This is a genomic window from Nonomuraea rubra (assembly GCF_014207985.1).
GTDB lineage: Bacteria > Actinomycetota > Actinomycetes > Streptosporangiales > Streptosporangiaceae > Nonomuraea > Nonomuraea rubra.
This window is the reverse complement of the sequence record NZ_JACHMI010000001.1, coordinates 112226-225441: the sequence shown is the minus strand read 5'-3', so window position 1 is coordinate 225441 and position 113216 is coordinate 112226. Positions and strand designations below refer to the sequence as shown.

Below are 113216 nucleotides of genomic sequence, written 5' to 3'. Positions count from 1 at the left end.
GCGGCGGCGCCCAGCGCGTTGGCCACCTGGTGCGCGCCGACCAGGCCGAGCTCCACCCTGGCCCGGCCCGAGGGCATGATCAGGTCGAACGCGGCCCTGCCCGCCCCGTCCAGCGTCACCTTCTCGGCCCGTACGGCGGCGCCCGGCGACCGTCCGTACAGCACGACCCTGGCCCTGGTGCGCGGCACCATGCCCGCCACGTACGGGTCGTCGGCGTTGAGCAGCGCGTACCCGTCCGGCTGGAGTGCCTCGACCAGCTCGCCCTTCGCCTCGGCCACGTCCGCCAGCCCGCCGCCCATGCGCGAGACGTGCGCGGCGCCGACGTTGAGCACCAGGCTCAGGTCCGGCGGCGCGATCCCGGTCAGGTACGTCAGGTCGCCCTTCCTGCCCGCGCCCATCTCCAGCACCAGGTACCGGGTGCCGGCGTCGGCGCGCAGCACGGTGAGCGGCAGCCCGAGCTCGTTGTTGAACGAGCGGTCGGTGGCGACCGTCGGCCCGTGCGGTTCGAGCACCTGGGCGAGCAGGTCCTTGGTGGTGGTCTTGCCCACGGAACCGGTCAGGGCGATCACGGTCGGGTCGAGCCGGCCGAGCACGTGCCGGGCGAGCACGCCGAGCGCCGACTGCACGTCCTCCACCACGATCGCGGGCACCCCGACGGGGCGGGCGGCCAGCACGGCGACCGCACCTGCTGCCACGGCCGTGCCCGCGTAGTCGTGGCCGTCCACGCGGGCGCCGGGGGTGGCGGCGAACAGGCCGCCGGGCACCACCTCGCGCGAGTCGACGGCCGACGGCGCCGTCACCAGCGCGTCCGGGTCCGGCACGTCGTGCAGGCCGGCGCCCAGCACCTGGGCGATCTCGGCCAGCGTCATCGGGATCATGAGGAGCTCCTGGCGAGCGCCAGGTCGATGAGGCGGCCAAGCAGGTCCGGATACGGGACCCCGCTGGCCTCCCAGGCCCTGGCGTAGACGGATCGAGGAGTGAAGCCGGGCATGGTGTTGATCTCCAGCACGTACAGGCTGCCGGTCCCCTCCTCGTAGAGGAAGTCCACCCTGGACAGCCCGTACCCGCCGACCGCGCGGAAGGCGCGCAGGGACAGCTCGCGCACCTCCTCGGACACCCGGGCGGGCAGCGAGGCGGGAATAGTGGCGATCTCCGAGTGGCTGAGATATTTGGCCTCGTAGTCGAGCCAGTCGCCGTGGACGTGGAGCTCACCGGTCACCGAGGCCTCGGGGGTGTCATGGTCGCCGAGCACGCCGCAGATCAGCTCGCGTGCCTGGACGCCCTGCTCGACGACGACCACCCGGTCATAGGTGAAGGCCAGCTCGACCCCGGCCCGCAGCTCCTCCATGGAGGTGACGCGGGAGATGCCGATGGATGAGCCCATGTTCGCCGGTTTGACGTACATCGGCCAGGCGAGCGGCTTCACCAGGCTCCACGGGTCGGTCGTGGTCCGCCAGTCGTGCTCGGTGAACCAGACGTGCGGCGTGACCGGGATGTCCTCCGCGAGGAACGCGCGCCGCATGGCGCTCTTGTCCATCGCCACGGCCGAGGCCAGGACGCCGCAGCCCACGTACGGCAGGCCCAGCGTCTCCAGGTGGCCCTGGATGACGCCGTCCTCGCCGTACGGGCCGTGCATGACGGGGAAGACCACGTCCGCGACGCCGCGGCGCAGGTCCAAAGGCCATCTGCCGTGCCGGTCGATGATGACCGGGATCGCGTCGTACCGGTCCTTCGGCAGCGTGTCGAGCACCGCCTGCGCCGACTGCAGCGAGACCTCGTGCTCGGGAGACGGCCCGCCCGCCAGCACGGCGACGCGCAGGCGTTCACTCATGGTCGATCAGCCTTCCTCACCTGTAGCCAACCCGGTGATTCTGGGTGGTCCGGCTGATCGCTTCCCAGGCCATTCGTTGTCCATTTTCTGCCCGAGGGTTTGAAGGAGTCCAAGAATGCGTGCTGTCTGGTTGAGGGAGTTCGGCGGGCCCGAGGTGCTGCGGATCGAGCAGACGCCGGATCCCGTGCCAGGTGCGGGACAGGTGCTGATCGAGACGGCGGCGATCGGGATCACGTACGTGGAGACGCAGGTGCGGTCGGGCTCGGCGCCCATGCGGCTGCCCGCGCTGCCGTTCGTGCCCGGCAACGGCGTGGCCGGGACCGTCGTGGCGGCGGGGCCCGGCGTGAACGCCGAGCTGGTCGGGCGGCGGGTGGCCGGCACCACCGGCGGCTCGGGCGGCTACGCGGAGAAGGTGGTGGTCGACGCGGGCCTGCTGATCCCGATCCCGGACGGGCTCGGCTTCCGCGACGCGGCCGGCCTGCTGAACGACGGCCGCACCGCGCTGGGCATCACGCGGGCGCTCGCCCAGCGGCCGGCGAGTGGGTGCTGATCGGGGCCGCCGCCAGCGGCGTCAGCAGCCTGCTGATCCAGCTCGCCGGGCAGGCGGGCGCGCGGGTGATCGCCGCCGCCAGCTCCGGGCCCAAGCTGGACCTCGCGCTGAGCCGGGGCGCCGAGGTGGGCGTGAACTACACCGAGCCGTACTGGACCGAGCGGGTACGCGAGGCGACCGGTGGTGCGGGTGTGGACGTGGCCGCCGATCCCGCGGGCGGTGCCATCGGGCGGGCGGCGTTCGAGCTGGTCAGGCGGGGCGGGCGGTTCATGGCCTTCGGGGCGGGGAGCGGGTCGATGACGTCGGTCCCCGAGGAGGAGGCGGCCGGGCGGGGCGTCACCGTGGTGCCGATGGGCGCGGCCTTCCCGTCGCCGGAGGCCACGTACGAGCTGTCGGTGCAGGCGCTGGCCGAGGGCGCGGCCGGGCGGCTGCGGCCGGTGATCGGGCAGACGTTCCCGCTGGAGCGGGCCGCCGACGCGCACGCGGCGGTCGCCAAGCGGGCCACGCTCGGCAAGACGCTGCTGATCCCTTGAGTCTCCCGGCCTGAGCGGGCGTGGGCCCGCTCAGGCCGGTCGTTCGGCGCTCGGCCGGCGTGAGCCGCTCAAGCCGGTCGTTCGGCGCTCGGCCGGCGTGAGCCGCTCAAGCCGGTCGTTCGATGCTCGGCCCGCGCCCGCCCGCCGGTCGTTCGGCCCTCGGCCCGCGCCCGGCTGCCGGTACCGGCTCGATGAGCTCCTCCATCGTGCAGTCGAGGATGTCCAGCAGGGCCATCAGCACGCTCAGGTTGAGCCGTACCGGCCGCTCGGCGACCAGCCGGTAGACCTGGCTCTGCGACAGCCGGAGCCCCCGCTCCGCGAGCAGGGGCCGCAGGTCCGTGGTGGCGTACAGGCCGCGGACGGCCATCACCTTCCGCAGGTGCCAGCGGTAGTCCAAGCTCACATCGGTTCCTTGTCTCGGCTCGGGCGGGCCCGGCTTCCCGGCCGTGGCGGGGAAGCGGATCTGCCGGAGCGTGGCACGACGGGGTGGCCAGAGTCATGACCGTTTCCTGCCCGGTCGTTGTCCATGTGGCGGGCGTTTGCCGATCTCGGATCCCGGGCATCCCGTGCCGCCGAGCCCTCAGCCACCGCTGCGCTCGCATCTCGCCATCAGGAGCAGATCAGCGTGGGAAACAACGCCCGGTGCGAGCTCGAACGGCCGGCCGGCCTCGACGCGGGCGGCCTGCTGGAGTCGGGGTGGCGGCGCACGGCATGCGGGACGTCGACATCGTCCTGCACCGCGGCCAGCCGCTGCCCGCGGGCGTCGACCGCACCCGCTACGCGGTGAACCGGCTGCGGGCCGAGCGCGGCGGCGGAGTCACGGCGACCGTCCGGGTGCAGACCAACGGGGTGCTGCTCACCGGGGCCTTTCTGCGGCTGTTCGCCGAGCTCGACGTCCGGGTAGGCCGCTGCACGGGTCACCATGCTGCACGTGCTGCGCGACTCGTTCGACACGGCACTCTTGCTGCCGTCGGTGGCGGCTCGGCAGAGCGGCGAGCAGGCGCTGCCGGCCCGCTGCTCCTCGTGCGCGATCGCCCGCGTCTGCGGCGGCGGCCTCTACCCGCACCGGTACCGCTCCGGCGCGGGCTTCCGCAACCCCTCCGACTACTGCCGCGACCCGTACCGGCTGATCACGCACATCCGGCGGCACGTGGCCGACGACGTGGCGCTCCTGACCGCCGCTCCCCGCTGACCGGCCGGATCGGCGGGAGAGGCTAGATCGGCGGCGGGTCGAAGTCGAGGTCGAGGTGGCGTCCTTCGGCCGCCACCAGCGCGTCGGGGTGCTCGTGCCCGAGCGTCTCCCCGTAGCGCCGCATCGTCTCCTCGAACAGCCGCTTGGCCTCGTCGCCCCGGCCGGCGGCGGACAGGTCGGCGGCCAGGTTGGCGGCGGCGGCGAGCGAGGCTGGATGTTGCTCTCCCAGGAGCCGGCGCAGCCGCTGCAGCGACTCCTCGCCCAACCGGCAGGCCTGCTCGTGCTCGCCCAACGCCGCGAGGTCGCCGGCCAGGTTGACCGCGACGGTGAGCGCGTAGTGGTGGCCGCGCCCCAGCCTCTCCTCCAGCCCCGCCAGCGCCCGCTCGTTCAGCTCGTACGCCCGCGCCGGCTCGCCCCGCACCCGCTCCAGCAGCGCCACGTTGCCGATGCAACCGAAGTGGTACGGGTGCTCGGAGCCGTAGACGCTGACGCAGCGCTCCATGGTGTCCTTGGCGAGCAGGTAGGCGTCCTCCACCAGGCCGTTGGCGCGCAGCGAGTTGGCCAGGCAGACGGCCGCGGCCAGCGTGCCCGGGTGGTTGAGGCCGTAGATGCGCATGTATCGCGCGTGCACGTCCCGTGCCAGCTCCAGGCCCTCCTCCCGCTCGCCTGCCCGGAGCTGGGCGATGGCCAGGTCCCTCTGCACGAGGAGCACGCGCGGGTGGTCGGCGCCGAGATGTTGCCGCCCGTAGCCGAGCGCGTCACTACCCACGTCGCATGCCTCGTGGTAGTCGCCGCACTGCCTGACCGACCGGGCCAGGCCGGCCCACAGGTTGAGGAAGGCGCCCCGGCTCACCTGGCCCCTGTTGGCCAGGGCCGTGCGGTATGCCTCCTCCAGCAGCCTCTGCGAGGCCCGGTAGTCGCTGGTGAGGCCGTAGTCGATCGCCAGGTTGGCGATCGCCCGCAACGTCTGCACGTCGTCGGAGCCGAGCACCGCCCGGTGCCGCTCCACCGAAGCCTTGTCGTGCTCCCTGGCTTCGATGAACCGGCCGCGCCCGCGCAGGTCGGCGCCGATGCCGTTGAGCAGGATCAGGACCTCGCGGTGGTCGGCCCCCATGACCTCGCGCATGGTGGCCAGCGTCGCCGTGTTCAGCTCGTACGCGTCGGTGTAGCGGCCGAACTCGCGCAGCATGTCGCCCTTGACGCGCTGGGCCCGCAGCACGTCGGGGTCATCGGCCCCCGAGTCCCGGGACCACTGGTGCACGAACGTGTCGGCGTACCTGCCGGCGGTGCGATAGTCGCCCCACGACACCAGGGCGCCCAGCATGTCGTGCGCGAACGACCGGACGTCCGGCCGGGTGCTCTTCGCCACCTCCGCCGGGTCCACGTGGGCGAGCAGCGCCTGGTAGCGCGGCCAGTTCACAGGATGGTCGAAGTCAACGGGGGCCGCCTCGACGATGAGAGAGTGCACTTCCGAGCGGATCTCGTCCCGCAGCGGCGCGGGCAGTTCCTCCCTCAGCAGCGCCTGGATCAACCGGTGGACCTGGAGCGTGCGTTCGTCGGGGTCGATGCGCACCAGCGCGTAGCGCGCCAGCGTCGCGATGGCCTTGCTCAGCTGGATGGGATTGGCGAGCAGGTCGGCCACCTCGCGCCGCACCGGGCCCTTGACCGGGCGGAAGGCGTCACGCGGGATGGGCTCAGGGCCGAAGAACGCGCAGGTGCGCAGCAGCTCCATGGCTTGCGGCAGGTGCTCGCGCAGCTTGGTGACCGACAGCCTCCAGGCCGTCGTCATCGACCAGGGGTACTCCGGGGGCTTGCCCTCCTTCAGCAGGCTGGAGGCTTGCTGTTCGAACAGTCGCAGGTACTCCTGCGCCGGCATGCCGGTCTCGACCTGGAGGGCGGCCGCCTGTTCCAGCGCCAGCGGCAGGTCGCCGAGTGCCTCCGCCAGCTTGTCGGACTCCTCGATCGTGACCGAGCTCATGCGCTTGGCGAGGAACTCCATGCTCTCCTTGCGCGGGAAGACGTCCACGGCGATCGTCTCGTAGACGCCGGCCCAGCGGGGGTTGCGCGAGGTGACCAGGACGTCGCCGGGGCCGGGCGGGATGAGCTCGGCGAAGTCCTCCGGCTGGTCGGCGTTGTCGAAGATGAGCAGCCAGCGGGCGTACGGATCACCCCTGCGCAGGGCTTCGAGCACGGCGTTGGCGGCGTCCTCGATGCCGGCCGTGATGGCGTCGGGCACGCCCAGCTGCGGCGCGAGCTGCGCCAGGGTCGCGCGGACCAGACCCGGCTGGTCGGCGGGGACCCACCAGACGACGTCGTAGCTGTCGCGGAAGCGGTAGGCGTACTCGATGGCCAGCTGCGTCTTGCCGCTGCCGCCCAGGCCGTGCAGGGTGTGCGGCACCACCGCCGTGACGTTGTCTCCGATGCCCGTGCGCAGCCTGTTGAGCAGGTCCTCCCGCCCGGTGAAGTTCTTGTTCCGCATGGGAACTTTCCACACCGGCGGAAAATCACGCGGTGATCGATTTGCGGCGAACGGCTCTGAAACCATCACGTGTGCTGCCTCCCGTCCACTCACGTTTTCCTTGGATGGCTTGCGACCGCAGAGGCAAGGAGAAGTAATGATGACGAGCACCATCCTAACCGCCTGGAACGGGCCCGCAGCTGCAGATGCAGCCAAAGGCGGAGCGCGCCGGATCAATGACTCCGCGAAATTCTGATCAATTCAGCGGGGCGAGACCGTTGTCCTTCATTTCGGCGGCCCGAAACGGCCGCGCCGGACAAGTGCTCCGCATCGACGTACGGCACCTTGGGAATGAGGTGCGGAATGAGAGATGATTGCATTTCGGCCCGTGCGATATTTGATTTCGCACCGCGGCGGCGACGCAGCCCGTTCCTCGGCCCGCGGCCGTCCACCGCTCGTGACGAGAGCCTCTTCTTCGGACGGTCCGACGAGATCCGGCTGCTGCGCGGGCTGTGGCGACGCAACCGGCTGACGATCCTCCACGCCGACGCCGCCGCGGGCAAGACGTCCTTGCTGGGCGCGGGGCTCATCCCCGGGCTGCGCGCCGACAACGCCAACGTGCTGCCGCTGGGCCGGGCCACTTCGTGCCAGGTGTGGCCGGTCGCCGCCCTGCCCGGCCACAACCCGTACGTGCTGGCCCTGCTGTCGTCCTGGGCCCCGGAGGAGTCACCCGGGCGGCTGGCGGCGCTGTCGATCGACGAGTTCATCCGTGACAGACAGGACCTCGACCGCGACAGGGAGCGTGCCCTGATCTTCGCCGCCGTCGACCAGGCGGAGGCGTTCCTGCGCCCGAGTGAGCCGGTCGAGGGGCACCGCCGCCGGCTGCTGGACGAGCTCTTCGAGGCGCTGGACCGCCGGCCGAACCTGCGCCTGCTCCTGGCCGTACGCTCCGACTACCTTGACGACCTGCGCCATGAGGTGAAGAACGCCGGCCTGCCCGAATGCGCCGAGTACCACCTCAGGCCCCTGACGCCCGAGGCCGCCGCCGACGTGGTGCGCCGGTCCGCGCAGGCCATGCGGCTGCACTGCCCGCCCGCCGAGGTCGAGGAGCTGCTGGAGGAGTTACGCGCGATCAGGGACGAGAGCGGCCGGGTGGGCCGGCTGACCCAGGCGATCGACCCCCTGCTCCTCCAGGTGGCCGGCGCGCAGCTGTGGCGTGATCCCCCAGGCCACGAGCAGTTCGACTCCGCGCGGCTGCGGGCGGAGGTCGAGCGGGCCCTGACCGACTGGTGCGGCAGGACGCTCGCCGCCGCCGCGGCCGAGCACGAGCTGCCGCCGCACGAGCTGGAGTCCTGGCTGCGGCACACCCTCCTGCACCGCGGCAGGACCGGCACGGCTCCGGCCGCCGCGATCACCGACGCGTTCCTGCACTCGCTGGAGGACCGCCACCTCATCACGGGTGTCCGGCACAGCGCGGGCCCCTGCCTGCGCCGGCAGCGGCTGCTCGCCCCGCTGCGCAGGCTCGACGCCGGACAGTGGCCGTCGCCCCCGCAGGAACCGGCCGCGCTGCTGTGCGCCGCTGTGCGTGCCCATGCCGCCGGCGAGCCGGGCAGGGCCGGGCGGCTGGCCCGCGAGGCCGCCCGCGTCTGCCCGCCGAAGGAGATGCGAGTCCGTGCCGACATCGAGACGTTGCTCGGCAACCTCGGCTACGAGCAGCGGCGGCTGGACGAGGCCGCCGCCCGCCACCTCGCCGCCGCGACGCTGTTCGAGGCACTCAACGACTGCACCTCCGTGGGCTGGGCCCTGGCGGCGATCGGCCGCATCTCACTCGTCCAAGGCAGGCGGGGCAGGGCCATCGAGCACATGATGGCGGCCGTCAGCAGGATCCCGAACGACCCGGTCGTACGGAGCGGGCTCGGCCAGGCGCTCATAGGAGGAGTCGTTGATCAGTGAAACCGCACTGCTCACCCTGATCACCGGCGGCAGCGCCGTGCTGGCCGCGCTGTCCGGCGCCGGCTTGTACGTGATCAGTGAGGGCCCTGGCCAGCCGCCCGGGCCGCACCAGCCTGGGCATGGCGGCCGTCTCGGCCGCGCTGTAGAGCACGACGCAGACGCCCTGCGCGATGCTGACCAAGGGCAGCAGGTACACGGTGCCCGCACCTCCGGCGATCAGGCAGCCCACCATCAGCACGGCCAGCGCGGCGCGGATGACCATGCTGCCGACCATCACGCGGCGCCGGTTGGAGTAGTCGGCCAGCACCCCGGCGGGCAAGTGCAGCAGGATCCGCGGCAGTGTGCCGGCGGCAGCCACCCATCCGGCGAAAACCGGCGAGCCGGTGAGCGTGAGCGCGAGCAGGGGTGCGGTCACCGTGGAGGCCATGTTTCCCAGGTGCGAGGCGGTGGAGCCGGTCCACAGGAGCTGCAGGTCCAGCCGCTCCGCCGCACCGAGGGCATGGCCCGGTTGTGCGCTTTCGATTCTTTCGGTGCTTTTGGCCAACCTCTATCCCTGTTCCCAAGGCGGCGCGCAGGGCACTGCGCGCGGCTGGCGTGCATGGCGTCCAGGCACGCTACCGTGAGCGTCAGCGATACAAGGCCACAACACGCGAGAACGTTTTTCACCGGTGGACGCACCGGCCCAGGGCGTCACCCGCGACGTACGACGGCCCGGAGGAGGTCGGGCCGGTTGGTCATGATGCCGTCCACGCCGAACGAGACGAGCCGGCGGATGAGGGCGGGCCGGTCGGCCGACCAGGTGTAGACGCGCATGCCGCGATCGTGCACCTTCTTCACGTACCGGGCGGTGAGGCCGGCGTGCGGGAGGGTGAGGCCGTCGGCGTACCTGGCCACCTCCGCGAGGCCGCCGGCGGCGGGCTTGCCGAGCAGGGCGATGGGCAGGCCGGGCACCATGTCGCGCAGGAGCCGCATCGACTGCCAGCCGAACGCCTGCACGGTCAGCCGCTCCGGGCTCCAGGACTCGCGCTCCTCCTGCAGCTCGGCGGCCACGCGGCGGTCGATGTCCGGGCTGCGCGGGGAGTGCTTGATCTCCAGCAGCAGCCCGGTGCCGGTGTCGCGCATCGACTCCAGGGCCCGCTTGAGCGTGGGCACGCCCTCGCCGCGGAAGCGCGGGGCGAACCACGAGCCCGCGTCCAGCCGTTCGATCTCCGCGAGCGTGAAGTCGGAGACCCACCACGGTTTGCGCCGGGGGAAGATCTTCTCGACGTTCGTGGTCCGGCTCAGGGTCTCGTCGTGCATCAGCACCAGCTGGTGGTCCTTGGTCTGCTGGACGTCGAACTCGCAGACGTCCGCCCGCTGGGTCCTGGCCACGGCGCAGGCCGCGATGGTGTTCTCGGGCGCGTTCGCCGAGCCGCCGCGGTGGGCGATGTTGTCCACCTGCGGCGGCGCGGCGGTGATGAACGCGGTGATGACGACACCGAGAGAGTGGAACATACTTCCCCCAAGGCCCCATATGTCTCAGTGCGGAGGAAAGTTCCCAGGCGGCCGTTTTCTACCGCGTGTCGGTGGCGTCAGCACGAACTTTTTAACGGCTAGAAGCGGAGCTTGCGCAGGTAGCGGTAGCCCACCTCCGACGTCTGCCTCGGCGTCACGTCCGGGGTGTCGTTCTCGACGATGTACTCCCTGACCCGGTGGGCGTCGAAGACCCGGCGGAAGTCGATCGTGCCGGTGCCCAGGTCGGCCATGTCACCGTCCAGGTGCCGGTCCTTGACGTGGTACTGCAGCACTCGCTGCGGCGCCCGCCTGATGACGTCGATCGCGAACTTCACCGGGTCCCTGGCCCCGCGCCCGACGCCGCCCGTGACCGCCCAGTAGATGTCGATCTCCAGGTGGACCAGGCGCGGGTCGAGCTCGGAGGTGAGCACGTCCCACGGGGTCACCCCGCCGCCGAGGTCGGTGGTGAACTCGTGGGCGTGGTTGTGGTAGCCGTAGCGCAGCCCCGCCTTGCGGGCGGCCAGCGCCTCGACGTTCATCCGCTCGGCCCAGCCCTTCCACTCGTCCAGGCTGTCCGAGGCCAGGTACGGCACGACCATGTAGGTCTGGCCGAGCGTCAGCGCGTTCTCGATCTTCGTCTCCAGCGCGGCGTCGTCGGGGCTGATGCCGTCGTGGCTGGAGCTGGCCTCGATGCCGAGCCCGTCGAGGAAGTCGCGTAACTGCCGCGCCGTACGGCCGAAGTAGCCCAGCGCCAGCTCGACCTTCGGGTATCCGGCCTCGGCGAGGTAGGCGAGGGTGGTGTCGTAGTTCTGGGCCAGGTCGTCGCGGACCGTCCAGAGCTGGATGCTGATCTGGCCGGGAGGGACGCGTTCCCTGCCGCCGTGGTGGTGCGGCGGGGACGCCGCGGCGGCAGGGGACGCGGCGGCCAGGGCGGCGGCGCCCAGCCCGAGGCCCGCCGCGAGCAGGGAACGCCTGCTGGGGCCGTAGCCGTAACACATACGGGTTGTCTCCTTAACTGGTGGCTCGCGCCTTAACTGGTGGGCTCGCGCCTAACTGGTGGGCTTGCGCCTAACTGGTGGGCTTGCGCCTTAACTGGTGGGCTCGAGCACGACCTGCGTGCTGGAGGTCAGCGGGGGCAGGCCCCCGGTGCCGGGGTCGGTGTAGGTGGCCACGAAGACGCCGGTCAGTTCGTCGGTTTCCGGGTCGTGGCCGCTCGGCTCGGTGGTCTGGATCGAGCCCGTGCAACCGCGGGCCGTGGTCTGCGGGTGGCCGTGGTCGTCGTGGCCGAGGATGTAGTCCACGGTCACGTTCGCGCAGTCCACCGCCTGGTCGTCGGTGACGCGCACCTCGAACTCGACGAGGTCGCCGAACGTGAACGGCTGGCCGGCCACCGGCCGCACCAGCTCGACGACCGGCGCGGCGTTGCCGACCACGATCCGCACCGACGTGGCCGCCGACCTGCCGCTCGGGTCGGTGACCCGCAGGGTGGCGTGGTAGATGCCGTTCTCCGCGTACGTGTACGAACCGCTCGGGCTGCGGGAGTCCACCCGGCCGTCGGCGTCGAAGTCCCACGCGTAGCGGATCCGGTCGCCGTCGGCGTCGGCCGTGCCGGTGCTGGTGAAGGTGACGGCGAGCGGGGCCAGGCCGCTCGTCGCCGACGCCTGCGCGACCGGGATCGGCGTGTGGTTGCCGGTGTTGCCGATGTAGTCGATGCGGGCGAGCTGGGCGTCCGGGTTCTCGCTGAAGAAGCCGTCGCCGTACTCCAGGACGTAGAGCGCGCCGTCGGGGCCGAACTCCAGGTCCATCGGGTTGTCGAAGACGAACGACGGCAGCACGGGCTCGATCCGCCTGCCGTTGTCGTGGAACGCCTTGACGTAGTCGCGGGTCCACTCGTAGAAGAGCGGGACGCCGTCGTAGTAGCGCGGCCAGCCCACGGCCGTCCGGCCGCGCGTGTCGGACGGGTCGAAGGCGTAGGCCGGTCCCGCCATCGGGCCGATGCCGCCGGTGCCCAGTTCGGGGAACTCCTGCGACGGCCCGTACGAGTACCACACGTCCGGCTGCACGACCGGCGGCAACCGGCGCAGCCCGGTGTTGTGCGGCGACTCGTTCACCGGCGCCGCGCAGTCGAACGGGGCTCCCGAGGCGCCGGTGGCGAAGTCGTAGTCCACGTACGGCAGCCGCGCCGTCGCGCAGTACGGCCAGCCGTAGTTGCCCGCCTTACGGACGACCGTCCACTTCCCGTGTCCCGCCGGCCCGCGCGCCGGGTCGGCCTCCTGCTGGTCGGGCGAGTAGTCGGCGACGTACAGCTCGCCGGTGCGCCGGTTCAGCTCGATCCTGAACGGGTTGCGCAGGCCCATCGCGTAGATCTCCGGCCGGGTGCCCGCCGTGCCCGGCCTGAAGAGGTTGCCCCTGGGGATGGTGTACGAGCCGTTCTCGCGGACGCTGATGCGCAGGATCTTGCCGCGCAGGTCGTTGGTGTTGCCGGAGCTGCGCTGGGCGTCGAAGGCCGGGTTCCTGTCGGCGCGCTCGTCGATCGGGGTGAAGCCGTCGGACTGGAACGGGTTCGTGTCGTCGCCGGTGGACAGGTAGAGGTCGCCGGCGGCGTCGAAGACGATGTCGCCGCCGACGTGGCAGCAGATGCCCCGGTCCACCGGGACGTCGAGGATGCGCTGCTCGGTACGCAGGTCGATGGTGGTGCCGCTCCAGCGGAAGCGGGACAGCCTGATCAGGCCCTTGAAGGGGGCGAAGTCCGCCGGGGTGCCGGTGAACGGGGCGTCGCCCTCGTTGACGTCCGGGGTGGCGGGGTCGTCGACCGGGGTGTTCAGCGGGGGTGAGTAGTAGAGGTAGACCCAGTCGTCCTTCTTCGAGCCCTTGCCGAAGCCGGGGCTGAGGGCGACGCTCTGCAGTCCCTCCTCGTCGTGCTCGTAGACGTCGAGGTCGGCGGCCAGCGTGTTGAGGCCGGTCTTCGGGTCGTGTAACCAGACCTCGCCCTTCCTGGTCGTGTGCAGCACCCTGGAATCGGGTAACACCGCCAGGTCCATGGGCTCGCCCGGGTTGTCGTTGAGCGTCACCTTCTGGAACTGGGAGTCGGGCGGCGGCGCGGCCACGCCTGCCTGGGCGGCGGCTGCCGGCATCAGGAGCGTCGCAGCAGTCAGGGCCGCCATCACGGTTCTCGCGCTCATGCCTCTCTCCTTCGGTCTACTCGGGGGGATAAGAGAGGGCAAATTAACGTGAATGTAACCCGAGTTACGCCGATCGAGGAGGGCCTAATCGCCACCGATCCGCGCATCTCCCGCCTCAGATCGGACTAAGTGCACAGACAAAGATCGCCCTCGCCCGTGCGGGCGGGGGCGATCTCGGGGTGATGAGGAACGCGGCGAGGCTGGGCGCGCTGCCGCGGCTACGCGCCACCGGCAGCACGCGGACGCGCTGCGCGGCACAGGCGGGACGCACTGCGCTGCAGGCGGTACCACTGCGCTGCAGGCGGGACGCGCCGCCGTGCCGGCGGACGCGCTGCGGTGCCGGCGGGGCGCGGGGCGCGGGGCGCGTGCCGGGTGCGGGTTACTGCTGCTTCGGCTCCTGCATGGTGACGGTGACCGTGTGCTCCTCGCCGTCACGCTGGTACGTGATGGCCACCTGCTGGCCGACCTTGTAGCCGCGCACCTGCCCGACGACCGTGTCGCCGCCCTGGACCGGCGTCTCGCCGATCTTGGTGATCAGGTCCCCCTGCCGCAGCCCGGCCTTCTCGGCGGGGCTGCCCTTGGTCACCTGCCGGATGAGCGCCCCGGACACGTCGCCGCTGGCGTCGGTGACGCTCACGCCCAGGAACACGTGGCTCACCGTGCCCTTGCTGATGAGCTGCTCCGAGACGTGCTTGGCGGTGTTCACGGGGATCGCGAAGCCGAGGTTGACGCCGTCGGCGGCGACCGCGCTGTTGATGCCGACCAGCTCGCCCGCCGCGTTCACCAGGGCGCCGCCGGAGTTGCCCGGGTTGATCGCCGCGTCGGTCTGGATCATGCCGCCGAGCGTGGTCGTCTCCTCCTGCTGCTGCTCCTGCCCGCCCCAGCCCGGCGGGAGCTGCTGGTCGGGCCGGCCGCTCCCGGACGTCACGGTACGGTCCAGCGCGCTGATGATGCCGGAGGTCACCGTTCCGTCCAGGCCCAGCGGGCTGCCGATGGCCAGCACGTCGTCGCCCACCTTGAGCTGGTCGCTGTCCCCGAGCGCCACCTTGGCCAGCCCCGACACGCCCTCGGCCTTGATCACGGCCAGGTCGGTGGCCGGGTCGGTGCCGACCACGGTCGCCTTGGCCGTCTTGCCGTCGTTGAACTTGACCGTCAGGCCGCCGTTCTGCCCCGAGACGACGTGGTTGTTGGTCAGGATGTATCCGTCCTCCGACAGCACCACGCCCGAGCCCTCGCTCGTCTGGCCCTGGATCATCACCACGGACGGCTGCACCTTCTCCGCCACCTGCGCCACCGTGTACTGGTCGGCCGCGGTGCGGAAGACCGGGCTCGGGTTGCTCGCGGTGGTGGTCACGACGGGCCGCTCGCCGGCCCCCGCCAGGTACGCGCCCACGGCCCCGCCGCCCAGCGCCGCCGCCGACATGGCGGCCACGGCGGCCAGCGCCAGCCCGGCGATCGCCTTGCGGGTCAGCACGAACCCGGCGCGCCTCGGCGGCGGAGGCGGCGGCATCACGGGGTTCGGCCTGGTGAACCCTCCGGCGGAGGGCGGGGTGTCACCGAACTGGCTCCAACCACCGGTGCGCGGCTCGTTCGCGTCCATGTCATCTCCTAGAGTCCCGATGACACAAGAGTGAGCCATGAGGCGTAAACACCGACTAAGCCGGAATTGCCCGGCAGGCCGCGCCCGCTGATCTCCGCCTTATCGGTGCTGGCAGAGGTGATCAGCACGCCGGAAAAATTCCCAAAAATCAGCGGGCGTCGCCCGGCACGATCAGCCCCATCTCGTACGCCGCGATCACCGCCTGGACCCGATCCCGCAGCCCCAGCTTGGTCAGCACGTTGCTCACGTGCGTCTTCACCGTGTGCTCGCTGACCACCATCTCCCGCGCGATCTCCGCGTTGGACAGCCCCCTGGCCATCATCCGCAGCGTCTCCTGCTCCCGCCCGGTCAGCACCGACAGCCTCTCCGACGGCGGCGCGACGGTGCGCGGGGCGGCGCGGGCGGTGAAATCGGCGATGAGCCTGGTGGTGACCGAGGGGGCGAGCAGCGACTCGCCGGCCGCGACCACCCGTACGGCGTGCACCAGGGCGTCGCGCCTGACGTCCTTGAGCAGGAACCCGCTGGCCCCCGCCCGCAGCGCGTCGTAGACGTAGTCGTCCAGGTCGAACGTGGTGAGCATGAGGACCCGGCAGTCGCCGTCGGCGCAGACGGCGCGGGCGGCCTCGATGCCGTCCATGACCGGCATGCGGATGTCGAGCAGGAGCAGGTCGGGCCGGTGCTCGCGGACGGCGGCGATCGCCTGCGCGCCGTCGCCCGCCTCGGCGACGACCTCGATGTCCGGCTGGGCGTCGAGGATCATGCTGAACCCCGCGCGGACCAGCTCCTGGTCGTCCGCCACCACGACGCGGATGCTCACGACGCCGCCAGCGGAAGCCGGACCAGCACCCGGAAGCCCGCGCCGCCGGCGCGCGGGCCGAGCTCGGCGGTGCCGCCGCACGCGGCGGCGCGCTCGCGGATGCCGATCAGGCCGTTGCCGCCCGACGGGAGCCTCGGGTCCCGGCCGCGGCCGTCGTCGGTGATGTCGATCATGAGTGCGTGGTCCTGCCAGGTGAGAGCGATGTCGGCGCGGGCGGCGCCCGCGTGCTTGACGATGTTGGTGAGGGCTTCCTGGGTGATGCGGTACGCGGCCACCTCGGTGTCGGGTGACAGCGGCCGGGGCGAGCCCGTGGTGGAGTATGTCACGTTCAGCCCGGTTCCCCGGATCTGGTCGGCGAGGGCGGGCAGCCCCTCGATGGTGGGCTGCGGGCCGCGCGGGCCGTCCTCCTCCTTGAGCACGTTCAGCAGGCGGCGGAGCTGGTCCATGGCGTCGCGCCCGGCGCCCGCGATGGCATCGAAGGCGGCCACGGCCCTGGCCGGGTTCGAGGTGACCGCCACCGGGCCGGCCTCGGCCTGGACGACCATGACGCTGACCGCGTGGGCGAGGATGTCGTGCATGTCGCGGGCGATCCTGGCCCGCTCGCGCTCGGCGGCGCGTTCGGCCTCGATCTCCCGCTCGCGGGCGAGCCGGACGGCACGCTCCTCCAGCGCGGCGGCGTGGGCACGGGAGGCGGCGGCCGCGCGGCCGATGGCGTACGCGGCGACGAACTGCACGGTTCCGCGCAGCGCCGACTCGGCCGAGCCGACGATGAGCAGGCCACCGCCGAGCGTGACGCCGAACGCGATCCACCGCTTCCACCTGCTGGAGTACGCGGCCAGGGTGTAGAGGGCCACCAGCCCCGTGTACCAGATGGGCTGGGAGGCCACCTCGTCCACGAGGTCGTAGAAGCCCGTGGGGATGCAGGCGGCCAGCAGCACGAGCACCGGCGCGCGGCGCCGCCAGATCAGCGGCACCGCGGAGGCGATCACCACCGCGTAACCCCACCAGTGCCAGGGCTCGCCGTGCGGGTTGTCCCGGGACAGGAACGGCCAGAGCTGCACGAGCAGCACCAGCGCGGCGAGCGCCCCGTCCACCAGGGTCGTCGGCAGCGTGCCGTACCAGCGACGGAACCGCGCGACGAACCGTGACTCGGACATAAGCCCCAATTGTGCCCGCCGGGTCACGCTGCGGCGACCACGGCCGGGGCTGGCGCCCGGCGCGCGAGCGGGACGAACGAGATCAGCAGGCACAGGGCGCCGAGCGGGATGAGGTCCTTGTCCGCGAACGGCAGCGCGAGGTCGAGCAGCACCAGCGCGGGCATCCACGCCTTGACCCGGCGCATGACCGCGAGCTGCAGGACGAGGGCGAGCTGGGCCAGGTAGAACAGGAACGGGCCGCCATCGTAGACGATCGGCGACACCCCCGGCACGCTCTGCACCTGGTCGAAGAGCACGCTCATCCCGTCGTGGTCGGCGGCCATGAACCCGACCACGATGTCGATCCCGAACTGCGCGAGCAACGTCGCGATGCCGGCGGTCCCGGCCACCGCGCTCACGGTGGACACCGTGTCGCGGCCCGCCATGGCGCGCAGCTGCCAGAAGATCTGGACGAACAGGACGAGGGCCGCCATGAACGCGAGGTGTCCGGTGGTCCAGGCGAGGCCGGGGCCGCGGCTGCAGTCGAGCCCGTCGAGGATGCGGATCACCCCGTAGGCGAAGGTGAGCAGGGGAGCGGCGATGAAGGCGAAGCGGAGGTTCATGGCGAAGATCCTCCGCCCGGGGAGGGGCGCCGGGCATCGCCGGTGCGAGGGGTTCGCCGCCTCCCTCGCGGGAGGGAGAGGAAATGGGTCGCGTCGGCGATCCGTGCCGGGGGTGCGGCTCAGCAGGATGGCTGTCGTTCCCCCGAGCACTGAGGAGATCACCTTGCTGAAGACCGCAGCCGCCTGCCTCGCCCTGGCCACCGTCCTCGTGGCGGCGCCCGCCCAGGCGGACACACCCACCCCCGAGCCCACCTCGCGGCCCTGCCCGCCGCCCGCCGTCGTCGAGCCGGACCCCGACGCCGTGATCCCGCCGGTCGACCAGGCGGCACTGAGCCGGGCCATCGGCGGCCTGCCCGCGGCCGACGCCACCGCGGCCGTGGTCCGGGTGGGCGGCACGAAGGGCTCGTGGCAGGGTGTGAGCGGGGTCGCCGACCTGAGGACGCGGCGCGAGGCGTCCGAGCACGTACGCTTCCGCGCCGGCAGCGTGACCAAGATGTTCACCACGGCGGTCGTGCTGCAGCTCGTCGCCGAGGGCAGGCTGGCGCTCGGCGACACCGTCCAGGACCACCTGCCCGGCCTGCTGCCCGCCTCCTACCCGGAGATCCAGGTGGGCCAGCTGCTGAACCACACCAGCGGCCTGCCCGCCCCCGGCCTTCCCGACGGCTTCGAGTACGTCTACGAGACCAGGTTCAAGAAGTGGACGCCGCAAGAGTACGTGGCCCAGGCCGTACGCAACCCGATCGAGTTCGCCCCGGGCACCAGGCAGCACTACCTGAACATCAACACGTTCGTGGCCGGCCTGCTGATCGAGCGGATCACGGGGAAGACGTACGAGCACGAGGTGACGAACCGGATCCTGCGCCCGGTCGGCATGCGGCACAGCTACCTGCCCGGCACCTCGACCACCATCAAGGGGCCGCACCACCGGGGCTACCAGAGCGTGCCCGCGGGCTTCGAGAACGCCGTCCGCTACGGCGACGGGCACGTGGTCGACATGACCAGGATGAGCGTCACCTCGACCTGGGCCTCGGGCGACCTGATCTCGACGGCCGCGGACCTGGAGAAGTTCGTCAAGGCGCTGTTCTCCGGCAAGGTCGTGCCGCGGGCCCAGCTCGAACCCATGTTCACCGTCCCGGACGTCACCATGTTCGACGAGTGCGGCAACCGGCCCGCGACCTACACCTCCGGCCTGACCAGGATGGTGCTGCCGGGCGGGATCGTGGGCTACGGCAAGACGGGCGCGCGCTACGGCTACGCCAGCGGGGTCGGCGCGACCAGGGACCTGTCGAGGACCTTGGTCTACTCCGTCAACTCCACCGACGCCAAGGGCTCAGGCCAGAACGAGCGCACGCTCGGCATCGTGGTGGCCGCCTTCTCCTGAACGGCCGGCCGGAAGATGTGAGGGCCGACGTACTCACCCTCACATCTCAGGCTACGCATGCTCAGCGGCGCCGACGACGGCGCCTGCGGGCACGGCCACCGCCGGCCTCGCCGTTATCCGGAACCGGCGGGTTCGGAATCCTAATAAACGAAAAGAAACCCAGATATCGCTGCATCGCGGCCATGATGTCCCCCTTCACGGAGTCGGGTCGCGCGCCGGACGGCTACGCGCCCGGCGCAGCCGGACTGACCCGCAACCCTACCCGCCGGGCGGCCACGAAACCCTCTGACCTGGGGTTTCTTCCTACTTCAGCGACAGCTTGCGGCGCTTGAACATCGGGTGCTTGGTCTCCCAGTAGCGCCAGCCCTCGACCCGGGAGGGCACGTTCGCGATGCCGGTGTCGACCTTGAAGCGCTCGCAGGTGCCGAGGACGTTCCAGGCCGACCAGCCCACGCGGTAACCGAAGACCCGGTACCACATGTTGCCGTACATGCCGTCGCTGATCTCCTGCGTGTACTCGTGCCCGCTGTAGACCATGTGCCGCTCCTCGAGGTGCGGCAGGCCGAGCCGGCGCAGGTTGAAGATCACTTCGTCCTTGTCGATGACCTTCTCGGCCTCGTTCTCCGTCTCCAGGAAGGCGACCACCTCGTGCTCGCGCGTGACGGCCACCGTCATCGAGCCACCGGGGCCGTCGATGTAGCGGGTCCGGGGCACGAAGAAATTCCGCGGCGACATCTGGTGGATCCGGAAGAAGGTACGCGGCCTGCAGTTTCTGCCGCCGTCGTCGTCATCGTGGTGGTCGACGAAGCCACGGTCGAATTTGTGATGGTCGGGGCCGTCGTTCTTGTCGCCCGCGCTGGCCGCCGGCGCCATGGTGACGGCCAGCACGGCCGCGAGAATGCCGCGCCCGACGGGCTTCGCCATTTTTCTCATTGGGGTGAACATTTACCGTTCCTTTCGGAATGCGACCCTTAGTCGCCAGACCGGTACGATGCTTACAGTTGCCGCGAGCGAGATGACAACGCCACGCCGAATCCGAATTTCCCGTAATGGGAAAGAACCGGTGAATGAGCGTCAATATCGGACCGCCATTCTGTAAAGCAAACGCATTTCACCCCAGGTGACGCTGTGCAATATGGCGACTTCACTCCGTGATGGCGATATATCCGTTTGCGTGGGTGTTGAGGAAGATAAGGCCGTCCCTACGTACCTCCCTACGGCAGATTCCGGTTTCGGGAGGTACGTAATGCACCGCAGAGTCAGCCTGCTCTCCGCCGTCGCCCTCGCCCTGGCAGGCGCCCTGGTACCGGCGGGTGCCGCGCAGGCCGGGGCCGCGAACGACCCCAGGCCCGCCGGCTGGACCGCCACGGATTCGCAGGCGGAGCGCAGGACCGTCTCGCAGTACTGGACCACGCAGCGCATGCTCGCGGCACAGCCCCTCGACGCGCCCGCGCCGCGGCGTACCCAGTCGCGCGGCCCGTCGGAGGGCGACCCGTGGGCCACCCGCGGCGCCACCAACACCCGCCGCAGCCCGTGGACCACGCGCGGCGCCGCGTGGTCGGTCGGCGGCACCGCGCCTGTCACCGCCGCGCGGCAGGCCCTGGTGCCCAACAGCCCGGGGTTGCAGTGGACGGACGGCGGCGCGGTCGTGCGCACCACCGGCCGGGTCTTCTTCACCACCGCCGACGGCCGCAACTCCTCCTGCTCCGGCTCGGCCGTGACCAGCGCGAACGAGAGCGTGGTGATCACCGCCGGGCACTGCGTGAAGCTGAACGGGGCCGCGCACAGGAACTGGGTGTTCGTGCCGGCCTTCGACGACGGGCGGCGCCCGTTCGGCACCTGGGTGGCCAGCGCGATGCTCACCACCCAGCGGTGGAACGCCAGGGAGGACATCAACTTCGACGTGGCCGCCGTCGTGGTGGCGCCGCTGAACGGGCGGACGCTGACCGACGTCGTGGGCGGGCAGGGGGTCGCCTTCAACCAGGCCAGGCAGCGGCAGATGTTCGCCTTCGGGTACCCGGCGGCCGATCCGTTCGACGGGTCGGAGCTGATCTACTGCAGCGGGCGCGCGTTCAACGACACCGTCATGACCCGTGACCAGGGGCTGCGCTGCAACATGACCGGCGGGTCGAGCGGCGGGCCCTGGTTCCAGGGCTTCGACGAGTCCACCGGCCTCGGCTGGCTGAACTCCGTCAACAGCTTCACCTACAACTTCGCCCCGAACTTCATGTTCGGCCCCTTCTTCGGCGACGAGGCCATGGCCGTCTACCAGGCGGCGCAGAACGCCGACGCCCTCTGAACCACGGGCCCGCGGGGCATGATGGCGGGTGATCCCTCTCCCCGGGAGGCCCGCCATGACGGACCCGCTGCCGCTGCTCGAACGCCTCATCGCCCTCGACTCCGTCAACCCGGGGCTCTCCCCCGGCGGCGCGGGCGAGTCGGCCGCCGCCACGTTCTGCGCGCGGTGGCTGGGCGAGCGGGGGTTCGAGATCCACCGCCTGGAACGGCGGCCCGGGCGCCCTTCCGTGGTGGCCGTGGCCCGCGGCACCGGCGGCGGGCGCTCGATCATGCTCAACGGCCACCTCGACACCGTCGCGTACGGCACGTACGACGGCGACCCGCTCGTCCCGCGCGTCGAGGACGGGAAGATCTACGGCCGGGGCGCCTTCGACATGAAGAGCGGCGTGGCCGCGATGATGGCCGGCGCCGCCCGCGCCACCGCGGGCGGCCCGCTGCGCGGCGACGTCATCGTGGCCTGCGTGGCCGACGAGGAGCACGCCAGCTTCGGCACCGAGGAGGTGCTGGAGCGTTTCACCGCCGACGGCGCCGTCGTCACCGAGCCGAGCCTGCTGGAGGTGACGCTGGCGCACAAGGGGTTCGCCTGGTTCGAGGTCGAGGTGCTGGGCCGCGCCGCCCACGGCTCCCGCCCCGACCTGGGCGTGGACGCGATCGCCAAGGCCGGTCACTTCCTGGTGGCGCTGGAGGCGCTCGGCCGGCGGCTGGCCGCCTCGGGCGGGCACCACCTGCTGGGGCCGGGCACCGTGCACGCCTCGCTCATCGAGGGGGGCGAGGGCCCTTCCACCTATCCGGCCCGCTGCCTGATCACGATCGAGCGGCGCACGGTCCCCGGCGAGACCGAGCAGGGCGTCCGGGCCGAGCTGATCGGGGTTCTCGATCACCTCGCCGCCACCGTGCCCGGCTTCTCCTACCGGCTGCGGCCCGGCCTGCACCGCGAGCCCTTCGAGGCCGACCCCGACGCGGCGATCACGCGGGTCGTGCTGCGCGAGGCGGAGCGGGCACTCGGCCGCCCGCCGGTCATCCGCGCCGAGCCCTTCTGGACGGACTGCGCCCTGCTGGCCCGCGCCGGCATCCCGTGCCTGCTCTTCGGCGCCGACGGCGGCGGCGCCCACGCCGACACGGAGTGGGCCGACCTCGCCTCGGTGCACCGGGTCACCGACGTGCTGGCCGCCACGGTGACCGCGTTCTGTGCCTGAGAAATTCGGGCATTGACGAAAAATCCTTACATGGTACTCATAGATCGAGTCGGAAAGCTTCAACCCCCTCGCCGAGATCGTCCAGAGCCCACCCAAGGAGGACGCGCATGGCGCGAAGCACGGCCACCGACCCGCCCGCCGACTTACTCGGCCCGGTCCAGGGAGAGGTCTCCTGGTTCTGCTGCGGCACCGCATGGGGCCCCTGCAGCAGCACCGGAAAGGGAGCCTGCGGCACCTGCAACTCCGGCAACCTCCAGCACGCCTGGCCCAACACCTCCGACGCCTGCTGGGCGATCACCCGCCCCGACAGCTGCGGCGTCGGCCTGTCCCGCCGGACCTGCGGGTTCCGCCACCGCATCACGGCGCTGTGCACCGGCAGCAGCGTCGTCACCGCCATCGCCGACTGCGGCCCGCAGACCGACCTGTTCTGCGGCGAGCGGAGCTGCTGCGGCGCGACCTGCGCGAGCAACCGCCTGATCGACCTCACCCCCGCCGCCTACAGCCAGATCGCCAGCCTCTCGTCCGGCCTGCGGCCGGTGGAGATCTCGACGGCCTAGGAGGGCGGAACGATGCGCAGCAGAAGGGACGTGCTCAAGTCCGCCGTGCTCGGCGGGGGCGCCGGCGTCGTCGCCGCGACCGCGCTGGGCTCACTCGGCCCCGAGGCGGCCTTCGCCGCCCAGCAGTCCGCCCAGAAGGTGGAGCCCGGCGCCCCCGACCCGGACTTCGCCGAGGGCCGGATCCGCTCGATCAAGGACAACACCCTGCTCGTCCTGGGCTCGAACCTGGTCTTCCACACCATCAGGGTCGTGGACGGCACGAGCCTGTGGAAGCTCGGCCCGGTCCCCTTCGACCAGGCCAGGCCCGGCGACGGCCTGTACGCCAGAGGCGTGCGCATGCCCGACGGCATGCTGGCCGCCGAGGCGGTGTGGCTGAACATCGTCAACATCAAGGGCCACATCAAGAACATCACCGGCCAGACCATCCACCTCGACCACAACGGCCACGACGTGCTGTGCCACGTCGTCGCCGGCAAGTCGGTGGCCATCCACTCCGAGTCGCCGCCCACGGCGGACCTGTCGATGCTGAAGGTCAGCCAGCACGTGCAGATCCTCGGCGCCTGGCGGCCGGACACGAACGAGGTCGACATCGCCACGGTCTTCTCCCCGCACTAAGGAGGCAGTGCATGCACGGGATCGCCGCGTCGCAGCCGTACGTGATAGCCGCCTTCCTCCTCTGGGCCGGCCTGGTGAAGCTGTTCGGCAGGCGGATGAGGGCGCAGGCCGGGCGCACCGCACTGGCCCGGCTCGCCGGCCCGGCGCGCGCGGTCCCCGCGCTGCGGCTCGTCGGCCTGGCCGAGCTGGCCGTGGCCGCCGCACTGCTGGCGCCCCCGCTCCACCCCGTGGACGGCGTGGCCGCCGCCCTGCTGTCCGCCGGTTTCCTGGCCTACCTGACCTATGCCTACGTGGCCGCGCCCACCTCGTCGTGCGGCTGCCTGGGCACGCACTCCCGGCCCGTGGACGTACGCGCCTTCGCCCGCGCGGGCCTGCTGCTGGCCGGCTCCTTGCTCGCGGCGGCCGCCCCGGAAGGCCCCGCCCTCCCCGCCGTGATCGTGCTGGAGGCCGCGGTCCTGCTGGCGCTCTCCGCCGAGCTGGACCGCCACTGGCTCACCCCGCTGCGCGGCCTCCTGGTGCGCGTGCGCCGCCCGCTGGCGATCCCGCCGCCCGCGGCCGTCCCGCTGGAGGCGTCCCTGCACCTGCTGCGCCGCAGCGCCGCGTACTGCTCGGCCTCGGCCCAGCTCACCTCGGACGTGCTGGAGTCGTGGGACGAGGACGGCATCCGCTTCGTGGTGTACGGGGCCCGGGACCGCACGGCGGTCTTCGCCGTCCCGCTCGCCGGGAACGACCCGGCAGGCGTGCGGGTCGCGCTCGTCCAGCCCTAGTCGCCGCGGGCGGCGGCGTGGCTGCTGGCGATCAGCTCGTGGTGGCGGACGACCTCCGCGATGATGAAATTCAGGAATCGTTCGGCGAAGACGGGGTCGAGTTTCGATTCCTCGGCCAGCGCGCGGAGGCGGCGAATTTGGGCCGCCTCGCGCGCCGGATCCGCCGGAGGGAGCCGGTATTCGGCCTTCAGACGGCCGACCTCCTGGGTGCACTTGAAACGTTCGGCGAGCAGGTGGACGAGGGCGGCGTCAAGATTGTCGATGCTGTCCCTGAGCCGCTGCAGCTCGTTCTGGACGAACATTTCCACATCGGGCTGATCTTCAGAGGTCTTTTCCATATAAATACGCCCCCTCGACTCAACATCGTCTCAGAAGGGGAAATATTAGCAGAAAATGGACATTCGACGCCTGCTTGTTTCACGCCATGAGATCGGCGAACGCGCGGGCCGCGGCGTCGGAGTCGAACAGCCGCTCCAGCCGCGCCCTGGCGAGCTGCCGCCGGAACGGCCCGGCCGGCGCGGCGTTCCCGGCCTCGTGCATCATCTCGTGCATCCACCGGGAGAACTCCTGGTGGTCCCACACCCGTTTCAGGCAGGTCTCGGAGTACGCGGCCAGCGGCGCCTCGTCGCCGTCGCGCAGGGCCGCGCGCAGGCCGTGGGCCAGCACGTTCGCGTCGGCGATCGCCAGGTTCATGCCCTTGCCGCCCATCGGGGTGATGATGTGCGCGGCGTCACCGACGAGGAAGAGCCTGCCGTACCGCATGGGGTCGGCGACGAAGCAGCGCATCTCGACGAACAGCTTCTCCGTGATCGGCCCGGTGGGCAGGCCCGCGTCGCCGAGGCGCAGCCGCAGCTGCTCCCAGATCCGCTCGTCGCCCCACTCGTCCAGGGTGGCGCCCGGCGCGCACTCGAGGTAGAAGCGGCTGGCCTTGGGCCCCCGCGCGAACTGGGCCGCGAAGCCCGCCGGATGGATGCCGAAGAGCGCGTGGCGCGGCGGGGACGCGTCGGCCAGCACGGTGAGCCAGCCGACGCCGTGGTCGTAGGTGTAGGTGGTCAGCGCACCCTCCGGCACGCTGGCGCGGCTGACGCCGTGGAAACCGTCGCAACCCGCGACGTACGCGCACTCGATCTCGTGCACGACGCCTTCCGCGTCCCGGTACGTGACGGTCGGCGTGGCGCCGTCGAGGCCGTGCGGGGTCACCTCGGCGGCCTCGAAGCGCAGGTCTCCCCCGCCCTCCAGGAAGGTCTTGATCAGGCGCACGACGAGGACCTGCTGCGGCACGATCCGCCCAGCCCTGCCACCGGCCAGGGCGGCGACGTCGATGAAGCGCGGCCGGCCGTCGAGGCGGATCTCCAGCGTGCTGTCGCTCGACGTGCCGGCCAGCACGCTCTCGGCCAGCCCCCAGTCCTCGAAGACGCGGGCGCCGTGGTGTTCCAGCACGCCGGCGCGCTGGCGCTGCTCCACGTACGAGCGGCTCTGGCGCTCCAGCACCACGCAGCCGATCCCGGCCCGCTGGAGCAGGTTGGCCAGGGTCAGGCCGGCCGGTCCCGATCCGATGATGACGACCTCGATGCTCTCCCGCATGCTGGGCATCCGACACCAAGATCGACAAATGCGCAAGCTCCGCGCTTATCGGACTGATCAAGTTTGACTAGGGCCGACTCGGGCGGTTACGGTGGCCGTGCGCTAGTCAAATTTGAAGAGCAGGGAGAACGATGACGACCGTGACGCCGTACCTCATGGTGCACAGCGCCAAGCAGTTCACCGACTACGCCTCGCACGTCTTCGGCGCGCAGGCCAGGACGCTCATCCCGCTCGACGGTGACCCCGAGCGGGTCGTGCACGGGGAGATGCGCATCGGTGACAGCACGATCTACTTCGCCGACGCCAGGGTCGACGGGGCGCAGTGCCTGCCGCCGTACCGCGAGGGGGAGGATCCCTCGCGGACGCAGATGTACGTCACGCTGCCCGACCCGGGCCGGGCGTACGCCGCCGCCCTCGCCAAGGGGGCCACCCCGGTCATGGAGGTGTCCCGGCAGGAGGAGGGGACGGAGATGGGCGGCTGGGTCGATCCGTTCGGCACCCTGTGGTGGGTCACCTCGGAGCCGCCGCACCGGCCCTGACCCGCCCGCCGGGGTACAGCCTGCTGTACTCTTTCGCCGCCGATCATGCGATATTTCCGCTCCTGTCCTAGGGTCTGAGACCGGAGGAGGTGGCGCGGATGCCCGTGCAGGACGCGGCAGCCGGCCCGCAGGGCGGCGGCGAGGTCCACTCGCCCGCGCCTGGCGGCGACGTCCGCCCGCCCGCGCGCGGCGGTGGTGGCGTGGGCACGCGGTGGCTGGTCGCTCGGGCTCGTGCCACCGTTGACGGGCTCGAACACCTGGTCGGCGGCATGGGCACCGCCGCGCTGGCGCTGATCGTGCTGGCCGGGATGCTCGGTGTCGCGGTGGCCTGCCTGTTCGGGGTGGGGCTGCGCCTGCTGCCCGCCGCGCTGCGCGGCCTGCGGGTGGTGGCAGGCCGGGAGCGGGCGAGGCTGTCCCGCTGGGGGCCGCAGCTCGTCGAGCCCGATCCGGTGCCCGGCGAGTGGCGGGCCGCCATCGGGCAGCGCGCCGCCCGCCGCGAGCTGGCCTGGATGTCGCTGCACGCCACGCTCGGCCTGACGTACGGGGTGCTCGGCCTGACGCTGCCGTTCGCCGCCGTGCGCGACCTGCTCTACCCGCTGTACTGGTGGCTGCTGCCGCCCGCCGAAGCGGTGGACATGGGCCTGGGGTGGCGCACCGACACCTGGCCGGGCGCGCTCGCCGTCGGCCCGCTGAGCCTGGCCTGGCTCGCCCTCGCCCTGATCTTCATCCCCGGCCTGGCCCAGATGCAGGCCTGGGCGGGACGCCGGTTCCTGTCCGCCGATCCGGGCACCGACCTGGCCCTGCGCGTCGCCCAGCTCACCGCCACCCGGGCGGCGGCCCTGGACGCGCACGCCACCGAGCTGCGCAGGATCGAGCGCTCGCTGCACGACGGCACCCAGAACCGCCTCGTGGCCGTCAACGTCCTGCTGGGCGCGGCCCGCCGCGCGGTCACCCGCGACCCGGCCACAGCCGACGAGCTGCTCGAACGTGCCCAGGCCGCCGCCGAGCAGGCGCTGGCCGAGCTGCGCGCGGTCGTGCGCGGCATCCTGCCCCCCGTGCTGGCCGAGCGAAGCCTCGCCGGCGCGCTGAGCGGGCTGGGCGCCGCCTGCCCGGTGCCCTGCCGGATCGACGCCGAGGTGCCCGGCAGGTTGCCGGCGTCCGTCGAGGCCACCGCGTACTACATCGTGGCCGAGGCGCTCACCAACGTCGCCAGGCACAGCGGGGCGAGCCGGGCCGCCGTGACCGTCCGCGGGGCAGGCGACCGGCTGAACATCCAGGTCAGCGACGACGGCCGGGGCGGCGCGGCCGAGGACGGCGGCTCCGGGCTGGCCGGCATCCGCCGGCGGGCCGAGGCGCACGACGGAACATTCGAGCTGGCCAGCCCGCCGGGCGGGCCGACCACCCTGATGGTGAGCCTGCCATGCGGATTGTGATCGCCGAGGACGACCCGTTGCTGCGCGAAGGCCTCGCGCTGCTGCTGCGCGCGGAGGGGCTGGACGTGGTGGCCACCGCTTCCGACGCCACCGACTTCCTCGGCGCCGTGGACGCGTACGCCCCGGACGTCGCCATCGTGGACGTCCGCATGCCGCCCGATCACACCGACGAGGGCATCAGGGCGGCCGTCGAGGCCAGGCGGCGGCTGCCAGAGCTGGCCGTGCTGGTGCTGTCGGCCTACGTCGAGCAGGCGTTCGCCACCGACCTGCTCGCCCACGGCAGCGCCCGCCTGGGTTACCTGCTCAAGGAGCGGGTCGGGCGGGTCCAGGAGTTCCTGACCGCGCTGCACCGGGTGGCCGGCGGCGGCACGGCCATCGACCCGGAGGTGGTCGCGCAGCTCCTGACCAGGAGCCGCCCCGACGACCGCCTCGACCGGCTCAGCCCGCGCGAGCGCGACGTGCTGGCCCTGATGGCCGAGGGCCTGGGCAACTCGGCCATCGCCGAGCGGCTCTACGTCACCGACGGGGCCGTGCACAAACACATCAGGAGCATCTTCGCCAAGCTCGACCTGCAGCCCGCCGACGGCACCGACCGGCGGGTGGCGGCCGTGCTGCGGTACCTCGAGAGCACCTGACCTGTCAGGCGCCCAGGTCGCGGACGATGTTGTCCAGCCGTACGGCCAGGTCGTCGAGCATCTGGTCCGTCGGCGCGTCGTCCGGGAGCTGGGCCATCACCTCGTCCCGCCGGGCGATCACCAGGCCCTTGTGGGCGTCGTCCACCTCGGCGGCGGGCAGGACGACGCAGTCTCCCAGGACGAAGACCAGCGTGGCGTCCGGGTGCTGGGAGTTCAGCAACTGGCGGACACATTCCCTGTCGATCAGCGTCATCGCGGACATGGCAGCTCCTCGCTCTCGTGCTTCCTCCGCAGGCCGTTTACCCACGTGGCAGGGGTGAAACCTCAGCCGAAGGTCGGCGGGCCGCCGTTCGAGCGGGTCCGCCGTACGCCGAACACGACCAGGTAGACGGCGGCGGCCAGCGCCACCACGGCGGGCGGTACGGCCAGCGGCGGCCGGCCGGCGAGCAGCGCCAGCACGGCCAGCACCACCCCGGCGAGCAGCAGCAGCCCGGCCGCCAGCAGGCGCAGGCCCAGCCGGGTCGAGGGCGGCGGCCGCTCCGCCCACTGCCCGCGGCCGGCTCCGTGCACGCCCGGCACGCCGGTGTCGCTCACGTCGCCGTCGGCGGGAGGCGGCTCCCGCAGCACGGGGGCGAAGAACTCGTCGTCGTCACGGTGTTTCATCTCGCCTCCAGCTCGTGCGGGAACGGGGTGTCTGTCGGCTCGACTCCGGCTCATGCGGGACCACGGTGTTCATCGGCTCGCCTCCAGCTCGTGCAGAAACGGGATGACCACCGCGTTCAGCTCGGCCACCAGCGCTTCGAGCGCGGCCTGGGCGTCGTCGAGATTGGGCAGCCCCGAGGCCCGCGCCCTGGTGGGGGTGGGCAGCCGGTCGACCGGCAGCGGCACGCGCAGCTCCAGCGTGGTCAGCGCGGTCGGCCGCTCGTACGGCGGCGCCGTGAACGCGTCCCCGCCCTGCCACTGCGCCCACCCGTCAGGCACCCGGACCGGCGCGGGAACGGCCAGCTCCACCACCGCCAGCATGCCCGGCGCCTTCTCCGGCCGGTGGCAGGTGGCGTCCAGCACGCGGGGGTGGCGGCGCACGTACGGCGGGTCGGCCACCGGCCGGTTGGCCACCTCCCAGGCGCCCAGCGCGAAGTGCAGCGGATCCAGCGTGACACCCTCCGCGGCCGGCTCGCCCGCCCCGGCGGCGAACGCGTGCCGCCAGGTGCGCAGGTGCTCGCCGTAGTGCTCCTGCGCGCCGACGCGCGTGGCGTCGATCCAGAACGCCTGAGTCCCGGTGCCGGGCATCGTCTTCCCCCGAACCTCGCTCGAATCGTGCCGTCCGTTGCCCCTCTGCCCCGTGTCCTCGGGCTGTCACGTCTTGCGGTCCGACCTGCGGAAACGCCGCCCCCACGCCACCACGTCCAGTTCGCGGACTATTACGGAGAGTAATCGTATGGTGTGCTCAGTGGCCCCAGTGGCCCCTCAGCAAGCGAGAGGATCGAGCATGGCGCAGGAACCGAGAATCGACGTCGAGACCAGGGCCTCCGGCATCGAGAGCAGCCTGACCTCCGAGCAGGTCGAGCGGATCGCCGACGCGCTCGGGCAGCAAGGGGTCTGGTTCGCCACCCCGCCGGAGCGCGAGGGCGAGGCCCGCCCCGCCGACCAGATCTGGGACCTGGTCGGCGACCGCCCGCACCAGGGCCAGACGGCCACCGGCCGGGCGGCCGTGCACCTGGCCGAGGGGCACGACGCCCTGACCAGGCCGCTGATCCTGGCCGACGGCTTCAACTACGGGCCCAGCGACCTGGACGCCCTGTGGCGGCACTTCAACAAGCCGTACCAGAAGGGGGTGCCCGGCTTCCTCGACCAGCTCAGGACGATGGGCATCGACGTCGTGCTGCTGGGCTTCGACCAGCGGCACATCGCGATCCAGGCCAACGCCGCCGTGGCGGTCACCGCCGTGCTGCGCGCCATCGAGGAGCGGCGGGGCGACGACCCGCTGGTCGTGGGCGGGGCCAGCATGGGCGGCATCGTCACCCGGTACGCGCTGGCGCGCATGGAGAACGAGCGGATCGACCACCAGACCGACAAGTACTTCTCCTTCGACTCGCCGCACCTCGGCGCCTGGATCCCGCTGGTGCTCCAGCAGCTCGCGTACCTGCACGAGGCGCTGGCTCCGCGCTCGGGCGGGCCGGGGCAGGCCGAGCTGATCCGCAGCCCGGCCGCGCAGCAGCTCCTGTGGGGCTGGGTGGACAGCGCCGACTACTCCGGCCCTGTCACCACCTCCAGCGCGCTGCGCAAGGAGTTCCTGGAGGACCTGCGCAGGGTGGGCTGGTTCCCGATGCGCCCGTACAAGCTGGGGCTGGCCAACGGCACCGGCAACGGCACGGGCCCCGACCTGCCGCCCGGCACGCCGGTCTTCGACCTGCAGCACGAGGCGCTGCAGCTCACGGCCCGGATCCAGCCGGACGGCGGGGAGCTGCAGAACGTCGGCACCGTACGCTTCGGCGCCCCGGTGTGGACGAGCGCCACCTCGCACGTGCGCGCGTTCGACGGGGCGCCCGGCGGCACGCTGGACTCCTGGGGCAGGCTCGCCGACGCGGTCGGGCTGCCGATCCAGGACCGGTTCAGGGCCAGCGCGTTCGTGCCGTCCGTCAGCGCCATCGCGCTGGCCAGGGACCCGTTCCAGTGGCAGTCGGACCTCTACCAGGACCTCGGGGACCTGCCGAAGGACGAGACGTTCCTGGACGCGTTCTGCTGCGACGCGGCCAACACCGAGCACGCCTCGGTGTCGCGCCCGCTGATCGAGTGGTTCCTGGAGCAGCTCGCCGGCTGGTGATCCACGCATGAGAATGCCGGCTCGCGGATCGCGAGCCGGCATTCGCCGTTCCGAGGCAGTACTGAGGCAGTACTGAGGCGGTTCTGAGGCGGTTCTGAGGCAGTTCTGCGGCCCCGGTTGCTAGCGGATGCCCCGGTGCACGCACAGGAGCTGGTCGTGGGTGGCGTTCTTGTCGCGGTAGGCGATGATCGCCGGGCCCTCGGCGCTGTAGTGGTGGGGCAGCCGCTCGTCGGCGGTCCAGCCGGAGCCGTTGAAGCTGCTCCACCACAGGCTCGGGTCGGCGGAGCCGCGGTGCACGCAGTACAGCCGGTCCTTGTAGACGGTCAGGGACGGGCCGTGGTTGGTGTGGTGGCCGGGCAGCCTCTGGTCCGGGCTCCAGCGCGAGCCGTCCCAGCGGGTCCACCACAGCGACGAGTCGCCGCCCGCGCCGCGGTGCACGCAGTAGAGGTGGCCGCGGTAGACGGCCAGCGCCGGGGCGGAGGAGCTGAAGTGCTGCGGCAGCCGCTCGTCGGGGCTCCAGGTGGAGCCGTCGAAGCGGGTCCACCACAGCGCCTGGTCGTCGCCCGCGCCGCGGTGCACGCAGAAGAGCTGCCCGTCGTAGGCGGCCAGCGCCGGCGCCGTCTCGCTGAGGTGCTGCGGGAAGCGCTGGTCGGAGCTCCAGTACGAGCCGTCCCAGCGGGCCCACCACAGCGCGGTGTCACCGCGGCTGCCCCGGTGCACGCAGTAGAGCCGGCCGTCGTAGGCGGCCAGCGCCGGGGCCGACTCGCTGAAGTGCCGGGGCAGCATCTGGTCGTCGCTCCAGCCCTCCTCGGCGTCGTAGCACGTCCACCACAGGCTGGAGTCGCCGGCGGCGCCCCGGTGAGCGAGGAACAGCCGGTCCTGGAACTCGGCCAGGGCCGGGCCCGACACGCTGAAGTGGTCGACGAACCGCTGGTCCGGGCTCCAGCCGTCGCCCGGCTCGTGAACCGCCCAGTACAGGCTCGTGTCGCCGCCGCTCTGGCGGGCCGGGACGAGCATGCCGGGGGCGGTCCACGGCGAGGCCAGCCTGACCCCGTACGGCCGGGCGATCGAGGCGATCCACTCGGCCTTGGCGCGCACGGAGCGCTCGATGACCGGGGCCAGCCACGAGCCCAGCACCGCGCCCGCGATGTCCCCGATGAGCTGCGGGATCTCGGCCGCCAGCAGCGCGGCCGACTCGTTGAGGTGGATCTCGTAACCCCACCACCTGGCGACCGGCCAGACGTCGGCGCCCATGGTGCGCAGCTCGCGCTGGACGCCGCGGACGCGCTCCTGCTCCTTGGAGGTCAGCTCGGCGATCTGCCGCTCGCTCTCCCTGCGGGCGTCCAGTGCCCCGGAGTCCTCCAGCAGCTCGGTCTCGACGGCCACGTCCACGGCGGCCGAGGCCGCCGGGTCGTCCTGCGCGTGCAGCAGAGCGGCCTCGGTATCGAGCACGCTCTCTTCCGTCCCGTTGACCCTTATCTTCGCGGCCTGCGTCTCATCGGTCATTTTCAGCCCCCTGGCGTGATGGATGCGTGAACTTCGCCATCGTAACCAGGCGTACTGATACGACTACTCTACGGCTGTATTGCTCCGGGTAAAGACCGCAGGCCCGGGCTCCCCCGGCCCGGGCCGCCACGTCATGGCCGCCAGCCCGCCAGGTACCTCTTCACGGTGTGCCTGGTGGCCTGCCTGTCGGTGAGCTGGGGCCGGTCGGCCGTGACGGCCGCGCCCGGGCCCGTGTTGCGGTACTCGGCGAAGCCGCCCTCGCCGGTCCACGGGTCGTCCTTGACGTGCGCGCCCAGCCAGGCGTCGCGGACGACGGCCGCGCCCGAGCCGCCCAGCGAGACCGACTTCGCGACCTCGCCCTCCAGCCGGCCGCCGTTGAGCAGGACGGTGCCGCCGGCGAGCACGTTGCCGGGGCCGAGCGACCTGACCGTGCAGCCGTCCAGGACGGTCGTGCCCTGGCCGCGCACCAGGTCCACGTCTCCCTCCACGTAGCAGTCGCGCAGGTAGGCGCGGCGGCCGTCCGACTGGAGCACGCCCCCGTTGCCGAGGAGCCTGGCGCCGTCGAGCGCGGTCCTGTCCCCCGCCGTTCGTACGGCCGGCGCGGGGCCCGGGTTGACCGTCTCGTCGGTGGCGTTCTGGACCGTGAGGTCCCGCACCGTGACGCCGTCGGCGAGCACGGCCAGGGTGGCGCTCTGTGCGGTGCCCCAGGTGCCGCCGTAGAACTTCGCGGCGCCGGCGGACAGGTCGTAGGTGATGACCACGTCCTCCGGGTTGCCGGTGGCGCCCCTGATCGTCAGGTCGCGGCGGCCCGCCCAGACGCGCGGCATCTCGCGGTAGACGCCCGGCTGGACGGTGATCACCGCGCCGCGCGGCGCCGCGCCCACCGCCGCCTGGATGCTGGCGAAGTCGCCGGTGCCGTCGAGCGCGACGCTGATCCGCCCCGCGCCCCTGCCGGCGTCAGCACCGGGCGAGCCCGCGCCCCTACCGGCGTCAGCGCCGGACAAGCCCGCGCCCCCGCCGGCCTTCGCGCCGAGCGGGCCCGCGCCCCTGGTGACGAGGCCGGGCACCCGCTCGGCGGGGTCGAGCGTGTAGGCGTAGTAGGCGGACGGGTCGAACGCCGTGCCCGCGCTGTCCGAGCGGCCGGGCGAGTCGCGCAGCACGTTGCCCCGCTGCACGACCTGCGAGGCCGGGTCCTTGGCCACGATCGGGTCGGGCACGCCCTGGTAGTAGCTGTTCTCCACGACCAGCCTGCCGCCGCCGCGGATCATCGTCCCGTACATCGCGGTGTCCTGGACGTAGTTGTTGTACCAGTGCGCGGCCTCGGTGTTGTCGATGCTGGCGTTGCGCTGGTGGGTGCCGCGGATCCAGTTGTGGTGGAAGGTGACCTTGGTGACCACGTTCGGGGTCCAGCCGACGCCGACGGCCTTGTTGTGGTCGCTGAAGACGTTCCAGGAGACGGTGACGTAGTCGCTGTCCTTGCGGATGTCGAGCAGCCCGTCGCCGGTGCGGGTGAAGTGGTTGTGGTCGATCCAGACGTGGTGGGCGCCGTCCATCTGAACGCCGTCGTAGTCCTTGGACTTGCCGTCCCAGTCGCCGGGCACGTACGTGTCGCGGATCGTCAGGTTGCGGATGATGACGTTGTGCACGCCGTTGAGGAAGAACCCGCCGTGCACCAGCTCGGCGCCCGTACCCTCGCCGACGATGCTCTTGTCGGAGGCGACCTCGATCTCCCTGCCGTACGGCTCCATCGTGATCGAGCCCCTGACCTTGATCACGTACGGCTCGGCGGCCGTGGCGTACCGCTCCAGGTCGGCCAGGTTGTCCACGGTCACGGTCTCGCCGGCCGCGCCGCCGGTGGTGCCGTCCACCCCCAGGGCGTTCAGCCCGGCGAACCCGTCGGCCCGCTGCTGCTCGGCCTGGGCGGGCGCGGGCGCCAGGAGCAGCCCCGCGAGCAGGGCGAGGACCGCTGCCGCCCTCATGAGATCCTCCCGGCGCCGGCCCGGGCCTTGACCAGGGCGGGCACGGCCCGCGCCGGGTCCACGCGCCCGTGCAGGGCGGGGGTCCAGCCCACGTCGGAGCCGAGATCGGGGTCCTTGACGGCGTTGTACGCCGCCAGGACGTCCACCGGCCTGCCGTTCACCAGCGTGCCCTCCTCGTGGATCGCGGTGCCGCCCCAGCCGTGGATGATCCTGTCGGGGGAGGTGCCGCTGAACGTGTTGTTCTGCGCGTAGATGGCGGAGTTGACGCCGACGCCCCACGAGTACTGGTAGTCGGTGCCGGCGGGGACCACGTACGCGTTGTTGTAGACGTGCACCTTCCCGTGGCGCACGCGCGGCGCCCGCTGGTTGAGCCCCGACAGCAGGTTGTGGTGCAGGGTGACGCGCAGCTTGCCCGCGTCGTGCTCGGGGTTGTCGGTGTTGCCCCACAGCAGCGACTTGTCATGCCCGGAGAACACGCTCCAGGAGATGGTCACCAGGTCGCTGCCCCTGACGACGTCGAGCAGCCCGTCGTGGTGCAGGAAGCGCTTGCCGAAGTAGAACGGCTCGGCCTGGTCGGGGCGGTCGCCGTCGGTCAGCGTCACGTGGTCCACCCACACGTGCGTGGACTCGGAGATCATCAGGTTGTCGTAGTCGGTCTTCCAGTCGCCGCCGCTCCACACGGGGAAGCAGTCGTAGGCGTCGTGGACGGCGAGGTTCCTGACGATCACGTTGTCGGCCCGGTCGATCATCAGGCCGAGGCCGGTGAGCTCGGCGCCGCGGCGGCCGACGAGCGTGGTGTTGGAGCCGACGGTGATCACGACGTCTTTCCGCTGGTTGGCGGCGGACGCCTTCCGGGCCTCTTCGAGCGGGCCCGACGCGGGTCCCGTCCAGTGCGCCGGGTCGTAGGCGTCGAGATATCGCTGCAGGTCGTACCCGGGGTCGGCGTACTCGGCGCAGCTCTTCGCGGCGGCGTCTATGCGCCCCTCCACGTAGACGATCTTCGGCTCGTCGCCTGCGACGGCCGCGGCCAGCTCCTCGCGGGTCCGTACGGTGACCGCGTGGCGGGCGGCGGACCCACCGGTGGTGCCGCCCTCGGCGGCGGCCCACCCGTCGTTCGGCGCGAGCACCTGCCGGCCGAGGTCGGGCGCGGGATGTAAGGCCGTCACCGCGGCGACGGCGAGTGCGACGACAGCGTGCATCAGCCGTTCCTCTGCTTGTACCCGGCCTGCGCCTCGGTCAGCTTGGCCGCGAACTCGTCCAGGAACGCCTTGGCGCTGGTCTGGCCCAGCAGCACCTTCTGGAACTGCGGCTCCGCCCACGTCTTGGTGATCTGGTTGAACTCCGGCAGGTGGTACGGCATCTGCACGACCTTGGTCGCCGGGTCGTTCAGCACCCGCTGTGCCTCGGTGATGTGCGCGGCGCTCGAAGCGGGCACGTCGGTGTTGGCCGGGATGACGCCGGTCTGCTCGGCGAGGTAGCCACCCATCTCCTTGGCGGCGAAGAACTCGGCCAGCTTGGCCGCGGCCTCCTTGTTCTCACTGGCGGAGAAGACGGCGACGCCGCCGACCGGGTTCGACAGCACGGTCTGGGGGCCGGTGTCGGACTTGGGCACGGAGAAGGAGGCCACCTTCTCGTCGCCCAGCGCCTTCTTGTGGTCCTGGTAGGAGCCCAGGTTGTGCTGCATGATCGCGATGCTGCCCGCGGTGTCGAACTGGGCGACCATCTTGACGTAGTCGTTCTGCAGGTCGCCCTCGGGCGTGTTCTTCTTGTACAGCCCCGCGTACTTCTCCAGGGCTGTCACGTTGCGCGGGTCGTTCAGCGTGGCCTTGCCCGAGGCGTCGAAGAACTCGGTGACGCCCGACTGGCCGTAGACGACCTCCAGCATCTGCGCGATGGAGCCGGAGCCGCCGCGGATGGTGAAGCCGAAGCGGTTCTCCTTCGGCTCGGTGAACCTGTCGACGACGGTGAAGAACTCCGACCAGGTCTTCGGCGCCTCCACCCCGGCCTCCTCGAACCAGTCCTTCCGGTACCAGAACGCGCCGGAGTTGGTGGAGATCGGGTAGATGTACATCTTGCCGTCGGGCACGACGTTCTTGACCGTGGTCAGCAGCGCCTCGTTGAACTTGCCGTTCAGTGCGGGGTTCCTGGCGATGCGCTCGTCCACGGGTTCGAGCGCCTTCTGGGCCACCAGCGTGCCGAGGCCGGAGGTCGAGATGTCGGCCACGTCCGGGGTGCCGCCGCCGGCGATGGCCGTGTCGAGCTTCTGCGGCGCCTGCGCGATCGGCACGCCCACGTAGTTGACCTTGATGGTGGGGTTGGCCTTCTCGAACTCGGCGATGGCGTGCTGCCACACCGGCGTGCGCGCGGGTCCGGCGTTGGTGTCCCAGAAGGTGATCTCGGTCCTGCCGTCCTCGGTACCGCCGCCCGAGCCGCAACCGGCGGCCAGGACGGCCGCCAGCACGACGGCGGCCATCGGCGCGTGTCGTCTCATGTGCCTCTACCTTTCGATGTCCACGGTGAACGCCTCGAAGATCGCTTCGCCGGTGCCGTCCCCCGCGGCGAAGAGGCCGAGCACGGCCCCCACCCATCGGCCCTGCGTGGCCTGGAAGGGCGCGCCCACGTCCCGGCCGCCGGCCAGGAACGTGACCAGCGCGCCCTCGCCCACCCGCGCGCCGAGCGTGACGGGCCCGTCCTGCTCGACCGGGACCGGCTCCGTGTCGCCGCAGACCAGGACGAGCTTGCCGTCGGCGGTGCGCTCCAGGCCGACGGACGCGGCGGTGTCCCCCACCACGGCCAGCCCCGCCCTGCCCTCGCCCGCCAGGGTGAGGGTGACCGTGACCGTGCAGGGCACGCCGGGCAGCCGCTGCCCCAGCACGGACGGCCGCTCGCGCAGGTCGTCGGGGCCCGGCACGCAGGCCAGCCTGAGCGCGCCGTCCCTCAGCTCCCACCAGGAGGGGTCGGGGTTGGCCTGCCAGCTCCACTGCAGCCCCAGCCCGGGCCCGGCGAAGTCGTCGGACGTCGCGGGCGCGGCCGGCTCACCGCCGGGCACGGGCACCCGGTACTCGGCCACGGGCTCGCCGCCGTCGCCCATGACCGGCCAGCCGTCCTCGCCCCAGGCCATGGGCTGCAGGTGCACGACCCGGCCGTAGGGGCCGCGGTCCTGGAAGTGCATGAACCAGTGCTCGCCGGACGGGGTGTCCACCCAGCCGCCCTGGTGCGGGCCGTTGACGTCGGTGCCGCCCTGCTCCAGCACGATGCGGTCCTCGTACGGACCGAAGATCGACTCCGCGCGGAACACCGACTGCCAGCCCTGCTCGACGCCCCCGGCGGGAGCGAAGATCCAGTACGCGCCGTCGTGCCTGTAGAGCTTGGGCCCTTCCAGCGTCCGGTACCCCGGCAGCAGGTCGCCGTCGATGACCAGCGTGCCCTCGTCCAGCACCGTGCTGCCGTCGGGCGCCATGCGGTGCAGGGTGAGCCGGTTGTTGACGCCCGCGCGGCTCTTCGCCCAGCCGTGCACCAGGTACGCCTGCCCGTCCTCGTCCCACAGCGGGCACGCGTCGATCAGCCCGAGCCCCGGCTTGACGACGTGCGGCTCGGTCCACGGGCCGCGCGGGTCCTCGGCGCTCACCCAGCAGACGCCCACGTCCGGATCTCCCCAGAAGATCCAGAAGCGGCCGTCGTGGTGGCGCAGCGAGGGCGCCCACACCCCGCAGCCGGGCCGGACGTCGTCGTGACCCCGCGTGTACGCGTGGCCGATGATCGTCCAGTTGACCAGGTCGCGCGAGTGCAGGATCGGCAGCCCCGGCACCTTGGTGAAGGTGGAGGCCGTCAGGTAGAAGTCGTCGCCGACGCGGATCACGTCGGGGTCGGACCAGTCGGCGTTGAGCACCGGGTTGCGGTAGGTCTGGGCGGTCATCCCTTCACCGCCCCGGCGGACATCCCCTGGACGAGGTAACGCTGGATGAAGGCGAAGACGATGACGACGGGCAGTGCGGCGACGACGCCGCCGGCGGCGAGGGCGCCGAAGTCGACGCTGTTCTCGCCGAGGTTGTAGGCCAGGCCCACGGGCACGGTGAACTTCTCCTGGTCGTTGATGAACATGAGGGCGAAAAGGAAGTTGTTCCAGCTGTGGATGAAGGCGAACGAGCCGACCGCGACCAGCGCGGGCCGCAGCAGGGGCAGCACGATGGCCAGGAAGCCGCGCAGCCGGGAGCAGCCGTCCACCCAGGCGGCCTGCTCCAGCTCGTACGGGATGTTGCGGATGAAGCCGCTGATCAGGATGAGCGAGAGCGGGAGCTGGAAGACCGTCTCGGCGATGACGAGGCTCCAGAGCGAGTTCGTCAGGTCCAGCGTGCGGAAGATCTCGAACAGCGGGATGATCATCAGGGCGCCGGGGATGAACTGCGTGCAGAGCATCCCGACCATGAACGCGCCCTTGCCGCGGAAGGAGTAGCGGGCCAGGGCGTACCCGCCGGCCAGCGCCACCACCGTGGTCGCGACCAGCGAGGCGACGCCGACCATGAGGCTGTTCCGGAAGAAGACGGCGAACCCCATCCCGTTCCAGACCGTGTCGAAGTGCTGGAGCGTGATCGGCCACGGGAAGATCGCCGTCGAGCCGGCCGGCCTGAACGCGAAGACCAGCATCCAGTAGAACGGCACCAGCGTGAACAGCAGGTACAGGGCCAGCGGGACGTAGATCTGCCAGCGCGGCACCCGGTTGCCCGGCGCCGCGGGTGCGGGGGCCTCCTTCTGGAGGGCGGCCACGGGTCGTTCCGTCACCATGGTCACGACTTCGCTCCGAACTTGCTCAGGCGCAGGTACGCGATCGAGAAGAAGGTCAGGATGAGGAACGCCACGGTGGTCAGCGCCGTGGCGTAGCCGAAGTCGTGCGACTGGGCCGCCAGCGCGGCCACGTACAGCGGCAGCGTGGTGGTCTGGTGGGCCGGGCCGCCGCCGGTCAGCGTGTAGAGCAGGTCCACGTTGTTGAACTCCCACACGCAGCGCAGCAGCGTGGACAGGATGATCGCGTCGCGCAGGTGGGGCAGCGTGATGTGGAAGAAGCGGCGGATGCGGCTCGCGCCGTCCACGGAGGCGGCCTCGTACAGCTCCTTCGACACCGACTGCAGGTCGGCCAGGAGCAGGATCGCGAAGAACGGCACCCCGCGCCAGAGCTCGGCCACCACCGCGGCCCAGAACACGGTGTCCGGGTTCGCCAGCGGGGCGGCGCCGTACTCCATGAGGCCCAGGTCGGCGAGGTAGCGGGACATGCCGGTGAACGGGTTGTAGAGCAGCACCCAGATCGCGGTGGTGAGCACGCCGGAGACGGCCCACGGCGAGAAGACCAGCGCCCGGGAGATCGCGCGGCCGATGAAGCTCTCGTTGACGATCAGCGCGAGCGCGAGCCCGAGCAGGAACTGCAGCACGACCTCGACGGCCACCCACTTGACGCTGAACCCGAGGCTCTGCCAGAAGATCGGGTCCTCGAACAGCAGCCTGCGGAAGTTCTCCAGCCCGGCGAAACCGTTGTCCCAGGGCTGGGTCACGTTGTAGTGCTGCAGGCTGTAGTACAGGACGCTGAGCATCGGGTAGACGAGGAACCCGAGCATCGCCACCACCGACGGGGCGATCAGCCAGTACGGGGTCAGCGTGCCTGCTCGGCGGGGTCGGGTGCGGGGCGGGGGCGCCGAGACGACGGCCACGTAACGGACTCCTTCGCGTGGTGCCGGTCTGCAATCGGTTGCAGGAAACGTTGCGTTAGCGCGAACGCAACGTCAATGGCATGTGAACCAGGCAGGCGCCACTATCAGGGCAAACGCCGAAATTTCGAAATTTTCGCTGGCATGGCCTGGCCTTATCCCCGCCCTTCGGAGCAGAGTGGGGACATGACCGCCCCCGACTCCCCCGCCCCGCTACCGAAGCTGGCGGTGATCGCCCGCGAGGCCGGGGTTTCGGTTGCAACCGTTTCCAAGGCGCTGAACGGCCGATCCGACGTGTCGCAGCACACGAGACGCCTGGTCGCGGAGGTGCTGGAGCGCCGCGGCTACCCGCGACAGCGGGTCCGGCCGACGCGGGGCAGCATGGTCGACGTCATGCTGCAGGGGCTCGACTCGCCGTACGCGCTGGCCATTCTCGGCGGCGTGGAGGACGCGGCCTGGCGGCTCGGCGTGGACCTGATCGTCTCCGCCGTGGTCGGCCGGACCAAGAACGGCCAGCCGCCGCCGGCCTGGCTGGACCGGATCGGCGCCCGGGACAGCGCGGGCGTGCTGCTGGTGCGTACGTCGCCGACCGCCACCCAGCGGGCCTGGCTGACCGACCACGGCATCCCCGCGGTGATCGTCGACCCCCGGCGCAAGCCGCCGGCCGGGCTCTCGGTCGTGGCCGCGGCCAACCGGGACGGCGCCCGTGAGGCCACCGAGCACCTGATCGGCCTCGGCCACGAGCGCGTCGCGATCGTCACGGGCCGCCCCGGCGTGCCCTGCGCGATCGAGCGGCTGGCCGGCTACCGGGAGGCCATGGCCGCGGCCGGGCTGCGGATCGACCCGCGCTGGGAGGTGTGCGGCTACTTCCAGCGCGACGGCGGGCTGGCCGCCACTCGCGAGTTGCTCGGCGCCGAACCGCCCACCGCGATCTTCACCTGCTCGGACGCGATGGCGGTCGGGGTCTACCAGGCGCTGGCCGAGCACGGCCTGCGGGTGCCCGACGACGTGAGCGTGGTGGGCTTCGACGACTCGTGGGCCGCCGCGCACGTCACGCCGGCGCTCACGACGGTCCGCCAACCCTGGCCTGACCTGGGCTCCGTAGCGCTGGGCGCGCTGCTGTCGGGCGAGGCGCCGCAGCGGGTCGAGCTGCCCACCACGCTCGTGGTGCGCTCCAGCACCGCGCCGCGATGAAAGTTTCACGCGCCACCACGGGTTTTCGGCGGCTGTGAATTTGTTTGCTTGACATACATAAAGCGCCTGGTGCTTCCTCTGGGGCCGAGAGGAAGGAGAGTGCGGATGCCCAAGCTCAGATCCGCGGGCGTCGCCCTGCTCGCGGCCGCGGCGGCAGTGGTTTTCTCGCCGTCGTCGCAGGCCAGAGCCGCTACACCGGTGGCCGGCGGGGTGTATCAGCTCAAGGTGACCAAGAGCGGCAAGTGCCTGGACGTGGTCGGCGGCTCCAAGGACAACGGCGCGCTGATGCAGCAGTGGGGCTGTTCCGGTGACACCTGGCAGCGGTTCACCGTGGTTTCGGCCGGGTCGCCGGGGGTTTTCACCCTGCGCAACGTCAACAGCGGGCGATGTCTCGACGTGCCCAACGGCGCGGCCACCTCCGGGCTGCGGCTGCAGCAGTGGGGCTGCGGCGACGGGCTGAAGAGCAACCAGCTCTGGCGGTTCGCCGCCTCGGGCAGCGGGACGTACCAGGTGATCAGCAACGCCACCGGCCTGTGCATGAGCGACCAGGGCGCCTCCACCGCCGACGGCGCCGCCGTCATCCAGGAGACCTGCACCGCCAACAGCAACAAGCAGTGGGCCTTCGAGACCGCAGGCGGCGGCCGGACCTGGCCGAACACCGCCGACGGCTTCGCCTCCACCGGCGGCGGCACCACCGGCGGCGCGGGCGGCGCCACGGTGACCGTGAACAACTACGCCGATCTCGTCAGGTACGCCACCGCGAGCGCGCCGTACGTGATCAGGGTGAACGGCGCGATCACCGTCAGCCCGTACGGCACCGAGATCAGGGTCGCCTCGAACAAGACCATCGTCGGCGTCGGCACCAGCGGCCACATCGTCAACGGCGGCTTCTTCCTCGGGGAAGGCGTCAGCAACGTGATCATCCGCAACCTGACCATCCGCGACACCCGCATGGCCGACGACGACCCGGGTGACGACGCCTACGACTACGACGCCATCCAGATGGACACCGCCCACCACGTCTGGATCGACCACAACCACCTCGCCCGGATGAACGACGGCCTGATCGACAGCCGCAAGGACACCAGCTACCTCACGGTGTCCTGGAACATCCTGGCGGAGAACAACAAGACCTTCGGCATCGGCTGGACCGAGAACGTCACCTCCCGGATGACGATCCACCACAACTGGACCCGCAACACCAACAGCCGCAACCCCAGCACCGACAACGTGGCCTACGCCCACCTGTACAACAACTACCTGCAGAACGTCTCCGGCTACGGCAACTACGCGCGCGGCGCCACCAGGATGGTGATCGAGAACTCCTATTACGAGAACGTCAAGGACCCCTACTACCGTGACGACGCCGCCCAGCTCCGGCAGAGCGGCAGCATCTGCGTGAGCTGCAGCGGGCAGCAGGAGACCGGCGGCTCGGCCTTCACCCCGGGCTCGTTCTACTCCTACACGCTCGACCCGGCGGCCGACGTGCCGTCGCTGCTGCGGACGTACGCGGGGCCGCAGGCCGACATCGGGCTCTGAGCCACCGGGTGTCCGGGCGCGCCGCCCGGGCACCCCACCCGGGACGATCTTCCGGCGTACGCTGCTCGCATCCCCTCCGATCCCCCGGGAAGGCGCGAACCGATGACCGACCGCCCGCTCGATCCAGACACCGGCGTCCCCAGCCCCGCCCGCATCTACGACCTGTGGCTCGGCGGCCACGACCACTACGAGATCGACCGCATCGTCAGCGAGCAGATCCTCGCCGCCGTCCCCGACCTGCCGGTGCTGGCGCGGGCCAACAGGGAGTTCCTCGGCCGCGCCGTTCGCCACCTGGCCGGCGAGGCGGGCGTCCGCCAGTTCCTCGACATCGGCACCGGCATCCCGACCGCGGACAACACCCACCAGGTGGCCCGGTCGGTGGCCCCGGACAGCCGGGTCGTGTACGTCGACAACGACCCGACGGTCCTGGCCCACGCCCGCGAGCTGCTGCGCGCCGCCCCGGCCGGCAGCACCGTCTTCGTGGACGGCGACCTCCGCGACCCCGGCAAGATCCTCGCCTCGGCCGCCGAGCTGCTCGACCTCGGCCGCCCGATCGGCCTGATGCTGCTCGGCGTCATCGACTTCGTGCCCGGCACCGGCGCCGCCCGCACGATCATCGGCGAGCTGATGTCCGCCATGGCGCCCGGCAGCCATCTCGTCCTCTCCCACGGGCTCGTGGGCAAGCAGCTCGAAGAGGGGGTGCGGCACTGGAACGAGAGCGGCGGCAGCCCGATGACGCTGCGCACGCTGGAGGAGGTCACCTCCTTCTTCGACGGGCTGGAACTGCTGGAGCCGGGCGTGGTGCCGCTGCCGCGCTGGCGGCCCACGCCCGAGACCCTGTACGGCGACCGGGAAGCCGTCTACTACGCGGGTGTCGGCCGCAAGCCCTGAGGGTCACGCCCGCAGGACGTTGGCGGCGAAGGCACCCTTCATGTTCCCCGGGGGCTCGAAGACGAAGACGATGTAGGTCTCCATGCCCTCCGGGGTCTGCCCCGAGACCCGGCCGATGCCCACCTTCGTGCTGCCCTTCCACACCAGCTGGGTGAAGTGGCCGCTGTCCGGGGTGAACTCGGCCTTGTCGAAGTCGTAGTACTCGATCTCGTCGTACCAGCTGGCGACGGCCGTGGAGCCCTTCGCCGGCGTGGACTCCGTGTCGGCACCCCAGTAGATGTTCTCACCGGTGCCGGAGCGCAGGCCGTCGTGGCCGGCGTCCAGCGCCTTCGACTCCGACCGGGTGGAGGCCCGGCTCTTGGCGTACTCCGTGAGCTCGTGGTCCACGGTCAGCGGTGGCGCGTGGTGCTTGTCCCGGTAGGCGTTCGCCGCGGCGAGTGCTTCGGCTATGAAAGCCTCCGTGGTGCTGTCGGGCAGCGCTGGACGGACTCCCATCAGAGTCACCTCCGTGATGATCGAGCGCATGCCAGCATGACCCGGACGGGCATGCTGTCCCTCCTCACGCGCCGGAGCGGACGTACGCGACCGGCACGTGTGACACCGACGCGCGGCGCGCTCTGTGGCCCCCCACTGCTGCGCCGGGCGTGGCTGGCAACTGGCTCCGCGCGAAGTATGCGCCGGCCCGGGAGGCCGGGCAAGGCCCTATTTGCCGCGTGCCTTCAGTGCCCCGGCGGGCTCACGTAGTGGTACAACAACGCCGGCTCGCCGGCCGCGTTCAGCCAGTCCGCGCGGGTGCTGCCTACCCGACGCCAGCCGGAACGCTCGTAGAACCTGATGGCGGCCCGCCCCTCCGAAGAGACCTCCAGCTTGAGCGGCAGCGGGGTGGACGCGCGGGCCGCCTCCAGCAGCCGGGCGGCCACGCCGCGTCCCCGGGCGGCGGGCGTGACGAACAGGCGGCTGACCTCCAGGTCCAGGGTGAGCGCCACGTGGCCGAGCACCGTGCCCGCCTCGGCCGCGATCCAGGCGCCGGTCATGCCGCCGGGGGTCAGCCAGGCGGCCGGGTCGTCCGGCCAGTGCACGGGGTAGCGGTCGGCGGCCTGGACCTCGGCCAGGGCCTCGACGCAGGCGGCCAGGTCGTCCTGGGTTCTGGTGCGGATGTCCACGACGAGCAAGCGTAGGAGGTGGGCCGGGGGCCCACCCCCCTTCCCTGGCTACCGGCGGCGGTCGTGGCGCTCCTGCTTCTGCGGGGCGACGACGGTGAACGACGCCGTGGCGGTCTTGCCGCCGACCCTGACGGTGACGGTCCTGCTGCCCGCCCGCGCCTTCGACGGCACGGTCAGCTCCTTGGTGGCGCGGCCGCTGGAACGGCGGCGCGGGGGCGCAGGCCGTACGCGGCGATTGCGACGCCCGCGACGGCCCAGGCGGCGGGCGCGAACGACAACGCCGTCCCGAGCTGGGCGCCGATGACGCCGGGCAGGCCGCTGCCGAGCGCGTGACCCGCGCCCGTGCCCGCGCCGACGGCCAGCAGCATGGCGGCGGGCGCGGCCAGGCCGAGCACGAGGTGCCCGGACAGCCAGCGAGCCCTGCCGGTGGCGGTGGCCAGCAGGGCGGACGCCCTGCCGCGGCTCTCCTCGCGGAGCGTGCGCAGCGCCCCGGTCACGGCCAGGCACGCGACGACCAGGCAGAACACGTACGTGAAGATCTCCAGCAGGGTCTCGCCCGTGAGCGAGCCGACGTCGAACGAGGCCGACACCCAGCCCACGCCCACCGAGGCCACTCCCAGAGTGATGGTCCACGAGATCGTCTGGCTTCCGTACAACCGCCAGGCCAGCCCGATCAGGCCGCGCGGGTGCCGGGCGTTCGGGCAGCAGGCCCGCGCCCAGGTCACGGCGGGCGGAGACGGCGTACGCGACCAGGGCGAGCCCGGCCGCGACCGCCATCGGGACCAGGAGCACCCACCACCGCTCGTCCCCGTACGCGCGCGGGGCTTCCGCTAGATCCGATCTAGCGGCCCGTCTAGCGCCTCCTGGATGAAGGGGGTGGACGCCCATGACGGACGAGCCGCTGAACGTCACGGTGATCATCGGCAGCACCCGGGCGGGCCGCGTCTGCGACACGGTCGGCGCGTGGTTCGCCGAGCGGGCGCGCCTGCGCGACGACCTCGCCGTCGAGGTGCTCGACCTGGCCTCGTACGCCTTCCCGGCCAGCTACCCGGAGCAGGCGACACCGCCCATGCGGCAGTTCGCCGCCGGCGTCTCCGCCGCGGACGCGTTCGTCGTGGTCACCCCCGAGTACAACCGCAGCTTCCCCGCCTCGCTCAAGCAGGCGATCGACTACGCCTATGACGAGTGGCAGGCCAAGCCGGTCGGCATCGTCGCCTACGGCTCCGGCTCGTGCGGCCACTACGCCGTCGAGCAGCTCCGTACCGTCTTCACCGCCCTGCACGCCGTCACCATGCGCGACTGGGTGGGCGTCGACCTGCTGGGCGCCGGCATGGACGAAGGCTGCCGGCGTCCCTGCGACACCGACGACCGCCTGCGTGCCATCGCGGCCATGCTCGACCAGCTCGCCTGGTGGGGCCGCGCGCTGCGCGAGGGACGGCGCAACCAGCCCTACGTCTCCTGAAGGTCTTGAAGGGATCACTCATGCCAGAACTGGCGATACAGACCTCCGGCCTGGTCAAGGTCTTCGGCGACACCCGTGCCGTGGCCGGCCTCGACCTGTCCGTCCCGGCCGGCGCCGTGTACGGCGTGCTCGGGCCCAACGGCGCCGGCAAGACGACCGCCGTACGGATGCTGGCCACGCTGCTGCGCCCGGACGGCGGCGAGGCGACCGTGTTCGGGCACGACGTGGTGCGCGAGGCCGACGCCGTCCGCTCCCGCGTCAGCCTGACCGGCCAGTACGCCTCCGTGGACGAGGACATGACCGGCTCCGAGAACCTGGTTCTGCTGGCCCGCCTCCTCGGCCACCGCAAGCCGGCCGCTCGCGAGCGGGCGGCGGAGCTGCTGGAGGCGTTCGGGCTGACGGAGGCCGCGGGGCGGCAGGTCAAGACGTACTCCGGGGGCATGCGGCGGCGCATCGACATCGCGGCCAGCATCCTCAACACCCCCGACCTGCTCTTCCTCGACGAGCCCACCACCGGACTCGACCCGCGCAGCCGCAACCAGGTCTGGGACATCGTCCGCGTCGTCGTCGCCCACGGCACCACCGTGCTGCTGACCACGCAGTACCTGGAGGAGGCCGACCGGCTGGCGCAGCGCATCGCGGTCATCGACCACGGCAGGCTCATCGCCGAGGGCACCCCCGGCGAGCTGAAGTCGTCGGTCGGCTCCGGCTCCATCCACGTCCGGCTGCGCGACGCCGCCGAACGCCCCGAAGCCGAACGGCTGCTCGCCGAGGCCCTCGACACCCCCGTCTACCTGGAAGCGGATCCGGTGGCGCTCACCGCCCGCATCACCGCTCCCGGCGACGAGTCCGCCCAGGCCGCCCGCGCCCTGGGCCGCCTGGCCTCCGCCGGCATCGTCGTGGACGACTTCTCCCTCGGCCAGCCGAGCCTGGACGAGGTCTTCCTCGCCCTCACCGACCACCCCGCCACCACCACCTCCGAGGAGGCAGCGTGACCACCACGACCGACACCGCCTACGCCCCCGCCACCGAGGCCCTCGCCACGGTGCTGGCGCCCACGGCCCGGCCACCCCGGCCCAGTGCCTGGTCGGCGTGCATGACGTTCGGGTGGCGGGCCATGCTGAAGATCAAGCACGTGCCCGAGCAGCTCTTCGACGTGACGGCGTTCCCGATCATGATGACGCTGATGTTCACGTACCTGTTCGGCGGCGCCCTGGCCGGCTCCCCCACCGAATACCTGCAGTTCCTGCTGCCGGGCATCATGGTGACCAGCGTCGTGATGATCACCATGTACACCGGGGTGGAGGTCAACAAGGACATCGAGAAGGGCGTCTTCGACCGCTTCCGCACCCTGCCCATCTGGCGCCCGTCCACCATGGTCGGCTACCTGCTCGGCGACGTCCTGCGCTACTTCATGGCCTCGACCGTCATCCTGCTGATCGGCCTGCTGCTGGGCTTCCGTCCCCAGGGCGGCATCACCGGGGTGCTGGGCGGGATCGCGCTGCTGCTGGTGTTCTCGTTCGCGTTCTCGTGGCTGTGGACGATGTTCGGGCTGCTGATGCGCAACGAGAAGTCGGTGATGGGCGTCAGCATGCTGGTGATGATGCCGCTGACCTTCCTCAGCAACGTGTACGTGGACCCCTCCACCATGCCGGGCTGGCTCCAGGTCTTCGTCAACGCCAGCCCGATCTCGCACCTGGTCAGCTCGGTGCGGTCGCTGATGGGCGGGACGCCGGACATGGGGGAGATCACGTGGGTGCTGGTGTCGTCGGCGGTGCTGGTGGTGGTCTTCGGGACGCTGACGATGCGGCTCTACAACCGCAAGTGAACGGCCGGCACACCGAACCGTGACGCATACTTTCCGTTACCATGGTGCGACCCACAGTGGCGAGCGGAGGCTGGATGCGCAGGCACGTACGCGACCTGGCCCTGGAGATCGGCCTGATCGGCGGCCTCAGCGCGCTGTTCACCGTGGGAGCGGGCATCTTCCTGAACTTCTCCACCGACGGCGAGCCCCAGTTCAATCCCGCCCACGTCCCGCCCGCCCTCCTGTTCTCCTGCCTGGCCTGCGCCGTGCCGCCGGTGCGCGACTACGTGAAGGCTCGACGGGCCTCCGCCACGGGCAAGCCGTTCACCGCCGGTGACCTGGAGGCGTACAAGCGGCTGTTGAAGGAGCTGCGGGAGGAGGCGGGCTCGCCGCGGTTCGCCGAGCTGGACAGGCGGGCCGGCGAGCTCGGGCTCGGCGTCGGGCGGGCCGAGCTGGAGCTGGTCACGCAGAAGGAGAAGGGCACGCGCTGGCTGGAGGACGCCGAGCGGGCCGAGCCGATCATCCGCGCCTTCCTCGCCGTGCACGAGGTGCCCGCCGCCGCCGGTGAGCCGTGGATCGAGGCGTACCGCAGGCTGGTGACGCCGCCGCCCGGGCCCGACCGCCGGCTCAGGCCGGCCGCCTTCGTGACGGTGCTGGCCGTGGGCGCGGCCGGGGCCTTCATGGGTTACGTGGCGTACGCGGAGAGCCGCGTCCGGGAGTCGCTGTACCGGCCTGACGTGGCCGTGCTCTCCAGGTACTCCCCCGGCCGGTACCTGGCCGTGACCGGCTCCGAGACCGCTCCGCCGCGGGCCAGGCTCGGCCCCTCCATCATCAGCAAGGGCCCGGTGCCGCTCTATCGCTGGGACCTCTCGCCGGACAAGCACGACGGGTCGTACCACTACCAGATCCGCAACCGCATGACCCGGCGCTGCCTGACCCCTGAGGCCCGCGAGCTCACCGAGGGCGGTTACCTCACCGACGCCGCCTGCGACGGGTCCGTGGAGCAGCTCTGGCGGGTGAGCGGTGACGGCGCCATCTCGCAGGGCGGGATGTGCGTCGAGCCCAACCTCGGTTCGACCGACGCGGGCACCTCCCTCGTCCTGCGGACCTGTGTCGCCGGCAAGCTCGCGCAGCGCTGGCTGGTCACCGGCCGCATGCCCGGCGGTCTCGGCAGCTCGGTGGCGAGCTCCCAGAACGGGATCTGCCTGGACGCGGCGGCCGGCATGACGGACCTGGTCACCTGGGAGTGCCACGGCCGAGACAACCAGGCCTTCACCTACCGGCGCGACGCCCGGGGCGACTACGAGATGAAGATCTCGGGCACGTGCCTGGGCGTGTCCGCCGCGCGGGAGCGGCGGCGGCCCGTACGCCAGGCGTGTTCCGGCGGCCCTGAGCAGCTGTGGCGCTTCACCTTCCGCTCGCCGCACAACGACTGGCTCCACTGGGAGGTCAGGCACGTCGCCACCGATCTGTGCCTGCAACTGGAGCCCGACTTCAGGTCCCTGTCCATGGGCACCTGTGTCCGGTCGAACGTTCAGCAGTGGCGCACCCCCGGATGGCTACGCCCCCCGGACACCCCTGACCGCACCGGCGCGGGCGCCGCCCACCGCGGCACCCGCACCGGCGGAGGCGGTCAGTTCACGTACGCCCACAGGTCGTAGGTGTAGTACCCCGGGTAGGTCTGCGGGTAGTGGGTGCTGCACCACCAGGTCTGCCAGCGTCCGGTCTGCACGCCCGACTGGCCGAAGGAGATGCAGACGTCATAGGGCAGGTAGCTGTAGACCATCTGGAGCGTGGGCGCGGCGTGCGCCGGGGTGCTCGTGACCAGGGCGGGCGCCAGGGCGGTGACCGCGAGCAGGGCTAGGGCGGTGATTCTGCGACGCACCAGTTCTCCCCTCAAGAAGGGCCGGACGGCGTGGGATGCGATCACCGTGAATTGCACGACGGGCGTCAACCCCGCTGCAAGATCAACCTTGTCGTGGCTCCCGCGACCAGCGCGGACGCGGGAAAGGCGATGAAACGTTCAGGCCCAGAGGCGCCAGGTGATCTCTTCCTGGGGCCGGTAGCCGCAGGTGGAGCCGGTGGAGACGGATGCGCGCAGGTGGGCGGCCAGCTCGGGGTGGGCGTGGTCGAGCTTGCGGAGGGTGTCGCGGATGCGGGCCGTCACCGTCTTGCGGGCGCGCTCCGCCTCGTCGCCCAGCCGCCGGGTGCGCCCGCCCAGGCCCGCCGCGGCGCGCAGCTCGGACAGCAGCGCGGCCCGTTCCTCGTCGAGCCGCGCCGCCCGGTCGTCGTCGCCCCGCTCGGCGGCACGGTCGATCTCCTCGTCGAGCTGTCCCAGGCGGCGGCGGTACCGGGCCTTGGCCTCGTCGTCGAGCACGTCGTCGCCGCCCATGCGGCGGGCCGCGATCACCGTCTTGCCGCCCTCGGGGTCGAGCAGGACCACGGACGGCACGTCGGCGCCCGGGCGGCTCAGCAGGGTGTGCAGGTCGCGTAGCCCTTTGGTATCGGGCATGTGCACGAGGCGGCCGGCGAAGGCCAGCGACCAGACCGCGCCGTCCCGCCGGAACTCGCCGTCAGGCACCTCCCGGCCGGAAGCCGGGGCTTGCTTGCCGGAGGTGCCGCCCCCCGTCCAGGCGTTTCCCAGCAACCCCAAGGCACCTTCCGGCGGGGGGCCGGCCGGTGGTGTCCCGCCGAGCCCGGACGGCGGCGCCGGCCGTACGTACTCCAGCACGTGGCGCATCCCCAGCTCCTCCGCCTCCCGGCGCACCCCCTCGAACAGGGCGCGCGCCGCCTCGGCGTCGCCGGGCGCGGCGCGGGCGAGCAGCGTCTCGGCAAGGTGGGCGCGGGCGAGCACGGACCACGGCCGCGCGCGCATCGCGTCGGCCGCGCGGTGGGCGGCGGTGAGCTCCTCGACGGCCTCCGCCCAGCGCTCCAGTGCGGCGTCCACGCGGCCGAGCCACAGATCGTACGGCCCGCTGACCTCCCAGCCGAACAGCGACACCACCCACTGTCCCCGGTGCGGCGCCAGCCGGGCCCGCACCCGGGCGCACAGCTCTGGGTCCTGCGTGAGCGCGGCCAGCTCGGCCTGGAAGCGCAGCCAGATCGGCTGGATCATGCGGTCGCCCGGCTCCTCGACGTCGAGCCCGCGCAGCGCGGTGTCGAGGTCGCCCGACTGCAGCGCGGTCAGCGCCTCCAGCAGCGGCACGCAGGGGTGACCCGAACCCCTGAGCTCGCGCAGCATCCGCTCCTGCCCGTCGGCCTTGCCCTGTAGCCCGGACAGCGCCCACTGGTGGTGCTTGAGCATGAAGACGAAATGATCCTGCCTGGCCTCCGGGTAGACCGACTCCAGCAGCGACTCGGCCTCGGCGAAGCGCCCTTCGAGGCCGGCGACGATGCTCGCGTCGACGTTGACGGACATCTCCAGGTGCGGGCGGTCGCTGCGCCGGCCCTTGGCGGCGTAGGCGTGGAACTCGTCGAGGTAGCGGGGGTCGCCCTGCTCGATCATGGCCACCCAGCGCAGCGCGCTGGCGAAGTGCTCCAGGTCGGGGTCGGAGGTGCGGCGCGCCACGGTGATCAGCTCACCCGTCAGCGCCACCCGCTCCGCCGCCGTGCCCGGCCCCCAGATGATGTCGTGGTGCGCCCACAGGCTGAACGCGAGCGCGTCGTCGTCACCGCCCTGCCTGGCCAGCCTGGCCAGGTGTATCACCAGGGCGATCGCGAGCCTGTCGGCGGGCGCCGGGGGGCCGCCCACCAGCCTGCGGTGGGCGTCTCTGAGCAGGTCGAGGGAGGCGTCGCGGCCGTAGTGGCTGTGGTGGACCAGCGCGACGCGGGCGGGCAGCTCGGGGTCGTCGAGGTCGCGGGCGATGGCCGCGGCCTCCTCGAACAGCCGCCTGGCCTCCTCGCGCTCACCGTCGTGGTGCAGCTCCCTGCCCAGGTCGAGGGCGATCACGCCGCGCCGGTGCGGGCTCGCGGCGGCACTCAGCTCGTACGCCCTGCGCAGGTGCGTGATCTGCTCCTCCGCCGCGAACCGCCCCCTGGCCTCGCGGGCGCCGTCGAGCAGCAGGCCGATGGCGTGCTCGGGGTCGAGCCTGTCTCCCGCGAGGTAGGCGTGCCTGGCCAGGTCGCTGGGCGGCAGCCGACCGGCCAGGGCGGGCGAGCCCTCCACGGCGGAGACCACGGCGGCGTGGCGGTCGCGCGGGTCGTCGAGCGAGTCGTACAGCGTCTCGCGCACCAGGTCGTGGGCGAACGCGAACACGCCGCCGCCCCTGGTCACCACGAGCCTGGCCACCACGGCCAGCTCCAGCAGCCGATCGACGTGCGCGACCGGGGCCGCGATGGCGGCGGCGAGCACCTGGCGGTGGAACTCCCGCCCCAGCACCGCCGCGGCGGGCAGCAGCTCCGCCACCTGGCGCGGCAGCAGGGACAGCCGGCGCAGCAGCGCGTCGCGCACGCCGGGCGCGACGGCGCTGGCCGAGCCGCCGCTGCGCCACAGCCGGGAGGTCTGCTCGACGAAGAACGGGTTTCCCCCCGTACGCAGGTGGACCTCCGCCACCAGCTCGGGCGGCGGCTCGTGGCCGGCGGTGCGGGCCATGAGCGCGGCGACGCCCGCCCGGTCGAGCCCGGTGAGCGTGATCGTGGTGGCCTTGGCCACGAGCGGCGACAGCAGGTCGCGCAGCGGGTGGTCGACCGGCTCCACCTCGGTGTCGCGGTAGGTGCCGATCAGCAGCAGCCGCTCGAACCACGTCTGCCGCGCCGCGAACTCCAGCAGCCGCAGCGAGGCCGGGTCGGCGGCGTGCAGGTCGTCGATGACGACGAGAACCGGCCGCCGCTGGGAGACCGCGACCAGGGCGGAGGTCACCGCGTCGTAGAGCTGGAACGCGTCGGCGGGCCGCTCGCCCCCCGCGTCGGCACGCCGGCGACCGTCGGCGGGTCGCTCGCCGGCCGGGTCGGCCCGCTGGAGGCCGTCGCCCGGCCGTGTCTCGCCCAGCAGGGTCGTCAGGCTGCCGCCCGCCGCCTCCTCGGCCGCCGCCCACTCCTCCGGCGTGGCGGCCCGCCTCAGCGCCCTGATGACCTGCACCCATGGCCAGTAGCCGGGGGCGCCGCCGGAATCCCAGCACGCGCCGCCCACCACCAGCGCGCCGCACCGCCTGGCCTCGCCGGCCGCATCGGTGACGAGCGTGGTCTTGCCGATGCCCGCCTCGCCGGTGACCAGCACCAGGCCGCCGTGGCTGCCGATGAGCCTGGTGATCTCGGCACGCAGCAGCGCGGCGGGGTGCTCCCTGCCGATCAGCTCGTGCGCCGCGACGTCGCTAGGCATGACGCTTGCACGTTATCCGCCCTGGCCGACATTTTCCCAGGGCGATCAGTCCCGGCGGCGCAGCTTCCACCTCGTGACCTGCTCGGCGGCGTGCTGCCGGTCCACCCTGGCCTCCAGCCGGCCCTGGGCGGCGTGCCGCCGGTCGCCCGCGCTGGCCTTCCTGTCGTGGGCGCTGGCCTCCCGGTCGTGCTCGCTGGCCTCCCGATCGGCGGCGGCGACGCGCCGGTCCTGCGCCTGCTCGTGCTCCGCCTTCAGCCGGTCGGCCCGCAGCGCCGCCAGCTCCACGCGGAGGGCGGCGCGCTCCATCCGGTTCCGCTCCCTGTCGGCGGCCGCCTGCGCCCTGTCATCGGACAGCAGCCGCCACTCCTCGCGTACGGCGGGCGACTGCCCGCCCAGGGCGACCTGGCGGCGGGCGGCGGCCTCGTCGCGCTCCTCGGCGGCCCTGTCCCTGGCCTCCGCCGCCCACAGCAGGTCGTGCATGCGGCGATCGCGGGCGTCCTCGGCCTCCCCGAGCTGCTCCTGGTACCGCCGGCGCAGGCCGGCCGCCTGGTCGCGGGCATCGGCCAGCTCGTCGCGGTGCCGCGCGGTCCGGTCACGCTCGTCGGCGGCACGGTCCCGCGCCCTGCCCGCGGTGTCCCTCCGCTCCGCGGAGAGCTCGCGTGCGGTGCCCCCGCTCGTTTCCGGCTGCCGATCCCTCTGAACGTCTTCGCCCGCCATCGCCGTCTCCACTGGCCGTTCCTTACACCAGTGTGCCCCCTGACCGGCGGGAGACGGCCGGCACTTCCCGGATCGTCACCAGGTGACCTCCAGGGAGCTGAGCCCGTGCACCACGGAGGACGCGCGGAACTGCGGCTCCGCGTCCGCCACGCGCAGGCCCGGGAAGCGCTTGAGCAGGGCGGGGAAGGCGATCCGCAGCTCCATGCGGGCCAGCGGGGCGCCGAGGCAGTGGTGTACGCCGTGGCCGAACGCGAGGTGGCCGGGCGCTCCGCGGCTGAGGTCGAAGGCGTCGGCGTCCGGGAGGAACGACGGGTCGCGGTTGGCGGCGGGCAGGGTGACGAGCACCTGCTCGCCCTCCTGGATCCGCTGGCCGCCGATCTCGGTGTCGCGGGTGGCGACCTTGGTGGTGCCGGAGTTGACGATGCTGAGCCAGCGCAGCAGCTCCTCCACCGTGGCGTCGATCCGCTCCGGCTCCTTCCTGAGCAGGTCGAGCTGCTCGGGGTGGCGCAGCAGGGCGAGCGTGCCGAGGGAGAGCATGTTGGAGGTGGTCTCGTGCCCGGCGAACAGCAGCAGCCCGCCGATCCCGACCAGCTCGTCGGTGGACAGGTCGTCGCCGTGCTCGCGGACGAGCATGCCGAGCAGTTCCTCGCCGGGGTCGGCCTGGATGCGGGCGATCAGGCCCTCCATGTACGCGCGCTGCTCGAACTGGAGCATCATGCGCTGCTCGCCCGGCAGGCTCATGTCGAGCATCCTGGCGGTGCGCTGCTGGAAGCCCTCGCGGTCCTCGTACGGCACCCCGAGCAGCTCGCAGATCACCAGCGACGGGATCGGCAGCGCGAACGACGGCACCAGGTCGGCGGGCGCGCCCGCGGCCTCGAGCGCGTCGAGGTGGTCCTCGACGATGCGCCGGATCCGGGGCTCCAGCCTGTCGATCCGGCGGATGGTGAACTCCGGCGTGAGCATCCGGCGCAGCCGCGTGTGCTCGGGCGGGTCCACGCCCAGCAGGTTGCCCGCGCGTACCTTGGCGAGCTGCTCCTCCGTCATGGGCGGCGCTCCGGGCAGGCGCGCGATGTTCGTGGGGGCGATCTTGAAGCGTTCGGCGTCGCCCAGCACCTCCCGGACGTCGGCGTAGCGGGTCACGAGCCAGGCTTCGGTGCCGAACGCCGTCGTGATCCGCTTGACCCGGTCCTCGTCCCGCGCGGCAGCCAGCTCCGGTGCCGGATGGAACTCCACCCGCCGCATGTGCAACGGCATCGTCGAGGTCTCGCTCATATGCAACCCCTGGGTGATCGTCAATTTTTGGTAGCACCGTACTGAGCCGGGCGGCCGTCCACTAGTTGCGATCATCAATCGTTGCGAGCTCGTACCATGACCTCGACCACGGCGGCCACGGGGGCCTGCTTGACGCTGGCCGAACGGCGCCAGGACTATACCTGCGTTTACTAGACGAATAGGACTTCCATGGATCTGGTAAGGCAAGTTCCCGACTCCGTGCCCGTGCTGATCGCCGGAGGCGGGCCCGTCGGCCTGGCGACCGCCGTGGAGCTGGCCCATCACGGCGTGCGCTGCCTGGTGGTGGAGCCTCGGGAGACGGTGTCGTGGCTGCGGCCGCGCGCGAAGACCACCTCGGCCCGCTCGATGGAGCTGCTGCGCAGGTGGGGGCTGGCGGAGACGTTACGCTCGCGGGCGCCGCTGGCGGTGTCCTGGTCGGACGAGGCGGTGTTCACCACCGGCCTGCTCGGACGCGAGATCACCCGCATCGGCGGCTGCTTCGGCCTCGACCTGGTCGGCTCCGACCTGGCGGCCGAGCCCGGCCAGCAGGTGCCGCAGCCGCTGGTGGAGGAGGTGCTGCGGGAGGCGGTCGGCGACGCGCTGCTGACCGGCTGGCAGGTGGCCGGCCTCCAGGAGGACGCCGACGGGGTCACCGTGCGGATCACGTCGGGCGACCAGGAACGCGAGGTACGCGCGCAGTACGTCGTCGGCTGCGACGGCCCGCGCAGCGTGACCAGGGCCGCCATCGGCTCCCGGTACGAGGGCCGCCAGGACGCCCGCCCCAACTTCAACATCGTCTTCCGCGCCCCCGGGCTGGCCGAGCGCATGCGGCACGGGCCCGCCGTGCACTACTGGGTGCTGAACCCGGCCCAGCCCGGCATGCTCGGCCGCCTCGACCTGAAGGACACCTGGTGGTGCATCGCCCAGGGGGTGCGGGCGGAGGACGCCGACCCCGTACAACTGGTGCGCAACCTCGCCGGTGACGACATCGAGGTGGAGATCCTGGCCACCGACCCGTGGACGGCGCGGATGCTGCTGGCGGACCGGTACGCCAGCGACCGGGTCTTCCTGGCGGGCGACGCGGCGCACCAGAACCCGCCCTACGGGGGTCACGGGTTCAACACCGGCATCGGCGACGCGGTCAACATCGGCTGGAAGCTGGCCGCCGTACTGCTGGGGTGGGCGCCCCCCGGCCTGCTGGCCACGTACGAGAGCGAGCGCCGCCCCATCGCCGCCGACACCATCGAGGCCGCCGCCAGGAACATGGCCACCCTCGCCCCCGAGCTCGCGGACCCGGCGCTGATGGGGGACGACGCCGAGTTCGAGAAGGTACGACCGGCGGTGGCGGAGGCGGTGCTGCGGACCAAGGACAGCGAGTTCCACAGCCTGGACCTGGTGCTCGGCTACACCTACGCCGGGTCCGCCATCGTCTCCTCCGGGGCCGGGGAGCGGCTGCCGCACCGGTGGCTGGCTCCCGGGGAGTCCCTGTACGACCGGCTGGGGCCCGCGTTCAGCCTGGTCGGCGACCAGCGCTCGCCGGGGGCCGCCGTGCTGGTCGCGGAGGCGGAGGAACTGGGGGTGCCGTTGCGGATCGTCGATCTGCCCGGTGAGCCGCTGACTCTGGTCCGGCCGGACCAGCATGTCGCCTGGCGCGGCGGCGACCCGTCGGGGGCGCTGCGAACGGCGCTCGGCCGGCGGCCGCGTGATCGGTGAACGTGATGATGGAGCCGCGCCGGACCGCCGGCGCCCCGGCCCTCGACGGCGGATGATCCTGCTCATGGCCGCGCCCGTACTGCTGGGCGCGGCCCTCGGCTACCTCTTCGGAGGCCGGCTGCACCACCTCGCCGACCTGCGGCTCAAGGCGTTGCCGCTGCTGCTGGCCGCGGCCCTGCTGCAAGCGGCGCAATTCGCCGGAGTGACCCTGTTCGGCCTTTCCCTGATCGGGCCGGTCTTCGTCCTGGTCGGCGTCTGGGGACTGCTCAACCTGCGCGACCCCGGATGCCCGGTCCGGCCGCCTCTCGCCGTGATCCTCGCGGGCGGCGCGATGAACGGCCTGGCCATTCTGGTGAACGGGCGCATGCCCTTCGCCGGCACGAGCGGGGAGACGCCCAAGCACGAGGTGATGGACGCCGCCACCCGGCTGCCCTGGCTCGGCGACGTGATCCCGGTGCCGGGCACGCACCTGCTGATCAGCGTGGGCGACCTGCTGCTCGTGGCCGGGATCGGCTGGCTGATCGCCGCCGGCATGCGAGCACCCCGTACCGTGTAGAACCGGTACGGCCACCCGATGAGTTTCCGCCGCGGCGGAAGTCTCCCCTGGTGAGCACGACGAACCAGATCAGGGAGAGACGTCCGGTCATGACAGAGACAGCCTGGGCACCGGTCCACGCCGAGCGCGCCGCCCTCGCCGCCGACCTGGCCGGCCTGGCGGAGGAGCGGTGGGCGACGCCGTCGTTGTGCGACGGGCTGACGGTCCGCGAGGTGCTCGCCCACCTGACGGCCGGGGCCAGCCTCACCCCGCTGCGGTGGCTGGCGGGCGTGATCCGCTGCCGGTTCGACTTCGACAAGCAGGTGGCGATGCGGCTGGCCGAGCATCTGGGCGCCGACGGGGCCGAGACCCTGGAACGCTTCGAGCGCGTCGTCACCAGCACGACCTCACCGCCTCTGCCCGGAGTGGCGATGCTCGGGGAGACGATCGTGCACGGGGAGGACATCCGCCGCCCCCTGGGCATCCGCCGGGACTACCCGGTCGAGACCGTCACGCGGCTGGCCGAGTACTACCGGGGATCGGACCAGGTGGTGAAGGCCAAGGGGCGGATCGGCGGGCTGCGGCTCGTCGCCACCGACGGGCCGTTCGAGACGGGCTCGGGGGCGGTCGTGTCCGGGCGTACCGTCGCCCTGATCATGGCGATGACCGGGCGCGAGGCGCACTGCGACGAGCTGGAGGGGGACGGCGTCCCGATCCTGCGGGCGCGTCGCGGGCCGGTCTGATGGGGCTACGCTGAGCCCATGCGTGTTGTGGTGATCGGCGGCAGTGGGCACATCGGTACGTACCTCATCCCCCGCCTGGTCGAGGCCGGGCATGAGGTCGTCAACGTGAGCCGGGGGAAGCGGGAGCCGTACACCCCGCACGGTGCCTGGCAGCGGGTCACCACCGTCGTCGCCGACCGCGAGGCGGAGGAGGCCGACGGGAGCTTCGGGCGGCGGATCGCCGAGCTGGGCGGCGACGTGGTCATCGACCTCATCTGCTTCACCGAGCCGAGCGCCCGGGCGATCGCCGACGCGCTCGCCGGGCGGGTGCGGCAGTTCCTGCACTGCGGGACGATCTGGGTGCACGGGCCGAGCGCGCAGGTGCCGACGACCGAGGCGGCGAAGCGGGCGCCCTTCGGCGAGTACGGCATCCGGAAGGCGGCCATCGAGGCCCACCTGCTCGACCGGGCCCACCGGGAGGGGTTCCCCGTCACGATCATCCATCCGGGGCACATCACCGGGCCGGGCTGGGTGCCGGTGAACCCGGCCGGGAACGTGAACCCCGAGGTGTTCCAGAAGCTCGCGGAGGGCAGCGAGGTCGCGCTGCCCAACCTGGGCATGGAGACCGTGCAGCACGTGCACGCCGACGACGTCGCGCGGCTGTTCATGGACGCCATGGCCGCCCCGTCCGCGGCCGTCGGGGAGAGCTTCCACTCCGTCGCCGCCACCGCCCTGACGTTGCGCGGGTTCGCCGGGGCGGTGGCGGGATGGTTCGGCAGGGAGGCCAGGCTGGCGTTCCTGCCGTGGGAGGAGTGGCGGGGCACGGTGCCGGAGTTCGACGCGCAGGTCACCTACGACCACATCCTGCACAGCCCGCACTGCAGCATGGAGAAGGCCGCGCGGCTGCTGGGGCACCGGCCCCGGTACACCTCGCTGGAGGCCGTCTCCGAAGCGGTCGGCTGGCTGGTGCGGGCCGGCACCATCAAGCCCTGAGGCCGCGTCAGCCGCCCAGCGGGCCGAACTCCTTGCGGGTGTCGATCACGTCCCCGAACAGCTCCCACCGCTCTCCCTTGAACGTCATGAGCTGCATCGACTCGATCGGGAAGCCGTCACCCTGCGCGGTGTCCAGCGTCACCCCGGGCAGCAGCATGTCCACCTTGACGCCCTTGAGGTTGCGGACGGAGTCCCGCAGGCCCTCACGGGTCGGGCAGGCGGCCGCCTCCATGGCCTTGTGGAAGCTGCTCGCCGCCGCCCAGCCGAAGGTGTGGTACGGCACGTTGACGTCGGCCCCCGGCGCGTACTGCTGCATCTTCTGCTTGTAGAGCTGCATCTCGGCGTCGTTCGCCCACGTCGGGTCGTTCGGGTCCTTGTAGTACGTGGCCGACACGACGCCCTGCACGTTCTCGAACCCGACCGGCTTGAGCACCGTGATCGAGGCGGCGACGTTGTTGACGATGTGCAGCGGGTTCCACTTGGTGTTCTTGGCGTCGGCGGCCAGCGCCTGCGAGCCGAACTTCGGCGTGGTGATGTTGAGGAAGACGTCGGCCTTGGACTCGGCGAGGTTGCGCATCTGCGGGTCCACGCTGGGGTCGGTGACCTCGTAGCTCTGCTCGGCCACGACCTGCACCTGCGTGCCCTCGAGTGCCCGCTTGAACCCGCCGAACAGGTCCTTGCCGAAGTCGTCGTTCTGGTAGAGCACGGCGACCTTGGCGTCGGGCTTCTCCTTCTTCAGGTAAGCCGCGTAGACGCGGGCCTCGGAGATGTAGTTGGGCTGCCAGCCGATCGTCCACGGGTGGGCGGTGTCGGTGCCCCAGATGGAGGCGCCGGTGGCCACGAAGACCTGCGGGACCTTGCGCTGGTTGGTGTAGTCCCAGGTGGCGGCGGTGGAGGGGGTGCCGAGCGTCTGGAACAGGGCGAAGACCTGCTCCTGCTCCACCAGCCTGCGGGCCTCCTCGACGGCCTTGGGCGGGGAGTAGCCGTCGTCGCGGACGACGAACTCGACCTTGCGCCCGCCGATGCCGCCCTTCTCGGCGTTGACGTAGTCGAAGTACGCCTTGATGCCCTTGGGGATGTCCCCATAGGCGGAGGCGGGGCCGGACAGCGGGTAGATGCCGCCCAGTTTCATGCTCGTGTCGGTGATGCCGGTGGTCTGCTGCCCCGCACACTGGCCTCCGGCCGAGGCCGTGCCTCCTGTGCCGCCGCCGGTGGCCGCGTCGCGCCCCCCGCAGGCGGCGACCGCGAGCAGGAGCAGCGCCGTGCAGCCGATCGCAGAAACTCGCATCCCTCTTACTCCTTCCGGGGAATCTTCTTGATCAAGCGCCCGGCCAGACCGGCCAGCCCCGTCGGGGCCACGTACATCACCGCGATGATCAGCAGGCCGAAGATGACGCCGGGCGCCGCGTCGTTGACGTCCTGAGAGATGCTCGGCACGAACATGACGAACAACCCGCCGAGCACGGGTCCGGACAGCGAGCCGAGCCCGCCGACGACCAGGCCGGCCAGCAAGGTGATCGACAGGTTCACGGTGAACGAGTCCGGTGAGACGAACCCGATCACCCACGTGTAGACACACCCCGCCGCTCCGGCGAACATGGCGCTCCAGGCGAACGCGAGCGTCTTGTAGAACGACAGCCGCACGCCCATGACCTCGGCCGCGGTCTCGTTGTCCCTGAGGGCGTGCAGGGCCCGGCCGACCCGCGAGCGCAGCAGCGAGGCGGCCAGCAGGAACGCGGCGACGGCGACGGCCAGCGTGAGGAAGTACAGCCACTGGTCCTCGGCCAGCCCGCTCCACGCGGGCGGCGCCGGCTTGGCCAGCGTCAGGCCCATGGAGCCGCCGGTCAGCTCCTCGAACCGCTTCAGCAGCGGGACGAGGAAGATCGCGATGGCGAGCGTCACCAGCGCCAGGTACAGGCCGCGCAGCCGCATGGCCGGCACGCCGAGCGCGAGGCCCAGCACGAACGCCACCGCCGCCGCGGCGGGCAGCGTCAGCGGGTACGGCACCGCCCACCGGTCCATGAGGATGGCGGCCGCGTACGCGCCGACGGCGAAGAAGGCACCGTGGCCGAGGGAGATCTGCCCCGCGTGGCCGACGAGGAGGTTGAGCCCGAGCAGCACCACCGCGTACACCAGCACCATCGTGAGCTGGAAGACGTGGAAGGGGACGAGCTGGAAGGGCGCGTAGATCGCGGCGGCGGCCAGGAGCAGGGCGAGCCCGGCCCACTTCCAGTCCGGCTTCTTCCGCTCGGTGACCGGGACCGGCTTGACCGGCACTTTCGTAGCGCTCATGCCCGCTCCACCGCCGCCCGGCCGAAGAGCCCCTGGGGCCGCAGCAGCAGCACACCGAGGATGATCACCAGCGGCACCCCCACCTTGAGGTCGGACCCGATGAAGCCGACGTAGGCCCCGGCGAGCGTCTCGGCGACGCCCACGATCAGGCCGCCGGTGACCGCGCCGAGCGGGCTGTCGAAGCCGCCGAGCGTGGCGGCGGCGAAGGCGTAGATGAGGACGCCGCCCATCATGTTCGGCTCCAGGAACAGCAGCGGCGCCACGAGCACCCCTGACACGGCGCCGACGGTGGCGGCCAGGCCCCAGCCGAGCGCGAGCGTACGGCCCACGCGGATGCCGACCAGGCGGGCGGAGGCGGGGTTCGTGGCCACGGCCCGCATGCCCAGCCCGATCTTGGTGTACTGGAAGAGCACGTACAGCAGCCCCATGACCAGCGCCACCACGCCGAGCACGCCCAGCGTGGAGAAGCTCACGCTGATGCCCACCGCCTCCAGCGCGCCGCCGGGGAACGGGTTCGGGAAGTCCTTGATGAGGAACGTCCAGATCCAGCCGGCGGCGGCGTTGACGAAGATGAACAGCCCGACGGTGACGATCACGATGGTCAGCTCGGGCGCGCCCTCGACCGGCCTGATGATGACCCGTTCGATGAGCATCCCGCCGGCGAACGAAACGGCCAGCGTCACCACCAGCGCCAGCCAGAACGGCATGCCGGCGGCCACGCACTGCCACGCGATGTAGGTGGAGAACATGGCCAGCTCGCCCTGGGCGAAGTTGACGATCCCGGTGAACTGGTAGATCAGCACCAGGGCCAGCGCCAGGCTGGCGTAGATGGCGCCCGCGCCGAGCCCCTCGACGACCTGCTGCAGGAATCCGGCCATCGCGCTACACCCGGTAGCCGAGGTAGGACTGGGCGACCTGCTCGTCGGCCCGGATCTCCTCGGCCGTGCCCGACAGCACGATCCGCCCGGTCTCCAGGACGTGCGCCTGCTGGGCGACGCCCAGGGCAAGATGGGCGTTCTGCTCGACGACGACCACGGTGGTCTGCTCCTCTTCGTTGATGGTCTGGACGATGCGGAACAGCTCCCGGGTGACGAGCGGGGCCAGGCCCAGCGACGGCTCGTCGAGCAGCAGCACCCGGGGGCGCAGCATGAGGGCCCTGCCGAGGGCGAGCATCTGCTGCTCGCCGCCGCTGAGGCTGCCCGCGGCCTGCTTGAGCCGCTTCTTCAGGACCGGGAAGTACTGGTAGATGCGTTCGAGGTCGTCGTTCACGGCCGGGCCGCGCCGGACGTACGCGCCGAGCCGGAGGTTCTCCTCGACGGTCAGCGGCATGAACGTGCCGCGCCCCTCGGGCACGTGGGCGACGCCGAGCCGGGCGACGGCGTCGGGCGAGCGGCCGGCCAGGGGGACGCCGCCGAGCGTGATCGTGCCGCGCGTCCTCACCATGCCGGACAGGGCGCGCAGCAGCGTGGTCTTGCCGGCGCCGTTGGGGCCGAGGATCGCGCAGACCTCGCCCTCGCGGACGGTGAAGCGCACGCCGTGCAGCACCTGCGCGTCGCCGTAACCGGCGACCAGGTCCTCCACCACCAGATCGGAACTCATGCCGCCGTCCCCAGGTAGGCCTCGATCACGGCCGGGTCCCGCTGGACCTCCTCGGGCGGGCCTTCGGCGATCTTGCGGCCGAAGTCGAGGCAGACGATGCGCTCGCAGATGCCCATGACGAACCCCATGTGGTGCTCGACCACGATGACCGTCAGGCCGTACTCGGTGCGGATCGACCCCAGCGTGCCCGCGAACTCGTCCACCTCGGCCGCGTTCAGCCCGTTCACCGGCTCGTCGAGGAGCAGCAGCCGGGGGCGGGCGATCAGCGCGCGGGCCAGCTCGACGCGTTTCAGGGTGCCGAACGGGAGCCCGGTCGCCGGATGCGCGGCCACCTCGGCCAGGCCCAGCCGTTCCAGCACGGCGTCGGCCTCGGCGCGCAGCTCGCGTTCCTCGCGGCCCACGCCCGGCAGCCGCAGCCCGGCGGAGAAGAAGCCGGCGCGGCCCCTGTGGTGCGCGCCGACCAGCACGTTGTCGCGTACGGACAGGCGGGGGAACAGGCCCAGGTTCTGGAAGGTCCTGGCGATGCCGAGCCCGACGATGGCGTGCGGGGCCACGGCGGTCAGGTCCCTGCCCTCGTACGTGATCGTCCCGGCCTGGGGGGTGTAGCGCCGGGTCAGGCAGTTGAACAGGGTGGTCTTGCCGGCGCCGTTCGGCCCGATGAGCCCCACCATCTCCCCGCCCGCCACCCCGAACCCCACGCCGTCCAGCGCGGTGATGCCGCCGAAGCGAACGGTAAGATCGTGTACCTCCAGCATCCGGCCTCCTGGAGAACAATGTTCTGAAGTTGGGCTCAGCGTAGGATCCGCTCGTCAGCAGCCGCATTGGGCACGGTGACCCAAGATGTTTCTGGCGAGTTGTCGTCTGAGCACAGGCTGGGTCTCATCCCGGTTACGACCCGTTGACCGTGCGGCGATGGCCATGGATCATCCCGGCATGTCCACTGGTTCGAGCACCGTGGAAGCCGCCGTACGCGCGGAACGCACACGCATCCTGTCCGGGTTGCTCGGCGACCTCCAGGAGCTGGCCGGCGTCGCGGTCGCGACGATGCGGGAGGAGATCCCCGCCTACGACGCCCAGGGCCCCGCCTTCCACGCCGACGTGCGGGATCAGGTGGTCAAGCACTACCGGGCCAAGCTGGGCGTCCTCCTCGAGGACCGCACGGTGACGTTCGAGGACATCTCGTTCACCCGGCGCGCCGCCATGCGCCGGGCCAGGGCGGGCGTGGCGCTGGCCGACTACATCAACGCCTTCCGGGTCGGGCAGCAGGTGTTCTGGGAGGCCGTGGTCGAGCGGGCCGGGCACACGTACGCCGGGCGCGAGGCGGCGCTGTCCCTGGCGACGCCGCTGATGCGGTACTGCGACTTCGCCAGCACGCACGCGGCCAACGCGTACATGGAGTTCCAGCAGTACGCGGCGGCGGAGGCGGTGCGCGAGACCCGCGACCTGCTGGAGACGCTGCTGGCCGGGTGCGCGCCCACGCGGGGCAGGGAGGTGGCGGCCGCGCAGGCGCACGGCCTGGGCCAGGACGCGCGCACGCCGCTGCTCGTGGTGACCGCGGTGCTGGCCGGGTCGGCGGCCGATCCCGAGGACGCCAGGCACTCCGCGTGCGCTGCCATCGCCAGGATCGCCGGGAACGGCACCCGTACGCTGTCGGTCGTGCGCCGCTCGGAGATCGTCGCCATTCCCGTGCTCGGCCCCGGCACGGGGGCCGAGGAGCTGTGCGACCGGCTGCAGGGCGTGGTGGAGAGCCTGGCCGTCGAGGGGGTCAGGCTGGCCATGGGCGTCAGCACCGTCGCGGCGGGCGCCGCGCAGATCCCGCAGGCCTACCAGGAGGCCAGGGCCGTGCTGGACTTCGTGCCCGAGGAGGGCGGCGTGGCGGCGCTGCCCAGGATCACGCCCTTCCAGTACCTGGCGCTCAAGGCCGACGACACCGCGCGCAACCTGGTCGATCCGCGCATCACGTCGCTGCTGTCGGAGGACCGGGCGCGCGGCGGCGTGCTGACGGCCACGATCAGGGCGTTCGCCGCCGCGGACCTGAACCTGCGCACCGCCGCCGAACGCCTCCAGATCCATCCGAACACCGCGCAGTACCGCATGCGCCGCATCCAGGAGCGCACCGGGCGCAGTCTGCGCTCCATCAACGATCTGGTGGAGTTGCTCGTCGCCATCGCGCTGCATGATGCCCTGCCCACCAATGCCGGACAAAAAAGACTGGCCGCCGCGACCAATGAGAGCCGTGGGATCTCGGACGTACGGTCGTTCCATGAACCTCGCTGACCGGCTCCACACCGCCGCTGCCCGGCTCGGCGGCAGAGCGGTTCTCACGCTGGACGAGGCGCAGCTCACCTACGGCACCCTCGACGAGCTGAGCGCCCGCCTGGCGGGCCTGCTGCGGTGCCGCGGGATCGGCCCCGGCGACCGGGTCGCGATCATGTTGCCGAACGTGCCGGAGTTCGGCGTCGTCTACTACGGGGTGCTGCGGCTGGGGGCCGTGGTGGTCCCGCTGGACCCGCTGCTGAAGCGGCGCGAGATCGCCGCGTACCTGGGGGACTGCGGGGCGCGGCTGCTGATCGCCTGGCACGCCTTCGCCGAGACGGCGGAGGCGGGCTCGGCGGGCACCGACTGCTTCTTCGTGGTGCCGGGCGAGTTCAGGCGGCTGCTGCGGGGGGTCGCGGCCGAACGCGAGATCGCCGACCTGGAGGCCGACGACACCGCGGTCGTGCACTACACCTCCGGCACCACCGGCCGCCCCAAGGGCATCGAGCTCACCCACGCGAACCTGGGCGGCAACGCCGCCACCGTGGCCCGCATGCACGCGCTCGGCGTGGACGACGTGGTGCTCGGCGCGCTGCCGCTCTACCACACCTTCGGGCAGACCTGCTCGCTCAACGCGACCGTGCACGCGGGCGCCCGGCTGACCCTGCTGGGCCGCTTCGACCCCGGACGGGCGCTGGAGGTCATCCGGCGTGACGGGGTGACGGTCTTCCAGGGGGTGCCGACCATGTTCATCGCGCTGCTCGACCATCCCGGCGCCTCCGACATGTCGATGTTGCGGGTCTGCGCGTCCGGCGGGGCGGCGCTGCCGCTGGACGTGCTGCGGGCGTACGAGTCCAGGTTCGGCTGCGAGATCGTCGAGGGGTACGGGCTCAGCGAGACCTCCCCCGTCGCCGCGACCAACCGGGGCGGCCAGCACCGCAGGCCGGGCTCGATCGGCTGGCCCATCAGGGGTGTCGAGATGAAGGTCGTCGACGACGACGGCCGCGAGCTGCCCGCCGGGGAGATCGGCGAGATCGTGGTGCGCGGCCCCAACGTGATGAAGGGCTACTGGAACGACCCGGCGGCCACGGCCGAGGTGATCCGCGACGGCTGGTTCCACACCGGCGACCTCGGGCGGGTGGACGGCGACGGCTACTTCTTCCTGGTGGACCGCCGCCGCGACGTGATCATCCGCGGCGGCTACACCGTCTACCCGCGCGAGGTCGAGGAGGTGCTCTACGAGCACCCGGCGGTGCGGCAGGCGGCCGTGTTCGGCGTGCCGCACCCCGGGCTGGGCGAGGAGATCGAGGCCGTGGTGGCCCTGCGCGCGCCGGTGACCTGCGAGGAGCTGCGCGACTTCGTACGGGAGCGGGTGGCGGCGTACAAGTATCCCCGTCACGTGTCGTTCGTGGACGAGCTGCCGATGAGCCCCACCGGCAAGATCCTCAAGCGGGCGCTGCCCCGGTTCAGAGCCGGTACGTACGGGTGATCGCGACCAGGCCGCCGTCCTCGCGGGTGGCGGCCACCAGTCCCGCCGGCATCGGCGTGAACCCCGGCACGGCCGCGAACCCGTCCCGCTCGCCGATCGCCGTCACCCGCAGCTCGCCCGCTTCGCCCGCTTGGCCCGTGCTCGCCACCCGCATGGTGATCTCCGCGCCGCCCGCCGGGATACCGCGGAAGCGCACCTCGCCCGGCCAGGTGTTCGCCCGGGTGCCGGTGACGGGGACGGTCACGGCTCGCAGGCCGTCGGCCTTCGCGGTCACCTCGGTGATCGACCGCTCGACGCGCAGCGTGAGGGAGCGCGCGCCCCGGCCCGCGGTGACCCGCAGCCGGTAGGTGTCGCCGTCCCTGCTCAGCACGCGGACGCGCGGCCCGTCCAGGTCCACCGCCGGCGCGCGGCCGGTCCACAGGTCGCCGCGGGCGTAGCCGGGCGGCAGGAACGTGGTGTCGCGGCCCGAGACGTACGTCTTCGTCCACTCGGACGGGTCGGCGTCGGCGCTGACCCAGCCGGCCGTCCTGGTGCCGGCGTCCATGACGTACGCCAGGTGCGTACGGCGGGGGTTGCCGGCGTCGAAGCCGTCCAGCGCCAGCCCCGCCGGCACCAGCGCCACCGCGAGGGCCGCGGCGGCCAGCGGCGCCCCGAACGCGACCGGCCGGGTCAGCGGCCGCGCCGGCTCCGGCAGCAACAGCTCGGCGACCGGCAGCACCATCAGCACGAACAGCGCCAGCACCATCGCGCTCACCCCGCCGAGCGCCAGCCCCATCCCGTCGAACGCCGTCAGCGCCAGCCCGGGCAGCAACCCCGCCGCCACGAACAGCCCCGCCGTCAGCACCACCACGCGCCACACCGTGCCGCCCGGCATCCACCGAGCCAAGCCGCCCACCCGCGGGCCTGCGCCACCCGTCTCCCCCTGCCGCGGCGAGCCGCGCAGGAGCAGCGCGGCCAGGCCGCCGAGGGCGGCGAACAGCGCGGGCAGCGCGAACATGAACGACGCGCCAGGAGCGACCTGCGCGCACACCACACCCAGCACAGCCGGCCAGGCCAGCGCCCCGATGGCCAGCGCCGCCGGCCCGATCCTGCGCCGCAGCGCCAGGTACCAGCCCAGCACCGCCAGCCCGGCCAGCACCGCGACGGCCGCGCGGAACGCCCCGGGCCGGTGCAGCAGCCCGCCCATCCCGTCGTACTCGGGCCGCATGGCCACCAGCACCTCCCACAGCCCCTGCGCCAGCACCACCGCCAGCACGACGGGCACGACCGCCGAGACCGCGCCGGCCAGCATCCGCACCGGCCCGGCCACCCGCCGCCGCCACGCCACCAGCCCCAGCCCGGCCACCGCGGCCACGGCGAGCCCGGCCAGCGGCCACACCAGCCCGTTCGGGTAGGTGATCATGAGCCCGAAGAGCCGGAAGTAGGTGACGTCGTGGCCGGCGGACAGCGCGGGCAGGTCGGCGCCGCCGAGCTCGCGGGCCAGGGCCAGCATGTTCGTGCCGTGGTGCTGGAGGCTGCCCCTGTTCAGGTGGGCGAGCGAGTCGTCGGCCGTGTGGTAGCGCGAGGACTCCTGGATGTAGGCGAAGTTCATGCCGGTGAACCCGGCCGCGGTCATCGGCGTGAAGTCGGTGTTGTTCGGCAGCAGCCGGTAGAGCTCGACCATCATGGAGTCGCCCCGCGGGTACGGCACGGCATCGGCGAACAGCCCGACCAGCCCGGCGTTGTCCCGCGACGTCTCGAACATCAGCGACGGCCCGCTGACCCCGCGCGCCTCCCAGTTCAGCAGCACGCCGCCCTTGCCCCCGAGCGGATGCTCCCTGACGAACGCCTCAGCCCCGAGCACGCCGTCCTCTTCACCGTCCGTCATCAGGAACACCAGGTCGTTGCGGAGCTTCGTGCCGCCCAGCGCCCGTACGGTCTCCAGCATCGCCGCCACGGCGGCGGCGTCGTCCGACGTGCCGGGGCCCATCGCGGCGGAGTCGTAGTGCGCGGCGATCACCACCGTCCCGGTCGGGTCGGTGCCGCGGCGGGTGGCCACGACGTTGTGCACCTGCCCGAACGCCGCCAGCCCCGTCGAGGAGTTCGCCCCCACGGCCTGCTGCACCCGCACGTCCAGCCCCGCCGCGCGCAGTTGCCCGACGAGGTAGTCCCTGGCCTGCGCGCCGGCCTGGCTGCCGATGGGGCGGGGCCGGGTGGCGAACGCCTCCAGGTGTCGCAGGGCCCGCCCGGCGCTGAACTCCGCGGCCGGCGCCGAGGCAGGCAGCGGCTGCATGGTGCTGTTGGACATGGCGGTGAGCACGATCACGGCGGCCAGCGCGAGCAGGGCCGACACCCCCGCCACGGCACGGCGGGGAACGTCGAACAACTTTTCCTTCATGGCCAGGAACGCTAGGTTTCCTGCCTGGGCTGCCGGAATGATGCGCGTGCCCGGATCGGGCTGTGGTTTACCTCAGGCCGTATCTCACATAGCGGTACGATTCGTCTTATCACTTAAGACATGCTCTAGAGTCGCACGGCATGACACCTTGGGAGATGGTCGCGGTGCTCGCGGCCGGCGTCGCGGGCGGGGCCATCAACACCGTCGTCGGGTCGGGATCGCTGATCACGTTCCCCACGCTGCTCGCGGTGGGCCTGCCGCCGATCACGGCCAACGTCTCCAACAACATCGGCCTGGTCCCCGGCGGGCTGACCGGCGTCGCGGGTTACCGCGCCGAGCTGAAGGGCCAGCGCGACCGGCTGCTCCGGCTGGCGCCCGCGTCCGTGGCGGGCGCGCTGGCGGGCGGGCTGCTGCTGCTCAACCTGCCGGAGAGCACGTTCACGGCGGTCGTGGTCGGGCTCATCGCGATGTCCTGCACGCTGGTCGTGATCCAGCCCCGGCTCAGCCGCGCGCTGGCCGACCGGCCCCGGCGCGCGCACGGCGGCCCCTGGCTCTGGCTGGGCGCGCTGGCGGCCGGCGCGTACGGCGGCTACTTCGGCGCCGGGCAGGGCATCCTGCTCATCGGCCTGATGGGCATCCTCATCGAGGAGGAGCTGCAGCGCGTCAACGCGGCCAAGAACGTGCTCGTCGTGCTGGTCAACGGCACGGCGGCCATCCTGTACACGCTCGTCGCCGACGTGGACTGGACGGCGGTGCTGCTGGTGGCGACGGGCTCGATGGCGGGCGGGTTCCTCGGCGCACGGCTGGGCCGCAGGCTGCCCGCCCCGATCCTGCGTGGCGTGATCGTGTGCATCGGCGTGGTGGCGATGGTGAAGCTCCTCACCGATTGAGCGGCTTGCGTCATAAATGAAAATCGTTACCATTGTCGGACATGCGCCTAGATCGTCGTGCCTTCCTGTCCGCCGCCGCTGCCGTGGCCCTGGCGGGCTGCGCGTCCCAGCCCACCGGTGGCACCACCTCCACGCAGCCCAGGAGGGGCGGCAGGCTGCGGGCCGCGTTCGCGGGCGGCGGCGCGCAGGAGAGCCTGGACCCGCACCTGGCCAACCTCTTCCTGGAGGCGTCGCGCTCCAAGGCCATGTTCGACAAGCTCGCCGACTACGGGACCGACGTGTCGATCGTGCCGCGCCTGGCCTCCCGCTGGGAGTCCGACGCCGAGCTGAGCACCTGGCGGATCACGCTGCGCGAGGCCGCCTTCCACGACGGCAAGCCGGTACGCGCCGCCGACGTGCTCCACAGCTACGCCCGCATCGCCGACGAGAAGCGCACCTTCCGCGCCAAGGCCAACCTCGCCCTCATCGACCTCAAGAACAGCCGCGCCGTCGGCGACCGCACGGTGGAGTTCCGCCTGAAGCGGCCGTACGCGGAGTTCCCCAACGTGCTGGCCGCCTTCGGCGCCTACATCGTGCCCGAGGGCGCCGACGAGTTCGCCAGGCCCGTCGGGTCCGGGCCGTTCACGTTCGGCTCGTTCCAGCCGGGACGCTCGCTGTTGGTCAGGCGCAACCCCGACTACTGGGACGGCGCCCCGTACGTGGACGAGCTCGAATACCTGATCGCCAACGAGGAGTCGGCGCGGGTGAACGCCGTGCTCGGCGGCCAGGCCGACTACGCGCACGACCTCACCCCCGCCACCGCCCGCACCCACGAGGCCGGCGGCCGGATGTCGATCATCCGGCTGAGCAACAGCGGCATGCAGGCGTTCGCGATGAAGGTGGACCGGCCGCCCTTCGACGACCCGCAGCTCCGCAAGGCCATGTTCCTGCTGGCCGACCGGTCGCAGCTGATCGACAGCGTGCTGGGCGGGGCCGGGCAGGTGGGCAACGACCTGTTCGGCAAGGACTACCTCTACTACGCCGCCGACATCCCGCAGCGCACCCCCGACCTCGAACAGGCGAAGTGGCTGATCGGCAAGGCCGGGGCGACGGGCCTGCAGATCCAGCTCGACACGTCGGCGGCGGCCAGCGGCTTCCTGGAGGCGGCCAGCGTCTTCGCCGACCAGGCGCGGCAGGCCGGGCTGGAGGTGAGCGCGAAGGTCGGCAACAAGGACACGTACTGGGCCGACGTGCTGAACAAGGGCACCATCTGCTGCTACCGCTCCGGCGCCATGCCCATCGAGACCCACCTCTCGCAGCGCCTGCTCACCAACTCCACCACGAACGCCACCAAGTGGGCCCGCCCCGAGTTCGACGCCCTCTACGACCAGGCGGTCGCCAGCCCCGACGAGGCTCGGCGGCGCGAGATCTACCAGGACATGCAGCGCACGCTGCATGCCGAGGGCGGCTTCCTCATCTGGGGCTTCGCCGACTGGCTGCTCGGCACCTCCCCCAGGCTGCGCGGCGTCGCCAACGCGCCCGCGAACACGCTCGACTGGGCCCGCTTCGACAAGGTGTGGCTCGGGTGAGGACTGTTCGCGTCCGGCATGGGAGATGTTTCACGTGAACCTGGCCCGATACGCGGTGCGCCGGGTGCTGCTCGGCGTGGCGCAGGTCGTGGCGGTGGCCTCGCTGGTGTTCGTGCTGACCGAGGCGCTGCCCGGCGACGCCGCCGTCGTGCTGGCCGGCGACATCCCGGACGAGGAGCGCATCGCGCAGCTCCGCGCCGCCCTGGAGCTGGACCGGCCGGCCGTCGAGCGGTGGGCGGACTGGCTGGCGGGGCTGGCGCACGGCGACCTGGGCGTCTCGCTGGTGTCCGGGCGGCCGGTGACCGGCGTGCTGGCCGACGGCCTGCCGCCGACGCTCGTGCTGGCCGGGCTCACGCTGCTGCTGCTCGTTCCCCTCGCCGTCGGGGCCGGCGTGATCGCCGCCGTACGGCAGGGCGGCCCGCTGGACCGGGCGCTCACCACCGTGACCGTCGGCCTGTACTCGATCCCCGAGTTCGCCCTCGGCGTGGTGCTCGTCGCGGTGTTCGCGGTGCGGCTCGGCTGGTTCCCGCCGACGGCGGTCGGCGCGCCCCCGAACCTGCTGGAGCAGCCCGCCCTGCTGGTGCTGCCGCTGGTGGTGCTGCTGGCCAGGCCGGTCTGCTCGATCAGCCGCCTGGTACGGGCCGGCATGGTCGACGCGCTGAACTCCGGCTACGCCGCCCACGCCCGCCGGCTCGGCCTCTCCCCCTGGCGGGTACGGCTCGCGCACGCGCTGCCGAACGCCCTGGCCCCCGGCGTGCAGCAGCTCGCCAGGACCACGGACTGGCTGCTCGGCGGAGTGATCGTGGTGGAGTCCGTGTTCGTGATCCCCGGGCTCGGCACCCTGCTGAACGACTCGGTGTCCGCCAGGGACATCCCGGTGATCCAGGCGTTGTGCGTGGTGTTCGCCACCACCACGGTGGTCGTGAACCTGGCCGCCGACCTGGGGGCGTACCGGCTGGTTCCCGGGAGTGCGCGGTGAGGAGACGGCATGGGTTCGGAGTCGTGCTGCTGGCCGTGCCGCTGGTGCTCGCGCTGGCCGGGCCATGGCTGGCGGGGACGCCCGAGCCGCGCGGGGTGTCCTTCTCCGCCGGCGGGCCGCTGGGCACCGACTTCGTCGGGCGGGACGTGTGGGAGCAGGTGCTGCTCGGCGGGCGTTCCGTGGTGGTGGTCGCGGTGCTAGCGACGCTGCTCGCGTACGCGGGCGGGGTGCCGCTGGGGCTGCTGGCGGGCCTGGCGGCGGCGCCGGCCGGGCGGCGGTGGGTGGACGAGGTGCTGATGCGGCCGCTGGACCTGCTGCTGGCGGTGCCGTCCCTGCTGCTGCTCGTCATGCTGGCCGCGCTGCTCTCGCCGGGGCCCGCCGCGCTGGTGGTGATCGTGGGGCTGATCGGGCTGCCGGAGGTCGTACGGATCTCGCGGGCGGCGGCGCTGCGGGCGGCGGGCAGCACCGCGATGGAGGCGCTGCGGCTGCAGGGGGAGACGTGGTGGCGGCGGGCCGTCGGGTACGCCGGGCGGTCGATGCTCACCACGCTGGCGGCCGACGTGGGCGTGCGCCTGGTCGGGGCGCTGTACCTGGTGGCCTCGGCCAGCTTCCTGGGCGTCGGCCTCGCACCGGACGCCAGCGACTGGGCCGTCATGGTGGATCGCAACCGGACCGGGATGTTCCTGCAGCCGTGGGCGGTGGTGGTGCCGGCGCTGCTGATCGTGTCCCTGTCGGTGGGGCTGAACCTGACCTTCGACCGGGCGGCGGTGCGCAGGTGATTCTCGAGGTGTCCGGGCTGCGGGCCGAGGCCGGCGGGCGGACGCTGGTGTCCGGGGTGTCGCTGGAGCTGGCGGCGGGCGAGGTGCTCGCGCTGGTGGGGGCCTCGGGCAGCGGCAAGACGACCACGGGGCTGGCGCTGCTCGGCGAGCACGCGCCCGGGGTGCGGGTGTCGGGTGAGGTGTGGCGGGCGCCGGGTGGGGTGGCGTACGTGCCGCAGCACCCGGCCGGCGTGCTGAACCCGGTGCGGCGGGTGGGCGGCGTCCTGCGGGAGGTCGCGCGTGCCCTGGACGCGGGCGGACCGCGGCGGGTCAGGGCTGACTCCAAGCAGGTCGACGAGCGGGTGCGGGAAGCCGCGCGGCGGGCGCGGTTGCCGCTGGAGCTGCTGCGCCGCTACCCGCACCAGCTCTCGGGCGGCCAGCAGCAGCGGGTCGTGCTGGCCCAGGCCCTGCTGCTGGACCCGGTCCTGATCGTCGCCGACGAGCCGACGACCGGCCAGGACGGGCTCATCCGCGCCGAGGTCATCGAGGAGTTCCGCGGGCTGCGCGCCCAGGACATCGCACTCGTGCTGCTCAGCCACGACCTGGCCATGGTGCGCGCGCTGGCCGACCGGGTGGCGGTGATGCACCGGGGCCGCGTCGTCGAGTCGGGCCCGGCCGCCGCCGTCCTCGACGCGCCCCGCCACGACTACACCCGCCGCCTCCTCGCCACCCGCCTCACCCCCCACACCCGCACTCACACCCCGTCGGACGCCGCGCCGCCGCTGCTCGACGTGCACCCTCGCACCCCGGCGGGCACCGCGCAGCCGCTGCTCGACGTGCGGGACCTGGTGGCCGGGCACCGTCGCACCCCGGTGCTCGACGGCGTGAGCCTGAGCGCCGCCGCCGGCGAGTGCGTGGCCGTGCTGGGCAGGTCGGGCAGCGGCAAGACCACGCTGGCCCGCTGCGTGGCCGGCCTGCACCGCCCCGCCTCGGGCACCATGACGCTGGACGGCCGCCCGCTCCCCCGCCAACTGCGCGCCAGGGCCCGCGACGTCCAGTACGTCTTCCAGGACGCCCGCGCCTCCTTCGACCCGTACCGGAGCGTGTCGGCCCAGCTCGCCCGCACCGCCGTACGGCTGCGCGGCGCCACCCCGGCGGAGGCGGCCACGAAGGCGCGCGCCATGCTGGAACGCGTCGGCCTGGACGAGCACACGGCGGCCCGCCGGCCGGACGCGCTGTCGGGCGGCGAGCTCCAGCGGGCCGCGCTCGCCCGCGCCCTGCTCGCCGAGCCGAAGCTGCTCATCTGCGACGAGATCACCTCCGGCCTGGACGCGCTCGTCCAGGCGGCCATCCTCGACCTGCTCGACGAGCTGCGCCGCGACCTCGGCCTCACCCTGCTGCTCATCAGCCACGACCCGGACGTGGTGGCCAGGCTCGCCGACCGGGTCCTCGAACTGGAGAAGGCATGAACCCCTACACCGTCAGGCCCGCCGAGCCCCGCCACGTGGAGGGCGCGCGCCGGGTCATGCTCGACACGTTCTACCGCGAGTTCGGCTACGGCTACCGCCCCGAGTGGCACTGGGACGTGATCGACCTGGAGGGCACGTACCTGCGGCCGGAGCGCCACACGCTCGTCGTGGCGCTGCACGGGGAGGAGGTGGTCGGCACCACCGCCGTACGCGCGGGCGGCCCGAAGAGCCCGCCGCATCCCGAGTGGCTGGCCAGGCTCTACCCGGACGCGAGCACGGCGCAGCTCTTCCGCGTGTACGTGGACCCGGCCCACCGCAGGCGCGGCCTGGCCCGCGAGCTGGTCGCCCAGGCCCGCCGGTTCGTGGCCGACGCCGGCTACCAGGCCCTCTACCTGCACACGGACACCCGGGTGGAGGGGGCGGAGAAGTTCTGGAGCTCGGTGGCGGAGCCGGTGTTCGACGCCCGCGACGGCGAGCCGGAGCACTTCCAGACCGTGCATTTCGAGATCGGCCTGTCGTGAGGGTCCGCTAGCCTCTCCCTTGATCATCCCCCGGTGAGATGTCGGCCATGCTCCGTCTCCTTGCCATCCTGGCGGCCACCGCGCCGAGCTTCTTATCCGCCTTCATGATCGTGGAGTGCGGCTATTTCGCCTACGAGGCGACGCAGCCGGCCCCGTCGGCGGCCGCGGTCTGGAGCACCGCCGGGTACACCTCGGAGCTGCTGCCGGGCGTGCTGGCGCTGCTCACCGCGACCCGCCTAGCCCGCCAGCCCCAGTAGGAACGCGACGGGCACGAACGCGACCGCCAGCCCCACCGCCCACCACCGGGGCGCGGGCCCTGCACGCAGCACCGTGACGCCGAGCGGCACCAGCGCGACGACCAGCCCGGCCAGCGCAACCAGCGAGACCGGGTCGGTGCTGCCCTTGAGCACGCCCAGCGGCAGCCCGGCCGCCAGCCCGAGCGCCATGCTCCTGACCAGCCCCAGCACCCTGGCCCGGTAGGCGGCGAACGCCAGCACGAGCCAGCCGCCCATGATGCAGACGTTGGTCGCCTTGAACACGTGGAAGGCGCCGTACGTGCCCTCGACCGCCCGCTGCGCGGCCTCCAGCCCGAGCACGTCCACGAGCTGGAACGCCAGATGGCTCACCCCGGCGTGGAACACCCGCCCGAACAGCCCGATCACGACCAGCGTCACGCCCCACCGCGCCCACGCGGACGGCCCGGTCCGCCGGCCCAGCGCGGTCACGGCGGGCCACAACAGCACGACCCCGGCCGCGTACAGGCCGTAGGACCAGGCCATCCGGCCCGGGTCGGCGGCGAACGCGGCGAGCTGGCCGGGAAAGAAGTCGTCCTCGCCCACTCGGGTGAGCACCCCGGCGGCGAGCAGCAGCGGCCCGAGCACCAGCCCGGCACCCTCGACCCAGCGGCCCGGCATCTCCTGATTCATACCGGCCATCCAAGCCGCGGCCGGGCATCCGCACACGGGCGCTACGGCGAGACCCTCAGGTAGTGCCCGCACTACCCCCGGGCAGCGGAAGGTGCGCGACGGCGTGGGCGGCGAGTCGCCGACGTGCGCTCGGGAGGTTACGGCGGGCGCGTCAGCGTGGGCCGGGACCTGATGACGGTCACCGCGGGGTGACCTCGCCGGACGTGCTCTCCCGGACGATGAGCCGGTGGGGCACCACGATCTCGGGGGGCGTGCCGATCTCCCCCCGGATCGACTCCAGCAGCGTGTCCACCGCCCGCCGCGCGATCTCCCCCTTGTCGGGAGCGATCGTGGTGAGGCTGGGCGTGCTGTACTGGCCTTCCTCGATGTCGTCCACCCCGACCACCGCCACGTCCTCGGGGACGCGGCGGCCCGCCCTGGTCAGCGCCCTGATCGCGCCCAGGGCCAGCAGGTCGTTGTAGCAGAACACCGCGTCGGGCGGCTCGGGCAGGGCCAGCAGCCGTTCCATGGCCTCGGCGCCCAGCCGCCGGTGGAAGTGCGCGGTGGGCACGATCAGCTCGTCGTCCACGTCCAGCCCGGCGCGGGCGTGCGCCTGACGGTAGCCGGCGGTGCGGAGCTGGGCCGTCTCCCCCGTCGCGTACGGCTGGTCGCCGATGGCGGCCACCCGGCGGCGGCCCAGGTCCAGCAGGTGGGCGGTGGCGTCGCGGGCGGCGGCCACGTTGTCGATGGCCACGTGGGGGAAGCTGCCGTTGAAGATGTGCTCGCCGAGCAGCACGATCGGCACGCGGTTGCCCCGGGCACGCAGCTCTTCGGCGGAGACCGACAGGGGGCTGAGCAGCAGGCCGTCGAACATCGTGGCCCGCGAGTCGCGCCCGAGCAGCTCGCGCTCCCTGTCGCCGTCGCCGTCGGTCTGGTCGATCATCACCACGTAGCCGTGGGCGCGGGCGGCCTTGATCACCTCGCGGGCCAGTTCGGCGAAGTACGGCACGTCCAGCTCGGGCACCACGAAGGCGATCATCCCCGTGCGTCCCTGTTTGAGGTTGCGGGCGATGAGGTTGGGGCGGTAGTCGAGCTCGTCGAGCGCCACCTGCACCCGGGCCCGCAGCTCGTCGGAGACCGGCGCGTAACCGTTGACGACGTTGGACACCGTACGGATGGACACGTTCGCCAGTTTCGCGACGTCGCGCAGGGTTGTACCGGCCATGCGTCTCCTATACCTCCGGGTGCCGTTCTTGGGAAGATCCTAAACCTGCTCTTGCATCGTTGCAGACGAGTATGCATTATGTCTGCATCGTTGCAGAGCAATCACAACGCCTTTTTCCGTCCGGCGAGGAGTCGAAAGATGACCACATCCCCCATCGGCCGCCGCGGCTTCCTCAAGGGAGCCCTCGGCGTCGGCGCGCTCGCCGCCACCGGCTCTCTCGCCGCCGCGTGCGCGGCCCCTGGCGGCGGCACCGGCGCGCAGCCGAGCAGGCTGGCCGCGCCGTCCGCGTCCGGCTCCGCCGCCAAGGGCGAGATCACGATCTGGAACCGGTCGGGGGACCTGTTCAAGGTGTTCGACGCCGCGATCGCCAAGTTCCGCGAGGCGTACCCGAACGTCAAGGTCAATCACCAGGCCGTGGACATCGACGCCAAGCTGGCCAACACGCTGATCAGCGGCACCGACGTGCCCGACGGCAGCTTCTGGGACGACGCCAAGATCGGCGGGCAGGCCGAGCACCTGTTCGACCTGACGGACCTGATCGCGCCGTACAAGGAGCAGACCTCGGCGTACAAGCTGTCGGTGAACACCGTGGACGGCAAGATCTACGGCGTCCCGTGGGACCTGGACCCCGGCCTGCTCTGGTACCGCGAGGACGTCCTGGAGAGCGCCGGCGTGGACCCGGCGAGCCTGGCCACGTACGACGACCTGCTCGCCGCCTCCAGGACGATCAAGGAGAAGGACCCCAAGACCAGGCCCATCCACCTGGAGAAGACCCCGTTCCTCAGCCAGCTCTGGCTGGAGATGCTGGCCAACCAGCAGGGCACGAGCCTCACCGACGCCCAGGGCAAGCTGCGGCTCGACTCCGAGGAGTACCGGCGGATCTTCACCTGGATCCAGACCGCGGTCAAGGACGGCCTCGTCACCCACGCCCCCTACCTGGAGCAGGCCGACGTCAACACGCTCGACAACGGCCAGCAGGTGTTCGTGCCGTGGGCGATCTGGTGGTCGTTCGCGCCGCAGCAGCTGCTCAAGAACACCAAGGGCAAGTGGCGGGCCGCGCCGCTGCCCGCCTGGACGCCGGGCGGCGCGCGCAGCGGCGCGATGGGCGGCAGCAGCTTCATCATCCCCGCCAAGGCCAAGAACCCGGAGCTGGCCTGGCTGCTGTACGAGTTCCTGTGCTTCAAGGAGCCCGGCTACACCGCCGTGTACGGCCCCAACGACGTCTACCCCGGCGGCCTGTCCACCTCGATCCCCAGCTACACGCCCGCCGCCGATCCGGCCAAGCCGCTGTTCAAGCCGATCGAGGCGCTCGGCGGCCAGGACCTGTGGAAGGTGGCCGTCGAGGCCGGCGCGAGCATCCCGGCCGCCGCGCCGATCCCGTGGTGGTGGGCGCAGTCGGTGGACTACCTGGGCAACAACATGCAACGCCTGATGGAAGGCAAGATGTCCCCTGACCAGGTGATCAGCGAGTCGGCGGAGAAGATCCAGAAGAACCTGATCGACCGCTCATGAGGCTGCGCTCCATACGGCTGACGCCGTACGTGTTCATCGCGCCGTTCTTCGTGGTCTTCGGCGCGTTCGGGCTCTACCCGCTGATCTACGCGCTGCAGCTCAGCTTCATGCGCTGGCGGGGCGGCAGCGAGGCCCGCTGGGTCGGCCTCGACAACTACCTGTACCTGCTGACCAGCCCGGAGTTCTGGTCCTCGCTCGGCAACAGCGCCGTCATGTGGCTGCTCATCGTGCCGATCCAGATCGTGGCCGGGCTGGGCGGCGCGGTGCTGCTGGCCAACGCCAAGCTGCGGCTGCGGGGGTTCTTCCGGGTGGCGTTCATCGCGCCGTTCGTGACCCCGCTGGTGGCCATGGCGCAGGTGTGGATCGTGGTGTTCGACCAGGACTACGGCCTGATCAACTACCTGCTCAACATGGTGGGCCTGCCCGACGTGGGCTGGCTGACCTCCACGGCCTGGTCCAAGCCCACGCTGGCGCTGCTGTTCCTGTGGAAGACCACCGGGTTCGCGATCATCATCCTGCTCGCGGGCCTGCAGGCGGTACCCGGCGGCGTGTACGAGGCCGCCTCGCTCGACGGCGCCTCCCGCTGGCGGCAGTTCTGGTCGATCACCGTGCCGCTGGTACGCCGGAGCATGGCGTTCCTCGTGGTCATCCAGACGCTGGCCGTCTTCCAGATGTTCGCCGAGCCGTTCGTGGTCACCGAGGGCGGCCCGTACGGCTCCACCACCACCGCGGGGCTCTACCTGTACGACCACATCACCGCCTCCGACCTGGGCACCGGCGCCGCGAACTCGTTCCTGCTGGTCCTGCTGGTCTTCGGCCTGTCGCTGGTCTCGGTCAGGATGCTGCGCCCGAAGGACGAGGTGTCATGAGCCAGAACAGACCGGGGATCGGGCAGTACGTCCTGCTGACGCTGCTCGCGATCGTGTTCCTCTACCCGATCTGGTGGGCGGTCAGCTCCTCGCTCAAGCCGGCGGCCGAGATCATCGCCAGCCCGCTGTCGATCGGCGAGCTGACGCTCGACAACTACCGGGCGATGTTCGCCGACGTGCCGATCGGCACCGGGTTCCTGAACACGGCGATCGTGCTGCTGGTCAAGGGCGGGATGACGATGGTCTTCTGCCCGCTGGCCGGTTACGCCTTCGCCAAGTACGACTTCCCGTTCAAGAACCTGCTCTTCGGCGTCGTGCTGCTGACTCTGATGTTGCCGACCCTGGTGCTGATCATCCCGCTGCTGCTGGAGATGAGCGCGCTGGGCTGGGTGAACACGTACCAGGCGCTGATCCTGCCGGGCAGCGTGGACGCGTTCAGCATCTTCTGGATGCGGCAGACGATCGCCGCCATCCCGAACGAGCTGATCGACGCCGGGCGGGTGGACGGGGCCGGCGAGTTCGGCATCTTCTACAAGGTCGTGCTGCCGGTCATCCGGCCGGGGCTGGCCGCGCTGGCCGTGCTGACCACCATGAACATCTACAACGACTTCGTCTGGCCGGTCGTCGCCGTCAACGACACCGCGCACCAGACCCTCCAGGTGGTGCTGTCCACGCTGGCCCAGAACGTCACCGGCAACCGCATCGGCGCCGACTTCGCCACCGTGTGGGGCGAGCTGCTGGCCGCCGGGAGCATCGCCATGCTGCCACTGCTGGTGATCTTCGTACTGCTGCAGCGCCACTTCATCAACGGCATCCTCGCGGGCAGCGTCAAGGGCTGACCCGGATCATGAAAGAGAGCATCATGGAGTACCCCCGCCCCCACTTCGACCGGTCACACTCCTGGTCGAGCCTGAACGGCGACTGGGACTTCCGGGCCGGCACCGATCAGGACTACGGCCGGACCATCACCGTGCCCTTCGCCTGGGAGACCCCCGCGTCGGGCATCGAGGCCCACTGGCTGCCCGAGGCCTGGTACCGCCGCACGTTCACCGTTCCCGCCGGATGGGCGGGGCAGCGGGTGGTGATCCAGTTCGGCGCCGTGCACCACGAGGCCACCGTGTGGGTCAACGACGTCGAGGTAGCCGGTCACCGGGGCGGTTACACGCCGTTCGAGGCCGACATCACCGACGCGCTCCGCGCCCAAGGTGATCAGGAGGTCGTGGTACGGGTCTCGGCGCCGCTGGACAAGCGCGAGCTCGCGCACGGCAAGCAGCGCAGCATCCCGCGCGACGACTTCGACGGCGTCTGCTTCACGCCCTCCTCGGGCATCTGGCAGAGCGTGTGGCTGGAGGCCAGGCCGGCGACGTACCTGGCCGGGCTGAAGCTGCGCCCGTCGGACGGGCTGGACGCCATCGAGGTCGAGGCCCGCGTCTCCGGTACCGCCGAGGCCACGCTGGTGCTGAGCCTGCGCGGCACCGACCTGAGCGTCGAGGTCCCGGTCGTGAACGGCCTGGCCGAGACCGTGATCCCGGTGGCCGAGCCGCGCCTGTGGTCGCCAGGCGACCCGCACCTCTACCACGTGGACGCCACGCTGACCTCGGCCGACGGCACCGACACCGTCGCCGCCTACACCGGGCTGCGCCGCATCGAGGTGATCGGCGAGGACCTGTACCTCAACGGCAGCCGCCTGTTCGTGCGCGGCGTGCTCGACCAGGGGTACTGGCCGCTGACCGGCATCACCCCGCCCGACGACGCCGCGCTGCGCCGCGACATCGAGCTGGCCGCCAAGGCCGGCTACAACCTGGTGCGCAAGCACCTCAAGCTGGAGGACCCGCGCTTCGTCCACCACGCCGACGTGCTCGGCATGCTGGTGTGGGCCGAGCCGGCCGCGACCGGCCGCTTCTCCGCCGACTCGGTGGCGGCGTTCGAGGAGCAGATCGCGCCCATGGTCGAGCGTGACGGCAACTCCCCCGCGATCATCATCTGGGGCCTCTACAACGAGGAGTGGGGCCTCGACTGGGACATCCCCGGCGACCCGGCCAAGCAGGCGGCGGCGGCGCGGGCGTACGACCTGCTCAAGGCGCTCGACCCGAGCAGGCCCGCTGTGGACAACTCCGGCTGGACGCACGTCAAGACGGACCTACTCGACTGGCACTACTACGACGAGTCCGCCGCCTCCTGGGGGCGGACGGTCGCCGCCCTGCTGAACGGCGAGCAGGACGACTTCCCCGTCAAGCTCGGCCCCGACTTCGTGGTGCGCAAGAAGCTCGCCGGCGCCCCCGGCCAGCCGCTGCGCGGCCTGCCCAACCTCAACAGCGAGTACGGCACCGGCTTCACCTCCGTCGAGCGCGGCTGGCAGCTCCGCTGGCAGACCCAGGAGCTGCGCCGCCACGACCGCGTGGCCGGCTACGTCTACACCGAGCTGTACGACATCGAGCACGAGTCGGCCGGCCTGCTCGACTTCGAGCGCCGCGCCAAGGACCTGGCCGGCGTGGACCCGGCCGACGTGAACGCCACCACCACGCTCGTGCTCGACGTCGTGCCCGTCGCGCCCGGCCGCGACCTGCTCAGCGAGTCGCGCGAGGTGAGCGTGCCCGTACGCGTCTCGCACCACGGCGGCGAGCCGGTCAACGGGCACCTGCACACCGCCTGGACCCCGGTCTTCGGCCCCGCGCCCGCGTCCCCCGGGGTGGAGGGCCCGTGGATCGAGGCCAAGCCGTTCCTGCTCAGCGCCGCGACCGAGGTGCGCGCCGAGCTGCCGGACGGCTGGACCAGCGGGCGCCTGCACCTCGCCCTGGTCAGCGACGGCGCAGTCGTGGCCCGCTCCGCCGTGGACGTCGACACCTTCACCGGCTTCGTCATCGGAGACAACCGATAGGAGAGATCAGCACGTGCGACTCACATCCCCCGCGCGGCTTCTGACCGCGTTAGCCCTGATCGCCACCTGCTTGGCAGCACTGGCCGGCCCCGCTTCCGCGGCCCCCGCCGGCCAGGTGCTCTACTCCCCCAACCTGACCACGTTCCCCCAGGGTGACGCCAGCTACCCGAGGGCGGTCAGGCTCGACCACGACGGCTCGGCGAACGAGACGATGCTGGCCACGTTCGCCAGGCGCGGCCACAACGCGCCCGCCTCGTTCCCCGTCTACCGCAGCACCGACGGCGGCCGCACCTGGTCGGCGAACCCGATCTCCACCATCACGTCCCATACGCCTGGCTGGGGGATCGGGGCGCCGGTCCTGTACGAGGTGCCGCGCACGGCCAACGGCCTCAACCAGGGCGACATCCTGGCCGCCGGGACCGCCTGGGTGGACGGCGACTACACGGCGCAGAAGGTCGAGGTGTTCAAGAGCACCGACCACGGCGTGACGTGGACGTACCTGTCGAACTGCACGCAGACCAGCGGCCTGCCCGACACGATCGGGCACGGCATCTGGGAGCCGTGGTTCCTGCTCGCCCCGAACAACACCCTGGCCTGCTTCATCTCCGACGAGCGGCCCGCGAACAGCGCCACGAACAACCAGGTCATCGGCCACTACACCTCCACCAACGGCGGCCAGACCTGGAGCGCCACGATGACCCTGGACGTGGCCTTCCCCGCCGACAACCTGGCCAGGCCCGGCATGTCGATCGTCACGGGGCTGCCGAACGGCACGTTCCTGATGGCGTACGAGCTGTGCAGGGACGCCACGGACGCCGACCACGCGTGCGAGGTGTACGTCAAGACCAGCTCCGACGGCCTCAACTGGGGCTCGGGCGCGGGAACCCTGGTGCGCACGGCGGACCAGCGGGAGCTGCTGCACACCCCGTACGTCGCCTGGCTGCCCGGCGGCGGCGCGAACGGCACGCTGCTGCTGTCGGGCCAGCGCGTCGTGGCGGGGCCGACCGGCAACAAGACCGTGCTGGGCGAGTCCGGCCAGGTGCTGTTCGCCAACACCAACCTGGGCGCCGGCGCGTGGACCGAGATCGAGGCCCCGGCGCTCACCTCGCCCACCGGCGGCTACAACCCGGGCGAGCCGTCCTGCCCCGGCTACAGCTCCCCCATCGTGCCGTCCGCCAACGGCACCGGCTTCCTCTACCTGACCGCCACCCACCTGACAGGCAACCAGTGCCAGGTCAGGTACGGCCTCGGCACGCTGCCCGGCAAGGCCGTCCAGGTCACCGGCCCCGGCGGCAAGTGCCTGGACGTCGACACCAACACCAACGCCAACGGCAACGCCGCCCAGCTCTGGGACTGCGGCGTGGCCACCGGCCAGCGCTGGTCCAAGCACCCGGAGGGCAGCCTGCGCGCCTTCGGCAAGTGCCTGGACGTGGACGCGCAGGGCACCGCCAACCACACCAAGGTGCAACTGTGGGAGTGCAACGGCAGCGGCGCCCAGAAGTGGGTGCACCGCTCTGACGGCTCCCTGTTCAACCCGCAGTCGGGCCGCTGCCTGGACGCCCCGCAGGGCGCCACCGCCAACGGCACGAAGCTGCAGATCTACGACTGCAACGGCCTGTTCCCGCAGCAGTGGAGCATCCCCGCCTAGCAGCGGGAGTCTCCGGGGGGCGTGGCGACCGAGTCGCCGCGTCCCCTCTCAGGCGAACGGCTGGGCGAGCTGGTCGAGCGTCTCGCTCATGACCTCGCGCAGCGTGCGCTCCTCCCGCTCCTCAGACCACAGGTGCGTGGCCACCCGCAGCCCCACCAGGAAGGCCGCGGCCAGCACCCTGGGCGGCACCGTGGTGGGCCGGTCGGCGACGGCGTCGGCGAGGTCGCGTTCCAGGCCCGCGTGGTTGGCGAGCTGGCGGGCCAGCAGGGAGGGGTGGCGCTTGGCCAGGCGGGCCCGCAGGGACCACTCGCGCTGCGGCTCCCCCAGCTCCTGGTGCAGATCCTCGATGGAGGCCCGCAGCGCCTGCCAGGCCGTGAACCCGGCGGGCTGGGCGCGTACCTGCTCCACCAGGGCGAGGATGCGCTGCTCCTCCCCGTAGAGGAGCGCGTCCTCCTTGCCGGAGAAGTAGTTGGAGAACGTGCGCCGCGAGATGTTGGCGGCGTCGGCGATCGCCTCGACGGTGACGGCGTCGAGGCCGTGCTCGACCACGAGCCGCAGGGCCGCCTCGTGCACGGCCTGGCGGGTCTCGGCCTTCTTGCGTTCCCGCAGCCCCACGGTGGTCTCCATGATGGACGCCAGCCTACCTGTGGAAGGCGTGCGAGCCCCGGCTGCGGTCAGGGCTCGCACAAGATCATTATCGCGCATCAAGATCACTTGTGGGACCCGGACGTCCGTAAGACCCGGGTCTGACGGCTGCATCCGACAGGCGATGGACGAAACAGTGCGGAGCCAGCACACTCGCGAGGTGTATGGAGAGAACCTGCCACTGTTACGGAGACCCCGATGGCAAGCCTGGCTTCTCCTGCGCTGGTCGGGCGGGACACCCCGCTGCGATTACTCATCGGCGCCCTCACCTGCCCGCCCGCCGTCATCCAGGTGCAGGGCGAGGCGGGGATCGGCAAGACCAGCCTCGTCCGAGCCGCGATCGAGCCGCTCACCTCGCCTGACAGGACCGTGCTGATCGGCCACTGTCACCAGATCCGCGAGCCGTTCCCGTACGGGCCGGTGTTCGACGCGCTGCGCCACGTGGCAGCGGCCCTGCCCGAGCGCGACCTGCTCAACCCGGTCACCGGAGCGCTCCGCGGCTACCTGCCCGAGCTGGCGGGACACCTGCCGCCCGCGCCGTCCCCGCCGCCCATGGGCGACCCGCGCGCCGAGCGGCACCACCTCTTCCGCGCCGTGCACGCGCTGCTGGGCGCGGCCGGGATGGTGGTGCTGGTGGTCGAGGACCTGCACTGGGCCGACGACGGCACCCGCGACCTGCTGCGCTTCCTCACCGACCAGCCGCCCGAGGGGCTGGCGCTGGTGGTGACGTTCCGGCGGGAGGAGCTGCCGGTGCCGGGGCTGCCGTTCGGGCACGCGTACCGGCGCTCGCCCGGGGTGCGCAGCGAGGTGATCTCGCTGACGCCGCTCGACGTCGAGGGCGTGCGCAGGCTCGCCGGGGCGCTGCTCGCGTCGCCCCCCGGTCTGGCGTTCGCCGCCAAGCTGCACGAGCGTACGGCGGGGGTGCCGTTCGTGATCGAGGAGGTGGTGCGGTCGCTGCTGGACGGCGAGGGCCGGCTGCCCGAGCCCGAGGCGCTCGACCGGATGGGCGTGCCGGTGCTGCTGCGCGAGGCCATGGCCGAACGCCTCACCGGGCTGTCACCCGCCGCGCTCAGCGCCGTCCGCGCCGCCGCCGTCCTGCGCCTGCCCGCGGAGGAACCGCTGATCAACGCCGTCTCCGGCGCCCCGGGCCCGCCCCTGCCCGGCCCCGTGGAGCCGGGCCGGGAGTCGCACGGCGGGGCGGGGTTGAGCGAGGCGTTGCGGGCCGGGGTGTTGCGCGAGCAGCCCGACGGCCTGTACGGGTTCCGCCACGCGCTCGCCCAGCAGGCCGTCTACGACGCCGTCCCCGGCCCCGACCGCAGGCTCACGCACCGCCGCGCCATGGCCGCGCTGGCCGCGCTCGACCCGCCGCCCCTGGTCCAGCTCGCCCACCACGCCCGCCACGCCGGCGACTTCGCCGCGTGGCAGCGGCACGGCAGCGCCGCCGCCGACCACGCCGCCGCGATCGGTGACATCCCGCTGGCCGTGGAGCTGCTCGAAGGGCTGCTCGCCGACCCGAAGCTGCCCAGGCAGGCGCGCGGGCCGCTGGCGCTCAGGCTCAGCCGCGTCGCCGCGATCGGCCTGTCGCACCGCCGCGCCGTCCGCCTCCTGCGCCACCTCCTGTCCGACGACTTCCTGTCCCCCCAGGTACGCGGCGAGGCCCGGCTCAACCTCGGCGTGCTGCTGTCCAACCAGGCCGGCGCGATCACCGCGGGCCGGCAGGAGATCCTCGCCGCGCTCCCCGACCTGGCCGGCAGCCCCTCCCTGGCCGCCCGCGGCCTGGCGCTGCTGGCGATGCCCGTGTGGGGCGGCGAGCCGCTGGCCATGCACGAGGAGTGGATGGGCCAGGCGGAGAAGCTGCTGGTGGAGGGCCAGGATCCCGAGCTGTCGGCCGCCGTCCTGGCCAACAAGGTGAGCCTGGCCATGCTCGTCGGCTCGCCCGAGGCGTTCGAGCTGGCCGGCACGCTGCCGGTCAACGACCCGTCCATCGCCGTACGCAGGCAGGTGGCGCGCGGCTACTCCAACCTGTACGACGCCGCGCTCGCACTCGGGCACTACGCCGCCGCCGGGCGGTTCGCCGAGCGGAGCAGGCGCGTCGCCGACGAGACCGGCGCGCTGTACCCGGCGTTCCTGGTGGAGATGTCGTCGATCCGGCTCGACCTGCTGACCGGCCGCTGGGACGGCCTGCGCGAGCGGGCGCTGGCCGCCGTCGAGATGACGTACGAGGCGCCGCTGCTCGCGGTGGAGGCCCGGCTCGCGCTCGGCGTGCTCGCCCTGGCCAGAGGGGAGTGGGACGAGGCCGGCGAGCACCTGGAAGCGGCCGGCGTGCGGGACCTGGACTCGGGTTTCCTGCCGGTCGCCCTGGCCGGGTCGAGCGGGCTGGTCGAGCTCCACCTGACCAGGGGCGCGCTGGAGCCGGCGCTGGCGGCGGCCGACCTGGCGGTAACCCGGCTGCGGCGCAAGGGCGTGTGGGTGTGGGGCGACCAGCTCGTCCCCGCCGCCGTCGCCGCCCTGCTCAAGGCCGGCCGGCCGGAGGCGGCGGCCGGGCTGGTCGGGGAGTTCGCGGCGGGCATCGACGGCAGGGACGCGCCGTCCGCGCACGCCGGGCACGACCTGGCCAGAGGCGCGCTGGCCGGCCACGCGGGCCGGCCCGAGGAGGCGGCGCGAAGCTACGCGCGGGCGCGGGCCGCGTACCTGGCGATGCCGCGCCCGTACGCGGCGGCCCGCGCGGCCGAACTGGAGGCGAGCGCCTGGCTCGCCGCGGCGAACCGCACCGGCACGCCCGCCTCGGACGCCGCCGCCCGCAGCACACCCGCGTCAACCGCCGCCGCGCGCCCCGCGCCCGCGGGCCGGGAGCCGGCAGACGGCTCGGAGCGGGGCTCGGGTCGGGAGCGGGCCGCTGGGCTGGTCGCCGAGGCCGCCGAGCGGTACGCGGCGCTCGGCGCGACGCACGATGCCGCGCGCTGCCGGCGGCTGCTGCGCGAGCTGGGCCCCGACCGGCCGCCGGCGCGCCGGAGCAGGAAGGCCGGCGACGGGGTGCTGTCGCCGCGCGAGAGCGAGGTGGCCAGGCTGGTGGCGCTGGGCCGGACGAACAGGGAGATCGCCGAGGTGCTGTTCCTGTCCCAGCGTACGGTGGACACGCACGTCGCCCGCGTGCTGCAGAAGCTCGGCGTGCGCACCAGGGCGGACGTGCGAGAGCCCCGGCCGGAGGACCGGCCGGGGCCCGTCACCCCCGAGTCGTGAGGGAGGCGCTAGACCGTGATGCTCCACGAGTCGAGGTACCCGGTGTCACCCGAGTAGACGTCCTCGATGTCGAGCACCCACGTGCCGGCCGCCTGCTGGCTCACCGGTACGGAGAACGTCCTGGTCCCGTACGGGGTGCAGGTCGTGCCGCCGTAACGGTCGACCGCGTACCAGGTGCCGCTGGGCCCGCGCAGCCAGATGTCGAGGTCCTCCGCGCACGTGTGGCTGATCGTGATGGACACCCGGACCGGCGAGGTCGCGGTGCCCGTCGCGGTGGAGGAGACCGAGCTCTGGGTGTTGCTGTAGTCGGCGATCGGATAGTCGGTGCCGTTGGTGAACGTCCTGCCGCCCGACGTGCCCTGAACGGTCAGCGCGTACGTCGCCGTCCGCGTGGCCGTCTCGCCCGTGCCGGTCACCGTGACGGTGTAGCTGCCTGCCGGCGTGGTGGGCGCGGTCGAGATCGTCAGCGTGGCCGACCCGCCGGAGGTGACCGAGGCCGGGTTGAACGTGGCCGTGGCGCCGGTCGGCAGGCCGGAGGCCGCGAGGTTCACGGTCTGGGCGGTGCCGGCCGTGGTGCTGGTGCCGATGGTGGACGTGGCCGCCGAGCCCGCCTGGACGGTGCCGCTCGCCGGGTTCGCCGAGATCGAGAAGTCACGGGTGGGCGGGGTGCCGCCGACCGCCTGCTTCCAGACCGCGTACATGGCCGCGTCCGCCGCCCGGTCGAGCACGGTGTCGTTGATGTTGGAGGTGGTGTCGCAGGAGGCGTGGTAGCACGGGTCGTACGCGCGCCCGGCCGTGCCGCCCCACTTGGCGGCCTGCGCCGAGGTCTTGGTGGCGCTGGCGCCGGCCGCGACGCCCGAGCTGGCGATGCCCGCGTTGCGGAAGGAGGCGTCGTCGGAGCGGTTGGCGCCCTCGACGTTCTCCTCGGGCTGCAGGTTCAGCCGGTCGTAGAACTCCTTGAGGTACGCGGCCCCGGCGGTGTTGATGTTGTTGATGAAGTAGCCGCCGTTGGTGGAGCCCGTCATGTCGTAGTTGTAGTAGACCTGGATCCGCTGCCGCTCGGCGGCGCTGAGCGAGGCCACGTAGTACTCCGACCCGTTGAGCCCCTGCTCCTCATCGGTCCACCAGCCGAACCTGACGTGCTTGGCCAGCGTCGGGTTGCGCTGCGCGAGGGTCAGCGCGACTTCGAGGAGGTTCGCCGAGCCTGAGGCGTTGTCGTTGATGCCGGGCCCCGCCGCGACGCTGTCGAGGTGCGCGCCGGACATGACGACCTGGTTCGCGTCGCCGCCCGGCCAGTCGGCGATCAGGTTCGGGCCCGCGCCGCTGCTGCAGTAGGTGGTGGTGCAGTTCTGCCTGACCACGGTGTAGCCGGCCGCGCGCAGCCTCTCCTCGATGTACGACACCGACTGCAGGTAACCGCCTCCCGTGGACCTGCGGTTCCCGCCGTTGCCCGTCGCGATCGACTGGAACTGCGTCAGGTGGGCCTTGACGTTGGCCAGGCTGATGTCCGGCGGATCACCGGGGTTCGGCCCCTGGCCGACCGTCAGCGTGTACGTGGCGGTGTGCGAGGTCGAGCCGGCACCCGTCACCGTGATCGGGTACGTGCCCTGCGGCGTGGCCGAGCCCACCCGCACCGTCAGCGTCGAGGAGTTGCCCGAGGTCACCGACGCCGGGCTGAAGCTCGCCGTGGTGCCGGACGGCAGCCCGGACGCCGACAGGTTCACCGTCTGCGCGCTGCCCGAGGTGGTCTGCGTGCCGACCGTGGCCGTGAGCTGCTGGCCCGGCGCCGCGCTGCCCGACGACGGGTTGAGCGACAGCGAGAAGTCGCTGCCCGGCGTGCCGCACGCGGGCTCGCCCGATGCCGCCGCCACGCTGACCGCGCTCCAGGCGGCCTTGGTGGTGTTGCACTCCACGCTGCTCGCGCCGTACAGCTCGATGACGGCCGCGACGGAGGCGGCGCGCACGTTCGTGTAACGCCAGGTCGAGGTCTTGCGCGAGAGCGCACCCATGAAGATCTTGCCGGCCTTCTGGATGCCGATGCCGGTGACCGACGAGGGGCCGCCCGAGCAGATCGGGCTGGACGGCTTGCCGCCGCCCGGGTTGTTGCCCTCGGCCAGCAGGTAGAACCAGTGGTTCAGCGGGCCGGCCGCCGCGTGCACCTCGGTGTTCGGGATCTGGGTCGACCAGCAGTTCGGGTCGCCGAGCGCGCCCGGGTTGTACATGTTCCTGATCGGCCCCTGCCCGACCAGGTTGACCTCCTCGCCGACCAGGTAGTCCGGCGGGTCGTTGGGGTTGTTCGCGTAGTGCTCGGTGAGCGCGCCGAAGATGTCGCCGGTGCCCTCGTTGATGCCGCCGTTCTCGTTGCCGGAGCCGGCTCCGCCAGGGGTGGTCTGGAAGATGGCGTGACCGTACTCGTGGGCCACGACGTCGATGGAGGTGGCCTGGGCGGTGTTGGCCTGGTTGTGGCCGAAGTTGGTGTAGCTGCCGTTCCAGTACGCGTTGACCTGGTTCAGCCCGACCCGTGCGGGGAAGCCGCGGCCGCTGCCGTTGATGCCGTTGCGGCCCAGCCAGTCGCGCAGCATCTCCCACTCGCGCTGCACGCCGTAGAGGGCGTCCACGCAGGCGGTCTCCAGGTTGGTGCCCGAGCCGTTGCCCCACGCGTCGTCCGTGCCGGTGTAGGCGGTGCCGTTCTGGCCGCCGCACTGGATGCCGGGCCGGGTGGTGTCGGTCATCGAGTACGAGCTGCCCGAGCCGCTCGTGTTGATCGTCACCTGGCCGTTGTAGTAGCCGTTGCCGGTGCCGGCGCGGACGAGGTCGAAGGAGTCGGCGACCTTCCCGGTACGCGCGTCCACGAACACGTGCTGGATGCTCGGCTGCCCACCGGCGATGCCGCTGACCACGGCCTCCCAGGCCAGCCGGGGCCGCTCGCCCCAGGCCAGCACGACCAGGCGCGGCTCGGCCGTGTCGTCCACCCGCTCCAGCCTGGTCCTCGCGACCTCCGTGGCCCGCCCGGCGCTGATCGTGGCCCTGGTCGGCACGCCCCGCGGGCTCGGCCCCGAGGCCGCCACCGTGTCCCTGACGTGCCCCGCCGCGTCGGTGACCACGACGGCGTCGCCGCCCACCATGGGCAGGCCCTTGTACGTGCGCTCGTACGCGACGTAGAACATGTCACTCGCGCCCGGCGTCACCGAGACCCTGCTGTACGCCTCGTCCGGACCCCTGGTCAGCTCGTCGAGCTGGCTGGAGACGGCCTGGTCCGCGACCGCCGCCGCGAGCGAGGCGGGATCGGCCGCCGACGTGCTCGCGTGCCTGGCGGCCCCGGGAGGCGCGGCGTTCGCGGGTGACACCACGGTCGCGGCCGTGGCGAGGCCTGCGACCGCGGCGAGTAAGGCTCTGCGTTTCACGGCTGTCTTGCTCCTTTCGGCGGTTTCCCTGGGCCGCCGGGCGCTGGATGGGCGCGCGGCGGCCCGCGCGTAACCCGGGATCGCCTGGGTTCGCGGTGGTGTCAGGGAAATGGGGGGTGATGGAGGGTGACGGGAAAGCGAGCGGACCGTTTCGCCTTGTTGCCGCCCGACGCTAAGCCCTCCGTGACGGCGGGAAAATACGTATGTGCATCGGTAGGCATACCGATAATTCCGTTTCGCCAGGTGAGGTGGGGGACAATCGGGGGCGTGCAGTTCGGCGTCCTGGGTCCGCTCGCGGTGTGGCGCGCCGGCGGCGACCCCGTCACCGTCGGCGGCCCGCGGCCGCGCGCGCTCCTGGCGATGCTGCTGCTCGACGCGGGGCGGCTGGTCAGCGTCGAGCGGCTGATCGACGGCCAGTACGGCGACCGGCCCCCGTCCGGCGCCGCCAACGCCGTGCAGGCGCAGGTCTCCCGGCTCAGGCGGCAACTGCCCGCCGAGCTGATCGAGTTCCACGGGACGGGCTACCGGCTGGCGGTCGACCGCGACCACGTGGACGCGCACCGCTTCGAACGGCTGGCCCGCGAGGGGCGCGGCCTGCTCGCGGCGGGCGCGCACGCGCGGGCCGCCGCACTGCTGCGGGAGGCGCTGGGGCTGTGGCGCGGCCCGGCGTTCGCGGACGTGGCCGACGCGCCGTTCGCCGGGCCGCAGGTGGTGCGGCTGGAAGAGCTGCAGCTGGCCGCCACCGAGGACCTGTACGAGGCCGAGCTGTCGCTGCCCGACGCCGGCCCCGCCGCCGGGCTGCGCGAGCTGGTGGCCGCCCATCCGCTGCGCGAACGGGCACGCGGGCTGCTCATGCGGGCCCTGCACGCGGCGGGGCGGCAGGCCGAGGCGCTGGCCGCGTACGAGGAAGGGCGGCGGCTGCTCGCCGACACGCTCGGCGCGGACCCGTCACCCGAGCTGGCGGCCCTGCACCTGGAGATCCTGCGCGGGTCGCGGACGCGTTCGGCGCGGGCGGGGCTGCCCGCGCAGCTCACCAGCTTCGTGGGGCGCGAGGAGGAGCTCGCCCGGCTGGCCGCCCTGGGACCGGCCCGGCTGGTCACGATCGTGGGGCCGGGCGGCACGGGCAAGACCCGCCTGGTCATCGAGGCCGCCACCCGCCGCCCACCGGCCGCCGACACGGTCGCCTTCGCAGACCTGTCACTCGTGGACGCCCCGACGAGCGGAAACCCGGGCGGCGCGGCTGGGGGGCCGGCCGCGGGGACTGTCGGGCGCGCGGCGGGCGCACCGGCCGCCGGGGCGGTGGGCGGCGTGAGAGACGCGCTGACCTCCGGGGCTGGGCCGGTGGCTGGGGGGCAGGTGGCGGAGGTTGTGCTCGGGGCGCTCGGGTTGCGGGAGCCCGCGCTCAGGCCGGCCGCCGCGGGCGGGCCCGATCCCGTCGAGCGGCTCGTGGCCGCGCTGGCCGGGCAGGCGTCGCTGCTCGTCCTGGACAACTGCGAGCACGTCGTCGCCGAGGCCGCCACGCTCGCCCGCCGCCTGCTCGCCGCGTGCCCCGGCCTGACGATCTGGGCCACCAGCAGGGAACCCCTGGGCATCACCGGCGAGCATCTCGTCCCGCTCGCCCCCTTGCCCACCCCGCCCCCGGGTGCGCAGGACCCGCTCGGCTACCCGGCGGTCCGGCTGTTCGCCGACCGGGCCGCGGCCGTACGGCAGGGGTTCTCGCTCGGGCACCGCAACCTGGACGCGGTGCTGCGGATCTGCGCCGCGCTCGACGGGCTGCCACTGGCCATCGAGCTGGCGGCGGCGCGGGTGCGCACGTTCGGGGTGGCGGAGATCGCCGACCGGCTGGCCGAGCACGGCCGCTTCCGGCTGCTCTCGCGCGGCGACCGTACGGCCGCCGCCCGCCACCAGACCCTGCACGCGGTGGTGGAGTGGAGCTGGAGCCTGCTCGGGCCGGAGGAGCAGGCGCTGGCCAGACGCCTGTCGGTGTTCACCGGCGGCGCGACCCTGGAGGCGGTCGAACGCGTCTGCGGCGCCGCGGACGCGGTGGCGGACCGAATGGCGGACACGGTGGCGGGCGCGGTGGAGGACGTGCTGGTCGATCTGGTGGACAAGTCGCTGGTCGAGACCGACGGTGAGCGTTACCAGATGCTCGACACCATCCGGCTGTTCTGCCTGGAGCGGCTGGCGGAGGCGGGTGAGGAGGAGCGCCTGCGGCGGCGGCATGCCGCCTGGTTCCTAAAGTTCGCGGGGCGCGCGCACGAGCACCTCTACCGGGCAGAGCAGCTCGAATGGCTGGCCGCGTTGTCGGCCGACAACGCCAACCTGCAGTCGGCCCTGCGCTGGAGCGTGGAGCACGACAGGCCGACGGCGTGGCGGCTGGTGGGCACGCTCGGCATGTACTGGTGGCTGACCGGGCGGCGCGGCCAGGGCATCCGGCACGCCGAACGCCTCCTCGACACCACACCACCCGCCGGGCCGGCGGGCAGGTCCGAACTGGCGGAGGAGTACGTGCTGGCCGTGCTGCATGCCGTGCCCGACGTCGGCTCGCCGCACTGGGTGCGGGCGAAGGAGATCGTCGGAACGCTCGACCGGCCGATGCGCTACCGGTTCGGCGTGGCGCTGTGGGGCATGATCGCGGGACCGCCCGAAGGCGGGATGATGACGGCGGAACGGCAGCGGTCGGTGCTCGGCACCGACGCGTGGAGCAGCGCGCTCAACCAGCTCGGCGCAACGCTGCTGACGCTGCACAACGGGCAGCTCCAGGAGGCCGAGGCCGGGATGGAGCGGGTGCTGGCGGCCTTCGAGGCGTTGGGCGAGCGGTGGGGCACGGGGCAGGCGCTCGACTGGCTGGCCCTCCTCGCGAGCTGGCGCGGCGACTGGCAGCGGGCGATGGGGCTGTGGGAACGGGCGCTCGCCGTGTTCTCGGAGCTCGGCGCGCTCGACGAGCTGGCGGACGTCCTGAGCAGGCGGGCCAACGCGCACTGGCGGGCCGGCGACGCCGAGGCCGCGTGCGCCGACAACGAGCGGGCGGGCGAGCTGGAGCGGCGGCTGGGGCGGCCGGAGCTGATGGCCTGGGTGCAGCTCCAGCTCGGGGACATCTCCCGGCTTCAGGGTGATCTTCCCGAGGCTGCCAGGCGGCTCGACGCCGCGCTGTCCGGCTCGGAGACCGCCGCGTTCACGGCCGGGGGGACGAGGTCGCGCGTTTACACGGCACTCGGCCGGCTGGCGGCCGCCCACGGTGACGGGGAACGGGCCGCCCGCATGCACGCCGAAGCCCTGGCCTCCGCCCTGGGCTCGCCCCTGCCCAACGACGTGGCGGAGGTCGCGGAAGGCCTGGCGGACCAGGCCCTCTTCGAGGCGACCCATGGATGTGCGCCCGGACCGGAGAACGAGGACGAGACCGGGCAGGCGGCGGGTGTGCCGGTGGCTGCCCAGCGGGCGGCCCGGCGGGCGGCGTTGTTGCTCGGGATCGGGGCGGCGGTACGGGGCATGGCCGTGGCCGGGGATCGGGACGTGGCCGCGACCGCCGCCGGTGCCGGCCGCGTGCTCGGGCCCGAGGAGTTCGCGGCCGCGTACGCGAAGGGCGCGGCGATGAGCCGCGAGGAGGCCCTGGCGGCCCTGCGCGAGGCCGCCAGCGGGTAGCGAGGTCACCCTGCAGCCAACCGCCACCGAGCAGCACCACCACCGGGAGTGGCCGCCTCGCTGACAGTCGCGCCCCGCACTGTCAGCGGACAGTCGCCCGGCTGTCAGCCAAGCTCGCGAAGCTGCCGGGCATGCGAAACGTTCTCATCTCCGGTGCCGGCATCGGCGGCCCCGCCCTCGCCTACTGGCTCACCCGCTACGGCTGCAAGGTCACGGTCGTCGAGAGGGCTCCGGCCATCCGCCCGGGCGGCCAGGCGGTCGACTTCAAGGGCCCGACCCACCTCACCGTGCTCAGCCGCATGGGCATCCTGGACGACGTGCGCCGCCTGCAGACCGGCGGCACCGACCAGGAGATCGTGGACGCGACCGGCCGCAGGCTGGCGGTCCTGCCCGGCGAGTTCACCGGCGGCGCCCTGGAGATCAAGCGCGGCGACCTGGCCGGGATCCTGTACGACCGCACGGCCGCCGACTGCGAGTACGTCTTCGGCGACTCGATCACCTCCCTCACCGAGACCCCCGGCGGCGTCCAGGTCACTTTCGAGCGCACCGCGCCGCGCACGTTCGACCTGGTCGTCGGCGCGGACGGCATCCACTCGAACGTGCGCCGCCTCGCCTTCGGCCCCGAGTCCGACTATGTCCGGCATCTCGGCTACTACTACGCCCTGGTGGACGTCGAGGGGGACTTCGGGACGGTGCCGCAGATGTACAACGAGCCGGGCAGGCTGGTGGCGACGGGCGGGCCGAAGGCGCCGGCGTTCTTCGTCTTCGCCTCCGGCGAGCTGACCTACGACCGTTACGACAGCGGGCAGCAGAAGGAGATCCTGGCGCGGGCGTACCAGGGCATGGGCTGGCAGACCCCGCGGATCATCGAGGCGGTGCGCCGGGCGGGGAACGTCTATCTCGACTCGATCAGCCAGGTCAGGATCGACCGCTACGCCCAGGGCCGGGTGGCGCTGCTGGGCGACGCGGGGTACGGCAACACGCTGGGCGGGTTCGGCTCGGGCCTGGCCATGGTGGGCGCGTACGTGCTGGCCGGCGAGCTGGCGGCGGCGGGCGGCGATCACCGTGCGGCCTTCGCCGAGTACGAGCGGCAGTTAAGGCAGTACGCCAAGATCGCCAAGAACGGCAACGCCGGCCCCATGCTCGCGCCCCCCACCCCGGCGCGCATCCGCATGCGCAACCGGATGCTCAGGTCGAGATTCGTGATGGGCCTGATGACCAAGCTGGGCGACAGGTACGCCACGGACATCGCGCTCAAGGCGTACTGAACTTTTGCCGCACCGCCGGCATCCAACCCCGGCATGAGAACAATCATCGCGCTCGCGGCCCTCACCGCGGCCCTGGTCCCCGTCCCCGCCCAGGCCGCCACCGCCTGCCCGGCGCCGACCAGGGCCGAGCTGAAGGGGACGGACACCGACGAGCCGGCCAAGGGCGCGAAGGCGCTCAGGGGCGTGCGGGTCCGCCATCTCCCCAAGGGGTTCAGTCACGGCACGCTGACGGCGGCGAAGCGCGGCGGCGTCACCGAGTACGGCTACCTCTGGTCCGACGACCGCGACACCGTCGACCCCGCGCACAGGTCGTTGTGGGTGCGGGTGGTGTGCTGGCCGGAGGCGAGCAGCCTGGCGCAGCTCGGGAAGCTGCCCGTGGACGTGGGCGCGTTCACGGGCGGCCCGAAGGCCGTGCGGCTGGGCGGCCGTCAGGTGCTCAGGCAGGAGGGTGACGGCGCGCTGGGCCACGGCCGTTACGTGGGCTGGGTGGAGCGGAAGGGGGTCGTCGTCACCGTGATGGCCAGCCGGCCCCTGGTGCCCGAGCTCGCCGACCTCGTCCGGGGAATCAGGCTGTGAGCCTGCCGGCCCCGCCGTCCACGCGCAGGCGCGGCGGGCCGTCCAGCAGGGGGATGTGAGCCTCCTCCGGGCCGAGGCTCCAGTCCTGGACGGGTACGAGGCCGGGCCCGATCAGCTCGAACCCGTCGAACAGCCGCAGCACCTGCTCCCGCGTACGGAACGTGGACTGCGCGGGCGAGCCGGCCGTCGCCATCCGGAGCTGGGCGAGAGCCGCGGGGTCGCTCTCGGCCATGGCGTGCGAGATGACCAGATGGCTGCCGGCCGTCATGCGCTTCCTGAAGGCGGCCACGATGCCCGCGGGGTCCTCCTCGTCCATCACGAAGTGCAGGACGCCGACCATCAGCACGCACACCGGCTGGTCGAAGTCGATCAGCCCGGTGATGTGCGGGTCGGCCAGGATGCCGGCGGGGTGGCGCAGGTCGGCCTGGATGCCGGCGACGCCGGGGGCGTCGGCCAGCAGCACCTGGGCGTGCATCCGCACCACGGGGTCGTTGTCCACGTAGACCACCCGGCAGGCGGGGTTCACCTGGCGGGCCGTCTCGTGGATGCTGGGTGTGGTCGGGATGCCGGTGCCCAGGTCGATGAACTGCCTGACCCCCTGCCCGGCCAGGTGGCGGACCACCTCGACCTGGAAGTGGCGGTTGGCCCGCGCCACCAGGCGGGTGTCGGGGGCGACGGCGAGCAGCTTTTCGGCCACCGCCCGGTCCACGGCCAGGTTGTCCTTGCCGCCGAGCAGGTAGTCGTACACCCGGGCCGAGCTCGGGACCGTCGGGTCCACGCCGGGCGGAACACGCTCTAGCTCGGTCACGAGGCCGTCTCCTTCGCCTGCCGCGGGGGCGATCGTGCTACTGATGCGTCATATTACTCATCGGTCACGACGGCGCACGTGAGCCCTGCACCGGCCGTCAGGCCGGTGGCTCATCCCGATGGCGTACGGAAATACCGCCGCATGACCGATGCGATCGAGGGGATGGCGTGTGCATCCTGGTGGGGACGGGTCCGGCGCGGGGCTCGTCGCGGACCTTGAGAGGAGTCACGAGGGCATGGACAACGCGGCAGGCCGCCCTACCGTGATCTTGGATAACGGCGTCGTCGGCCGGGTCATGCTGGCCCATCCGTACCGGCGCGACCTGGTGCTCGTGCTCGGCATGGACGGCACCCTGCTGAGCTGTGAGCTCGACGACATCGCGTGCGTGGTCGGAGGCGCGCCGCTCTGCCGCGACGGCTGACCCTCTGGCCCGGCTCAGCGGGAGGTGACGATCCCGCTGATCAGCTCGGCCGCCGCGAAGTCGTTGGTGAGCCGGTTCTTGGTCAGCGCGAACGTGGTGCCCGTCGCCGTGTCGGCCCAGGCGGTGCTGCCGCCCGCACCCCCCACGCCGAACACGGTCGGGGTCTGCTCCGGCGTCGAGCCGGGCCGCCCGATGTTGAAGCCGAGCCCCCACGCCGACGGCATGCCGAAGACCTCGTCGGCGCCGCTCGCCGCCACGGCCGTCACCTCGCGCAGCCGTTCCGGCGTGATCAGCCGCACGCCGTCCACCTCGCCGAGCAGCGCCGCGTACATCCGCGCGATGGCCCTGGCCGAGGTCTTGCCGCCGGCGGGGATGTCGGCCGACAGGTAGTCGGGCCGGTTGCCCAGCGCGGCGTTCGGCATCAGCGTCATCGGCCCGGCCTTGAGCATCGGCAGGTCCTCCGGCATCTCGCCCCATGCGGACATGTCCATGGGCGCGTCCTCCAGCCGGGCCAGCCGCGCGTGCTCCTGCTCCGGCATCCCGAAGTACAGCTCGTCGGCCACCCCCAGCGGCCCCGCCACGTCCTCCCGCAGCACCTGCGAGATGGGCTTGCCGGTCACCCGCCGGACGATCTCGCCGACGAGGTATCCGAACGTGTAGGCGTGGTAGCCCATCTTGGTGCCCGGCTCCCACCACAGCTCCGCGTCCTCCAGCGCGGCGACCATCTTGCCCCAGTCGCAGGCGTCCTCGGGCGTGGTGTCGAGCGGGACGCCGGGCACGCCCGCCGTGTGCGAGAGCACGTGCCGTACGGTGACGCGTTCCTTGCCGTGCCGGGCGAACTCCGGCCACAGCTCGGCGACCGGCGTGTCGTAGCCGAACAGCCCGCGCTCGGCGAGCACGTGGGCCACGGCCGAGGTGGCGCCCTTGCCGATGGAGAAGTTGTAGAAGGGCGTACCGGCCGTGACGGGGCGGCCGGTCTCCGGGTCGGCGACGCCCGCCACCACGTCCACGATCTGGACGCCGTCCTGGTAGACGGCGACCTGGAGCCCGCGTTCCGCGCCCGACTCGACGAGCCTGTCGGCGGCTTCCTGCACCTGCTTCTGAAGATCACTCATGGCGTGTCCGTCCTTGTCCGTCTCTGGAACTAGACGGTACAGTACTCACATCAGTACGGAACTGTCTAGTACTGTTCTGAGGCAAGCGAACGAGAGGGCGGTCATGGCAGCGGAAGAGGACGGCCGGACGGCACGCAAGCGCAGGCAGATCATGGAGGCGGCGCTCCCGGTGTTCCTGCGCAACGGCTACGTGGGCACCAGCATGGACGAGGTCGCCTCACTGGCCTCCGTGTCGAAGCAGACCGTCTACAAGCACTTCACCGACAAGGAACAGCTCTTCACCAGCATCATCATGGACACCACCGGCCAGGTGGAGGGGCTGGCCAAGATGATCATCTCGGCGCTGGAGGACAGCGACGACCTGGAGAAGGACCTCGGCGAGCTGGCCCGCCAGTTCCTCGCCCGCATCATGCGCCCCGACATCCTGCGGCTGCGCCGGCTGGTGATCGCCGAGGCCGACCGCTTCCCCGACCTCGGCCGCACCTGGTACGCCCAGGGCTTCGAGCGCTCGCTCAAGACCATGTCCACGGCGTTCGAGCGGCTCACCGAGCGCGGCCTGCTGCGTACGGACGACCCGGCCCTGGCCGCCGAGCACTTCGTCGGCCTGCTGCTGTGGATCCCGGTGAACAAGGTGATGTTCGAGGGCGCCGGCGACCACTACACGGACGCCGAGCTCGAACGCCTGGCGGAGGCGGGGGTGGCCGCGTTCCTGCGGGCCTACGCTAGCTCAGGAACCGCCTGATCCCGTCGGCGAGCGCGGCGGCCATGCGCTTGCGGAAGGCGGCGTCGGACATCTTGGCGGCGTCGCGCTCGTTGCGCATGTTGCCGCACTCGATGAACACCGCCGGCCGCTTCGACAGGTTGAGCCCGCCCAGGTCGGTGCGGGTCTGCAGGCCGTTCTTCGCGGTGTAGTTCGCGTACGGCATGCCGGTGCCCTCGCGGTAGGCGTCGCGGACGGCCCTGCCGAGCCTGGCCGACGGCTTCACCACGTCGTCGTTGTGCCCGCGCAGCAGCCCCGGCATGATCACGTGGAACCCGTGCCCGTCCGGCGCGGCCCCGTCGCCGTGGATGGACAGCACCGCGTCCGCCCTGGCCTCGTTGCCGATCGCGGCCCGCTCGGTGACGCACGGGCCCACGCCCCTGTCGTTGGGCCGGGTGAGCACCACCTTGGCGCCCATGCGTTCCAGGATCGGCTTCATCTGGCCGGCGACGTCCCAGGTGAAGGCGTGCTCGGGGAAGCCGTCGTTGGTCTCGGTGCCGGTGGTGTTGCACGCCTTGCGGCCGGTGATGATGTCGACCTGGCGGTTGATCTCCTCGGGGTGCGAGGCGTTGCCGCCGTTGTGCCCGGGGTCGAGCACGACGGTCTTGCCCGCGAGCGGGCGCGCGGTCCCGGCCGGGCTCGCCGTCGGGGCGGGGGAGGCGGGCAGCGCCGCCTCCTGGGCTGCGGGCACGGTGCCGCCGCCGCAGCCGGCGGACAGCGCGGCGAGCATGGCCAGTGCCACGGGTCCGGCTCGGTAGGCACGCATGTCACCGACCGTACCGGGCACCGGCCTGGAAACCCAAGACCCGCACTGACCTGCGACTTCGTGTCGTAGCAAGGGGTTAGGCGAGCTCTCCCGGCAGGGGCGGCTCCACCCGCTTGCGGATCAGGTACGGCGGCATCGCCAGCGCGTGCAGGCCGGTCCCGAGCAGCGTGTCGACGGCGTGCTCCGGCGTCTCCGCCGGCGGCTCGCCGGGCCCGCTCAGCGAGGCGTTGACCAGGACGGGCGTGCCCGTCCGCTCGTGCCACCTGGTGAGCAGGGCGTGCAGGAACGGGGCGCTCTCCCGGGTGACCGTCTGCGGCGTGGCCGTGCCGTCCACGTGCGTGATCGCGGGCAGCCCGTCGCGGTGCTCGGGGCGGACCGCGACGGCGTAGTGCCCGAACGGGGCCGGCCGGTCCAGCTCGAAGATCTGCGCGGCGTGCTCGGCCAGGACCACCGGTGCCGTCGGGTGGAACCACTCGCGGCCCTTCACCTCGAAGTTGAGGTAATCCTGCATGTCGGGGCCTCGCGGGTCGCCGAGGATGCTGCGGTTGCCCAGCGCGCGCGGGCCTGACTCGCTGCGGCCCTGGTGCAGCCCGACCACGCGGCCGCTCTCCAGCAGCGTGACGAGCGTGCCCGCCAGGTCCGGCGGCTGCTCGGCGTACAGGCCGGCGGGCAGGGCGCGCACGGCCGCCTCGATCTCGCTCTCGTCGGGGTCGGGGCCGAGGAAGTCGTCCGTCCAGCGGAAGCGGCTGTCCACGCCGAGGCAGGCGATGAGCCCGTACAGGGCGCAGCCCACGGCTGTGCCGGCCGCGTGCGGGGCGGGCGGGATGAACACCTCGCGGAACGGCGACTCGCGGATGAGCCGGCCGTTGGCCGAGCTGTTGAGCGCGGCGCCGCCGGCGAAGGCCAGCGCGTCCAGGCCCGTCTCGGCGTGCAGCCAGGCGGCCACCCGGTCCAGCGCCCGCTCGAAGGCGCGCTGGCCGGCGGCGGCCAGGTTCGCGGCGCGGCGGAACTCCTCGCCGCCCGGCTCGTAGCGGAAGGCGTCGCGGCGGCCGAACACCTCCAGCCAGGCGGGCGGGAGGTGCACCTCGTGGCCGCGCACGTCGAGATCGGGCAGGCCGAGCGCGTCCGGGTCGCCGAACGGGGCCAGCGCCGTCACCTTGCCCTCATCGCCCTCGCCTTCCGGCCACAGCGCCCTGGCCAGCAGCGCGTTGAAGCAGCCGAGCCCGGCGGGCCTGGCCCAGTCGCCGTCCCAGAGCTGCTTGGCCAGGCACTCCACGCGCCCGCGCGCGCACCGGTAGAACGAGGCCACCTCCACCAGGTCGCCACCGGTGCCCGGCGGCAGCGGGACCTCCTCGGTGAAGTCCCTGACGTGGCTGCCCCGCGTGTCGATCACCAGCCCCGCCGCCTCCTCGAACGGCGAGGGGTAGAAGGCGCCGTAGAGGTGGGAGAGGTGGTGCGAGACCAGCACGATCTCGGCCCCGTCCCTGAGGCCGAGCGTCTCGCGCACCTCCTGCTGGTACGCGGGCGCGTGCTCGATCTCGGTGTCCGACGAGTAGCCCTCCACGACCAGGTCCACCGGCTCCTTCAGCAGCGGCATGGCGGGCAGGTAGCGGTCGGGCAGGTCGCCGAGGCGCCCCCAGTGGTGCTCGCGCCGGCTGACGCGCTCCTTCTGCAGGCTGTACATGCCCGACTCGCCCACCGCGACGGCAAGAGAGCCATCCTGGGTGCGATTTATACCGACAACGATGGGAAAGTCCGCCATCTGCAGTGCCTCCTGATCGAAATCACGGGCACCGATACCCCAGCGAGGAACAAGTGGATCTCCCAACCGCGTAAGGGACACGTCAGCAGAGCCTTGTCCTCGACCGGAGATCGGCACACCATACGGACGTGCGTTCGTCCTCCTCCGCACCCCCTGGGAAGGCAGCATGACGCGTACCACCTCCCCCGCCCCCGACGCGCTGGCCGCCGACCGGCTCGGCGCGCCCACGGTCGTCTACTTCGTCCTGTCGGCCGCCGCGCCGCTCACCGTGGTCGCCGGGGTGATCACCACCGGCTACGCCGTCACCGGGATCACCGGGCTGCCGATCGCCTTCCTGGTCGTGGGGGCCGTGCTCGCGGTCTTCGCGGTCGGGTACGTGGCGATGGCCCGGCACCTGGCCAACGCCGGCGCGTTCTACACCTACGTCACCCGGGGCCTCGGCCGTCCCGCGGGCATCGCGGCGGCCTGGGTGGCGCTCATCGCGTACAACACGCTGCAGGTGGCGCTCTACGGCGCGTTCGGCGTGGCGAGCGCGCCGCTGCTCGAAGCGTGGCTGGGCGTCACGCCCGCCTGGTGGGTCGTCTCGCTGGTCGCCTGGGCGCTGGTCGCGGCGCTCGGCGTGCTGCGCGTGGACGTCAACGGCCGCCTGCTGGCCGTGCTGCTGACCGCGGAGGTGGCGGTCATCCTGCTGTTCGACCTGGCCGACCTGGTCAACCCGGCGGTCACCGGCTACTCGGTGGAGACGCTGTCACCGGCCGCGCTGTTCGTGCCCGGCGTGGGGGCCCTGCTGGTGCTGGCGACGCTCGGGTTCGTCGGGTTCGAGTCGTCCGTGGTGTTCTCGGAGGAGAGCCGGGAGCCGCGGCGTACGGTGCCGATCGCCACGTACGCGTCCGTGGCGATCATCGCCCTGGTGTACGCGCTGTCGTCGTGGGCCATGACGGTCGCCGTCGGGCCCGGCGAGATCGTGGCCACCGCGCGGCGGGACCAGGCGGACACCATCTTCGTGCTGGCCGAGGCCCACCTGGGCCCGGTCGTGGTGGCCATCGCCAGGGTGCTCTTCGCCACCAGCGTGCTCGCCGCGATGATCTCCTTCCACAACACCACCTCCCGCTACTTCTTCGCGCTCGGCCGCGAGCGGGTGCTGCCCGCCGTCTTCGGCCGGACGCGGGCCCGCACCGGGGCGCCCCAGGCGGGCTCGATCGCGCAGAGCGTGCTCGGCCTGGCCACGATCCTGCTGTACGCGCTCCTCGGCCTCGACCCGCTCGTGCAGCTCTTCTTCTACGGCGGCGCGTTCGGCGGGCTCGGCGTGCTGCTGCTGATCTTCGTGACGTCCATCGCGGTCATCGCCTTCTTCGCCAGGCAGCCGAGCGGCGAGACGCTCGGCCGTCGGGTGATCGCGCCCGTGCCCGCCGCGATCGCGCTGGCCGTGATGGTGTGGCTCGCGCTGGACAACTTCTGGGCGCTGCTGGGCGTGCCGGAGGGCGACGCCCTGGCCTGGGTGCTGCCGGCCGTCTACGGGGTCGCCGCGGTGCTCGGGGTGGTGTGGGCCTTCGTGCTGCGTGCCGGGCGACCCGCCGTTTACGCTGCGGTGGGGACGGGCGCCGGAGCGGCCGCCGTCCCCGACGGCGCATGATCGACGAGAGGAGACCTGGGCCGATGGCAGAGACGTTCCGAACAGGGCAGGCAGAGGCGTTCGGGCCCTGGCCGGTGATCCACCGCGAGAGCGGGTCGGCGTTCGCGTTACGGCCCGCCGTCCGGCTGGCCACGGCCGAGGACGCGCAGCGGGTCGCCGAATTGATCGCGACCGCGTTCTCCGGGCTGCGGCCCATGGCGTACCTGGTGCCCGATCGCAGGGAGCGGCACCGGATCATCGCCGCCAACTTCCGGATCTTCGTCGAGCACGCCGTCGAGCACGGCGAGATCCACCTCATCGACGACGGCCCCGCGGTGGCGGTGTGGTTCCCGTACACCTCGCCGCTGCCCGCACCGCACGACTACGACCGCAGGCTGGCCGAGGCCACGGGCGCGTGGGTGGAGCGGTTCCGCACCCTGGACGAACTCTTCGAGCGGAACCATCCGGCGGCGCCGCACCACCACCTGGCGTTCCTGGCGGTGCACCCCGACCGGCAGAACGAGGGGCTCGGCACGGCCCTGCTGCGTTACCAGCACGACCGGCTGGGCGGGCTGCCCGCGTACCTGGAGGCCAGCGACCCGCGCAACCGCGACCTCTACGCGCGGCACGGCTACCAGGCGCGGCAGCCGTTCGCGCTGCCGGACGGCGCGCTGTTCTGGCCCATGTGGCGGCCGGGCGGCGATTTGTGAGGCGTCACAGATTTGACCGCTGACATTTACTGTCCTGTCCAGTTCACAGAATGACGAGCATGGCTCATCGTGTGTCTGCGAATCCAACCGCGACCACGGGAGAGCCCTCATGCGCCGCCGTACCTTCCTGACAGCCGTGCCCGTGTCGGTGGCGTTCTCGGGGGCGGTGTGGCACGAGGCCGTGGCGTCGGTGTCCGCCGGGGAGAGCCCGTACGGGCCGCTCGGCGCGCCCGACGCCAACGGCATGGCGTTACCCGCCGGCTTCACCGGCCGCATCGTGGCCAGGTCCGGCCGGAGCGTCGGCGGCACGCTCTGGCACCCCGCGCCCGACGGCGGCGCCTGCTTCGCCGACGGCACCGGCTGGATCTACGTGTCCAACTCCGAGGTGCCGCTGATCGGCGGCGCCTCGGCGATCAGGTTCAGGGCGGACGGGTCGATCGAGCGCGCGTACCGCATCCTCAGCGGCACGAACCTCAACTGCGCGGGCGGCGCCACCCCCTGGAACACCTGGCTGTCGTGCGAGGAGATCTTCCGCGGCCGGGTCTACGAGACCGACCCGTACGGCACCCGCTCCGCCCAGCCCCGCCCCGCCATGGGCCGCTTCAAGCACGAGGCCGCCGCCTGCGACCCCGACCGCCGGGTCGTCTACCTGACCGAGGACGAGAGCGACGGCTGCTTCTACCGGTTCACCCCCACGACCTGGGGTGATCTGTCCAGCGGGCGGCTGGAGGTGCTGTGCGGCGACGGCACGGTGTGGCGCGAGGTCCCCGACCCCTCGCCCGCCGTGCTGGAGCGCCAGACCAGGCACCAGGTGCCAGAGGCCAGGCACTTCAACGGCGGCGAGGGCTGCCACTACTCCGCCGGCGTCTGCTACTTCACCGCCAAGGGCGACCGCAAGGTGTGGGCGTACGACACCGCCCGCCAGACCGTCACCGCCATCTACGACGGCACCGGCACGCTCGACGGCGTGGACAACGTGACCGGGCTGAAAGGCGATCTCTACGTGGCCGAGGACGGCGGCAACATGGAGATCAACATCATCACGCCCGACGGCGTGGTGGCCCCGATCATGCGCCTCGACGGCCAGGCGCGGTCGGAGATCACCGGGCCCGCGTTCTCGCCCGACGGGACCCGGCTCTACTTCTCCTCGCAGCGCGGCACCAGCGGCGAGTCCGCGGGCACCGGAGGCATCACCTACGAGGTGACCGGCCCCTTCCGCCGCTGACCGGCCACCGGATTCCCCACCCCCCACCCCTGCCGGAAGGAGTCCACCATGGTCCGACGCACGCTCCTCCTCCTCACCGCCGTCTGGCTCGCCCTCACCCTCGCCCCGCCCGCGCACGCCGCGCAGGCCGAGGTGTACGTGGCCCTGGGCGACTCGGCCGCCGCGGGACCGCTGGTGCCCAACCAGATCCACCTCGGCTGCCTGCGCTCCGACCGCAACTACCCGCGCCTGACGGCCCAGGCGATCGGCGCGGCCAGGTTCCGCGACGTGACCTGCTCGGGCGCCCAGACAGAGGACCTGTACCAGCCGCAGAACACCGAGCTCGGCGACGTGCCGCCCCAGCTCGACGCGCTCAGCCAGGACACCACGCTGGTCACGGTGCAGATCGGCGCCAACGACGTCGGCCTGACCGACTTCATCGAGGACTGCCTGAACCTGCTGCCCCCGCCGATCGGCGACGCCTGCAACGACGACTACAACGTGGGCGGCCAGGACAAGTGGCGGGTCGACACCGACGCGCTGCGCCCCCGCCTGACCACCATGGTCTCCGACATCCGCGCCCGCGCCCCGCAGGCCAGGATCTTCGTGGTGGGCTACGGCACGTACGCGCGGCCCGACGGCTGCTACCCGCGCGTCCCGATCATCAGGTCGGACGCGAACTACATCAGGGCCACGCTGCTGTACTTCAACCAGATGCTGGCCGAGCAGGCCGCCGCGGCCGGGGTGGGCTTCATCGACCTGCAGACGCCGAGCGTCGGCCACGACCCGTGCGCCTCGGCCGGCACGCGGTGGATCGAGCCGTACGTGCCCGCCTCGCCGGCCGCGCCGTTCCACCCGAACGCTGCGGGCATGCGCGGCTTCGCGACCGCGGTGACGGCCGCCGTCACTGGCGTGGTGTGAGGCGGCGGGCCGCCAGCGCGGCCCCGATCCGCTGGAGGTGGGCAGGGTCCATCGGGTCCAGCCCGGTCAGGACGACGACCCTGCGCAGGCGGTAGTCGACGGTGTTCGGGTGCACGTGCAGCAGCTCGGCGGTGCGCCGCCGGTCCAGGCCGGTGTCCAGGTACGCCGTCAGCGTCCTGAGCAGGTCGGGGTTGTCGAGCAGCGGGTCGAGCAGGCCCGCCAGCAGCGCCGTGGCCTGGCTCGACCGGGTGAGCTGGTATTCGAGCAGCACGTCGGCCAGGCGGTAGCCGCCCGGCGGCTGCTCGAAGACCCGCACCACCTCCAGCACCTCCTCCACCAGCCGCGCCGCCGCGGGCACGTCCTGCGGCGGCGCGCACTCGGCGGCCAGCCACACGGGCACGCCCGCCGACCTGGCCGCCGCCTCCGCCAGCTCGGCGAGCCCGGGTTCCTCCCCCTGGAGCGGCACCAGCACCAGCCCGCCGGCCGTGTCGAGCGCGGGCAGCACCGGCTCGGCCGCGAACCGCTGGAGCGCCGTCCTGAGCCGGTGCAGCTTGCGCCGCCCGGCCACGGGCGCGCCCGGCCCGTCCTCGTCGGGATGCCGCCCCGCCGCGACGGCCAGCACCAGGTAGCGCGGCGGCAGCCGCACCCCCGCCAGGGCCGCGCGGTCGCCGCCGAGCAGCGCGGCGACGGTGGCGTGCATGGCGTGCTGCTCCTGGCTGAGCAGGCTCTCGCGCTCCTCCAGGTACGCCGAGCAGACGGCCAGCGTGGCGGCCTCCATGTAGAGCAGCACGATCCGGCCGGCCTCCAGCACGTCGGCCAGGTCGTCCGGCCCGGCCCGCGCGAACAGCCGCTCGCACACCAGCCGCGCCCCCAGGTGGTAGGCCGCGAGCAGCGCTTCGAGCGGCACGCCCTCCTGGGCGCGGCGGGCCGCCGACTCCCGCAACGGCAGCAGGTCCGCCCTGGTGGGCGGGCGGCCCTCGCGGAAGGCGCGGGAGATCAGGCGCAGGTTGTGCTCGGTGATGGCCGTGATGTCGCCGTCGAGCTCCTCCTTCGGCAGCCGCCGGTAGACGGGGAGCTGCTCGGCGAAGCACCGTACGAGCCGCCTGGCCAGCTTGGCGGTCTGGCGGTCGAGCAGCTCGTGCATCGGGCACCCGGCCAGCGTGAGAACCACGCTCGAACCCTGTCAGATCCCCGCGAATCGGTGAAGGCCCCGCCGGGGGGTGGCGGGGCCTCCGGCTCTACTGGCCGGTCAGCCTGAGCCAGACCGTGTAGTCGTGCTTGTCGGACGACAGGGTGCTCCTCTCCTCGATGGTCTCGCCCGCGCTGAGGTCGTCGCACACGTGGCCGTGCGCCCACGCGTTCCCGAGGCTCTGCCCCCCGGTCTCGATCGGCGGGTCCATCTCACGCAGCTCGAAGGACTTGTTCTCGGTGTTCCGGATGATCATTGACGGGTCGTCGAAGTGCTCCGGGTTGCGGTCCCAGTTCGTGCCGCTCATCGTGACGTGGCCGTTGTGGGGATACCAGTTCCCGTCGACCTTGAAGCGGAGCTCGTCGGTGCCGTCCTTCTCCCGGGGGTTGCTCAGCTCGATGTCGTACAGCGTCACGACGCACGAGGACGCCATGGCGTACGCCGGGGCGGCGGCCACCGCCGGCGCGACCGCGCCCGCCGCGAGGGCGAGAGCGGCGATCAGTTGAGGGATGCGCATGCTCGTTCTCCTTGATGTCCGAACGCTCCGCGACTGTCGCGGAACGCGGCATCAATGTGCGGGCGGCACCGTGAGCGCATCGTTAACGCCCTGGTGAAGTCATGGAGAGCACAGGCCGAATGTAACTTTTCGCACAGTCGGCTCCCCGGGTCCGCGCTTACCCTCTCGCGCTATGAGGGAGTCGCTGACCGTGCTCCTGCTCGGCTCGCCGGAGCTGTCCGTCGGGGGTGCGCCCGTGGGCGTGCGCTCGGCCAAGGCGCGCGCCCTGCTCTGCTACCTCGCCACCACGGCCGTGCCCCGGCCGCGCGCCGAGCTGGCCACGCTGCTGTGGGGCGAGCGTCCGGACGCCAACGCCAGGGGCAGCCTGCGCCTGGCGCTGTCCGAGCTGCGCAAGGAGGTCGGCGGCTGGCTGGACGTCACCCGGGAGCACGTACGCCTGCGCGCGGCCGACGGCTGCTTCGTGGACCGCCGCCACCTGGCCCAGGCGCCGACCGTGGCCGAGGCGCTGCGGCTGTGGCGCGGGGACTTCATGGCCGGGATCTCCTTCTGCGACGCTCCCGCGTTCGCCGAGTGGCTGGAGTGCGAGCGCAGGGGCGTGCGGCTGCTGCTGCGCGAGGTGCTGCTGGCGGCCGGAAAGGACGAGCCGGCCGAGCAGGTCGTACGGCTGGCGCACCTCGTGGCGGGGCTCGACCCGTACGACGAGGAGGCGCACCGGCTGCTCATGACGGCGCTCGCCCGGGCGGGCAACCGGGCCGGGGCGCTGGCCTGCTACGACGAGCTGCGGCGGCGGCTGACCGCCGAGCTGGGCGTCGAGCCCGCGCCCGAGACCCGCGCGGTCAGGCAGCGGCTCGCCCCCTGCGCCGCCCCCGCCCGCCGCGCTCCCGTGCCCGTCCCCGCCACGCACCTGATCGGCAGGGACGCCGACGTCGGGCGCCTGCGTGCCCTGCTGGCCCGCGAACGCCTGGTCACCCTGGTGGGGCCGGGCGGCATCGGCAAGACCCGCCTGGCCATGGCCGCCGCCGTGACCTCGGCCCCCGCCGAGACGGCGTTCGTGTCGTTCGCCGGGGTGCGGCCCGAGGCGGCCGTCACCACGCTGGCCCGCCGCCTGGACGTGGACCTCTCACCACCGCGCCCCGCCCTCGACCTCCTCCTGTCGGCCCTGTCCGCGCGCCGGCGCCCGCTCCTCCTCGTCCTGGACAACCTCGAACACCTCCCCGCCCTCGACCAGGTCATCGGCGAGCTGCTCCGCGCCGCGCCGGCACTGCGCGTCCTGGCGACGAGCAGGCGGCGCCCCGACCTGCCCGGCCAGGTGACGATCAACGTCGAAGGGCTGAGCGCACCGGCCGCCGAAGCGCTGTTCGCGGCCAGGGCGGCCGTGGCGTGCCCAGGATTCGACCCCGACCGCGAGGCCTCCCTGGTCGCCGCCATCTGCGCGGCCACCGGCGGCCTCCCGCTGGCCATCGAGCTGGCGGCCGGCCTGCTGCGCGCCGTCCCCTGCGCCGACCTGGCCAGGCACCTGGACGCGGACCTCGGCCTGCTGGCGGTGCCCGGCCCCGCCGCCCGCTCGCGGCACGCCTGCATGCGCACCGTCTTCGAGACCTCCTGGCGCCTGCTGGACGAGGCGGGCCGGCGGGCGCTGGCGGCGCTGTCGGTGTTCGGCGGCGGCTGCACGCTGGACGCCGCCCTGGAGGTCGCCCGCACCAGCCCCGACGTCCTCGTCCGCCTGGTCGACCACAGCATGATCCAGCTCACCCCCTCCGGCCGGTACGCCGTCCACCCCCTCATCCAGCAGTACGCCGCCGCCCACCTGACCCCCGGCGAACGCCGCGCCGCCCGCAGGCGGCACGCCGATCACTTCGGCCGCCTGCTCGAACAGCACGCCGCCGCCCTCCAGGACGCCTCGGACGCCGAGGTCACCCGCGTGCTCGGCGCCGAGCTGGACAACCTCAGACCCGCCTGGGCGGCGTCGGGACGGCCCCGCTTCCTGGAGCTCTACTGGACGTTGTGCCTGCGGCTGCGCCTGTACGAGGAGTCGGCGGCCGTCATGCGCCGCCACCTCGCCCGTACGGCGGAGGAACCCCGGCTCCGGGCCCGCCACCTGTGGATGGCCGGAACCAGCGAGCACCAGCTCGCCAGGGAACACGAGGCCACCCGCCTGGCCAGGGCCGCACTGGAGACCCTGGGCGAGCCGCTCCCCGAGTCACGCCCCGGCCTCGCCGCCGCGACGCTGGCCGCCGCTGCCCGCCAGCTCGTCCACCGGCTGCTCCCGCCCCGCCCCACCCCCGAGGGACGCGAGGCCGCACAGGCGCTGACCATGCTGGCCCGCCTCGCCTACCACCAGCAGGACCTGCCGACGATGCTCGCCGCCTCCCTCCGCCAGCTCAACGCCGCCGAGCGCGCCGGCGACACCCCGCGGCTGGATCCCGACAAGCCGGGCAACGCCGCACAAGCGACCCACCCCGACGCGTCGGGTGACGCGGCGTTGCGGGCGGAGGCGTATGCGAACGCCGCCACGATCGCCCGCGTCGCCGGCCGCCACCGCCTGGCCAACCGCTACGGCACGCTCGCCGACCGCGCCCTCGCGAACGTCGAGCACGCCGCGGAGGCCGCGCACCGCACCCATCTGGCCCGCGGCCTGGACCACCTCTACACGGGCGCGTTCGAAGCGGCCCGCCACGCGTTCGCCGAGTGCCGCGCCAGGACGCTCGCCCCGCGCGTGGCCGAGAACTGCTCGGGCCTGCTCGCCGAGACGGCACTCTGGCAGGGCCGGTTCGAAACGGCGGCGGAGCTGTTCGCCGCCACGGCGGAGCAGGCCGCCGGCCGCCTGGGCGGCAACGACATCGCCCGCCACTGGTGCCTGCTCGGCCAGGCCGAAGCCATGCTCCGCCTGGACCCGGCACCCCCGCAACACCTCCAGCAGGTCCTGGCGGCGGCCCGCACCTCGATCGAACGCCGCCGCTCCCAGGAGAAGCAGCTCGGCCTCAGGGACGGCCCCGCCATGCGCACCATCCAGGACATGCGCCTGCTCACCGCCACCGCCCGCCTCCACACCCTGGAACGCGGCACGGCGGACGGCACCGCACGGCAGGCGCTCACCGACGTGCTCGCCCTGGCCGGACGCCTGCCATCCGCCCACCGCGGCATGCTGGAGTGCTGGTCCGGCCTCGCCGGCCTCCTCTGGTCCCTCGCCCCCCGGCCGGACCTCGTCCCGGCCGCCCGCCTCCTCCACACCCACCTGACGCGGTACGTCACCAGGAACCCGGGCGCCGCGGCCAGGATCGGCTGGTCCCGCGCCCTCGTCCTGACCGCGGCCGGCAGGCACAACCCGGCGCGCAAGGCGGCGGAGCAGGCCCTGGCCGCCGCGAACCGCCTGTCCGCACCGTACGACCAGCACAGGGCCGAGGCGATCATCCGGCACTTGGTGCGCTGACAGCCATGAAAGTTTCACGATTCTCGGGACCGCCCTGTGCGCAGCCGTTGACGGGGCGGCGGCGGGAAAGGAGGATCGGATTCCGCGCTGTTTTGGGAGCGCTCCCAACCCCCCGTCCCAAGGACCTCCATGACCCGATTGCGGGCCGCCTTACTGGCCCTTTCCACCATGGTCGCCCTGTTCCCCGCCACGGCCGCGCAGGCCGAGGACGAGGGACCCGAGCAGATCGTGAACGGTTCCTTCGACGCCGGCACCGCCCCCTGGTGGAGCACCGGCAACACCACCCT

102 protein-coding genes (2 of these 102 running past the window's edge) are annotated in these 113216 nt (G+C 72.4%); 52 read left to right on the top strand and 50 right to left on the bottom strand.

Features of this window, described 5'->3' with window-relative positions:
• Positions 1-878 carry the 5' portion of a UDP-N-acetylmuramoyl-tripeptide--D-alanyl-D-alanine ligase gene (locus HD593_RS01030; RefSeq protein ID WP_185100263.1) on the bottom strand. It extends 496 nt beyond the left edge of the window, so 878 of the gene's 1374 nt are visible here — the first part of the coding sequence; its start codon is at positions 876-878; the stop codon falls past the left edge of the window.
• Complete coding sequence (locus HD593_RS01025) at positions 875-1831, bottom strand: D-alanine--D-alanine ligase family protein (RefSeq protein ID WP_185100262.1); 957 nt, start codon at positions 1829-1831, stop codon at positions 875-877. The genes HD593_RS01030 and HD593_RS01025 overlap by 4 nt, the downstream gene beginning before the upstream one ends.
• Before the next feature lie 115 nt (positions 1832-1946).
• Between HD593_RS01025 and HD593_RS60965 the strand changes: the two genes are divergently transcribed.
• Positions 1947-2381, top strand: a complete 435-nt coding sequence (locus HD593_RS60965) for an alcohol dehydrogenase catalytic domain-containing protein (RefSeq protein ID WP_246546105.1) — start codon at positions 1947-1949, stop codon at positions 2379-2381.
• A complete protein-coding gene (locus HD593_RS60960; RefSeq protein WP_312903301.1) occupies positions 2375-2914 on the top strand; it encodes a zinc-binding dehydrogenase in 540 nt (179 codons plus the stop codon). Before HD593_RS60965 ends, HD593_RS60960 begins: the two co-directional genes overlap by 7 nt.
• A 106-nt stretch (positions 2915-3020) precedes the next feature.
• Here HD593_RS60960 and HD593_RS01015 read toward each other — a convergent pair whose 3' ends face one another.
• Positions 3021-3317 carry a helix-turn-helix domain-containing protein gene (locus HD593_RS01015; protein WP_221524561.1) on the bottom strand — a complete coding sequence of 99 codons (297 nt, stop codon included), beginning with the start codon at positions 3315-3317 and terminating at the stop codon, positions 3021-3023.
• Positions 3318-3523: 206 nt separating this feature from the next.
• The gene (locus tag HD593_RS01010) at positions 3524-3838 is read right to left on the bottom strand and encodes a hypothetical protein (protein ID WP_185100261.1); all 315 of its coding nucleotides are present in this window, start codon (positions 3836-3838) and stop codon (positions 3524-3526) included.
• Positions 3839-3845: 7 nt separating this feature from the next.
• On the opposite strand from HD593_RS01010, the gene HD593_RS01005 reads away from it, so the two are divergent.
• Complete coding sequence (locus HD593_RS01005) at positions 3846-4106, top strand: hypothetical protein (RefSeq protein WP_185100260.1); 261 nt, start codon at positions 3846-3848, stop codon at positions 4104-4106.
• Between the two features lie 22 nt (positions 4107-4128).
• Here HD593_RS01005 and fxsT read toward each other — a convergent pair whose 3' ends face one another.
• Positions 4129-6585 carry an FxSxx-COOH system tetratricopeptide repeat protein gene (gene fxsT / locus HD593_RS01000; RefSeq protein WP_246546101.1) on the bottom strand — a complete coding sequence of 819 codons (2457 nt, stop codon included), beginning with the start codon at positions 6583-6585 and terminating at the stop codon, positions 4129-4131.
• A gap of 342 nt (positions 6586-6927) precedes the next feature.
• On the opposite strand from fxsT, the gene HD593_RS00995 reads away from it, so the two are divergent.
• Entirely contained in the window at positions 6928-8517 is a 1590-nt protein-coding gene (locus tag HD593_RS00995; RefSeq protein ID WP_185100259.1) for an nSTAND1 domain-containing NTPase, read from the top strand.
• On the opposite strand, the gene HD593_RS00990 is transcribed toward HD593_RS00995, so the two are convergent.
• From HD593_RS00990 to HD593_RS00955, 8 genes are all read right to left on the bottom strand, one after another.
• Complete coding sequence (locus tag HD593_RS00990) at positions 8492-9061, bottom strand: MFS transporter (protein WP_185100258.1); 570 nt, start codon at positions 9059-9061, stop codon at positions 8492-8494. The genes HD593_RS00995 and HD593_RS00990 overlap by 26 nt on opposite strands.
• 146 nt (positions 9062-9207) lie before the next feature.
• Positions 9208-10011, bottom strand: coding sequence for a glycerophosphodiester phosphodiesterase (locus HD593_RS00985; protein WP_185100257.1), 804 nt, complete (start codon positions 10009-10011; stop codon positions 9208-9210).
• Between the two features lie 98 nt (positions 10012-10109).
• Positions 10110-11009 carry a sugar phosphate isomerase/epimerase family protein gene (locus tag HD593_RS00980; protein ID WP_185100256.1) on the bottom strand — a complete coding sequence of 300 codons (900 nt, stop codon included), beginning with the start codon at positions 11007-11009 and terminating at the stop codon, positions 10110-10112.
• A 90-nt stretch (positions 11010-11099) separates the two neighbouring features.
• Complete coding sequence (locus HD593_RS00975) at positions 11100-13193, bottom strand: PQQ-dependent sugar dehydrogenase (protein ID WP_221524560.1); 2094 nt, start codon at positions 13191-13193, stop codon at positions 11100-11102.
• Between the two features lie 379 nt (positions 13194-13572).
• On the bottom strand, positions 13573-14793 hold the full coding sequence (locus tag HD593_RS00970) for a S1C family serine protease (RefSeq protein ID WP_185100255.1): 1221 nt from the start codon (positions 14791-14793) through the stop codon (positions 13573-13575).
• Between the two features lie 148 nt (positions 14794-14941).
• Positions 14942-15610, bottom strand: a complete 669-nt coding sequence (locus HD593_RS00965; RefSeq protein ID WP_185100254.1) for a response regulator — start codon at positions 15608-15610, stop codon at positions 14942-14944.
• Positions 15607-16767 carry a sensor histidine kinase gene (locus tag HD593_RS60955; protein WP_185100253.1) on the bottom strand — a complete coding sequence of 387 codons (1161 nt, stop codon included), beginning with the start codon at positions 16765-16767 and terminating at the stop codon, positions 15607-15609. Before HD593_RS60955 ends, HD593_RS00965 begins: the two co-directional genes overlap by 4 nt.
• A gap of 23 nt (positions 16768-16790) precedes the next feature.
• A complete protein-coding gene (locus HD593_RS00955; RefSeq protein ID WP_185100252.1) occupies positions 16791-17369 on the bottom strand; it encodes a hypothetical protein in 579 nt (192 codons plus the stop codon).
• A gap of 163 nt (positions 17370-17532) precedes the next feature.
• Here HD593_RS00955 and HD593_RS00950 point away from each other — a divergent pair, with 163 nt between their 5' ends.
• Positions 17533-18750: a serine hydrolase domain-containing protein gene (locus HD593_RS00950; protein ID WP_221524559.1), complete on the top strand. Its 1218-nt coding sequence runs from the start codon at positions 17533-17535 to the stop codon at positions 18748-18750.
• A 303-nt stretch (positions 18751-19053) separates the two neighbouring features.
• On the opposite strand, the gene HD593_RS00945 is transcribed toward HD593_RS00950, so the two are convergent.
• Positions 19054-19674, bottom strand: coding sequence for a hypothetical protein (locus HD593_RS00945; protein WP_185100250.1), 621 nt, complete (start codon positions 19672-19674; stop codon positions 19054-19056).
• Positions 19675-19996: 322 nt separating this feature from the next.
• On the opposite strand from HD593_RS00945, the gene HD593_RS00940 reads away from it, so the two are divergent.
• The 5 genes from HD593_RS00940 to HD593_RS00920 all read left to right on the top strand — a co-directional run bounded on the left by HD593_RS00940 (position 19997) and on the right by HD593_RS00920 (position 24183).
• On the top strand, positions 19997-21049 hold the full coding sequence (locus HD593_RS00940; RefSeq protein WP_185100249.1) for a trypsin-like serine peptidase: 1053 nt from the start codon (positions 19997-19999) through the stop codon (positions 21047-21049).
• A 55-nt stretch (positions 21050-21104) separates the two neighbouring features.
• Positions 21105-22244, top strand: coding sequence for a M20/M25/M40 family metallo-hydrolase (locus HD593_RS00935; protein WP_185100248.1), 1140 nt, complete (start codon positions 21105-21107; stop codon positions 22242-22244).
• Between the two features lie 107 nt (positions 22245-22351).
• Positions 22352-22801, top strand: coding sequence for an RlpA-like double-psi beta-barrel domain-containing protein (locus HD593_RS00930; RefSeq protein WP_185100247.1), 450 nt, complete (start codon positions 22352-22354; stop codon positions 22799-22801).
• Positions 22802-22813: 12 nt separating this feature from the next.
• Positions 22814-23416 carry a cell wall protein gene (locus HD593_RS00925; protein WP_185100246.1) on the top strand — a complete coding sequence of 201 codons (603 nt, stop codon included), beginning with the start codon at positions 22814-22816 and terminating at the stop codon, positions 23414-23416.
• Between the two features lie 11 nt (positions 23417-23427).
• A complete protein-coding gene (locus tag HD593_RS00920) occupies positions 23428-24183 on the top strand; it encodes a MauE/DoxX family redox-associated membrane protein (RefSeq protein WP_185100245.1) in 756 nt (251 codons plus the stop codon).
• Here HD593_RS00920 and HD593_RS00915 read toward each other — a convergent pair.
• Together HD593_RS00915 and HD593_RS00910 are read right to left on the bottom strand one after the other, a co-directional pair.
• Positions 24180-24521, bottom strand: a complete 342-nt coding sequence (locus HD593_RS00915) for a chorismate mutase (RefSeq protein ID WP_185100244.1) — start codon at positions 24519-24521, stop codon at positions 24180-24182. The genes HD593_RS00920 and HD593_RS00915 overlap by 4 nt on opposite strands.
• A 79-nt stretch (positions 24522-24600) precedes the next feature.
• Positions 24601-25767 carry a 4-hydroxybenzoate 3-monooxygenase gene (locus HD593_RS00910; RefSeq protein WP_221524558.1) on the bottom strand — a complete coding sequence of 389 codons (1167 nt, stop codon included), beginning with the start codon at positions 25765-25767 and terminating at the stop codon, positions 24601-24603.
• A gap of 131 nt (positions 25768-25898) precedes the next feature.
• Between HD593_RS00910 and HD593_RS00905 the strand changes: the two genes are divergently transcribed.
• The 3 genes from HD593_RS00905 to HD593_RS00895 all read left to right on the top strand — a co-directional run bounded on the left by HD593_RS00905 (position 25899) and on the right by HD593_RS00895 (position 28374).
• Positions 25899-26306 (top strand): VOC family protein, encoded by a 408-nt coding sequence (locus tag HD593_RS00905; protein ID WP_221524557.1) that lies wholly within the window; start codon positions 25899-25901, stop codon positions 26304-26306.
• Between the two features lie 98 nt (positions 26307-26404).
• Positions 26405-27739 (top strand): sensor histidine kinase, encoded by a 1335-nt coding sequence (locus HD593_RS00900; RefSeq protein WP_185100242.1) that lies wholly within the window; start codon positions 26405-26407, stop codon positions 27737-27739.
• Positions 27727-28374, top strand: a complete 648-nt coding sequence (locus HD593_RS00895) for a response regulator (protein ID WP_185100241.1) — start codon at positions 27727-27729, stop codon at positions 28372-28374. The genes HD593_RS00900 and HD593_RS00895 overlap by 13 nt, the downstream gene beginning before the upstream one ends.
• Positions 28375-28378: 4 nt before the next feature.
• On the opposite strand, the gene HD593_RS00890 is transcribed toward HD593_RS00895, so the two are convergent.
• From HD593_RS00890 to HD593_RS00880, 3 genes are all read right to left on the bottom strand, one after another.
• Complete coding sequence (locus tag HD593_RS00890) at positions 28379-28636, bottom strand: hypothetical protein (RefSeq protein WP_246546096.1); 258 nt, start codon at positions 28634-28636, stop codon at positions 28379-28381.
• 62 nt (positions 28637-28698) lie between these two features.
• Positions 28699-29037, bottom strand: a complete 339-nt coding sequence (locus HD593_RS00885; protein WP_185100240.1) for a hypothetical protein — start codon at positions 29035-29037, stop codon at positions 28699-28701.
• A gap of 69 nt (positions 29038-29106) precedes the next feature.
• Positions 29107-29664 (bottom strand): hypothetical protein, encoded by a 558-nt coding sequence (locus HD593_RS00880; RefSeq protein ID WP_185100239.1) that lies wholly within the window; start codon positions 29662-29664, stop codon positions 29107-29109.
• A gap of 199 nt (positions 29665-29863) precedes the next feature.
• Between HD593_RS00880 and HD593_RS00875 the strand changes: the two genes are divergently transcribed.
• Positions 29864-31198 carry a hypothetical protein gene (locus HD593_RS00875; RefSeq protein WP_185100238.1) on the top strand — a complete coding sequence of 445 codons (1335 nt, stop codon included), beginning with the start codon at positions 29864-29866 and terminating at the stop codon, positions 31196-31198.
• A gap of 120 nt (positions 31199-31318) precedes the next feature.
• On the opposite strand, the gene HD593_RS00870 is transcribed toward HD593_RS00875, so the two are convergent.
• The 7 genes from HD593_RS00870 to HD593_RS00840 form a co-directional block, all read right to left on the bottom strand.
• Positions 31319-32704, bottom strand: coding sequence for a PLL family lectin (locus HD593_RS00870; protein ID WP_185100237.1), 1386 nt, complete (start codon positions 32702-32704; stop codon positions 31319-31321).
• A 131-nt stretch (positions 32705-32835) separates the two neighbouring features.
• Complete coding sequence (locus HD593_RS63170; RefSeq protein WP_185100236.1) at positions 32836-34683, bottom strand: pectinesterase family protein; 1848 nt, start codon at positions 34681-34683, stop codon at positions 32836-32838.
• Positions 34680-35882 carry a pectate lyase family protein gene (locus HD593_RS00860; RefSeq protein WP_185100235.1) on the bottom strand — a complete coding sequence of 401 codons (1203 nt, stop codon included), beginning with the start codon at positions 35880-35882 and terminating at the stop codon, positions 34680-34682. Before HD593_RS00860 ends, HD593_RS63170 begins: the two co-directional genes overlap by 4 nt.
• Positions 35882-37174, bottom strand: coding sequence for an ABC transporter substrate-binding protein (locus HD593_RS00855; protein WP_185100234.1), 1293 nt, complete (start codon positions 37172-37174; stop codon positions 35882-35884). Before HD593_RS00855 ends, HD593_RS00860 begins: the two co-directional genes overlap by 1 nt.
• Positions 37175-37180: 6 nt before the next feature.
• Positions 37181-38599, bottom strand: coding sequence for a glycoside hydrolase family 43 protein (locus HD593_RS00850; protein ID WP_185100233.1), 1419 nt, complete (start codon positions 38597-38599; stop codon positions 37181-37183).
• On the bottom strand, positions 38596-39465 hold the full coding sequence (locus HD593_RS00845) for a carbohydrate ABC transporter permease (protein ID WP_185111584.1): 870 nt from the start codon (positions 39463-39465) through the stop codon (positions 38596-38598). The genes HD593_RS00850 and HD593_RS00845 overlap by 4 nt, the downstream gene beginning before the upstream one ends.
• 2 nt (positions 39466-39467) lie before the next feature.
• Positions 39468-40382: a carbohydrate ABC transporter permease gene (locus HD593_RS00840; protein WP_185100232.1), complete on the bottom strand. Its 915-nt coding sequence runs from the start codon at positions 40380-40382 to the stop codon at positions 39468-39470.
• A 183-nt stretch (positions 40383-40565) separates the two neighbouring features.
• Between HD593_RS00840 and HD593_RS00835 the strand changes: the two genes are divergently transcribed.
• From HD593_RS00835 to HD593_RS00825, 3 genes are all read left to right on the top strand, one after another.
• Entirely contained in the window at positions 40566-41573 is a 1008-nt protein-coding gene (locus HD593_RS00835) for a LacI family DNA-binding transcriptional regulator (protein WP_185100231.1), read from the top strand.
• Positions 41574-41678: 105 nt separating this feature from the next.
• Positions 41679-43112 carry an RICIN domain-containing protein gene (locus HD593_RS63165; RefSeq protein WP_185100230.1) on the top strand — a complete coding sequence of 478 codons (1434 nt, stop codon included), beginning with the start codon at positions 41679-41681 and terminating at the stop codon, positions 43110-43112.
• Between the two features lie 102 nt (positions 43113-43214).
• Positions 43215-44003 (top strand): SAM-dependent methyltransferase, encoded by a 789-nt coding sequence (locus HD593_RS00825; RefSeq protein WP_185100229.1) that lies wholly within the window; start codon positions 43215-43217, stop codon positions 44001-44003.
• Between the two features lie 3 nt (positions 44004-44006).
• On the opposite strand, the gene HD593_RS00820 is transcribed toward HD593_RS00825, so the two are convergent.
• From HD593_RS00820 to HD593_RS00810, 4 genes are all read right to left on the bottom strand, one after another.
• Positions 44007-44498 carry a CAP family protein gene (locus HD593_RS00820; RefSeq protein WP_185100228.1) on the bottom strand — a complete coding sequence of 164 codons (492 nt, stop codon included), beginning with the start codon at positions 44496-44498 and terminating at the stop codon, positions 44007-44009.
• Positions 44499-44722: 224 nt separating this feature from the next.
• Entirely contained in the window at positions 44723-45166 is a 444-nt protein-coding gene (locus HD593_RS00815; RefSeq protein WP_221524556.1) for a GNAT family N-acetyltransferase, read from the bottom strand.
• Between the two features lie 48 nt (positions 45167-45214).
• Entirely contained in the window at positions 45215-45337 is a 123-nt protein-coding gene (locus tag HD593_RS63160) for a hypothetical protein (RefSeq protein ID WP_281402439.1), read from the bottom strand.
• A 2-nt stretch (positions 45338-45339) separates the two neighbouring features.
• Complete coding sequence (locus tag HD593_RS00810) at positions 45340-45771, bottom strand: hypothetical protein (protein ID WP_185100227.1); 432 nt, start codon at positions 45769-45771, stop codon at positions 45340-45342.
• A 19-nt stretch (positions 45772-45790) separates the two neighbouring features.
• Here HD593_RS00810 and HD593_RS00805 point away from each other — a divergent pair, with 19 nt between their 5' ends.
• Genes HD593_RS00805 through HD593_RS00785 form a run of 5 tightly spaced genes read left to right on the top strand, consistent with a single transcriptional unit; the run spans position 45791 to position 50096 of the window.
• Positions 45791-46000: a hypothetical protein gene (locus HD593_RS00805; RefSeq protein WP_185100226.1), complete on the top strand. Its 210-nt coding sequence runs from the start codon at positions 45791-45793 to the stop codon at positions 45998-46000.
• Positions 46001-46052: 52 nt separating this feature from the next.
• Positions 46053-46628 carry an NADPH-dependent FMN reductase gene (locus HD593_RS00800; protein WP_185100225.1) on the top strand — a complete coding sequence of 192 codons (576 nt, stop codon included), beginning with the start codon at positions 46053-46055 and terminating at the stop codon, positions 46626-46628.
• Between the two features lie 20 nt (positions 46629-46648).
• Positions 46649-47623, top strand: a complete 975-nt coding sequence (locus HD593_RS00795; protein ID WP_185100224.1) for an ATP-binding cassette domain-containing protein — start codon at positions 46649-46651, stop codon at positions 47621-47623.
• Complete coding sequence (locus HD593_RS00790) at positions 47620-48456, top strand: ABC transporter permease (RefSeq protein WP_312903300.1); 837 nt, start codon at positions 47620-47622, stop codon at positions 48454-48456. The genes HD593_RS00795 and HD593_RS00790 overlap by 4 nt, the downstream gene beginning before the upstream one ends.
• 41 nt (positions 48457-48497) lie before the next feature.
• On the top strand, positions 48498-50096 hold the full coding sequence (locus HD593_RS00785; RefSeq protein WP_185100223.1) for an RICIN domain-containing protein: 1599 nt from the start codon (positions 48498-48500) through the stop codon (positions 50094-50096).
• Here the strand turns inward: HD593_RS00785 and HD593_RS00780 are convergent.
• The 4 genes from HD593_RS00780 to HD593_RS00765 all read right to left on the bottom strand — a co-directional run bounded on the left by HD593_RS00780 (position 50069) and on the right by HD593_RS00765 (position 55741).
• A complete protein-coding gene (locus tag HD593_RS00780) occupies positions 50069-50320 on the bottom strand; it encodes a hypothetical protein (RefSeq protein ID WP_185100222.1) in 252 nt (83 codons plus the stop codon). The genes HD593_RS00785 and HD593_RS00780 overlap by 28 nt on opposite strands.
• Before the next feature lie 138 nt (positions 50321-50458).
• Positions 50459-53752: an AAA family ATPase gene (locus HD593_RS00775; protein WP_185100221.1), complete on the bottom strand. Its 3294-nt coding sequence runs from the start codon at positions 53750-53752 to the stop codon at positions 50459-50461.
• A gap of 45 nt (positions 53753-53797) precedes the next feature.
• The gene (locus HD593_RS00770; RefSeq protein ID WP_185100220.1) at positions 53798-54469 is read right to left on the bottom strand and encodes a hypothetical protein; all 672 of its coding nucleotides are present in this window, start codon (positions 54467-54469) and stop codon (positions 53798-53800) included.
• 75 nt (positions 54470-54544) lie between these two features.
• On the bottom strand, positions 54545-55741 hold the full coding sequence (locus HD593_RS00765; protein ID WP_185100219.1) for a cytochrome P450: 1197 nt from the start codon (positions 55739-55741) through the stop codon (positions 54545-54547).
• Positions 55742-55930: 189 nt separating this feature from the next.
• Between HD593_RS00765 and HD593_RS00760 the strand changes: the two genes are divergently transcribed.
• The 4 genes from HD593_RS00760 (at position 55931) to HD593_RS00745 (ending at position 59704) form a co-directional block, all read left to right on the top strand.
• Entirely contained in the window at positions 55931-57454 is a 1524-nt protein-coding gene (locus HD593_RS00760) for an FAD-dependent monooxygenase (RefSeq protein ID WP_185100218.1), read from the top strand.
• Positions 57455-57518: 64 nt separating this feature from the next.
• Positions 57519-58010 (top strand): DUF5317 family protein, encoded by a 492-nt coding sequence (locus HD593_RS00755; RefSeq protein ID WP_185100217.1) that lies wholly within the window; start codon positions 57519-57521, stop codon positions 58008-58010.
• An 89-nt stretch (positions 58011-58099) separates the two neighbouring features.
• The gene (locus tag HD593_RS00750) at positions 58100-58732 is read left to right on the top strand and encodes a maleylpyruvate isomerase family mycothiol-dependent enzyme (protein ID WP_185100216.1); all 633 of its coding nucleotides are present in this window, start codon (positions 58100-58102) and stop codon (positions 58730-58732) included.
• Between the two features lie 18 nt (positions 58733-58750).
• Positions 58751-59704 (top strand): NAD-dependent epimerase/dehydratase family protein, encoded by a 954-nt coding sequence (locus tag HD593_RS00745; protein ID WP_185100215.1) that lies wholly within the window; start codon positions 58751-58753, stop codon positions 59702-59704.
• A gap of 7 nt (positions 59705-59711) precedes the next feature.
• Here the strand turns inward: HD593_RS00745 and HD593_RS00740 are convergent, their stop codons facing one another.
• From HD593_RS00740 to HD593_RS00720, 5 genes are read right to left on the bottom strand one after another with little or no spacing between them, the layout of a single operon-like run.
• Positions 59712-60992, bottom strand: coding sequence for an ABC transporter substrate-binding protein (locus HD593_RS00740; RefSeq protein WP_185100214.1), 1281 nt, complete (start codon positions 60990-60992; stop codon positions 59712-59714).
• Between the two features lie 5 nt (positions 60993-60997).
• A complete protein-coding gene (locus tag HD593_RS00735; RefSeq protein WP_185100213.1) occupies positions 60998-61996 on the bottom strand; it encodes a branched-chain amino acid ABC transporter permease in 999 nt (332 codons plus the stop codon).
• Complete coding sequence (locus HD593_RS00730) at positions 61993-62874, bottom strand: branched-chain amino acid ABC transporter permease (protein WP_185100212.1); 882 nt, start codon at positions 62872-62874, stop codon at positions 61993-61995. Before HD593_RS00730 ends, HD593_RS00735 begins: the two co-directional genes overlap by 4 nt.
• A gap of 4 nt (positions 62875-62878) precedes the next feature.
• Positions 62879-63595 carry an ABC transporter ATP-binding protein gene (locus HD593_RS00725; protein WP_185100211.1) on the bottom strand — a complete coding sequence of 239 codons (717 nt, stop codon included), beginning with the start codon at positions 63593-63595 and terminating at the stop codon, positions 62879-62881.
• Positions 63592-64350 (bottom strand): ABC transporter ATP-binding protein, encoded by a 759-nt coding sequence (locus HD593_RS00720; RefSeq protein WP_185100210.1) that lies wholly within the window; start codon positions 64348-64350, stop codon positions 63592-63594. Before HD593_RS00720 ends, HD593_RS00725 begins: the two co-directional genes overlap by 4 nt.
• Positions 64351-64528: 178 nt before the next feature.
• On the opposite strand from HD593_RS00720, the gene HD593_RS00715 reads away from it, so the two are divergent.
• Both HD593_RS00715 and HD593_RS00710 read left to right on the top strand, forming a co-directional pair.
• On the top strand, positions 64529-65872 hold the full coding sequence (locus tag HD593_RS00715) for a PucR family transcriptional regulator (RefSeq protein WP_185100209.1): 1344 nt from the start codon (positions 64529-64531) through the stop codon (positions 65870-65872).
• Entirely contained in the window at positions 65859-67340 is a 1482-nt protein-coding gene (locus HD593_RS00710; protein ID WP_185100208.1) for a long-chain-fatty-acid--CoA ligase, read from the top strand. The genes HD593_RS00715 and HD593_RS00710 overlap by 14 nt, the downstream gene beginning before the upstream one ends.
• On the opposite strand, the gene HD593_RS00705 is transcribed toward HD593_RS00710, so the two are convergent.
• On the bottom strand, positions 67318-69717 hold the full coding sequence (locus HD593_RS00705; protein WP_185100207.1) for a M28 family peptidase: 2400 nt from the start codon (positions 69715-69717) through the stop codon (positions 67318-67320). The genes HD593_RS00710 and HD593_RS00705 overlap by 23 nt on opposite strands.
• 140 nt (positions 69718-69857) lie before the next feature.
• On the opposite strand from HD593_RS00705, the gene HD593_RS00700 reads away from it, so the two are divergent.
• From HD593_RS00700 to HD593_RS00670, 7 genes are read left to right on the top strand one after another with little or no spacing between them, the layout of a single operon-like run.
• Positions 69858-70607 carry a sulfite exporter TauE/SafE family protein gene (locus tag HD593_RS00700; protein ID WP_185100206.1) on the top strand — a complete coding sequence of 250 codons (750 nt, stop codon included), beginning with the start codon at positions 69858-69860 and terminating at the stop codon, positions 70605-70607.
• Positions 70608-70648: 41 nt separating this feature from the next.
• On the top strand, positions 70649-72175 hold the full coding sequence (locus HD593_RS00695) for an ABC transporter substrate-binding protein (protein ID WP_185100205.1): 1527 nt from the start codon (positions 70649-70651) through the stop codon (positions 72173-72175).
• A gap of 34 nt (positions 72176-72209) precedes the next feature.
• Positions 72210-73154, top strand: a complete 945-nt coding sequence (locus HD593_RS00690) for an ABC transporter permease (RefSeq protein WP_312903299.1) — start codon at positions 72210-72212, stop codon at positions 73152-73154.
• A complete protein-coding gene (locus HD593_RS00685) occupies positions 73151-73933 on the top strand; it encodes an ABC transporter permease subunit (protein WP_185100203.1) in 783 nt (260 codons plus the stop codon). Before HD593_RS00690 ends, HD593_RS00685 begins: the two co-directional genes overlap by 4 nt.
• On the top strand, positions 73930-75381 hold the full coding sequence (locus HD593_RS00680) for an ABC transporter ATP-binding protein (RefSeq protein ID WP_185100202.1): 1452 nt from the start codon (positions 73930-73932) through the stop codon (positions 75379-75381). The genes HD593_RS00685 and HD593_RS00680 overlap by 4 nt, the downstream gene beginning before the upstream one ends.
• Positions 75378-75902 carry a GNAT family N-acetyltransferase gene (locus HD593_RS00675; protein WP_185100201.1) on the top strand — a complete coding sequence of 175 codons (525 nt, stop codon included), beginning with the start codon at positions 75378-75380 and terminating at the stop codon, positions 75900-75902. The genes HD593_RS00680 and HD593_RS00675 overlap by 4 nt, the downstream gene beginning before the upstream one ends.
• 47 nt (positions 75903-75949) lie before the next feature.
• A complete protein-coding gene (locus HD593_RS00670) occupies positions 75950-76159 on the top strand; it encodes a hypothetical protein (RefSeq protein WP_185100200.1) in 210 nt (69 codons plus the stop codon).
• Here the strand turns inward: HD593_RS00670 and HD593_RS00665 are convergent.
• Together HD593_RS00665 and HD593_RS00660 are read right to left on the bottom strand one after the other, a co-directional pair.
• Positions 76139-76828: a hypothetical protein gene (locus HD593_RS00665; protein WP_246546093.1), complete on the bottom strand. Its 690-nt coding sequence runs from the start codon at positions 76826-76828 to the stop codon at positions 76139-76141. The genes HD593_RS00670 and HD593_RS00665 overlap by 21 nt on opposite strands.
• Before the next feature lie 178 nt (positions 76829-77006).
• The gene (locus HD593_RS00660) at positions 77007-78032 is read right to left on the bottom strand and encodes a LacI family DNA-binding transcriptional regulator (protein ID WP_185100198.1); all 1026 of its coding nucleotides are present in this window, start codon (positions 78030-78032) and stop codon (positions 77007-77009) included.
• A 138-nt stretch (positions 78033-78170) separates the two neighbouring features.
• Between HD593_RS00660 and HD593_RS00655 the strand changes: the two genes are divergently transcribed.
• From HD593_RS00655 to HD593_RS00635, 5 genes are read left to right on the top strand one after another with little or no spacing between them, the layout of a single operon-like run.
• Entirely contained in the window at positions 78171-79544 is a 1374-nt protein-coding gene (locus HD593_RS00655) for an extracellular solute-binding protein (RefSeq protein WP_185100197.1), read from the top strand.
• Positions 79541-80413: a carbohydrate ABC transporter permease gene (locus HD593_RS00650; protein WP_185100196.1), complete on the top strand. Its 873-nt coding sequence runs from the start codon at positions 79541-79543 to the stop codon at positions 80411-80413. Before HD593_RS00655 ends, HD593_RS00650 begins: the two co-directional genes overlap by 4 nt.
• Positions 80410-81252: a carbohydrate ABC transporter permease gene (locus HD593_RS00645; RefSeq protein ID WP_185100195.1), complete on the top strand. Its 843-nt coding sequence runs from the start codon at positions 80410-80412 to the stop codon at positions 81250-81252. The genes HD593_RS00650 and HD593_RS00645 overlap by 4 nt, the downstream gene beginning before the upstream one ends.
• A gap of 23 nt (positions 81253-81275) precedes the next feature.
• Positions 81276-83291 (top strand): glycoside hydrolase family 2 protein, encoded by a 2016-nt coding sequence (locus HD593_RS00640; protein ID WP_221524555.1) that lies wholly within the window; start codon positions 81276-81278, stop codon positions 83289-83291.
• Positions 83292-83304: 13 nt separating this feature from the next.
• A complete protein-coding gene (locus HD593_RS00635) occupies positions 83305-84939 on the top strand; it encodes a sialidase family protein (protein WP_185100193.1) in 1635 nt (544 codons plus the stop codon).
• Between the two features lie 48 nt (positions 84940-84987).
• Here HD593_RS00635 and HD593_RS00630 read toward each other — a convergent pair whose 3' ends face one another.
• On the bottom strand, positions 84988-85566 hold the full coding sequence (locus HD593_RS00630) for a TetR/AcrR family transcriptional regulator (RefSeq protein WP_185100192.1): 579 nt from the start codon (positions 85564-85566) through the stop codon (positions 84988-84990).
• A gap of 216 nt (positions 85567-85782) precedes the next feature.
• Here HD593_RS00630 and HD593_RS00625 point away from each other — a divergent pair, with 216 nt between their 5' ends.
• Positions 85783-88824 (top strand): ATP-binding protein, encoded by a 3042-nt coding sequence (locus HD593_RS00625; RefSeq protein WP_185100191.1) that lies wholly within the window; start codon positions 85783-85785, stop codon positions 88822-88824.
• Positions 88825-88832: 8 nt separating this feature from the next.
• On the opposite strand, the gene HD593_RS00620 is transcribed toward HD593_RS00625, so the two are convergent.
• Entirely contained in the window at positions 88833-92228 is a 3396-nt protein-coding gene (locus HD593_RS00620; RefSeq protein ID WP_185100190.1) for a M28 family peptidase, read from the bottom strand.
• A 267-nt stretch (positions 92229-92495) separates the two neighbouring features.
• On the opposite strand from HD593_RS00620, the gene HD593_RS00615 reads away from it, so the two are divergent.
• The 3 genes from HD593_RS00615 (at position 92496) to HD593_RS00605 (ending at position 97714) form a co-directional block, all read left to right on the top strand.
• Positions 92496-95870, top strand: a complete 3375-nt coding sequence (locus HD593_RS00615; RefSeq protein WP_185100189.1) for an AfsR/SARP family transcriptional regulator — start codon at positions 92496-92498, stop codon at positions 95868-95870.
• A 131-nt stretch (positions 95871-96001) separates the two neighbouring features.
• Positions 96002-97138: an FAD-dependent monooxygenase gene (locus tag HD593_RS00610; protein WP_185100188.1), complete on the top strand. Its 1137-nt coding sequence runs from the start codon at positions 96002-96004 to the stop codon at positions 97136-97138.
• Between the two features lie 33 nt (positions 97139-97171).
• On the top strand, positions 97172-97714 hold the full coding sequence (locus tag HD593_RS00605) for a hypothetical protein (RefSeq protein WP_185100187.1): 543 nt from the start codon (positions 97172-97174) through the stop codon (positions 97712-97714).
• Here HD593_RS00605 and HD593_RS00600 read toward each other — a convergent pair.
• On the bottom strand, positions 97704-98522 hold the full coding sequence (locus HD593_RS00600) for an SAM-dependent methyltransferase (RefSeq protein WP_185100186.1): 819 nt from the start codon (positions 98520-98522) through the stop codon (positions 97704-97706). The two genes, HD593_RS00605 and HD593_RS00600, sit on opposite strands and share 11 nt — an antisense overlap.
• Positions 98523-98757: 235 nt before the next feature.
• Here HD593_RS00600 and HD593_RS00595 point away from each other — a divergent pair, with 235 nt between their 5' ends.
• Positions 98758-98943, top strand: coding sequence for a hypothetical protein (locus HD593_RS00595; RefSeq protein WP_185100185.1), 186 nt, complete (start codon positions 98758-98760; stop codon positions 98941-98943).
• Positions 98944-98957: 14 nt separating this feature from the next.
• On the opposite strand, the gene HD593_RS00590 is transcribed toward HD593_RS00595, so the two are convergent.
• Positions 98958-100058: a serine hydrolase domain-containing protein gene (locus HD593_RS00590; protein ID WP_185100184.1), complete on the bottom strand. Its 1101-nt coding sequence runs from the start codon at positions 100056-100058 to the stop codon at positions 98958-98960.
• A 103-nt stretch (positions 100059-100161) separates the two neighbouring features.
• Here HD593_RS00590 and HD593_RS00585 point away from each other — a divergent pair, with 103 nt between their 5' ends.
• Complete coding sequence (locus HD593_RS00585; protein WP_185100183.1) at positions 100162-100800, top strand: TetR/AcrR family transcriptional regulator; 639 nt, start codon at positions 100162-100164, stop codon at positions 100798-100800.
• Here the strand turns inward: HD593_RS00585 and HD593_RS00580 are convergent.
• Both HD593_RS00580 and HD593_RS00575 read right to left on the bottom strand, forming a co-directional pair.
• Positions 100781-101584, bottom strand: coding sequence for an N-acetylmuramoyl-L-alanine amidase (locus HD593_RS00580; protein ID WP_185100182.1), 804 nt, complete (start codon positions 101582-101584; stop codon positions 100781-100783). The genes HD593_RS00585 and HD593_RS00580 overlap by 20 nt on opposite strands.
• A 76-nt stretch (positions 101585-101660) precedes the next feature.
• A complete protein-coding gene (locus tag HD593_RS00575) occupies positions 101661-103346 on the bottom strand; it encodes a carbamoyltransferase C-terminal domain-containing protein (protein ID WP_185100181.1) in 1686 nt (561 codons plus the stop codon).
• Positions 103347-103512: 166 nt separating this feature from the next.
• Here HD593_RS00575 and HD593_RS00570 point away from each other — a divergent pair, with 166 nt between their 5' ends.
• The 4 genes from HD593_RS00570 (at position 103513) to HD593_RS00555 (ending at position 107793) form a co-directional block, all read left to right on the top strand.
• A complete protein-coding gene (locus tag HD593_RS00570; RefSeq protein ID WP_185100180.1) occupies positions 103513-104979 on the top strand; it encodes an APC family permease in 1467 nt (488 codons plus the stop codon).
• Between the two features lie 23 nt (positions 104980-105002).
• Complete coding sequence (locus HD593_RS00565) at positions 105003-105668, top strand: GNAT family N-acetyltransferase (protein WP_185100179.1); 666 nt, start codon at positions 105003-105005, stop codon at positions 105666-105668.
• 109 nt (positions 105669-105777) lie between these two features.
• Positions 105778-106893 carry an alkaline phosphatase PhoX gene (locus tag HD593_RS00560; RefSeq protein WP_185100178.1) on the top strand — a complete coding sequence of 372 codons (1116 nt, stop codon included), beginning with the start codon at positions 105778-105780 and terminating at the stop codon, positions 106891-106893.
• Between the two features lie 48 nt (positions 106894-106941).
• Positions 106942-107793 (top strand): SGNH/GDSL hydrolase family protein, encoded by an 852-nt coding sequence (locus tag HD593_RS00555; RefSeq protein ID WP_185100177.1) that lies wholly within the window; start codon positions 106942-106944, stop codon positions 107791-107793.
• Here the strand turns inward: HD593_RS00555 and HD593_RS64180 are convergent.
• A complete protein-coding gene (locus HD593_RS64180; RefSeq protein WP_221524553.1) occupies positions 107777-108964 on the bottom strand; it encodes a PucR family transcriptional regulator in 1188 nt (395 codons plus the stop codon). The genes HD593_RS00555 and HD593_RS64180 overlap by 17 nt on opposite strands.
• A gap of 67 nt (positions 108965-109031) precedes the next feature.
• Entirely contained in the window at positions 109032-109499 is a 468-nt protein-coding gene (locus HD593_RS00545) for a hypothetical protein (RefSeq protein WP_185100176.1), read from the bottom strand.
• Positions 109500-109671: 172 nt separating this feature from the next.
• On the opposite strand from HD593_RS00545, the gene HD593_RS63155 reads away from it, so the two are divergent.
• Entirely contained in the window at positions 109672-112929 is a 3258-nt protein-coding gene (locus HD593_RS63155) for an ATP-binding protein (protein ID WP_185100175.1), read from the top strand.
• A gap of 129 nt (positions 112930-113058) precedes the next feature.
• Positions 113059-113216, top strand: the 5' portion of a protein-coding gene (locus tag HD593_RS00535; RefSeq protein WP_185100174.1) for a glycoside hydrolase family 9 protein. It continues 2371 nt past the right edge of the window; only the first 158 of its 2529 coding nucleotides appear in the window; the start codon lies at positions 113059-113061; its stop codon lies beyond the right edge, outside the window.

Bases quoted from the DNA above. Each gene is read 5' to 3' on its own strand.
- HD593_RS01025 (WP_185100262.1), bottom strand. From the start codon at position 1,831: ATGAGTGAACGCCTGCGCGTCGCCGTGCTGGCGGGCGGGCCGTCTCCC.
- HD593_RS60965 (WP_246546105.1), top strand. From the start codon at position 1,947: ATGCGTGCTGTCTGGTTGAGGGAGTTCGGCGGGCCCGAGGTGCTGCGG.
- HD593_RS01010 (WP_185100261.1), bottom strand. From the start codon at position 3,838: ATGGTGACCCGTGCAGCGGCCTACCCGGACGTCGAGCTCGGCGAACAG.
- fxsT (WP_246546101.1), bottom strand. From the start codon at position 6,585: ATGCGGAACAAGAACTTCACCGGGCGGGAGGACCTGCTCAACAGGCTG.
- HD593_RS00995 (WP_185100259.1), top strand. From the start codon at position 6,928: ATGAGAGATGATTGCATTTCGGCCCGTGCGATATTTGATTTCGCACCG.
- HD593_RS00985 (WP_185100257.1), bottom strand. From the start codon at position 10,011: ATGTTCCACTCTCTCGGTGTCGTCATCACCGCGTTCATCACCGCCGCG.
- HD593_RS00980 (WP_185100256.1), bottom strand. From the start codon at position 11,009: ATGTGTTACGGCTACGGCCCCAGCAGGCGTTCCCTGCTCGCGGCGGGC.
- HD593_RS00975 (WP_221524560.1), bottom strand. From the start codon at position 13,193: ATGAGCGCGAGAACCGTGATGGCGGCCCTGACTGCTGCGACGCTCCTG.
- HD593_RS00970 (WP_185100255.1), bottom strand. From the start codon at position 14,793: ATGGACGCGAACGAGCCGCGCACCGGTGGTTGGAGCCAGTTCGGTGAC.
- HD593_RS60955 (WP_185100253.1), bottom strand. From the start codon at position 16,767: ATGTCCGAGTCACGGTTCGTCGCGCGGTTCCGTCGCTGGTACGGCACG.
- HD593_RS00955 (WP_185100252.1), bottom strand. From the start codon at position 17,369: ATGAACCTCCGCTTCGCCTTCATCGCCGCTCCCCTGCTCACCTTCGCC.
- HD593_RS00945 (WP_185100250.1), bottom strand. From the start codon at position 19,674: ATGGCGAAGCCCGTCGGGCGCGGCATTCTCGCGGCCGTGCTGGCCGTC.
- HD593_RS00940 (WP_185100249.1), top strand. From the start codon at position 19,997: ATGCACCGCAGAGTCAGCCTGCTCTCCGCCGTCGCCCTCGCCCTGGCA.
- HD593_RS00935 (WP_185100248.1), top strand. From the start codon at position 21,105: ATGACGGACCCGCTGCCGCTGCTCGAACGCCTCATCGCCCTCGACTCC.
- HD593_RS00930 (WP_185100247.1), top strand. From the start codon at position 22,352: ATGGCGCGAAGCACGGCCACCGACCCGCCCGCCGACTTACTCGGCCCG.
- HD593_RS00925 (WP_185100246.1), top strand. From the start codon at position 22,814: ATGCGCAGCAGAAGGGACGTGCTCAAGTCCGCCGTGCTCGGCGGGGGC.
- HD593_RS00920 (WP_185100245.1), top strand. From the start codon at position 23,428: ATGCACGGGATCGCCGCGTCGCAGCCGTACGTGATAGCCGCCTTCCTC.
- HD593_RS00915 (WP_185100244.1), bottom strand. From the start codon at position 24,521: ATGGAAAAGACCTCTGAAGATCAGCCCGATGTGGAAATGTTCGTCCAG.
- HD593_RS00910 (WP_221524558.1), bottom strand. From the start codon at position 25,767: ATGCGGGAGAGCATCGAGGTCGTCATCATCGGATCGGGACCGGCCGGC.
- HD593_RS00905 (WP_221524557.1), top strand. From the start codon at position 25,899: ATGACGACCGTGACGCCGTACCTCATGGTGCACAGCGCCAAGCAGTTC.
- HD593_RS00900 (WP_185100242.1), top strand. From the start codon at position 26,405: ATGCCCGTGCAGGACGCGGCAGCCGGCCCGCAGGGCGGCGGCGAGGTC.
- HD593_RS00895 (WP_185100241.1), top strand. From the start codon at position 27,727: ATGCGGATTGTGATCGCCGAGGACGACCCGTTGCTGCGCGAAGGCCTC.
- HD593_RS00890 (WP_246546096.1), bottom strand. From the start codon at position 28,636: ATGTCCGCGATGACGCTGATCGACAGGGAATGTGTCCGCCAGTTGCTG.
- HD593_RS00885 (WP_185100240.1), bottom strand. From the start codon at position 29,037: ATGAAACACCGTGACGACGACGAGTTCTTCGCCCCCGTGCTGCGGGAG.
- HD593_RS00880 (WP_185100239.1), bottom strand. From the start codon at position 29,664: ATGCCCGGCACCGGGACTCAGGCGTTCTGGATCGACGCCACGCGCGTC.
- HD593_RS00875 (WP_185100238.1), top strand. From the start codon at position 29,864: ATGGCGCAGGAACCGAGAATCGACGTCGAGACCAGGGCCTCCGGCATC.
- HD593_RS00870 (WP_185100237.1), bottom strand. From the start codon at position 32,704: ATGACCGATGAGACGCAGGCCGCGAAGATAAGGGTCAACGGGACGGAA.
- HD593_RS63170 (WP_185100236.1), bottom strand. From the start codon at position 34,683: ATGAGGGCGGCAGCGGTCCTCGCCCTGCTCGCGGGGCTGCTCCTGGCG.
- HD593_RS00860 (WP_185100235.1), bottom strand. From the start codon at position 35,882: ATGCACGCTGTCGTCGCACTCGCCGTCGCCGCGGTGACGGCCTTACAT.
- HD593_RS00855 (WP_185100234.1), bottom strand. From the start codon at position 37,174: ATGAGACGACACGCGCCGATGGCCGCCGTCGTGCTGGCGGCCGTCCTG.
- HD593_RS00850 (WP_185100233.1), bottom strand. From the start codon at position 38,599: ATGACCGCCCAGACCTACCGCAACCCGGTGCTCAACGCCGACTGGTCC.
- HD593_RS00845 (WP_185111584.1), bottom strand. From the start codon at position 39,465: ATGGTGACGGAACGACCCGTGGCCGCCCTCCAGAAGGAGGCCCCCGCA.
- HD593_RS00835 (WP_185100231.1), top strand. From the start codon at position 40,566: ATGACCGCCCCCGACTCCCCCGCCCCGCTACCGAAGCTGGCGGTGATC.
- HD593_RS63165 (WP_185100230.1), top strand. From the start codon at position 41,679: ATGCCCAAGCTCAGATCCGCGGGCGTCGCCCTGCTCGCGGCCGCGGCG.
- HD593_RS00825 (WP_185100229.1), top strand. From the start codon at position 43,215: ATGACCGACCGCCCGCTCGATCCAGACACCGGCGTCCCCAGCCCCGCC.
- HD593_RS00820 (WP_185100228.1), bottom strand. From the start codon at position 44,498: ATGGGAGTCCGTCCAGCGCTGCCCGACAGCACCACGGAGGCTTTCATA.
- HD593_RS00805 (WP_185100226.1), top strand. From the start codon at position 45,791: ATGGTCCACGAGATCGTCTGGCTTCCGTACAACCGCCAGGCCAGCCCG.
- HD593_RS00800 (WP_185100225.1), top strand. From the start codon at position 46,053: ATGACGGACGAGCCGCTGAACGTCACGGTGATCATCGGCAGCACCCGG.
- HD593_RS00795 (WP_185100224.1), top strand. From the start codon at position 46,649: ATGCCAGAACTGGCGATACAGACCTCCGGCCTGGTCAAGGTCTTCGGC.
- HD593_RS00785 (WP_185100223.1), top strand. From the start codon at position 48,498: ATGGTGCGACCCACAGTGGCGAGCGGAGGCTGGATGCGCAGGCACGTA.
- HD593_RS00775 (WP_185100221.1), bottom strand. From the start codon at position 53,752: ATGCCTAGCGACGTCGCGGCGCACGAGCTGATCGGCAGGGAGCACCCC.
- HD593_RS00770 (WP_185100220.1), bottom strand. From the start codon at position 54,469: ATGGCGGGCGAAGACGTTCAGAGGGATCGGCAGCCGGAAACGAGCGGG.
- HD593_RS00765 (WP_185100219.1), bottom strand. From the start codon at position 55,741: ATGAGCGAGACCTCGACGATGCCGTTGCACATGCGGCGGGTGGAGTTC.
- HD593_RS00760 (WP_185100218.1), top strand. From the start codon at position 55,931: ATGGATCTGGTAAGGCAAGTTCCCGACTCCGTGCCCGTGCTGATCGCC.
- HD593_RS00755 (WP_185100217.1), top strand. From the start codon at position 57,519: ATGGCCGCGCCCGTACTGCTGGGCGCGGCCCTCGGCTACCTCTTCGGA.
- HD593_RS00750 (WP_185100216.1), top strand. From the start codon at position 58,100: ATGACAGAGACAGCCTGGGCACCGGTCCACGCCGAGCGCGCCGCCCTC.
- HD593_RS00745 (WP_185100215.1), top strand. From the start codon at position 58,751: ATGCGTGTTGTGGTGATCGGCGGCAGTGGGCACATCGGTACGTACCTC.
- HD593_RS00740 (WP_185100214.1), bottom strand. From the start codon at position 60,992: ATGCGAGTTTCTGCGATCGGCTGCACGGCGCTGCTCCTGCTCGCGGTC.
- HD593_RS00735 (WP_185100213.1), bottom strand. From the start codon at position 61,996: ATGAGCGCTACGAAAGTGCCGGTCAAGCCGGTCCCGGTCACCGAGCGG.
- HD593_RS00730 (WP_185100212.1), bottom strand. From the start codon at position 62,874: ATGGCCGGATTCCTGCAGCAGGTCGTCGAGGGGCTCGGCGCGGGCGCC.
- HD593_RS00725 (WP_185100211.1), bottom strand. From the start codon at position 63,595: ATGAGTTCCGATCTGGTGGTGGAGGACCTGGTCGCCGGTTACGGCGAC.
- HD593_RS00720 (WP_185100210.1), bottom strand. From the start codon at position 64,350: ATGCTGGAGGTACACGATCTTACCGTTCGCTTCGGCGGCATCACCGCG.
- HD593_RS00715 (WP_185100209.1), top strand. From the start codon at position 64,529: ATGTCCACTGGTTCGAGCACCGTGGAAGCCGCCGTACGCGCGGAACGC.
- HD593_RS00710 (WP_185100208.1), top strand. From the start codon at position 65,859: ATGAACCTCGCTGACCGGCTCCACACCGCCGCTGCCCGGCTCGGCGGC.
- HD593_RS00705 (WP_185100207.1), bottom strand. From the start codon at position 69,717: ATGAAGGAAAAGTTGTTCGACGTTCCCCGCCGTGCCGTGGCGGGGGTG.
- HD593_RS00700 (WP_185100206.1), top strand. From the start codon at position 69,858: ATGACACCTTGGGAGATGGTCGCGGTGCTCGCGGCCGGCGTCGCGGGC.
- HD593_RS00695 (WP_185100205.1), top strand. From the start codon at position 70,649: ATGCGCCTAGATCGTCGTGCCTTCCTGTCCGCCGCCGCTGCCGTGGCC.
- HD593_RS00675 (WP_185100201.1), top strand. From the start codon at position 75,378: ATGAACCCCTACACCGTCAGGCCCGCCGAGCCCCGCCACGTGGAGGGC.
- HD593_RS00670 (WP_185100200.1), top strand. From the start codon at position 75,950: ATGCTCCGTCTCCTTGCCATCCTGGCGGCCACCGCGCCGAGCTTCTTA.
- HD593_RS00665 (WP_246546093.1), bottom strand. From the start codon at position 76,828: ATGAATCAGGAGATGCCGGGCCGCTGGGTCGAGGGTGCCGGGCTGGTG.
- HD593_RS00660 (WP_185100198.1), bottom strand. From the start codon at position 78,032: ATGGCCGGTACAACCCTGCGCGACGTCGCGAAACTGGCGAACGTGTCC.
- HD593_RS00655 (WP_185100197.1), top strand. From the start codon at position 78,171: ATGACCACATCCCCCATCGGCCGCCGCGGCTTCCTCAAGGGAGCCCTC.
- HD593_RS00650 (WP_185100196.1), top strand. From the start codon at position 79,541: ATGAGGCTGCGCTCCATACGGCTGACGCCGTACGTGTTCATCGCGCCG.
- HD593_RS00645 (WP_185100195.1), top strand. From the start codon at position 80,410: ATGAGCCAGAACAGACCGGGGATCGGGCAGTACGTCCTGCTGACGCTG.
- HD593_RS00640 (WP_221524555.1), top strand. From the start codon at position 81,276: ATGGAGTACCCCCGCCCCCACTTCGACCGGTCACACTCCTGGTCGAGC.
- HD593_RS00630 (WP_185100192.1), bottom strand. From the start codon at position 85,566: ATGGAGACCACCGTGGGGCTGCGGGAACGCAAGAAGGCCGAGACCCGC.
- HD593_RS00625 (WP_185100191.1), top strand. From the start codon at position 85,783: ATGGCAAGCCTGGCTTCTCCTGCGCTGGTCGGGCGGGACACCCCGCTG.
- HD593_RS00610 (WP_185100188.1), top strand. From the start codon at position 96,002: ATGCGAAACGTTCTCATCTCCGGTGCCGGCATCGGCGGCCCCGCCCTC.
- HD593_RS00605 (WP_185100187.1), top strand. From the start codon at position 97,172: ATGAGAACAATCATCGCGCTCGCGGCCCTCACCGCGGCCCTGGTCCCC.
- HD593_RS00595 (WP_185100185.1), top strand. From the start codon at position 98,758: ATGGACAACGCGGCAGGCCGCCCTACCGTGATCTTGGATAACGGCGTC.
- HD593_RS00590 (WP_185100184.1), bottom strand. From the start codon at position 100,058: ATGAGTGATCTTCAGAAGCAGGTGCAGGAAGCCGCCGACAGGCTCGTC.
- HD593_RS00585 (WP_185100183.1), top strand. From the start codon at position 100,162: ATGGCAGCGGAAGAGGACGGCCGGACGGCACGCAAGCGCAGGCAGATC.
- HD593_RS00580 (WP_185100182.1), bottom strand. From the start codon at position 101,584: ATGCGTGCCTACCGAGCCGGACCCGTGGCACTGGCCATGCTCGCCGCG.
- HD593_RS00575 (WP_185100181.1), bottom strand. From the start codon at position 103,346: ATGGCGGACTTTCCCATCGTTGTCGGTATAAATCGCACCCAGGATGGC.
- HD593_RS00570 (WP_185100180.1), top strand. From the start codon at position 103,513: ATGACGCGTACCACCTCCCCCGCCCCCGACGCGCTGGCCGCCGACCGG.
- HD593_RS00565 (WP_185100179.1), top strand. From the start codon at position 105,003: ATGGCAGAGACGTTCCGAACAGGGCAGGCAGAGGCGTTCGGGCCCTGG.
- HD593_RS00560 (WP_185100178.1), top strand. From the start codon at position 105,778: ATGCGCCGCCGTACCTTCCTGACAGCCGTGCCCGTGTCGGTGGCGTTC.
- HD593_RS00555 (WP_185100177.1), top strand. From the start codon at position 106,942: ATGGTCCGACGCACGCTCCTCCTCCTCACCGCCGTCTGGCTCGCCCTC.
- HD593_RS00545 (WP_185100176.1), bottom strand. From the start codon at position 109,499: ATGCGCATCCCTCAACTGATCGCCGCTCTCGCCCTCGCGGCGGGCGCG.
- HD593_RS63155 (WP_185100175.1), top strand. From the start codon at position 109,672: ATGAGGGAGTCGCTGACCGTGCTCCTGCTCGGCTCGCCGGAGCTGTCC.